We start from the raw sequence: 112,551 nt of genomic DNA, 5'->3' as shown, positions 1-112,551 counted from the left end.
GGGCGGTCCGGCCGGGCCTCGGTGCCCGTCTCGCCGGCGCCGGGCGGCGCCTCGGGGCGGGCCGGCGCCGGCCGCGCCTCGGTACCGGTCTCCCCGGCGGGCCCCGGCCGGGCCTCCGTCCCGGTCTCCCCGGCGGGTTCCGCCGGGCGCGCGTCGGTCGGCGCGGCCAGCGTGGGTACGGCCGGGCGGGCGAGCGTCGGCTCGGCGGCGGTAGGTGGCCGGGCCGCGGTGGCCCGCGCCGGCGTGCCCGGCCAGGCGGGCGGCGGCCCGGGTGGGCCCGGCGGCCCGACCGGTCCCGGCCGGGGCGGTCGCGGCGGTGACGACGACCCGGGCGCGGTGGCCCGGGCGAAGAAGCGCCGCCGGATCAACGTGATGATCGCCGGTTTCGCCGTCTTCATCATGCTCGCCGGCATCGGCGTGGTGACCTTCACCTGGTACTCGACCAACGTCGTCCTTCCCGAGGACACCACCCCGCCGCTGGCCACCACGATCTACGACAGGACCGGCAAGGGGGACCCGATCGCCAAGATCGGTGACCAGAACCGCACGCTGATCACGATCAAGGACATCCCGCAGTGGGTCCAGGACGCGGTCGCCGCGGCGGAGGACCGCAACTTCTACCGGCACGACGGCGTGGACTACAAGGGCATTGCCCGGGCCGCCTGGAACAACCTCACCGGCGGCGACAAGCAGGGCGCCTCGACCATCACCCAGCAGTACGCCCGCAACGCGTTCGACAACCTCAACCAGGACACGTACGGCCGCAAGGTGAAGGAGGCGATCCTCGCCTCCAAGCTGAACGACAAGTACGACAAGCCGACGATCATGCAGCACTACCTGAACGTGATCTACTTCGGCCGCGGCGCGTACGGCATCGAGGCGGCGGCGCAGACGTACTTCGGCAAGTCCACCAAGCAGCTCACCGTGGCGGAGGCCGCGGTGCTCGCCGCGCTGATCAAGCAGCCCGAGCCGAGCGCCACCCACAAGGGCTACGACCCGGCGATCAACCAGCAGGCCGCGCTGGAGCGGTGGAACTACGTCGTGCAGGGCATGATCACCGAGGGCTGGCTCGACGCTCCCGGCAAGCCGAAGCACCCCACCGAGTACCCGACCAAGACGCTCAAGAAGTACGACCCGAAGGCCACCGGTGCCTTCGGCGTCAACACCCCGTACGGCAATGTCATCAACTACGTCGCGCAGGAGATGCGCGACATGAATCTGTGCGTCGATGACGAGGCCGCGGTGACCGCGGACAAGCCGCTCTGTAAGCAGGCGCTCAGCAAGGGTGGCTACCGGATCACCACCACCCTCGACAAGGGTCTGCAGGCGAAGGCGCTCGCGGCGGCACGGCCGGCCACCAAGGGCTCCGAACTCGCCGACCAGCCCAAGACCCTGATGGCGGCCGTGGTGTCCATCGACCCCAGCAACGGTGAGGTGCGCGCCTACTACGGCGGTGACAACGGCACCGGCACGGACTTCGCCGGCAAGAACTACGACCAGAACGGCGTCGTCAGTGGCGGCCACTCGCCGGGGTCTAGTTTCAAGATCTACACCCTGGCCGCGGCGCTGGAGAATGACATCTCCATCAAGTCACGCTGGAAGGGCAAGTCGTTCAAGCCAGAGGGCTTCGACAATCCGATCAGCAACGCCGGCCACGACGCCAGCTGCGGCGACTCCTGCACCCTTGAGCAGTCGACACTGAAGTCACTCAACGTGCCGTTCTACTACATCACCGAGCAGATCGGCCCGGACAAGGTGCTCGACATGGCCAAGAAGGCCGGTGTCACGATGATGTGGAGCGACAACCCGGTGAAGGCCTACGACCTCACCAAGACCGACCCGAAGAAGCTGGCACCGGCGCCCTTCTACCACGTGCTCGGCTACGGCCAGTACCCGATCACCGTGCTGGACCACGCCAATGGCGTCGCCACCTTCGCCAACCAGGGCGTCTACAACAAGGCGCACTTCGTCAAGAAGGTCGAGAAGCAGAACCCGCAAACCGGCAAGTGGGACCTCGTGGGGGCCGCCAAGCTGAAGGGCCAGCAGCGCATCAGGAAGGAAGTCGTCGCGGACGTCACCTCGGTGCTGGAAGAATATCCGGCCGCCGTCGGCCGCCGCCTCGACAACGGCCGCAAGGCCGCCGAGAAGACCGGTACCTGGGAACTCGGCGACCCGAAGCAGCCCTTGGCCAACGGTGACGCCTGGATGGTCGGCTACACGCCGCAACTCGCCACCGCCGTCTGGGTCGGCAACAAGGGCAATCGCAAGGCAATCAAGGACAAGAACGGCAGGAACATCAGCGGCTCCAGCATCCCGGGCGCCATCTTCCAGCGCTTCATGAGCGACGCCCTCAAGGGCAAGGAGAAGTTGGACTTCCCGCCCGCCGCGCACATCGGCAAGGACGACACCGGCAACGGTGAGGCTCCCCCGCCGCCGGTCGAGCCGCCCAACTGCGACCCGCTCGGCCTGTTCTGCCCCGACGGGCCCAACGGCGGCAACCCCGGTGGTGGCGGCAACCCCGGTGGTGGCGGCAACCCCGGGCCGGGCGGCGGTGGCGGGCCGGGCGGCGGTGGCGGCGGTGGCGGACTGTTACCGACCACACCACCACGGCAGACCTACTGACGGCAGCGCCATCGACGGCGGTCGGGCCTCGGCCCGGCCGCCGTCGGCGTTCCCGGGTACCGGAAATTCGCGCTCCGGACGGGACGCGGAGGCCCGACGTACGGCAGGATGCCTCTCCATGAGCACCCAGTCGACGGCCGGCTTCGACGACCCCGGGACCACCGACCACCCGTCCCGCTCGGACGGGTTCGTTCGCGGCGCCTCCGAGCTGATCGGCGGCCCGCTCGGCGACCACGCGGTCGCCCTGGACCGGCCGGCCGGCCGCGACGGCCGGTTCTGGACCGCCGCCCGGATCGTGCTGGCGCTGGTCTGCCTCACCCTCGCCCTGCACTGGGTGCAGAAGTCGCCCTGCCAGGACGGCGCCTGGCAGAACAACAGCCAGTACACGCGGATGTGCTACACCGACGTGTTGGCGCTCTACTACGCCGAAGGGCTCAACGAGGGCAAGGTGCCCTACGTCGACCACCCGGTCGAGTATCCGGTGCTGACCGGCTACTTCATGGGGGCGCTCGGCCTGCCGGTGCACGCCCTCGGGGCCGACGATCCGGGCATCAACCAGGGCCAGTGGTTCTACAACCTCAACGCGCTCGTGCTGAGCGCGCTCGCCGTCGCCACCGTCGCCGTCATTCTGAACCTGCGCCGGCGCCGACCCTGGGACGCGGCCCTCTTCGCGCTCTCCCCCGCGCTGCTGCTCACCGCCACGGTCAACTGGGACCTGCTCGCCGTCGGGCTGGCCGCGTTCGGGCTGCTGGCCTGGGCGCGCACCGGGTCAAGCCGGACGTTGCGAATCCGCCTGCCTGGGCGATGGCTGCCGCGGCGCTGGCGCGAACGCGCAGGTCGCTTTTCCTTCGGCTTGAGCATCGGGATGTTGCTGGCTGCCCTGGCCGGGGTGCTGCTCGGGCTCGGCGGCGCGGCGAAGCTGTGGCCGCTGTTCATTCTCGGGCCGATCCTGGCGCTCGCCGTCCGCGCCGGCCGGGTCTGGACCGCCATCCTCTCCGTCCTCACGGCCGCGGTGACGGTGGTGGCGGTGAACCTGCCGGTGGCGATCCCCTATCGGAACAACTGGGGCCGGTTCTTCGAGTTGAACACCACCCGGCCGATCGACTGGGGCACCCTCTGGTACATCGGCCGGTACCTGGACGGCCGGATCAACCCGTCCAGCCCCGGTGACCTCGGGCCCTTCGAGTGGCTGAACGCGCACATCCCCACCCTGAACTGGGTGTCGTACCTCCTCTTCGGACTGGCCTGCCTCGGGGTGGCCGCGCTGGCGCTGTTCGCCCCGCGCCGGCCCCGCCTCGGCCAACTCGCCTTCCTGGTGGTCGCCGCCTTCCTGATCTTCAGCAAGGTCTGGTCCCAGCAGTTCGTGCTCTGGCTGCTCCCGCTCGCGGTGCTGGCCCGGCCCCGGTGGGGCGCCTTCCTGGCCTGGCAGCTCGCCGAGGTGGGCTACTTCGTCGCGTTCTACGGGGAGTTGCTCGGCACGGCCACCAGCCGGCCGGTGTTCCCCGAGGGGGTCTTCGTGCTCGCCGCCACCTTCCGGCTGGTCACCGTCGTGGTGCTCTGCGGCTTCGTGATCCGGGACATCCTCCGCCCCGAGCGGGACGCGGTGCGCGACACGTACGCCGACGACCCGGACGGCGGCGTCCTCGACGGCGCGGAGGACGCCGCGTGGCTGCGCCGGCTACGCCATCGCCCCACCCCGCACCCCACCGAACCCCTGCCCGCCTGACCTCGAAGGCAGGACTCACCGAACCCGGGCCACCCCTGAGCCGCGCCACGTGACGTGGCTGGGTGCGGCGAGGTTGGCGGGAGCCCAGCCGGCGCAGGGATCAAGCCTGACCGCCCGGAGCCGGCTGGGCTCCCGCCAACCCACCCCAAGAGAACCCCCGCAAGAAGTCAGAGCCGGAACACGACCGCGTCACCCACCTCCTCGCGGGTCACCCCCAACCCGTCGGAGGGCCGCTCCAGCATCCCCTCCCAGGGCGTGCCGCCGAGCCGGTCGCGGAGCACCACCACGTTCTTCACCCCGAGCTGGCGCAGGTAGTCGATGCTGGGCAGATCGGGGAAGCCGACGCTGACGTCGCGGACCTTGGCCTGGGTCTCCGGGGTGAAGCCGCTGCCGCCGTTGACCACGTCCTGGAACCGGCTGGTCGACCAGAGCATCACCGGCTGGTCCAGGTTCTGGCTGGTGGGCAGCACCAGCATCGGCCCGTCGAGGGTCCGGATCGCCACCGGCTGCGGCGGCACCACCGGGTGCGGGGTGGCGTTCAGGCCCTCCACGACCACCAGCAGCAGCGGCAGCAGGGTGGCCAGCCGCAGCCACGGGCCCGGCCACGGCGGGACCCGCTCCGCGGCGAGTTCGCGTACCCGGGCGCAGAACGCGGTCACCGCGCCGGCGGCCAGCAGGCCGAGCAGCAGGGTGGCCCAGAGCATCATCCGCCCCGGGGTGCGCAGGCCGTTCCAGCCCGGCAGGTGCTCGAAGAGCGGGACATAGGTGACGGTGCCGTGGAAGAACCGGGTGCCCATCGCCAGGACCATGCTGACCAGCACCCCGGCGAGCAGGAAGAGCCGGTGCCGGACCCGCCACACGGAGAAGAACAGCCCGCCGGCGGCCAGGGCGTAGAGCACGAAGCCCGGCAGCAGGGTCATCTCGGGGTGCCACGGCAGGGCGTTGCGCGCGCCCTCGTGCAGCGAACCCCACACCCGCGACTCGGCCGGAGCGGTGAAGAACCCGCTCACCGGCGGCGAGTAGGTGCCGATGTCGCCGAGCGTCCGCGCCGCGTTCGGGTGCAGCTCGGCGACCTTGAAGTACGGGATCGCCAGCAGCGCCCCCACCGCGGCGAAGAGAAGCGCGCCGAGCACGTCGGCGAGGAACAGCCGGCGGCCGAACGGGCGCTTCACGCGCCGGACCAGCCAGCGCCTCGCGAACCAGATCCCGGCGGAGACCAGCGCGATGCCGGCCAGCAGGTACGCGAACGGCAGGCCGATGCCGAAGCCGAGGCTGAGCTGCCACGCCGCCACCAGCCACCCGGCGAACGCCCAGCCGGGACGGCGTCGGGCCGGGCGGTAGCCGTACCGCAGGGACCAGCCGTGGCCGCGGGCGAGCATGGCCAGTGCCAGCGGGATCCCGCCGTTGGAGACGATGTGCAGGTGCCCGGCCTGGGCCAGCAGCCACGGGGCGTACGTGTAGGCGGCCCCGACCACGGCGGCACCGATCCGTCCCGACCCCAGCTGGCGGGCCAGCGCGTACGCCCCGAGCGTGGCGAGCGCGTGCGCCAGCACGAACACGATGTTGTAGCGCAGTACGGCGGCCTCGGGCCCGTGCCCGAGCATGCCGGCCGGCGCGTACCCGAGCAGCGTGTCGGAGAAGGCGAAGCTCCACCGGTCGGGGAAGAACGTGTTGGCGTTCCACAGCTGCCCCGGGTCGGTCAGCAGGATGTGCCCCGACCACGCCATCTGCCACGACTGGAGGCTCGGGTCCCAGTAGTCCTGCGGCAGCGTGTAGCCCGGGTAGCGCAGGGTGGGCCAGGTCATCAGCACGGCGAGCAGCAGGGCGCCGGCGGTGGCCAGGGTCCACTCGTGGATCAGGAATCGGCCGACCGCGCGGCCCACCCGGCGGGTACGGGTGAGCACCGGGGCCGGTGCGGGACCGAAGGCCGAGAAGGGGTCCGCCGGGTCGGTCTCCTCGCCCGCGCCGTCCTCGCCCTCGGCGGTGGTCCCGGCCGCCGCCTTCGCGGTGTCCGCGTCGGCCTTCGCGGTGCCGGCGTCGGTCTTTGTGCTGCCGGCGTCGGCCTTCGCGGTGTCGGCATCGGGCTGTGCGCTGCCGGCGTCGGCCTTCGCAGTGTCGGCATCGGTCGTGGCGCCGGCCCTGGCGGTGCCGGCGGTGGTTCCTACCGTGCTGGCCCCGGTCGCGGTGGTGGCGGTGGTCTTCGCGGCGGCGGCCTCGGTTCCCGCGGTGCCGGGTCCGGTCGCGGTGCTGGCGGCGGTCTTGGTGGCGGCGTCGGCCCGGTCGGGCGCGTCCGTGCCTCCGGTCGCCGCTCCGGCGCCGGACGCGTCCGTTCCCGCTCCGGCCTGGCCCGCCGCCGGCTCCGTTCCGGGCAGCCCGGAACCCGCGTCGGTCCTCAATCCGGCCTGGCCCGCCGCCGGCTCCGTTTCGGGCAGGCCGGAACCGGCGCCGCTCCCCGCTCCGGCCTCGCGCGCCGGTCCGGTGGCGTCGGACTGCTCGGTGGTCATGCGACCGTACCCAGCTGACCCCGCAGGAAGGCGATGTCCGCCGCCTGGCCCTCGACGCCGCCGGGGGTCTCCACGATGACCGGCGCGCCGGCCGCCCGGATGACCGCCACCACCAGCTCCGGGTCGATGGTGCCGCCGGTGAGGTTGTCGTGCCGGTCCTGGCCGGAGTTGAACGCGCCCTTGGAGTTGTTGGCGTGGATCAGGTCGATCCGGCCGGTGATGGCCTTGACCCGGTCGACCAGGCCCAGCAGCTCCTCGCCGCCGGCGAACGCGTGGCAGGTGTCGAGGCAGAAGCCGACCTCGTAGTCGCCGAGGGCGTCCCAGAGCCGGGCCAGCGCGTCGAGGTGCCTCGCACAGGCGTTGTCCCCGCCGGCGGTGTTCTCGATCAGGACCGGGAGCGGGAAGCCGCCGGAGTCCGCCGCGTACGCGAAGGTCTTGCGCCAGTTGTCGAAGCCGACGGCCAGGTCGTCACCGGCGCTCACGTGGCCGCCGTGCACGATCAGGCCCTTGGCGCCGACGGCGGCCGCGGCGTTCGCGTGGGCGATCAGCAGCTTGCGGCTGGGGATCCGGATCCGGTTGTTCAGGGTGGCCACGTTGATGACGTACGGCGCGTGGACGTAGAGATCGACATCGGCCCCGCGCAGCCGCTCGGCGTCCTCCCGGGGCTTCGGGGCCTTCCATCCCTGGGGATCGGCGAGGAAGAACTGGACGGCTTCGGCGTCCCGGGCGGTCGCCTCGGCCAGCGGGTCGGTCGGATCGACGTGGGCTCCGATTCGCATGCACGGCAGCCTACGTCGCACTGCTGACACGCGGGGTGACCGTGGCCGCCCTCGCTCGACGGGTCGGCCGGGGAGCTGTGGCGGAACGGCAGCGTCACCAGCCGGTCCGGCGCTCGTTGGTGGAGGTGGGATCGATGGTCGACGCTCCGCCCAGCGCGGTCCACAGCGCGTCCGGGCGAGGGGAGACCCCCGCCAACGGGACGCCCCGCCGTGCGGTCCCGGCACGACGGGGCGGGACCCGCTCGGCACATTGGCATTCCGTGACAAGGGATGCTGGGGCAAATTCCTCCATTTACCCCAAGAGGTGACGAGAGTCGTTGTATGGTCAGACCAGGTGACAACACGATAAAGCTCCGCGGGGCGTCCTCGATCCAACCTCATCGGTGTGGTCGTTCCTCCCCAGGTCCCACCCAAGGAATGCGGACGGGACGCCCCGCGGCCCCGTGGACAGGGGTCCACCACCGGCACCCGATGCCGGGGGTGGACCCCTGTCACCGCGTTCCGGGCCGGACGCCGGTCACCGCGCCCGGGACCGGCCGCCCGACCGGCCCGGCCATGATCGTCCGGACCGGGTATCCTGGTCCGGTTGTCCGCGTCCGGCCGGGTTCCCCCGGCACCGGTCATGGCAACGACGCACGACCTCCTGCCACGGAAGGACCGTGGCCGCTTAGCCCACAGGAGGTGAGCACGTCTTGCGTCATTACGAAGTTATGGTGATCCTCGACCCCAGCCTCGAGGAGCGCACCGTCGCCCCGTCGCTCGACACGTACCTGAACGTGATCCGGACCGCGGGTGGCTCGGTGGAGAAGACCGACGTGTGGGGCCGCCGGCGCCTCGCGTACGAGATCAACAAGAAGGCCGAGGGCATCTACGCCGTCATCGACCTCCAGGCGTCGCCGGAGGCCGTGGCTGAGCTGGACCGTCAGCTCCGACTCAACGAGTCGGTGCTGCGCACCAAGGTCATCCGCCCGGAGATGCGCTGAGCATCTAGACCCGGCACGTCCGGATCAAGCCTCATCGACGCTGTCGGAGGGCTCTGAGAGCCTGTGAGGGCGAAACGATGAGTGCGCGAGGAGATGGTCATGGCAGGAGACACCACCATCACGGTCATCGGCAACCTGACCGATGACCCCGAGTTGCGATTCACCCCCTCCGGGGCGGCGGTCGCCAAGTTCCGGGTCGCCTCGACGCCCCGCTTCATGGACAAGGCGTCCGGCGAGTGGAAGGACGGCGAGCCGCTCTTCCTCTCGTGCACGGTCTGGCGGCAGGCCGCCGAGAACGTCGCCGAGTCGCTGCAGCGCGGCGCCCGGGTGATCGTGTCCGGCCGGCTGCGTCAGCGGTCGTACGAGACCCGTGAGGGCGAGAAGCGCACCGTCATCGAGCTGGAGGTCGACGAGATCGGCCCGTCTCTGCGCTACGCCACGGCGAAGGTGCAGAAGATGTCCCGCTCGGGCGGCGGTGGCGGCGGCTTCGGTGGTGGTGGTGGCGGCGGCCAGGGCGGCGGCGGAGGCAACTTCGACGACCCCTGGGCCTCGGCTGCTCCGGCCCCCTCCCGCGCTGGTTCGGGCGGCGGCAACTTCGACGAGGAGCCCCCGTTCTAATGGCGCCGAGCGCCCGCGATCGCAAACCAGGAGCAAGAGCAATGGCCAAGGCTGCGGCACTGCGCAAGCCGAAGAAGAAGGTGAACCCGCTCGACAAGGACGGGATCACCTACATCGACTACAAGGACACCGCGCTGCTGCGCAAGTTCATCTCCGACCGCGGCAAGATCCGCGCTCGGCGGGTGACCGGCGTGACCTCGCAGCAGCAGCGGCAGATCGCCCGTGCGGTCAAGAACGCCCGCGAGATGGCGCTCCTGCCGTACACGGCTACGGCCCGCTGAGAGGAGGCACCGACATGAAGATCATCCTGACTCAGGAGGTGTCCGGCCTCGGTGCCCCGGGCGACATCGTCGAGGTCAAGGACGGCTACGGCCGTAACTACCTGCTGCCGCAGGGCTTCGCGATCGCCTGGACCAAGGGCGCGGAGAAGCAGGTCACGGTCATCAAGCGGGCCCGCTCGGCCCGCGAGATCCGCGACCTCGACCACGCCAACGAGGTCAAGGCCCAGATCGAAGGCCTGAAGGTCAACCTGAAGGCCCGCGCCGGCGACGGCGGACGGCTCTTCGGCTCGGTCACCCCGGCCGAGATCGTCGACGCCGTCAAGTCGGCCGGCGGTCCGATCCTGGACCGCCGCCGGCTGGAGACGCCCGGACACATCAAGTCGCTCGGCTCGTACCCGGTCAGCATCAAGCTGCACCCCGAGGTGACCGCCAAGTTCGACCTGAACGTCGTCAAGGGCTGACACCCGCAGCACCACGTAAGGGCCCGCACCGGACTGCCGGTGTGGGCCCTTACCGCTGCTCCGGGCTCCGTCCCGGCCCTGTCGCTCAGCCGATCGGCTGGCCGGTCACCGCGCTGATCAGCACCGTCGACAAGCCTCCGCCGACCACCGCCGCCGCGAGCGCCACCGTCGCCGACCGCCAACCCGAGCCGACCCGGCGCAGCACCACCGCCACGACCAGACTGCTCACCAGCGCCAGACCGAACCGTGGCGCGCCGTCGATCAGCGAGGCCAGCGCGTGCGTACGTGGCGAGTCACAGCCACCACCGGTGATGTCCGTGACGCAGCCCGCCGGCGGCTGCCCGTCCAGGAACAGCAACCCGACCAGCAGCAGCACCGCCGGCACCAGGTAACACGCGGCGGTGTAGACCAGCGACCGCAGCGGCCCACCCGGATCCGGATCGAGCAGGTCGTCCTCCAGCCGGCGACCCCACGTCCCGCCGCCCAGCGTCTCCGCGCGTCGGCGCAACGCCGCCGCCCCACCCCGCTCGGCGTCCACCGCCGGCATCGGGCGGCGCCGGGGCACCGCACCCGGCCGGGCGGCCGGATAACCCACCATGGGTGACCGCGGCGCCGACGGTGGGGTCTCCACCCACCGCGGATCGTCCCCGGCCAGCCGCGTCCCCGACCAGAAGCTCTCGGCCCGCTCCGCCGACGCCCAGCCCTCCCGGACCGGCGCCGGCGGCACCGTCCGGTCCCACCGGTCGACCTCGGCGTACCGGTCCCAGCCGCCCGCCTCGGCGGACCGGTCCCACCCGCCCGCGTACCGGTCCGGCCCACCGGGGTCGGGGTGCGCGTCCCACCGGCCGGTGTCCGTGACCCGGCCCAGCTCGCCGGTGTGCTCCATCCGGTCCCAGTGGGCCGGGCGGTCCGACCGGTCCCACCGCTCGCCGGCCGCCGGGCGCTGCCAGGCGTGCACCCCGGACGCGTCCCACGGGTCGACCGCCGGCGGCACCGGCTCCGACTCGGCCGCCCGGCCCCGGGCCCACGGATCGGCCGCCGGACGGGACCAGGCATCTGCCGCCGGACGGGACCAGGCATCGGTCGCCCGCCGCTCGCCCGGGCCGTCCGCCCAGCGTTCGACCTCCCCACCCCGGGAACCGGTCTCTTCCACGCCGGACCAGGTCACCTGCGGCCGTCGCGTCGGGGCACGGCGTGGTCGGGTCAGCGGCGCCGGCCCGGACACCGGCTCGTCCTCCATGGACTCGGCGCGTCGGCTCCCCACGTATCCCCGGTCCTGCGGGGCGTCGAAGGTCCACTCGGCGGTGTGCTCGACGGCCGGCCCGGCACCGATCGCCCGCAACTCGCGGCGGTCGCCGTCCGCGCGCCACCCGCTCTCCGCGCCACCGCGCCAGCCACTTCCCGAGTACGGCGGCTCGACCTCGTCCTCGTCGTCCGGGGCGGCGTGCCGGCCCCCGCCGTCCGCCCGGCGGATCCCCGACTCCAACGCCCACCGGGGCAGGTACGTCTCGACCGGCTCGTCCTGACCGCGCTCGATCGCCCGGCGGCGGCTCGGGGTGCCGTACCGCCCGGACTCGTAGGGTGACGCCTCCAGCTCACGGCGGGCCGAATGGGGACGGTCGGAGCTGGCCGGGAACCGCTCGGCGGGGTCATCCCACGAGGTGACCGGCGGCCGCTCGCGCGGGCTGCCCTCCCCGCTTGCCCAGTCCCGGTAACTCACGGCCGGAGCGTGACCCTTCTCAACCGAAATCGCAATCCGCTGTCCAGGTGTAGCCGTTCGCAGAGATAGTACGGGACGAACGGCCGCGAAGCTCCACCCGAAATCTTCCGTCCACAGGGTGGGGATTGCGTAACCGCAGGTCAGGGCGCTGTCGCGAGGAATTCCCCATTACTTGTCCACATCCTGTGCACACGCTGCGCACATTTCTGCGCCCGGCGTCCACAGGTTGTCCCGAGGCTCGTCCACCGGCATTGTTGAGGGTCTGACCTCGGGTTCCGTATCGTGGTCCCCCGACCGTCCGGGCGGTGGCCCCCGATCGACCGGAGGGTCGTCGAAGTTGTCACACCCCGGCGGTACAGCTGGAACCGATCCGACGCAGCAAGGGGGGACCCGTGTCGGTCACGGACGACACGCGGGCGGACGGGACCGGCGGGCAACCGCCGATGCCGGCCCAACGCGACGCGCAGTTCGAGAAGACCCCACCCCAGGACGTCGCCGCCGAGCAGTGCGTCCTCGGCGGCATGCTGCTCTCCAAGGACGCCATCGCCGACGTCGTCGAGATCCTCAAGTCCAACGACTTCTACCGGCCGGTGCACGCCACCATCTTCGACGCCATCCTCGACATCTACGGCCGCGGTGAGCCCGCCGACCCGATCACCGTGGCGGCCGCCCTGGCCGACTCCGGCGACCTCGCCCGGATCGGCGGCGCGCCCTACCTGCACACCCTGATCGCCAGCGTGCCCACCGCCGCGAACGCCGCCTACTACGCGCGCATCGTCGGCGAGCGGGCGGTGCTGCGCCGGCTGGTCGAGGCGGGTACCCGCATCGTCCAACTCGGGTACGGCACCGGCCAGGGCGGCAGCCGGGACGTCGACGACATCGTCGACCTCGCCCAGCAGGCCGTCTACGAGATCACCGAGAAGCGGGTCAGCGAGGACTTCGCCGTCCTGGCCGACATGCTCCAGCCGACCCTCGACGAGATCGAGGCCGTGGGGGCGCAGGGTGGGGTGATGACCGGGGTGCCGACCGGCTTCAGCGACCTCGACCGGCTGCTCAACGGCCTCCACCCGGGCCAACTCATCATCGTGGCCGGCCGCCCGGGTCTCGGGAAGGCGCTCGCGCTCGACACCCCGCTGCCCACCCCCGAGGGCTGGACCACGATGGCCGAGGTGGCCGTCGGGGACCGGTTGCTCGCGGCCGACGGCACGCCGACCACCGTCACCAACGTCTTCGACGTGATGTACGGCCGGCCGTGCTACGAGGTGGAGTTCTCCGACGGCTCGGTGATCGTGGCCGACGCCGAGCACCTGTGGAAGACCACGACCCGGGCCAGCCGGCGACAGCCGGCGGCGCGCCCGAGCCATTACTGGTCGGACGCATCGCTCGCCCGGATCCGGACGGTCGAGGCGACCGTCGATGCCGAGCCGCACCGCCTGGTCACGCTCGCGCAGGCCCTGGAGCAGGTCGGGCCCGAGTTCCGCAACGTGCTGCACACCGTCGCCCGCCAGGTGGGCGCCAACGGCCGGATCAGCCGCCCGATCACCCGGGCCGGCAAGGTACGGAACTGGACGGCCCCCGGCTACCCGGCGGGCGCGCTGCTGAGTGGCCTTCGTGAACGGGCCGAACGGCAGGTCAACGCCGGCGTCCGGGCGAACCACGACGGGGTGGTCACCACCGCGCAGATCGCCGCCACGCTGCGCACCGAGACAGCCGACCGTCGCCTGAACCACGCGGTCGAGAACTGTGCGCCGCTGCAGTTGCCGGAGCGGGAGCTCGTTGTTCCCCCGTACACCCTCGGGGTGTGGCTCGGCGACGGGCACACCGGAGCGAGCCGTTTCACCACCGCGGACGCCGAGATGGTCGACCTGGTCGCGCAGGACGGCTTCGTGGTGCGCCCCAGCGGGCGGATGGTCTTCACCATCGTGCTGCCGACTCCCGCCGCGACCCCGGACCGGACCTGCGTCGACTGCGGCCGCTCGACGCGAGCGCTGCGCGAGAACCCGACGAGCCGGCGGTGCGCGGTCTGCCACGACCGGAACGGCTCGTTCCTGGCGCTGCTCCGGCGGGCCGGAGTGGCACACCGGAAGCACATCCCGCAGGAGTACCTGCGCGCCTCGCAGACCCAGCGGCGCGCGCTGCTCGCCGGCCTGATGGACACCGACGGCACGGTGGCGCCGGCCGGGAACCTCCAGTACACGTCGACCTCGAAGCGGCTGATCGAGGACGTCCGCGAACTGGTGGTCAGCCTCGGCTACCGGTGCACCGTCAACGAGAAGCGGGTGCGCGGCCGGACCGAGGAGTCCTCGACCGCGTACACCCTGAACTTCTCCACGCCCGACCCGGTCTTCCGCCTTACGCGCAAGCGCACCGCGCACGCGGCGCGGCGAAGGACGTCGTCGGATGTCCGGACGACCGCTCGCTTCATCGTGGACGTCAGGCCGATGCCCAGCGTCCCGGTCCGGTGCGTGACGGTCGACAACCCCGAGCACCTCTACCTGGCCGGTCGGTCCATGATTCCGACGCACAACAGCACCGCGAGCATGGACTTTGCCCGAAATGCCGCTATCCGCGCCAACCACGCGTCGGCGATCTTCTCGCTGGAAATGAGCAAGGTCGAGATCGTCATGCGACTGCTTTCGGCCGAGGCCCGGGTTCCGCTGCACGTGCTGCGCAGCGGCCAGCTCTCCGACGACGACTGGACCAAGCTGGCCCGGTGCATGGGTGAGATCAGCGAGGCGCCGCTCTTCGTCGACGACACCCCGAGCATGAACCTCATGGAGATCCGGGCGAAGGCGCGCCGGCTCAAGCAGAAGCACGACCTCAAGCTGATCGTGGTCGACTACCTCCAGCTGATGACCTCGCCGAAGCGCACCGAGAGCCGACAGCAGGAGGTCGCCGACCTGTCCCGTGGCCTGAAGCTGCTGGCCAAGGAGGTCGAATGCCCGGTGATCGCGGTCAGTCAGCTGAACCGTGGCCCGGAGCAGCGCACCGACAAGCGACCCCAACTGTCCGATCTGCGTGAGTCCGGCTGCCTCACTGCCGAGACGAGGCTGATCCGGGCGGACACGAACGCCGAGGTGACTCTGGGTCAACTCTTGGCAGGCAATGTCAGGGACATCCCCGTCTGGGCGCTGGACGAAAGCCTCCGCTACACGCCGCGAACCCTTACCCATGCGTTCCCGAGCGGGATCCGGGAAGTGTTCGAGATGACCCTCGCGTCCGGAAAGCAGATCCATGCCACCGCGAACCATCCGTTCCTCACCTTCGGTGGCTGGGCACCACTGGCGGAGCTGACCGCCGGATCGCGGATCGCGGCTCCCCGGCACATCCCGCCGCCGTTGCACATCCGGCCTTGGGCTGAATCGGAGGTCGTGCTGCTGGCGCACCTGCTCGGGGACGGCTCCTTCGTGCACCGTCAGCCGATCCGCTATGCCAGCTGCGACGAGATGAACCTGCAGGCGGTGTCGGATGCTGCCATTCACTTTGGGATCACGACCGTCCGCGACGACTACCCCGCTGCCCGCGTGACCACTCTCCGGCTACCTGCGCCGTACCGGCTCGCCCGAGGTCGACGGAATCCGGTCGCGGAGTGGTTGGACGGCTTCGGCCTGTTCGGGCTGCGGTCGCACGAGAAGTTTGTGCCGCAGGAGGTGTTCGGACTCTCCAAGGAGCAGATCACCCTCTTCCTGCGGCACCTCTGGGCCACCGACGGGTCCGTGACGGTGAACAAATCCGGCCGAGGCGGGCGGGTCTATTTTTCCTCCACCAGCCGCCGGCTGCTCGAGGACGTCTCGCGACTCCTGCTCCGCTACGGCATCACGGCCCGATTGAGGCAGGTGCCGGTCGCGCGGCATCGGCCGCAGTACACGCTCGACATTTCCGGACGCGACGACCAGCTCCGGTTCCTGCGCGAGATCGGCGTGCACGGCGAGCGGGCCGCCGGGTGCGCGGCCTTGCTGACCTGTCTTGAGGCGATGGAGAGCAACCCGAATGTCGACACCGTGCCGAGAGACGTGTGGACGCGGGTGCGGGAGATCCTGGCCGAGCAGCAGATCAGCCACCGTGAGTTCGCCGCTGCGGTGGGAACCAAGTTCTGCGGCAGCACGATGTGGAAGCATGCGCCGAGCCGGTCGAGACTCGCGAAAATCGCCAAGGTTCTGGACTCCGCTGAGTTGGACCTGCACGCAACGAACGACGTCTTCTGGGACGAGATCGTCTCGATCAAGTCCGTCGGCCAACGGGATGTCTACGACGCGACGGTGCTGGGGACACACAACTTCATCGCCAACGGCATCGCCGCGCACAACTCGATCGAGCAAGATGCGGACGTTGTCATCCTGCTGCATCGCGACGACTACTACGACAAGGAGTCGCCGCGCGCCGGCGAGGCGGACTTTATTGTCGCCAAGCATCGGAATGGCCCCACCGACACGGTGACCGTGGCCGCCCAGCTACACCTGTCCCGCTTCGTCGACATGGCCATCGTCTGACTCCTCGTACGGCAGCCGCCGTTCAGGATGGTGGCTGAAGCTTCCCGACGCGCGACATCGGCACTGCTCGACCTGGTCATTTGCGAAGGGCGCAGAACGCCCGGCACGATCACGGGATGACGGGTACGACAGGCGGTCCGGTGGTACGACCCACGACCCACGACACCCGCGGTCGACCTGCGGGTGCACCGCTGGCTGATGATCGTCGGGGCGCTCCTCACCGCCGTCGCCCTTCTGCTGTTGTCGCTTCTCCCTGACCCGCCTGCCGAGGCGGTCGCGATGGCGGGGTGGGTCGAACGCGGTCACTCGTTACTGTTGTGGAGCGACGAGCTGCTGTTCTTCGCGGTCATCTGCTGGGGAGCCGGTGCTCGCGGTCTCCTCGGCGCGCGCCAGGCCGGACCGTCGGTGCGGATCAATGTGGGAGGGACCGCTCTCACCATCGCCCTCGCCGCGCTTTTCGTCGTACTGCTCGCGGTGGGGCGTCTGGTCTACCCGGTGTTTGAGATTCAACCGTCAGCCGAGGTTGTAGCCCTGGTCGTCAGCTCGGCGTTCGGCGCCCTGCATCTGGCGTTCCTAGGGTTCGCCGTTACCGCGGTCGCGCTCAACTGGTCGACACGTGCCGGGCTGATCGGACGAGTTGTGGGCATCGTTGCCGCAGCCGCATTCCTCGTAGGCTCCTTCCCCTGGCTGGCACCGAACGGGTGGAACTCTTTGGTCGCGGTACTGGTCGCCGCGTGGGGCGTGTTCCTCGGCCTTGCCTCCGGGACCGGCACCGAGAATTCCGGCGACGCTACGAGAAGGACGCATACCATCGGGTAGCTGGTACGGCAGCCGCGCGTCCGCCGCCACCCCACCTGAGCAGCAGCATCTCAAACGGCGGCCGTCGTACTAGCCGAGCAGCGGGAACCGCTCCGCGACCGGGCCCAGTTCGCGCCGGTCGGCGTCGGTGAGCGGCCGCCGGCCGGTGGCCTTGAGCAGGTAGTCCTCGTCGTCCCAGCCGGCCGGCCGGGGCGCGTCGGCGCGCAGGCCGTCCAGGGTGGTCAGCGTGACCGCGACGGCGGCGGCACCGGGTAGGGGCGCGTCCGGCAGGTCGACGATCAGGTCGAGGTGGTGCAGCACGGCCTCGGTGGTGAGGGTGGTCAGCAGATCGGGGATCCGGATGACGTGACCCTGGGTGGTGACGCACCGCTCCGGGTCGTCACCGTGTACGGCGACGCCGGCCGCGCGGACGGCGGCGGGCGCGGTGTCGGACCAGAGCCGGACCACGCCGCTCGGGCGTTCGAACGCCGAAGCCGAGCGGCGGGCCCACCAGGCGTGCCGGTCGCCGCCGGCGTCGCCGCCGGGCGGGAAGGACCGCCAGTAGCTGACCTGGTCCACGTCGGCCGGGCCGGGTGCCGGGCTGGCCAGCGCGACCAGCGCCCGCTGGGCGTCGCAGAGCACGTGGAAGAGCAGGTCGGCGACGAGCCATCCGTGGCAGCCGGTCGGTCGTTGCAGGTCGGCGTCGTCGAGATCGGCGACCACCCGGGTGATGCCGTCGTAGGCCTGCGCCAGGGCGATGTGCTGCCCGCTCGGAGTCATGAGGTGCAGACTGCCACGGTCGGGGTCCGCCGGCACGGCACCGGCCGGCCGGCCGGACACGGGGCCGGCCGACACGGGGCCGGCCGGCCGGGCGTCGGTCAGTCGAAGAGTTCGCCGAGGAAGCCGTGCCGCTTCTTGCGCCGGTAGTGGCCGTGGTAGCCGTAGTGCTGCTGGCCGTACGCGGGCTGGGCGTAGCCGTGGCCGGGCGGCGGTGGTGGCGGCGGTGGCGGCACGGCGCCGTATCCGGGCTGCTGCGGGGCGGCGGGCGGCGGCGGGGGGTAGCCGGCGGCCTGCGGTCCGGCCTGCGGTCCGGCGTGCTGCCGGTTCCAGTTCGCCTCCGCCTCGAACAGCTTCTCGAGCTCGCCGCGGTCGAGGAAGATGCCGCGACACTCGCCGCACTGGTCGATCACCACTCCGCTGCGCTCGTACTGGCGCATTTCTCCGTGACATTTGGGGCAGGTGAGCTGCATGGAACCGACGGTACCCGGTGCGGTCATGCGGTGGCGGTGAGCGCCTGCGTCACCTCGTCGTCGGAAACCTCGTGGAAGTCGTCGTAGTAGGCGCCGACGGCGGCGAAGTCGACCGGCACCTGGAGGCAGAGCAGCTCGTCGGCCTCGGCGGCGAGCATCTCGTACGCCTGGTCGGAGCCGACCGGCACGGCCACCACGACCCGGGCGGCCCCCAGTTGGCGGGCGACCTGGACGGCGGCCCGCGCGGTGGCGCCGGTGGCCAGCCCGTCGTCGACGATGACGGCGACGCGTCCGGCCAGGTCGAGTGGGGGCCGGCCGGCCCGGTACCGCTGCTCCCGGCGATCCAGTTCGGCCTGTTCGCGTTCGCGGACCTGGGCGCGGTCGGCGGGGTCGATCCGGTCGGCGACCATCTCGTTGCGCACCTGCACGCCGCCCGGCCCGAGCGCCCCGTACGCCACCTCGGGCGCCCAGGGCACGCCGAGTTTGCGGACCACCAGCACGTCCAGGGGCGCGCCGATCCGGTCGGCGATCACCCGGGCGACGGGTACGCCGCCGCGGACGAGTCCGAGGACGACGACGTCCGGCCGTCCGGCGAGGTCGGTGAGCTGGTCGGCGAGCATCCGGCCCGCCTCGGCCCGGTCGCGGTAGCTGGTCATGTTCTCAGGTGTACGCCCCGCCGGCCGGATGTGCCGGGCAGTTGCCCGGAATGCCGGTCAGCCGGCGGGGTGGTGGCGGTGTTCGGCGAGGGTGACCGCGGGGGCGAGGGTGAGCAGGGCGACCGGGTAGAGCAGGTAACCGAACCGGGTCGAGGGCATCAGCAGGATCGCGGCGAGCAGCCCGTACCCGCAGATCAGTGCGGTGGTGGCGGCGGTGCGCGGCGGGCGGCGCAGCAGCCGGAGGGCGATGGCCGCCCCCACCGCGACCAGCAGCGCGGCGGCGACGATCCGGCCGGCGGGCAGCGTGGTGGCGATCAGGTGGCCGGGGAAGGGGGACTGGGCGGGGCTGGTCACCAGGCCGTGGCCGAGCGGGAAGCGCAGCACGTTCTCCACCAGCGCGTCGCGGTCGACGAGCAGGGCGGGGAGCAGGGCGAGCACGGGCAGGCCGAGGGCGCCGACGGCGGTGCGGGAGCCGGCCCGGCGGGTCGCGGCCCAGCAGACCAGGACGACCGCCACCGGCCAGGCGAAGAGCTTGAGGGCGCCGGCCACCCCGACCGCCAGGCCCGCGCGTCCGGGCCGGCCGGCGGCGGCGAGGGCCACGGCGAGCACGCAGAGCGCGAGTACGGGCAGGTCGTCGCCGCCGGTGGCCAGGGTGAGCGCGCAGATCGGCAGCACGGTGACCGCCTGTACGGCGCGCAGCGGGGCAGCGGCGCGGTGGGGTCCGGTCGGGGCGGACGTGCCCCGCAGGGTGGCTACGGCGGCGGCCAGCGCCACGGCGGTGACCAGGGCGAACCAGACCCGCGCGTCGGTCCACCAGGCGTCGGTGGCGGCCCGGGGCAGCCCGAACAGCGCCATCCCCGGCTGGTACGGGGTGTAGCCGAGGAGTTGCTCGCCCGGCGGTAGCGCGGCGATCGCGTCGTGCCCGAGGTAGGGGGTGCCGTGCTCGGCGAGCCGTGTGCCGGCCTGCTCGACGACGAGCACCTCCTCCTGGGCCCGGTCGGTGCGGCCCGCCGCGCGCTGCACGCTCTGCGTCACGATCGGCAGCAGGGTGGTGCTGGCCCAGGTGAGCCCGGTGACCGCCCAGCGGGCGGGCAGCCCGGCCAGGGGTGCGTCGGGCCGGCGCCGGCGGGCGAGGAGTTGGCCGGTGACCAGGAGCGTCGCCAGCAGGTAGCCGATCGTGGCGGGTACGCCCCAGGCCCGGTGCGGGGCGAGGGTGGAGGTGGCCGCGGTGATCGCGGCGAAGAGCGCGGCGGCGGCGTAGAGGCCGAGGTCGAGGGCGAGGCCGCCGGCGGCGGTGTCCACGGCCCGCCAGCGGCGGGCGGGGGCGGTCGGCTCGGCGTCGACGATCACGCCGGCAAGTCTGGCAGACCCGGCTCGGGCCGCCGTGCCGCGTTCGACGGGCCGGGACCGGGGGTCGAGGGCCGGGGGTCGGGGGTGCGGGTCAGCGTCCGCCGGGTTCGCCGGTGCGGCCCGCGGCCGGGGTGCCGGTGGTGCGGTTGCGGGCGCCGGTGCGGCGGCCGGGCAGGCGGATCACCGCGCCCTCGTCGTGCAGCGGCGGCGCCAGCGCGCCGGGACGCCCGCCGGCGCCGCGGTGCAGGGCGGCGAGCAGCGCGCCGGCCGGCAGCGGCCGGGCGAACAGGTGGCCCTGGCCGGCGGCGCAGCCCAGCTCCCAGAGCGCCCGCCGCTGCGGTTCGCTCTCCACGCCCTCGGCGACCACGGTGAGGTTGAGGCTGCGACCGAGGTCGAGGGTGGAGCGGATCACGGCGGCCGCCTCGGTGGAGGTCTCCATCGCGGTGACGAAGCTGCGATCGATCTTGAGTTCGTGCACCGGGATGCGGGAGAGCAGGGAGAGCGACGAGTACCCGGTGCCGAAGTCGTCGAGGGCGAGCCGGACGCCGGAGTCGCGGAGCCGGCTGAGCACCTGGTCGACCACGTCGAGCTGGCTGAGGGTGAGGGTCTCGGTCAGTTCCAGCACGAGCCGGTCCGGCGGCAGGTCGTGCGCCCGCAGCCGGGCCAGGACCGCGCCGGGGAAGCGCGGGTCGAGCAGGCTGCGCGGCGACACGTTCACCGAGACCGGCAGGTCGAACCCGGCGGCCCGCCAGGTGCCGGCGGCGATCAGCGCCTGGTCGAGGATGGCCTCGGCGAACGCGGGCAGCAGCCCGGAGCGTTCCACCGCCTCGAGGAAGCGCAGCGGGTCGATCATGCCGTGCGTCGGGTGGTGCCAGCGGGCCAGCGCCTCGGCGCCGATGGCCGTGCCGGTGCCGAGGTCGACGATCGGCTGGAAGGTGACGGTGAACTCGTGGTCGGCGACCGCGCGGGGCAGCTCGCCGCCGAGGGTGAGCCGGCCCAGGTCGGCGGTGTCCCGGGTCGGGGCGTACGTGGAGATCCGCTGCCCGGCCCGTTTGGCCTGGTACATCGCGACGTCGGCGCGGCGCAGCAGCTCCGGCATGCCGCCGCTGGCGGGCGCCACGGCGATCCCGCCGCTGGCCTCCACGCTGATCCGCATGCCGTCCAGGTCGAGTGGTTCGTGCAGGGCGCCGAGCAGGGACTCGGCCCGGTGCGCGGCGACCGCCGGGGCGGGCAGGCCGCGCAGCAGAACGGCGAACTCGTCGCCGCCGAGCCGGGCCACCAGGTCGTCGACGCGGGCCGCGGCGCGCAGCCGGTCCGCCACCTGCATCAGCACCCGGTCGCCGGCACCGTGCCCGAGGGTGTCGTTGACCTCCTTGAAGTGGTTGAGGTCGATCAGCACCAGGGCGGTGACGCCGTCGGCGTGCCGGTTGGTGAGCTGCTCGGTGCCCTCGTCGAGCAGGTGCCGGCGGTTGGAGAGCCCGGTCAGGGCGTCGTGGGTGGCGGCGTACGCGTGCTCCTCGGCGATCCGGGCCAGCTCGGCGTACGCCTGGGCGTTGCGGACCGCGGTGCAGAGGGCGGAGGCGAAGGTGCGCAGGGTGTACTGCTCCCGCTCCGAGAGCTGCACGGGGCCGGCGAAGCGGAGCCGGAGCGTACCGATGTCGGCGTGCTGGTCGTGTCCTTCGAGGGGGGTGGACAGTGTTGAACCGGCGATCGCGCTGGGTTCGTCGGTCGCGCCCTGGAAGGTGACGGCCCCGCCGGCTCCGCGGGCGAGGCGGTTCTCCTCGCGCAGTTCGATGTCGACCTCATCGGCCGAGAAGAGTTCGGTCGCCTGGGTGACGGCCGTGTTCAGCACCTCGTCCAGATCGACCACGTTGAGCGCGTCAGTGGTGCGGGCGAGCCGTTGCCAGGCGTCCCGCTCGGCTCTGCTGCGCAGTCGTCCCGAATACGCCAGGTGCAGGCTCAGCACGACGGGCGGGACGACGATCAGGAAGGTCGGGTTGATCCGGAGGATCAGTAGGGTCGACAGGATCACCGAGAAGCGGGCGACCACGCTCGCCAACCGAAGGTCGATCTGCTGACGGAACCGGTTGCGGAGGGGGGTACGGGTGGCGAGGGCGAGGACGGGAAACATCAGCAACTCGTCCAGCACGATGATCGTCAGGTACGCCAGCACCAGCGCAGGGAGGGAGCGACTGACCGGACCGGACCAGGGCCACGTCCAGCCCGACAGGACGAGGACGATGCCGCCGACCGCGGCGAGCGTCATCTCCTTGGCGACACCGAAGGCCAACTTGATGGGCGAGAGTCGACCGAGCAACCGGATGGTCGCTACACCCACGCCGGTGCCGATGACGACCCACGGCACCGGGGCGACGGCCAGGCCTATCATCGTGGCCGCGTCCGTCCACGAGATGCCGTGCGTGGTGGCCCGGATGCGGATTCGGACGTTGACGGTGGCGGCGACGGCGACGAGGAACGTCAGGGTGGCCGCCCGAGTGAGGTCGGTCGAGGTGGCCAGGCCTTGGGTGGAGATGAGCCGCAGGCTTACCACCGACGCGATCGCGGCCGCGAACACGACGAGAGCGACAAGCAGCAACAGCCGCCGATCGCTCCCATTGTCGCGTGCGATGGTTCGGGTCACGTCTCCTGCCTCCACCGCGGTCATCCGGTAGCGGTGCGTATACCCGTACTGTACGACCTGCCCAGGAGCTCGGAAAGGTTGGTCACAGCCAGTCGTTGCCGCGCATTGGCCTCGCCCTTCACTCGATCCCGGGGGCCGCTGCTCCCGACCCCCCCGACGGAGGTCATGTTATGGCCTTTTAGGTCGAGTTAGTGACATTAGATGTCCATATGCGCATAAGGCGCAAATGTCGCTGCTCATTGTCACGCACCGTCTTTGTCTGGAGACTGAACGCGTATTCAGTGCTGCGCCTAATGGTGATTATCGAGCCCGCGATGACCGGTGTCTGCAGCCGTTCGGTGCTCGCCTGGGTCGATACTCGCTGCCGGTTGGTCGTCCCCGCTTGGAGTTAGACGGACAGAAAAAATGTCGTCGCTCTCTGATATCTTTCTGGAAGTCGCGCGGTGGATCGCGTGCAATCTGGCGTTAAGGCGCCCTCTGCGTGGCGTTGCGTTAATTGCAGAGGTATTGAAGTTTCGGCACCATTGCGGAGGAAAGGATTGGCGGAGATCCATCTCCTCGGGGCGCTCGAGGCGTGGTGCGGATCCGCCCAGGTCCCGCTGGGTACGCCCAAGCAGCGGACGGTGCTGGCCATGCTGGCCGCGCACCCCGGCCGCGTCGTCACGACCGAGTCGCTCATCGACGAACTGTGGCCCGAGGAACCGCCGCGCTCGGCCGTGGCGAACGTGCGGACGTACGCCGCGAACCTCCGCCGGACGTTCGACAAGCACGCTGGTCCCCACCTCTCCCGGCTCTCCGGCGGCTACCGGTTCGAGCTGACCGAGGACTCGGTGGACCTCCTTCGGTTCGAACGCCTCGCCCAGGCCGCGGAGAGTGCCTGGGCGCGTGGGGAGATCGACACCGTCGACCGAATGCTGACCCGCATCGAGTCGCTCTGGCGGGGCGGCCTGCTCGCCGGGCTGCCGGTCGGGCCAGTCCTTGCCGCTCGCCGGGCCGCCACGGATGAGCAGCGCCTCTCGATGACCGAGCTTCGGGCGAAGCTGGATCTGCGGGTCGGGCGCACCAGGTCGGCGATCGCCTTCCTGACCGACCACGTGGTCGTCCACCCGTACCGGGAGCAGGCACATGCCCTGCTCGTTCGCGCGCACTACGCCGACGGTGACGTTGGCGGTGCCCTGTCCACGCTGAGCCGGGCCGAGGGCGCGCTGATGGAGCAGTTGGGCATCGAGCCGGGAACGGAGCTGCGGTCGCTGCGCCGGCGCATTCTGAATCGGGAGCCGGTCGACCGGCTGATCGCGGACCCGTTGGCCCCGATGGATGACCCGGCTCCGGCTCGCGCGGCCCGTCCGACCGAAGCGCCGGCCAGGGCCGCCGGCAGCCACCTGCCTCGCCTGGTGGCAAACTTTGTGGGACGGCGGTCGCTCACCGAGCGCCTGCTGGCGGAGACCGCCGCGGTCGGCGAGCAGCAGTCGCCGGTGCGGGTGGTCGACGGGATGGCGGGCAGCGGCAAGACCACCTTCGCGGTGCATCTGGCCCGGCAGCTTGCCGACCGTCATCCCGACGCGCAGCTCTTCATCGACCTGCGCGGGCACTCCGGTGGGGCACCGATGGATCCGGGCGACGCGCTCACCGCACTGCTCCGTCAGCTCGGGGTCCCCGCTGGCCGGATCCCCACCGATCATGTACTCCGTGCCGAACTGTGGCAGCGCGAGCTGCGCGGGCGCCGCACAGTCATCGTGCTGGACAACGCCGCCAGCAGTGATCAGGTCCGGCCGCTCCTGCCCGCCGGACCGGGCTCGGTCGTGCTCGTGACCAGCCGCCGCCGGTTGTCCGCCGGCGACATCGGACCACCCGTCCCGTTGCCGACGCTGACCCCGCAGGAGGCGGTTCAACTGCTGGCCCGTACGGCCGGTGAGGACCGGGTACGCCAGGAGCCGGAGGCGGCGGCCGAGGTGGCACGTCGCTGTGGCCATCTGCCGCTCGCAATCCGCCTTGCCGGCGGACGCCTGCTGCACCGGCCCACCTGGCGGGTCGCCGACCTGGCCACGCGACTGAGCGACGGGCGGACGGTGCTGCGGCAGCTCGCGGTGGAGCAGCAGACGGTGGCCAGCGCCTTCACCGCCTCGTACGAACCGCTCGCCGAACCGGTCAGGCGCCTGTTCCGGCTCCTCAGCGTCCATCCTGGCGTTCATTTCGACGCGCCGATGGCGTCGGCTCTCGCCGACCTACCTTTGGAGGTGACCGAGACGATGCTGGACGACCTCCTCGACCAGCATCTGGTCGAGGAGGTCGCACCGGGCCGCTACCGCCTGCACGACCTGCTGCGCCAGTACTCCGCCGAGCTGTCGAGCGATCTTCACGAGGTGCGCGACCGCGACGAGGCCGGGGGCCGGCTCCTCGACCACGTGCTGCATGAGGTGGTCGGCCGGGCGCAGACTCTCGAACAACTCGCGCTCTCCGGCCCGCTGCGCCTGGGCCCGGCCCGGCGCCCCGACCTGTTGGGGCACTCCGATCCGGCGGACGTCGAGTGGTTGGAACGGGAACGCTCGAATCTGCTCGCCCTGATCGCCTTCGCTGAGGAGTCCCACCAGGCATACGGTTGGCGGATCGCCCGGGCGATGTGGCGGTTCTGCTACATCCGGGGCTACTTCGACGACATCCTGTTCACCCACCGCACCGGGCTGGTCGCCGCGCAGAAGGACGGCGACCAGGCGGCGCAGGCGGTCATGCACAACTATCTGGCCTCCGCGTACATCCGGACGGGCAGCTATCTGGACTGCCTGCGGCACGTTGAGGCGGCGGTGTCCATCTCCCGCGAACTCGGCGACCAGTTCAACGAGCATCGCTACCGGGCGAACCTGGTGGCCGTCAACATCCTGACCGGTAACCTGGCTCGTGCGGTCGAGCTCGGACGACAGTTGCTACGGGAGCGGCCCGGCGGTGCCGCCGTCGAAACGAGTCTGGCGATGGCGAACCTCGGGCTCGCCCTCACCGTCGTGGGACGGCACGAGGAGGCGCTCCAGGCACACCGACTGCACCTCTTCGTCGCGCGTTCCCGAGGCAGCCTGTACGACATTTCCAGTGCCCTGGGCCACATCGCGGCCGTGGAGAACCGCCGCGGGCAGTTCAGCAAGGCGGCTCGGCTCCTCAGGGCGTCACTGCGGATTCGCGATCGCACCGGGCACCGGTTCGGCGAGACAGAGGCCCGCAACGACCTGGGGATCGCGTACCGGCACCTGGGCCGGCTGGACGCCGCGCGGGCACAGCACGAGCTGGCCCTCGACCTCGCCGTGGACTCCGGGGAACGGCACGTGCAGGCGGCCATCTGGAACGACCTGGGTATCACCCTGGCGTTCGGCGGGCAGGCCGCTGACGCCGTCGCGGCTCACCGGCGCGCGCTTGAGCTGGCGACGCGCATCGCCCACCCGTACGAGCAGGGGCGTGCCCTCGTCGCGCTCGCCGACCACCTCGCCACCGACCAACCGGCGCAGGCCCGCCGTTACCGGCAGCGGGCCCTGGCCATCTTCCGTCGGATGGGTGTGCCGGAGCGGGATGGGCTGGAGCGGCTCATCGCCGAGCCGCAAGGCGGCTGAAGACTTATCGATTTCTTATCGCGGTGCCCCCTAACGTCTTGCCGGTGTCGGGGAACGGGGGAGGCGCTGCACCGGGGCAGAGCCGAGCCGACCAGACGCCCGCCGCCAGGAACCCCCAGCGACTGGACGGCGGGTAGGTGAGGGAGGAGTGCCGCGCCGCGAACGCGGCACCCGAGCGCGGCGCTCCTCCCCACCAGTCCCGGCACCACGTCGTACCCGAGGGATAGGCTCGCGCCGTGACCGAACCCGCCCAGCTCACCCACGTCGATTCCGGCGGCGCTGCCCGGATGGTCGACGTCTCCGCCAAGCCGGTCTCCGGCCGGCTCGCGGTCGCCGCCGGCCGGCTCCGCACCACGGCGGAGGTCGTCGAGCTGCTGCGCCGCGACGGGCTGCCCAAGGGTGACGCGCTCGCGGTCGGCCGGCTGGCCGGGATCATGGGGGCCAAGCGGACCCCCGACCTGATCCCGCTCTGCCACCCGATCGCCCTGCACGCCGTCACCGTCGACCTGCGGCTCACCGAGGACACGGTGGAGATCACCGCCAGCGCGCGGACCGCGGACCGGACCGGCGTCGAGATGGAGGCCCTCACCGCGGTGGCGGTGGCCGGCCTGGCCCTGGTCGACATGGTCAAGGCCGTCGACCCGGCCGCCTCGGTGGACGCGGTGCGGGTGCTGCGCAAGGAGGGCGGCAAGACCGGCGAGTGGGTGCGGCCGGAGGATCGGCCGTGATCCGCGCCCGGGTGATCGTGGCGTCCAACCGGGCCGCCGCCGGGGTGTACGCCGACACCAGCGGCCCGCTCCTGGTGGCCGGCCTGCGCGAGCTGGGCTGCCAGGTCGACGAGCCGGTGGTGGTGCCCGACGGCGAGCCGGTCGGCGCGGCCCTGCGGACGGCCCGCGACGAGGGCGTCGACGTGGTGCTCACCAGCGGCGGCACCGGCATCACCCCGACCGACCGCACCCCCGAGGTGACCCGAGCCCTGCTCGACTACGAGATCCCCGGCATCGCCGAGGCGATCCGGGCGCACAGCCGCGACGCGGTGCCCACCGCCGCGCTCTCCCGGGGCCTCGCCGGGGTGACCGGGCGGACGCTGGTGATCAACCTGCCCGGGTCGCGGGGCGGGGCGAAGGACGGGCTGGCCGTGCTCGGCCCGATCCTGCGGCACGCCGTCGACCAGCTGCACGGTGGTGACCACTGAACCGGCCGCGGGCCGCGCAGCGCCGGGGAACCCCCGGCCGCCGGTCCGGCGATAGGCTCACCGGATGAGCACGGAAACCGCAGCAAGCGCCGCGGCCGAGATCGCCGCGGCGCCGCCGGCCGGGTGGGAGGAGGCCCGCTCCCGGGCGTACGCGGTCGGCCTCGCCGCCGCGCTTCCCGCGGTGGACCGCCCGCTCGCCGACGCCGACGGGCACACCCTCGCCGAGGCGCTCACCACGCCCACCGACCTGCCGGCGTTCCCCACCTCCAGCGTGGACGGCTGGGCGGTGCGCGGGGACGGCCCCTGGCGGGTCGTCGGCCGGGTACTCGCCGGGCAGAGCCCGCCCCCGCTGACCGACGACGGCACCACCACGGAGATCGCCACCGGCGCGATGGTGCCCGAGGGGACCACGGCCATCCTGCGGATCGAGGAGTCGACCCGGACCGCCGACGGCCTCGTCCAGGGCACGCCGCGGCCGGCCCCGGAGTGGCGGAACCCGGGCGAGGAGGCGTACGCCGGGGAGGAGTTGCTGCCCGCCGGCACGCCGGTCGACCCGGCGGTGATCGGGCTGGCCGCCTCCTGCGGCCAGGACCGCCTGCGGGTGCGCCGGCTGCCCCGGGCCGCGCTGCTGGTCTTCGGCGACGAGCTGCTGACCTCCGGTCCGCCCGGCGCCGGCCGGGTCCGCGACGCGCTCGGCCCGGCCGTGCCGGCCTGGCTGCGCCGGTACGGCTGCCAGGTGCGCCCGGCCGACGTGGTCGGCCCGGTGGCCGACACCCTGCCGGCCCACGTGGCCGCGGTGCGCGGCGCGCTCGCCACCGCCGACGTCGTCTGCACCACCGGCGGCACCATGCGCGGCCCGGTCGACCACCTGCATCCCACCCTGGCGGCGCTCGGTGCCGACTACGTGGTCAACACCGTCGCGGTCCGGCCCGGTTTCCCGATGCTGCTGGCCCGGCTGGTCGGCGACGACGGCCGGGTCCGCTTCGTGGCCGGGCTGCCGGGCAACCCGCAGTCCGCCATCGTCGCGCTGGTCTCGCTGGTGGCACCGCTGCTCGCCGGGCTGGCCGGCCGGCCGATGCCGGTGCTGCCGCAGGCGGTCCTGGCCGAGCCGATCCCCGGCCGCGGCGACTACACCCACCTCGCCCTGGTCCGGTGGGACCGGGCCGCCGGCACCCTCCACCCGCTGCGGCACGTCGGCTCGGCGATGCTGCGCGGCCTGGCCGGCGCGGACGGCTTCGCGCTGATCCGGCCGGGCACCAGCGGCGAGGCGGGGGCGCGGGTGCCGCTCGTGCCGCTGCCGCTGACCGCCGGGGAGCGGGCGTGGTGAGCCCGGTCGAGGGGGTCACCCTCGGCGCGGTGACCGACCAGCCGCTCGACCTCGCCGCGCACGAGGCGGCGGTCGCCGACCGGCGGGCCGGCGCGGTCGTGTCGTTCCAGGGCGTGGTCCGCGACCACGACCACGGCCGGCTGGTCACCCTGCTGGAGTACGAGGGCCATCCCACCGCCGAGGCAGTGCTCCGCGAGGTGGCCGCCGAGATCGCCGCCGACCCCGAGGTCTACGCGGTGGCGGTGTCGCACCGGATCGGCCGGCTGGAGATCGGCGACGTGGCCCTGGTGGCGGCGGTCAGCACCGCGCACCGGGCGGCCGCCTTCGCGGCCTGCGCCCGGCTGGTCGACGAGGTCAAGGCGCGACTGCCGATCTGGAAGCGGCAGGTCTTCGACGACGGCACCGAGGAGTGGGTGAACTGCCCCTGACGGTCTAGCGCCGGGCGCTGAGCTGGGCCGACCGGGACAGCCGGTCGTGGTAGAACGCCGGCTCCGCGCCCGGGCGCCAGGGCAGCGCCGCGACCAGCACGATCAGGGCGATCGCCAGGGAGTTCTCCATCAGCGCGCCGAACAGGCCGTCCTGGTAGTGCGACACCTCCGGGAGTTGGTGCTCGTACGGCCAGATCGGCGAGATCAGGAAGAGCAGGTAGAGCCCGAGCGCGCCGATCCCGTGCCGCAGGCCGGTCAGCGTCGGGTACCAGATCGGTGGCCGTAGCGCCGGCACCCCGTTGGCCGGTGCCGTGCCGGTGATCCGGGGGAGCAGTCCACGGCTGGCCTCGCGGCGGCGTACCGCGGCGTCGGCCAGCACGATGATCGCCGGGATGACCCAGACCAGGTGGTGCGACCAGGAGATCGGGCTGATCACGTTGGCGGTGAGCCCGACCAGGGTGAACGCGGTCAGCTCGTCGCCGTCGGCGCGGGCGCTGGCGGCCCGGGACAGCCCCAGCGCGAGCACCAGCACGGAGAAGGCCAGCCAGAGCAGGCCCGGCGTCTCGATCGAGTCGTACAGCCGGGCCAGCAGGCCGGCGAGCGACTGGTTGGCGGTCATGTCCGCCGCACCGACCCGCTCGGTCTGCCAGAGCACGCCGCCGAAGTAGGCCCGCGACTCCTCGCCGACCAGCGCGAACGTGCCGACGGTCACCGCGACGGTGGTGCCCACCGCGGTCAGCGCCGCGCGCCACTGGCGGGTGAGCACCAGGTACCCGACGAAGAGCGCCGGGGTCAGCTTCACGGCGGTGGCCAGGCCGATGCCGACGCCGGCCCAGGCGCCGCTGTAGACGAACCGGGTCAGCGGCGAGTCGGCGGTGTCGAGGTGGGTGCCCCGCTTGGCCCGCCAACGCAGCCCCACCAGGTCGGCCATGATCAGCGCGAAGAGCAGCAGGTTGACCTGGCCGTAGCCGAGCGTCTCCCGGGACGGTTCGATCGCCACCGCCATCGGCGTGGCGATGCCGACGGTGAACCAGAGCGACCAGCCGAGCCGGTCGACGATCGGGCGCAGCAGCGCGGCCAGCACGACCGCGAGCGCGGCGATGCTGGCCAGCGCGTTGAGCCAGCCGGCGGCACCGACCGGCAGCCAGGACATCGGCAGCATGACCAGGCCGGCGAACGGCGGGTAGGTGAAGCCCAGGGTGGTCGACGGGGCGATGAAGTCGTACAGCTCGTTGCCGCTCGCCCACCACACCACCGCACCGTGGTAGATCTTCATGTCGAAGAAGGTGTACGGCCGCCCGAACGCGCCGATGGCCAGCCACGCGGTGTAGGCGACGGCGGCCACGATGCCGGTCCGGACGACTGTCCGGCGGTCGATGCCGCGGGCCGCGCGCTGGAGCGGGGCGAGGCGGTCCGTCCGTCTACCGACTGTCGTCGGCATGGCGTGGCCACCCCCGTACCAAGATCGTCCTACCCGTCCAGGTCCAGACCGGAGCCTAGAACGGCGCCTCACGTTGCAGCCTCCCGCGTTATGCGACCGTGTCCGATCCCACACGTGTTTTTGACATTTCCACCGCGTTAACGGGTCTCGGACGGTTCAGGTGATTACGTGGCCATGCGGGGGGTGGTGGCCGTATTGATGCAGGTCAGCCGGGCATCCGGCGGGCGGTGGCCGCCGAGCGTACGGCGATCTTCGCCTCCCGGCGGGCGGTCCGGACCGCCCGCTGCACCGAGCGGCGCGAGTGGTCGATCCGGTGGCCGGCCCGCCAGCGCAGTCCCGGCTTGCCCTCGGTGTCCGCGGCGGCGAGGAGGAGACCGCCGAAGAGCCCCAGGTTCTTCAGGAAGTGGATCTGGTTGTTGTTGCGCGCGGTCGGGTCCTCGGTGTTCCAGAAGGGATGACCGGCCGCGGTGGTCGGCACCAGGGTGGCGGCCAGGACGAGCGCGGCGGGCCGGGTGAACCGCCCGGTCGCCAGCATCAGGCCGGCCACGAGCTGGGTGGCCGAGTTCGCCCGGACCAGCGTCGCGGTGTCGGTGGGGATGCGGGGGTTGATGTTCTGGAGCAGCGGCGTGACCTTGTCGGTGATCGGCTGCGCGGCCGGGACCAGCCGTCCCGGGTTGCGCAGATTGCGGGCGCCGCTGACCACGAAGATGCCGCTCAACATGACGCGGGCGAGGGAGCGCACGGGCTTCATGGCTCAGTCATACCCCGTCACGGAGATCGCCACCCCTGCAACACCCGAAAGGGATCGGCCGACGTGGACGTCCGTCGACGCACCGATTTCAGCGACCGTCGCGGATGGACCGCCGATGCCGGGTAAGGTCGCGCGCGTGACGACCCTGCGACTCCGACCCGAGGATCCGGCGGACGAGGGGCCGGTCGCCCGGGTGCTGGCCGCCGCCTTCGCGCGCCCCGACGTGGCCACGCCCCCGCCCGAGGCGACCCTGGTCGACGAGCTCCGGCGCGATGACGCCTGGATTCCCGAGCTGTCCATGGTCGCCGAGTACGGCGGTGAGGTCGTCGGCTACGCGCTGCTGACCCGGGTCCGGGTGCGGACCGACGGCGACTCGTACCCGGCGCTGGCGCTCGGCCCGGTGGCGGTCGCCCCGCACCGGCAACGGGTCGGGCACGGCACCGCGGTGGTGCAGGCCGCCCTGGACGCCGGGACCGAGCTGGGGGAGCGGCTCGTGGTGGTGCTCGGCGCCCCGGCGTTCTACCGGCGCTTCGGCTTCGGCCCCGCCGACCGGCTCGGGTTGACCAGCCCCTGGTCCGGGCTCGGTGAGCCCTGGCAGGCGCTGGTCCTGCCGCCGTCCACCAGCGACGAGCCGGGGCCGCCCGCCGGCGAGGTCCTCTTCCCCGCCCCCTGGTCGAAGGTCTGACCCCCCGCACCGGCCCGGCGGGTCTGTCCCGCACCGGCCCGGTGGGTCTGTCCCCGCACCGGCCCGGTGGGTCCGTTCCGGCACCGCCCGGTGGACTCGTCCCGGCGGCGTTGGCAGGTGGGCTGGGCCCGGCGGCCGTCAGGCGGGCTGGGTGCGCAGGTAGCGGCCGAAGTGCGGGACGGTGAAGGCCACCGTGCCCCGCTCGCCCGAGTAGATGAGGCCCTTCTTGATCAACGCGTCCCGGGCCGGGGAGAGACTGGCCGGCTTGCGGCCGAGCGCGCGGGCGATCTCGGCGGTCGGCACCGCCGCGTCCATGTCGTCCCGGCCGCTCTCCTCCCCCTCCACCAGGGACAGCGTCGCCATCGCCCGCATGTACTCGCGTTCCGCGGGGGTGGCCCGCTCGAAGCGGGATCCGAAGAAGCCGACCGCCAGTTCGGCCTCGGCCTCGGGCGCCGCGACCCGGACGTCGGCGGCGGTGATCGGCGAGCGCGGGGCATGGTCCCAGGTCGCCTTCCCGTACGCCTGGACGAAGTACGGGTAGCCGCCGGACTTGTCGTAGAGCAGGTCGAGCGCCTTCTGCTCGTACTCGACCTCCTCCCGCTCGGCCGGCGCGCAGAGCGCCTGGTCGGCGGCGATCCGGTCGAGCCGGTCAATCCGCTGGTAGCGGAAGAGCCGTTCGGAGTACGACTTCGCGGCGCTGAGCACGGCGGGCAGGTGCGGCAGCCCGGCGCCGACCACGATGAGCGGCGCGCCGAGCTGGGACAGTTCGTGGCAGGCGGCGCAGAGCGCGGAGACGTCCTCCGCGCCGAGGTCCTGCATCTCGTCGATGAAGATCGCGATGCCGGTGCCCACGTCGGTGGCGACCGCCGCCGCGTCGGTCAGCAGCTCCACGAGGTCGATCTCGATGTCCCCGGAGTCGGCCCGGCCGCTGCTGGCCGGCACGTCGATGCCGGGCTGCCAGCGGTCGCGCAGCTTCGGCCCGGCGGCGCCGCGACCGGTGGGCGCGGAGCGCTGGGCGAACGCCTTGAGCACGCCGAGGAAGGCGTCGATCCGGTCCGGGGCGCGGTGCCGGGGGGCCAGCTCACGGACCGCCATGTGCAGCGCGGCGGCGATCGGCCGGCGCAGCGACTGGTCCGGCCGGGCCTCGATCTTGCCGGTGCCCCAGAGGTGGTTGATCGCCTCCGACCGGAGGGTATTGAGCAGCACCGTCTTGCCGACGCCGCGCAGGCCGGTGAGCATCAGGCTGCGCTCGGGGCGACCCCGGGCGATCCGTTCCAGCACCACGTCGAAGACGTCCAGCTCCCGCCCCCGTCCAGCGAGTTCGGGCGGGCGCTGGCCGGCGCCGGGGGCGTACGGGTTGCGGACCGGATCCACGAATCGCAGAGTATCGGGCTGTCTAGCTGGGAGGCTAGATATCCGTAGATGGGGCTACCGGCGTGTCGGGAACCGTCGAGCCAAAACTAGGGCTGTCTAGCTCAGACGCTAGACAGCCCTAGTTTTGGCTACGGCGAGGTCGGTTGCGTGGCGAGGTCAGCGCTGCTTCAGGCAGAGCACGAAGTCCAGGGTGTCCAGGTCGCTGTCGAAGAAGTACCAGTCGGTGTAGCCGGCCACCTTTCCGCACTTCGCCTCGGCGTCCTTCTTGCCGCTGGTCGCGCCGTCGATCCGGCGCAGCACCTGGTACGTCTTCGCGGCGCACTCGCTGATCACCAGCTTCGGCTGGCCGGTGCCCCCCTCGTTGCGGACGCACTGGCCGGCCTGCACGAACCGCGGGTCGGTCGAGGAGGCCGGGGCCGGCGTGGTGGCCACCGGGTCGCCCGGCTCGCTCGCCCCGGCCGTCGGGTCGGTGGCCCCGGTGGCCGTCCCGCCCGCGCTCGGCTCGTCCCGGCCAGCCACCCAGTACGCCGCCGCGCCGCCGAGCAGCAGCACCGCCAACACGGCCAGCACCGCGATCAGCGGACCTCGGCGGCGCTTCGGCCCCGGCCCGGGGTACGGCTGCTGCCCGTACCCGCCCTGGCCGGGCTGCGCCGGGTAGGGCGGCGGCCCACCGTCCCAGCCGCCCGGCTCGTACCGCTGCGCCGGCGCCTGGTACGGATCCCCGGCGGCCCGGCCCGGGCCGCCGCCGGCCTGGTACGGATCGACACCCTGGTACGGATCGGCGGACTGGTACGGGTCGGCGGGCTGGTACGGGTCGGCGGACTGGTACGGGTCGGCGGGCTGGTACCGGCCGGCGGACTGGTACGGGTCGGCGGACTGGTACGGCGCCGCGGGCCGGTCGTCCCAGCCGCCCGGCCGGTCGTTCCAGCCGCCCTGGCCGGCCGGGCCGGGGTCGGGGCGAGGGCCGGCGGACGGGCGGTAGCGGTCACCCGGTCGCCCCTCCCACGGGTCCGGTGCGCCGCCGACGTTCGACATGGATCGCCCTCCTGGTCCACCAGTGCTGAGAGGCCGGCCACCAACCGGGGACGCCGACGCCGTGGTCACCGTAGCGTGGTCCACCGATGAGCTCACGCCCTGCGAGTGCGACGCCGCTCGCCCACCCCGCACCGCCCACCGCGCGATCGGCGCTGATCTGGACCGCGCTGATCCTCGTCTACCTGCTCTGGGGCTCCACCTACCTGGGCATCCGGGTGGCCGTGGAGTCGTTGCCGCCGCTCACCTCGGCGGCGGCCCGGTTCGCCGTCGCCGCCGCCGTGCTCGCGCTGGTGCTGCGGCTGCGGCGGGGCCCGGGCGCCCTCCGGGTGGACCGGCGGCAGCTCCGGTCCGCCGCCCTGATCGGGGTGCTCCTGCTCGCCGGGGGCAACGGGCTGGTCGTGCTCGCCGAGTCCGGCCCGGCCGGGAAGGCGGTGCCCTCCGGCATCGCCGCGCTGCTGGTGGCCACCGTGCCGCTGCTGGTCGTGCTGCTGCGTACGCTCGGCGGCGACCGTCCCCGGCTCTGGACGTTCGCCGGGGTGGGGCTCGGCTTCGTCGGGCTCGTCCTGCTGGTGCTGCCCAGCGGCGGATCCGGGGCCGTGCCGGTGGTCGGCGCGCTCACCGTGGTCGCCGCCTCCCTCTCCTGGTCGGTCGGCTCCTACCTCTCCGGCAAGATCCGGATGCCCGCCGACCCGTTCGTGGCCACCGTCTACGAGATGGTGGCCGGCGCGGTGGTGCTCGCCGCGATCGCCGTCGGCCGGGGCGAGCTGCGCGGCTTCTCCCCCGGTCAGGTGACCGGGCGCTCCTGGGCCGCGTTGGCGTACCTGATGGTGGCCGGCTCCCTGGTGGCCTTCACCGCGTACGTCTGGCTGCTGCACCACGCGCCCATCTCGCTGGTCGCCACCTACGCGTACGTGAACCCGGCGGTCGCGGTGGCGCTCGGCGCGCTGTTCGTCGCCGAGCCGATCACCGCGCAGGTGCTGCTCGGCGGGGCGGTGATCGTCGCCGGGGTGGCGGTGGTGGTGAGCACCGAGCGACCGCGCCGACCGGTCGACGGGGCAGCCGCCGAGCACTCGCGCCGGTAGCCTCCAGGCTCGTGTCCGCCGGGGCGGTGACGGGTGTCGCGCTGCTCGGCGCGCTGGCCGGCTGGCTCGCCGTCCCGCTCGCCGGCCGCTACCTGCCCCGCGCCGCCACCCCCGCTGCATCGCCCGTGCCGCCGCCATCGCCAGCACCCGTGCCGCCGTCACCATCACCCGTGCCGCCGTCACCATCACCCGTGCCGCCGTCACCATCACCCGTGCCGCCGTCACCATCACCCGTGCCGCCGTCGTCGGCCGCTGCGGTCCGGGCGGCGGTCCGGAGCGGAGGACCGGGGCGGACACCCCGACGGGTGACCCTGACCGTCGTCGGGGCGGTGGTGTTCGGCGGGCTCGCGGCCGCCCGGGGCGGGGATCCCGCGCTGCCGGCGTACCTGCTGGTCGGGGCGATCGGGCTGGTGCTCGCGCTGGTGGACCTGGCCTGCCTGCGCCTGCCCGATCCGCTCGTGGCGCTCGCCGCCGGGTGCGGTGCGCTCGGCCTGCTCGTCGCGGCGCTGGTCACCGGGGCCGCCGGCGGGTTGCTGGCCGCGCTGGCCGGCGCCGCGCTCTCCTTCGGCTGTTACGCGCTGCTGGCCGTGCTGCCCGGCTCCCGGCTCGGCTTCGGCGACGTGAAGCTCGCCGCCGCGCTCGGCCTGCCGCTCGGCTGGCTGGGCTGGTCGGCGCTGGGCCTCGGGCTGGTCCTGCCGCACCTGCTCAACGGCGTCGTCGTGCTCGCCCTGCTGGCCACCCGCCGGGTACGCCGGGACACCGCCCTGCCGTTCGGCCCGGCGATCCTCGCGGGTGCGTGGCTCGCGGTGCTGCTGGCCTGACCGGCCGGCAGGCGCGCGGTGGGGTGGCTGGCCGGCCGCCGACGCCGGCCATCCTGGCGAAGGCGATGCTCATGACGAATATGCCGCAGCGGCATAATCATGCCGCTGAGGCATATCGCTCTCGAGCAGTCGCCCGGCTCGCAGGCCGCCGCAAGGGCGGTGCAGGGCCGGCGCCCTGGCGCTCACCCAGCATTGGCCGCGGACCAGCGCGAGGCCCCCGACCGCCACCCTCAGATCAGCCGTAGCTGGCGGTCCCGGGGCCGGCGGGCCTCGGCCTCGCCGAACCGTTCGAACAGACCCGGGTCGATCACGTCCAGGAAGGGCGAGGGGCGGCAGTCCCGTTCGGTGCCGTGCCGGCTGCGGCGCGCCGCGTGGCTGACGTACAACCGGTCCTGGGCGCGGGTGAGCCCGACGAAGAAGAGCCGGCGCTCCTCGGCGACCGCGTCGTCGTCCTCCTCCTGGCCGGGCCAGCGCAGCGGGAGCAGGCCGTCCTCGGCGCCGACCAGGAAGACCACCGGGAACTCCAGGCCCTTGGCCGCGTGCAGGGTGAGCAGGGTGACCGCCTCGGCCCGCGGGTCGAGGGCGTCCACCTCGGCGCCGGTGGCGAGCTGGGAGAGGAACAGCCCCAGGTCGTCACCGCAGCGCCGGGCCAGCGGGGTGAGCAGGTCCACCGCCGTGCGGACGTCCTCGGGGCGCACCGCGCCGGAGCCGTCGAGGGTCGGCACGGCGAAGCGTTCCGCCAGCACCTGCCCGGCCAGCCGGACCCGGGCCGGCAGCGAACCGTCCAGCCCGGCGTGCCGCAGCTCGCGGGCGAGGGCCGGCACGCCCGGCCGGTCCCGGAGCCGGTCGTGCGACCGCTTCTGCACCGGGATGTTGGCCCGGGCCAGCGCGTCCACGATCGGTGCCGCCTGCGAGTCGGTGCGGTAGAGCACCGCGATGTCGGAGAACGACAGCGAGGTCGCCCGGCCGTCGATGCGTCCCGAGTCGAGCGAGCGGTGGGACAGGCCGCCGACCAGTTCGTCGATGGTGCGTACCACGAAATCGGCCTCGTCCGCGACGGAGGCCGCGGCGTAGCGACCGACCAGCGGCGCCTCCGGGTCCAGCCGGGCCGGGTCGAGCCGGCGGCCGCGCACCAGCGACGAGGGCGCGATGGCCTGTACGGCGGCGGCCAGGATCGGTGCCGAGGAGCGGTAGTTGCGGTTCAGCCGGACCAGCCGGGCGTCGGTGAAGTCCTGGGAGAAGCGCAGGAAATAGCCGACGTCGGCGCCCCGGAACGAGTAGATCGCCTGGTCCGGGTCGCCGATCGCGCAGAGGTTGCCGTCGGCGGGGCTGAGCAGCCGCAACAGCTCGTACTGGACCGCGTCGACGTCCTGGTACTCGTCGACGAAGATCCACTTCCAGCGGTCGCGGTACTCGCGGACCAGCTTCCGGTCCGCCTTCAGCAGCGCCACCGGCACGGTGAGCAGCTCGTCCAGGTCGACCAGGTCGCGCTTGCGCAGCAACGCGGTGTACCGCTCGTCGTCCTCGCCGGCCTCCGCGCGGGCGGCCGCCCGGTCGGCGTCGTCGGCGATCCGGAAGTCCGCCGGCAGGCCGGCGGCCGTGGCGTTCTCCCGCAGGATGGCCAGGCCCAGCGAGTGGAACGTGCCCACCGTGACGTCCTCGGCCACCGGGCCGAGCAGCCCGTCGAGGCGGTGCCGCAGCTCCTCGGCCGCCCGGCGGGTGAAGGTGATCGCCAGGCACTGCTCGGGGAAGACGTTCAGCTCGGCGCAGAGGTAGGCGATCCGGTGGGTCAGCGTCCGGGTCTTGCCGGTGCCCGGACCGGCCACGATGAGCAGCGGACCGCCCGGCGCGGACGCGGCCACCCGCTGCATCGCGTCGAGCCGGTCCAGCAGGCCGGTGCCGACCTCCTCCATACCGGCCAGCATCGGCTCGAACGGCTCGTGCGGCGAGGGCGCCGGCGCGATCGGGGGCGCCGGCGGCGGGGCCGGCTTGCGCTTCGGCTCCGCCTTGACCGCCGCCGCGCGCCGGGCCTTCGGCTTGGCCGCCGGCTCCGCGGGCTTCCGCTGCGCGGGCACGGGTACGTCGAAAAGGGTCTCCTGCCCACCCGACGCGCCGCCCCCGGCGCCGCCCAGCTCGGCCGGGTCGAAGAGGGTGATGACGCCGTACTCGCCGTCGTAGCCGGGGATCCGGCGCACGTCACCGCGGCGCAGCCGGCCGATGCCCTCGGCGAGCAGCTCGCCACCGACCCGGCCGATCTCGCTCAGCGGGGTGCTGGTCAGAATCTCCAGCTCCGGGCCGAGCGCGGCGACCAGCTCGTTGAGCCTGCCCTCGACCTTCTTCGAGCGGGCGCCCACCTTGTTGATCTCACCGAGGATCTCCGCCAGCGGCACCAGATGGGTCACCGCGCGGGCGTGCCCGGGTCGGTGCCCCGCGGGCCGGTCGGCCAACTCCTCGACCCGGCTGAGTACGCCCACCGTCAGCGGCCTGCCGCACTCCGGGCAGCGACCGCCGGCCTGCCGGGTCCGCTCCGGGGACCAGTTCACCCCGCAGAGCCGGTGCCCGTCGGCGTGGTACTTGCCCTCTTCCGGGAAGAACTCGACGGTGCCGGCCAGCCCGTCCCCGGTGCGCAGCGCCTCCCGGATGGCGAAGTAGTCGCGGGCCGAGTGGAACACGGTGGCCTCGCGGGCCAGCGCGGGCGGCGAGTGCGCGTCCGAGTTGGAGACCAGCTGGTAGCGGTCGAGGCTGCCGACCCGCCAGTTCATCTCCGGGTCGGAGGAGAGCCCGGTCTCCACCGCGAAGACGTGCTCGGCCAGGTCGGCGTAGCAGTCGGCGATGGCGTCGAAGCCGGACTTCGAGCCGAGCGCGGAGAACCAGGGCGTCCAGATGTGCGCCGGCACCAGGTAGCCGTCCGGGCTGGCCTCCAGAGTGATCTCCAGCAGGTCCCGGGAGTCGAGGCCGAGGATCGGGCGCCCGTCCGAGCCGAGGTTGCCGATCCGGCCCAGCGCGGCGTTGAACCGGGCCACCGCTTCCAGATCGGGCAGGTAGATCAGGTGGTGCACCTTGCGGGTCCGGTCGCCCCGCTTGTAGATCGTGGAGATCTCCACGCTCAGCATGAACCGGACCGGGTCCGCCTCCGCCCCGGCGGCCAGCCGCGGTGGCAGCCGGCGGGCGATGTCCCGCTCCGCCTCCGGGCTGAGCCGGTAGAGGCCAGGCTCGGCCGGGTGCAGCGTCTCGCGCAGGTGGTCGTACCAGGCGGGATGGGTGAAGTCACCGGTGCCGAGCACGCCGACGCCCTTGCGCCGGGCCCACCAACCGAGGTTCGGCAGGGTCAGGTCACGGCTGCACGCGCGCGAGTACTTCGAGTGGATGTGCAGATCCGCGACGAATGGCGGGAGGCCACCGGGGGGTGCGGCGCTGAACGGAGGCACGCCGCATCCTGTCACGCCCGGTCCCCCGCCCGCCCGTCGCCACGCGTACGGGTGACCTGAGCAATGCGGTGCTGGACTGCGTGGCCATCGCGCGCTATGGGGTGCGCAGCTCCACCAGGGTCACCTCGGGCGGGGCGCCGACCCGGACCGGCGGGCCCCAGAAGCCGGCGCCGTTGGTCACGTAGACCGTGGTGCCGTCCACCTCGCCGAGCCCGGAGACCACCGGCTGCTGCAACCCGACGAGCAGGTTGAACGGCGCCAACTGGCCGCCGTGGGTGTGCCCGGAGAGCTGCAGGTCCACGCCGAACTTCGCCGCCTCGTGCGCGGCCACCGGCTGGTGGGCGAGGAGCACCACGGGACGGCTCGGGTCGCGGTCGCCGAGGGCGGCGGCGTAGTCGGCCGGAGCGGCCAGGCCGGTGCCGGCCGCGGTCACGTCGTTCACCCCGGCCAGGTCGAGCACCCCGCCCCGGGCGCGGATCTCCTGCCGCTCGTTCTGCAGCACCCGCACGCCGAGCCGGTCCACCTCGCGGACCCACTCCTCGACGCCGGAGTAGTACTCGTGGTTGCCGGTGACGAAGAAGCTGCCGTACCGGGAGCGCAGGTCGCGCAGCGGCTCGGCGGCCTCGCCCAGCTCGGCCACCGAGCCGTCGACCAGGTCGCCGACCACCGCCACCAGGTCGGCGTCCAGGCGATTGATCATCGCGACGATCCGCTCGGTGTGCGCCCGGCCGCGCAGCGGACCGAGGTGGATGTCGGAGACCGTGGCGATCCGCAGGCCGTCCATGCCGCGCGGGAGCTTCGCCAGCGGGATCTGCACCCGGTCCAGGCGGGGCGGGCCCAGCGCGGTACGGACGCCGTACCCGGTGATCCCCGCGGCGGTGAGCCCGGCGAAGATGGCGGCCCCCCGGGCGAGCAGCAACCGGCGGGACGGGTCGTGGTCGGGGCCGGCCGGCGGTGTCGCGGCGTCCCCGGTCCCCGCCTCGGCCGGTCCGGCGGCCGTCCGGCTCGCGGCGCCGACCAGTACCGGCTCGGGTGCGGCCCGGCCGTCCCGGGCGGCGCGCTCGCGGCGGCGCAGCACCACCTTCGCCACCGCCATCGGCACTTCCAGCACCAGCAGCAGCACCAGCAGGTAGAACATCAGGGCCAGCCAGAGGTAGCCCGGCCAGGCCAGCCAGTACATACCGTTGCGGGTCCCCGCCATGGTGGCCGGCACCAGCAGCGCCAGCAGCAGCGCCACGATCCCGCCGGCCCGCCGGAGTCGCCCGGGCCGGGTGGTGTCCCGGACCAGCCGCTTCCACAGGTAGAGGTGGATCAGGGCGGTGACGAGCACAGCAAAGCCCAGGAACATCGCCATCGCCAACACGCAGGTCCTCCTCAGCCACCCGCGAACGGCGGCAGCACGTCGACCGTCACGCCGGCCGGCAGCGGGGCCTGACGGTCATGACAGGCCACGCCGTCGACCAGGAAGCTCGCCGCCTTCAGCACCACGGCGAGCCGGTCACCGTGCCGCGCGGACAGCTCGTCGAGAAGCTCGTCGAGGGAGCGTCCGGCGGCGGGGACGGTCTCCTCGACGCGGCCGGCGGCGGCGCGCGCCCCGGCGAAGTAGCGGACGGTCAGCTGCACCGGGTCAGCCTCCGATCGCCGACATCGGGCGGGCGGGTTGCAGGAAGGCCGGGTCGTCGATGCCGTGCCCGGCCCGCTTGCCCCACATCGCGGTACGCCAGCGGTCGGCCAGCTCGGCGTCGTCCGCCCCGGCGCGCAGCGCACCCCGTAGGTCGGACTCCTCGGTGGCGAAGAGGCAGGCGCGGACCTGGCCGTCGGCGGTCAACCGGGTGCGGTCGCAGTCGCCGCAGAACGGGCGGGTGACGCTGCCGATCACCCCGACCCGGGCCGGCCCGCCGTCGACCAGCCAGGTCTCGGCGGGAGCCGCCCCCCGCTCGGCCGGATCGGGCGTGAGGGTGAACGCCGCGTTCAGCGCCGCGAGGATCTCCTCGGCGGTGACCATCGTGGCGCGGTCCCAGCCGTGCTGGGCGTCCAGCGGCATCTGCTCGATGAACCGCAGCTGGTAGTCGTGCTCCAGGGCGAACCGGAGCAGGTCGGGTGCCTCGTCGTCGTTGAGCCCACGCATCAGCACCGTGTTGACCTTGACCGGGGTCAGCCCGGCCTCGGCCGCGCCCGCCAGCCCGGCCAGCACGTCGGCGTGCCGGTTCCGCCGGGTCAGCTCGGCGAACCGGGCCGGGTCGAGGGTGTCCAGCGAGACGTTCACCCGGTCCAGGCCGGCGGCGCGCAGGGCCGGCGCGAGCCGGTCCAGGCCGATGCCGTTGGTGGTCAGCGAGATCCGGGGCCGGGGCTCCAGCGCGGCCACGGCGGACACGATGCGGACCAGGCCGGGCCGGATCAGCGGCTCGCCACCGGTGAAGCGGACCTCGGTGATGCCGAGCCGCTGCACCGCCACCCGGATCAGCCGGATGATCTCGTCGTCGTCGAGCAGCTGCGGGCCGGCCAGCCAGGGCAGGCCCTCGGCCGGCATGCAGTAGGTGCAGCGCAGGTTGCACTTGTCGGTCAGCGAGACCCGGAGGTCCCGGGCGATCCGGCCGTACCGGTCGACGAGGACCCCGTCGGTTCTCGTCCGGGCGGTGGTCACCCGTCGACCGTAGCGCTTCGGACCCCGCTGAGCGCGAGGTGGGCGGCGTCGGCGACCGCATCCCGGTATGCCGTCCCGAAAAGTGAGCTGTGCACCAGCAGGAGGTGCAACTGGTGCAGCGGCATCCGGTCGCGCCAACCGTCGGCGAGCGGCCACTCCTCCTGATAGCCGGCCAGGATCCGGTCGAGGTGCGGTGGACCGCCGAAGAGGGCGAGCTGGGCCAGGTCGGTCTCCCGGTGGCCGCCGTGCGCCGCCGGGTCGACCAGCCAGACCCGGTCGTCCACGCCCCAGAGCACGTTGCCGGGCCAGAGGTCGCCGTGGATCCGGGCCGGTGGCTCGTCGCCGCCGAACGCGCCGATCCAGTCGATCACCTGCTCGACCAGGCCGGCCTCCTTGGTGCCGAGCGCACCGTCGTCGACCGACATCCGCAGGTACGGCAGGAGCCGGCGGCGGGCGAACCACGCCGACCACGGGCCCGGGTCCAGCGTGTTGTCCTGGGGCAGCGCGCCGATGAAGCCGGTCCAGTCGGCGCCGAACGCCGGCGCCCCGGCCCGGTGCAGGGCGGCCAACTCCCGGCCGAACCGCTCGGCGGCCTCGGGTGTCGGCTCGCCCGGCTCGATCCAGTCGAGCGCCAGCAGCTCCGGCAGCGCCACCACCACCTCCGGCACGGCGACGGCGCCCGCCTCGCGCAGCCAGCGCAGCCCGGCCGCCTCGGCGGCGAAGAAGCCCGCCGGCGCCGGCCGCCCCACCCGCTCCGGCCAGGTCTTGGCGAAGACCGAGTGCCCGTCGTCGAGGGTGAGCCGGGACGCGGCGCAGATGTCCCCGCCGGAGACCGGCGTCTCCCGGATCCGCTGATGGGTCAGGAAGGTCGGCAGGTGCTCCGGGTGTGCCCGCAGGTACGCCAGGTCCATGAGCGCAACGTAGTCCGTCGCACCGACAGTCGCGGCCCGTGCGCGCTTCCGGGCGGTATCCGTTCCGCGCTGACCTGCGCAGATACTCTCCGTATCTGTGGACAACCAGCGTGTCGTCCACAGGGCCTGTCGCGGCACGCCCCGGCCGCCGCACGCTCCCGGCATGACTTCCACCGACCGCCCCCGGCTCGCCGTCCGCTCCCCCGCCGACCTGATCGCCGCCGTGCCGTACCTGCTCGGCTTCCATCCCGCCGACAGCGTGGTCGTGGTGGCCCTGCGGGGGCGCCAGGTCGTCTTCGCCGCCCGGGGCGACCTGCCCGAGCCGGGCGCCGACCCCCGGCCGCCCGCCCGGCACCTGGCGCAGGTGATCGCGCGGCAGGGCACCGACTCCGCCACGGTGATCGGCTACGGGCCCGCCGACCGGGTGACCGGTGCGGTCGACGCAGTGGGCCAGGCCCTGGACGCGGCGGGGCTGACCGTCCTCGACGCGCTGCGGGTGACCGACGGACGCTGGTGGTCCTACCTCTGCACCGAGCCGTCCTGCTGCCCGCCCGACGGCACCCCCTACGACCCGGCCGCCAGCGAGGTGAGCGCGGCCGCCGTCTTCGCCGGTCAGGTCGCCCTGCCCGACCGGGCCGCGCTGACCGCCCAGGTGTCCGCGCTCGGCGGGCCGGTCCGGGTGGCCATGAGCCGGGCGACCGCCCAGGCCCGCCGCCGGCTGGCCACCCTGGCCGAGGAGGCGAGCGAGACCGCGCTCGTCGGCGGCCGATCCGTACGCTCCGCCGGGGTGGCCGCCGTGCGCGTGGCGTTCCGCCGGCACCGCCGGGGCGAGCGGCTGAGCGATGACGAGGTGGCCTGGTTGACCGTGCTCCTCACCCGGCTGGAGGTTCGCGACCACGCCTGGGAACGCACCGACGGGCGGGACACCGACATCAGTCTCTGGACCGAGGTGCTGCGCCGGGCCGAGCCGGAGCTGATCGCCGCTCCCGGCAGCCTGCTCGCCTTCGCGGCCTGGCGGGCTGGTTACGGCGCCCTGGCCGTGGTCGCCCTGGAGCGGGTGCTCACCGCCCACCCGGACTATTCGCTCGCGCTGCTCCTGGACGACATGCTCCGCCAGGGGCTGCCCCCGTCCCGGCTCGACGGCTGGCCGGAGGTCGCCTTTCCCGGCGTGGTCCGCCGCCGCGCCCGCCGCCGCGACGGTCGCCGCCGCCAGACCCGCCGGAGCGCCTGATGCCGCCGTCCCGTCGGAGGGGCCATGCCGCCGTCCCGCCACGGCCGCCGATGCCGCCGTCCCGCCGCAGCCGCCGTCGCATCGGCCGGCTGATGGCGCCGTCGGGGCGGGCCGGATCAGCCGGCGGGTTCGGTGACCCGGTGCGGGCCGGTGTAGACGTTCATCGTCCGGCCGCGCAGGAAGCCGACCAGGGTCATCCCGGCCTCCTCGGCCAGTTCGACCGCGAGGGTGCTGGGCGCGGAGACCGCGGCGAGCAGCGGCACCCCGGCCATCCAGGCCTTCTGGGTCAGCTCGAAGCTGGCCCGGCCGGAGACCATCAACAGGTGCCCGGTCAGCGGCAGCCGGTGCTCCCGCACCGCCCAGCCGACCACCTTGTCCACCGCGTTGTGCCGGCCGACGTCCTCGCGCAGCACCACCTGCTGGCCGTCGGCGGTGAACAGCCCGGCCGCGTGCAGCCCGCCGGTCCGGTCGAAGGCGCGCTGCGCGGCGCGCAGCCGGTCCGGCAGGGCGGCGAGCAGCTCGGCGGGTACGCCCAGCGGGTCGTCCTCGACCCGGAACGGCGAGCGGGTCCGGATCGCGTCGATGCTCGCCTTGCCGCACACCCCGCACGAGCTGGTGGTGTAGAAGTTGCGGGCCGGGTCGGTGGTGGGTTCCGGCACACCGGGAGCGAGCACCACGTCGACCACGTTGTAGGTGTTCGGGGTCTCCGCCCCGGCGCAGAGCTGAGCGGTGTGCACGTCCTCGGCGGAGCGGATGATCCCCTCGGTGAGCAGGAAACCGATGGCCAGGTCCAGGTCGTCACCGGGCGTCCGCATGGTCACCGCGAGCGGTTCGCGTCGGCCCGGGCCGAGCCGGCCGACGCGGATCTCCAGCGGTTCCTCCACCGCGAGGGTGTCCTGCCGGCGCACCCGGGCGCGCCCGTCGGCCGCCGCGTCGAGATCGATCCGGAGCACGCCGCGCCGGTCAGTCGCCCGTCCCATCCCGCCATCCTGCCCCGCCCGCCGAGCGGTCCGCACGACGACGGCCGGTCGACCGCCGCGGATGTCGGCGAGGGGGCCGGTGCTGGCTCGGCTGGGCGGGCCGGCGCTGGTTTCGGCAGGGGGGCCGGTGCTGGTTTCGACGGGGGAGGCCGGTGCTGGTTACGGTGACCCGGTGACGGCGTACGCGGCGATCGTGCTCTCCGGTGGCGCGGCCCGCCGGATGGGCGGGGTGGACAAGCCGGCGCGCCCGGTCGGTGGCCGGCCCATGCTGCACCGGGTGCTGGCCGCCGTGGCCGATGCCGCGCCCCGGATCGTGGTGGGCCCGGCCGACCTGGTCCCGGGCGGGGTGCGGGCGACCCGCGAACGGCCCGCCGGGGGTGGTCCGGTCGCCGCCACGGCCGCCGGCCTGGCGCTGCTCGACCCCGGCGTCGGCACGGTCGCCCTGCTCGCCGGCGACCTGCCGCTGCTCACCCCGGCGGCGGTGGCCGATCTGCTGGCCGCGCTGGACGGGTCGGCCGCGGACGGCGCCTGCTACGTCGACGACGACGGTCGCCGGCAGCAGCTCTGCGGGGTGTGGCGGGTGGCCGGGCTGCGGTCCGCCGTCGACCGGCTCGCCGGGGAGCGCGGCGGCACGGTCGACGGCGCCTCGGTGCGCGGCCTGCTCGCCGGCCTGGCCGTGCGGGAGGTGTCCTGGGCCGGTGCCGGGCCGCCGCCCTGGTTCGACTGCGACACTGACGAGGACGTACGCCGGGCCGAGGAGTGGACGCGATGACGGTGATGGACGAGTGGGTCACGGCGGCCTGCGCCGAGCTGGGACTCGACCCGGCCGAGGTGCCGGTGCCGGCCGTGCTCGACCTGGCCAAGGACGTGGCCCATCAGGTGCTCCGGCCGGGCGCGCCGGTCAGCGCGTACCTGTTGGGGCTGGCCGTGGGGCGGGGCGCGGAGCCGGCCGCGACGGCCGCCCGGCTGGCTGAGCTGGCCGCCTCCTGGCCGGTCGAGCTGGACGGCAGCAGCCCCGCCGGATAGCCGGTGCGGCGCGGCCCCCGGTCGGCTGTCCGATCCCGGTCGGGCGTGATTCGACCCCCGGCGGTCGTGGGTAGGGTGGCCCATGACGGACGGAGGCGATCATGACGGCAGACCACCCCTCGTCGGCCGATGAGCCCGCCGGCGCTACGCCGGAGCTGCACGAGTCGATCCTGCTGGACGAGCCGACCACGGCCGACCTCCGGGCGAAGGTGACCGAGGCCTGGCGGGAGTTCGCGCGCGCGCTCGCCGAGCGGCTGCGGCGGCTGCCCGAGGGCGCCCACCTGGAGCTGACCCTCGACCCGACCGCCTCCGGCACCGGCGACGCCGTCTACTCGATCAGCGTGGACGTCGGGGCGGAGGGCCGGTTGTCGGCGCGGGCGGTCGGCAACGCGACCCTCCCGCAGGGGTACCGGCTGGACCGGGCCGCCGTGGCGGACATGATCGCGCTGGGCTGGTCCCCGCCCGGGGTGCTCGAGGGCTCGGGTGAGCAGTTCGGGCTGGGCTGCGCGGTCGCCGAGGCGACCCGGCTGGCCGCGGTGCTGTCCCGGACCCTGCGCGACGTGTACGGCGCGCCGCACCCCGCCTTCCTGGTCTACCTGGTGCACGACGCCGAGGGGGAGGCGCTGCCGGTGGAGCCGCTGGGCACCGCGCGCAGCGAGTTCGGGCCGGATCGCGACGTGGAGGCCGACCTCGACGAGGCGCTGGCCGCCGCGGCAACCGCGCAGAGCGCCGAGAACGATGTGCTCGCCCTGGAGGAGCGGGTCCGGACGGTCGTCTCCACCATGCTCAAGTCGAAGTCCGACCAGTTGCAGGTCGACTCGGACGGCGACATCAACATCCGGGCCGGCTCGGCGATGGTCTTCGTCCGGGTCCGCGACAACCCGCCCCTGGTGGACGTCTTCTCCCCGGTGCTCACCGAGGTGGAGCCGACCGAGCGCCTCTACGTGAAGCTCTCCGAGCTGACCAACCGGATGCCGATCGGCCGCCTCTACTGCGCCGACGACACGGTCTGGGCCTCCATCCCGGTCTTCGGCCGCAACTTCCAGGCCACCCACCTGATGCTCGCCGTGCAGGTGATGACCGGCCTGGCCGACGAACTGGACGACCGGCTGCACGGCGAGTTCGGGGGCAAGCGGTTCTTCGGCGAGGGCGACAAGCCCGCCCGCACCGAGTCCGAGCACCGCACCGGCATGTACCTCTGACCATCCCCCTCGGTCGCGCCCGGCACGAACCCCCGGAGCGACCGGCCGGCCGGCACGAATCCGCGGATCGACCGGCCGAGCGGCACGAACCCCCGGAGGGACCGGCCGGGCGGCGGGTCAGCGGACGTCGAGGAGGGTCTTGCCGATGGTCGCCCGGGACTCCATGGCGGCGTGCGCCTCGGCGGCCCGCTCCAGCGGGAAGCGCTGCCCGATCAGCGGCCGGAGCCGTCCCGCCGCCCCCTCGGCGAGCGCCAGTTCGGTGAGGGCGCGCAGCTGCTCCGGCGGGGCGGCCGGGCGGACCAGGGTGACCCGGCGGCTGGCGGCCAACCCGTCCGGGATGTCCGCCCAGGCGCCGCCGGCCAGCCCGAAGCTGACCATCCGGCCACCGGCGTCGAGCAGGTCGAAGGCGGCCCGGGCGAGCGGGCCGCCGACCCCGTCGAAGACCACGTCGACACCGCCCGTGGCGGCGTGGACCCGGTCGGTCCAGTCGGGCTCCCGGTAGTCCACCGCCAGCTCGCAGCCGCGCTCGCGGAGCAGGGCGACCTTGCGCGGGCCGCCGGCGGCGGCGACCACCCGGGCCCCGGCCGCCGCCGCGAGCTGGGTCAGCAGGCTGCCCACCCCGCCGGCCGCCGCCTCGACCAGCACCCGGTCGCCGGGGCGCAGGCCGGCCGCGCCGGCCAGCAGCAGCGCGGTGCGGCCGTCGGCGAGGAGCGCGACGGCCCGGTCCAGCGGCAGGCCGTCCGGCACCGGTACGGGTGCCGCCTGGTCGACCACCACGCGCTCGGCGTACCCGCCGGTGCCGCCGGTGGAGCTGACCACCCGGTGCCCGACGCGGGCCGGGTCGACGTCCGGGCCGACCGCGGCGATCACCCCGCCCACCCCGTTGCCGGGGATCACCGGCAGGGCCGCGCGGAACGGCCCGAACCCGGTGGCCCGGAACATCGTCTCCACGAAGGTCAGGTTGGCGTGCGCCACCTCGATCAGGACCTGGCCCGGCCCGGCCACCGGATCCGGTGCCGGTCCGGGCACCAGCGTCTCCGGCCCGCCGAACTCCCGCAGCCACACCGCGCGCATGCCGTCTCCTCACCCACCCGGGTCCCGTGCCCGGGTCATCGGCACCCAGTGCACGACGTGAAGCGGGCTTCAGGTCAAGCCCGGGAGGGCCGGGACGCCGGGCCGCCGCCGAACCGGGGACGCCACGTCGCGGACAGCCCAGGCCCGGGGAGGCCACGCGGCGGGCAGCCCAAGCCCGGGAGGTCAAGGCGGCGGGCAGGCCGGGTCCGGGGAGGTCACGGGGTGGACGGGCCGACGCCGGGGGACTCGACGAGCCGGGACAGGACGATCGTGCTGCGGGAGGAGGTGACGAAGGACTCCGCCCGCAGCCGTTCCAACGCCTCCTCCAGGTGGGCGATGTCGGCCGCGCGCAGGTGCACCAGCGCGTCCGCCTCCCCGGAGACGGTGTACGCGCCGACCACCTCCGGGTGCCGGCGGGCGGCGGCGCCGATCTGGGCCGGAGTGGTGCGGCCGGCGCAGAACAGCTCGACGAACGCCTCGGTGGTCCAGCCGACCGCGGCCGGGTCGACGACCGCGGTGAAGCCCCGGATCACGCCGGCGGATCGGAGTCGGTCGACGCGTCGCTTGACGGCGGGGGCGGAGAGTGACACCCGGGCGCCGATGTCCGCGTACGAGGCGCGGGCGTCTGCGACGAGGAGCGCAATGATTCGCTGGTCAACGGCGTCTATCTGCAACGTTCCGCCTCTGGGAAGCAATGGTTGTGGCTGTTACCAAAGTTGTACCGTACCTACTCTTGGTGACCGTGAACCAGCAGCGAGTCCCGCGAAAGCGGACATATCTCATGTGCTCGCCGGAGCACTTCGCGGTCGAGTACGCGATCAACCCGTGGATGGACGTGACCGCGCCGGTCGACGCGGAGCTGGCGGTCAAGCAGTGGGACCGCCTGCGGGAGACGCTCGTCGGCCTCGGGCACGAGGTGCACCTGCTCACCCCCGAGCGCGGGCTGCCGGACATGGTCTTCGCGGCCAACGGCGCGTTCGTGGTGGACGGCATCGTGTACGGGGCGCAGTTCAAGCACGAGCAGCGGACCGCCGAGGCCGCCGCGCACCGGGCGTTCTACGAGGAGAACGGCTGGCGGTTCATCGCGCCGAGCGAGACCAACGAGGGCGAGGGCGACTTCGCGTACCTGCCGGAGGCGCACGGCGGGCTGGTGCTGGCCGGCCACGGCTTCCGCACCGAGCTGGCCGCGCACGCCGAGGCGCAGGAGGCGCTCGCCCGGCCGGTGGTCTCGCTGCGCCTGGTCGACCCGCGCTTCTACCACCTGGACGTGGCGCTCGCCTCGATCGACGACGAGAACATCGCCTACTACCCGGGCGCCTTCTCGGCGGCCAGCCAGAAGGTGCTCGCCCAGCTCTTCCCGGACGCGGTGCTCGCCGACGACGAGGACGTGCTGGCGTTCGGCCTGAACCTGGTCAGCGACGGCCTGAACGTGGTGCTGAACAGCGACGCCACCCGGCTGGCCGGCAAGCTGAAGGCGGCCGGTTACCACCCGGTCCCGGTCGAGCTGGCCGAGCTGAAGAAGGGCGGCGGCAGCGTGAAGTGCTGCATCGCCGAGCTGCGCCACTGACCGGCGCGCCCCCACCGCACGCTGACGGGCGGCCTCCCCACCGGGGGAGGCCGCCCGTTTCGTCGGTACGGCGGCGGGTCAGCCGAGCGTGGCCAGCTCGTTGATCACCACGTTCGACAGCATCCGGCCGTCGAGCTGGACCTTGCGCAGGTACCACTTCTGCTGGGGGGTACGCGGCTGGTTGAACTGCCAGGTCCCGCGCGGGCTGTCGATCTGGCCGATCTTGCCGAGCGCCAGGTTGAGCTGCTGCGGGGTGGGGTCCGCACCGGCCTGCCGGATCGCCTTGTCCAGCACCTGGGCGGCGTCGTAGGAGGCCATCGCGTAGGTGGTCGGGGAGGCGTTGAACGTCTTCCGGTACGCCGAGGCGAACACCCGGTTGGCCGTGTTGTTCAGGTCCGGCGAGTAGTTCAGCGTGGTTTCGATGCCGTACTCGATGATCCGCTTCCGCTGCTTGCCGCCGTCGCCGTCGTCCAGCTCGCTCAGCACGGTGCCCTCGGTGAGGAAGCCGGGGGCGTAGAGCGGCCCTTCGTAGCCCTCGTCGTAGAGCTGCTTGATGAACTGCACCGCCGCGGTGCCGGCGTAGTTGCACAGGATCGCGTCGGGCCGCTGGGCCAGCGCCCGCTGGATCGCGCCGGCGTACGCGTTCTTGCCCGGGTTCGGGTCGTCCGGGGTGAAGATCGGGTCGTTGGCGAGCTGGCGGCCCTTCTCGTACCCCTTCTTGAAGCCGGCGATGACGTCGTCGCTGCTCAGACCCTCCGGCGCGATGATCGCGATGCGGGTCGACGCGTCCTTGAACTGCTCCCGCAGGTACTGCCCGAGCGCCCGGCCGGGCTCGTCGAGCACGTACGAGGTCCGCCAGATGTAGACGACGCTCGCGAGGCTGGCCGGGGAGGCGTTGGAGCTGATCAGGGGGACCCGCGCCTGCTCGACGGTGTCCCGGATGCCGGCGAGCACGGTGGAGCTGGCCACCCCGGTGAGGGCGAGCACGCCGTCCTTGACGAGCCGGTCCACGGCGGCCTTGCCGCTCTTGCCGTCGTTGCCCTCCTCGGCCGTGACGACGGTCACCGGGTGGCCGCCGAGTCGCTGGTCGTGGAGGTTCAGGAAGAGCTGGAAGCCGTGCACGAGGTCGTCGCCGATGGCCTTGTTCGGCCCGGAGCTCGGCACGATCAGGCCGATCTTGATGGGGCTCCCGGGTGCGACCGCGCCCTCGTCGTCGGTGTCGGAGCCACAGCCGGCCACCAGTCCGGTCGTACCCAGTGCGGCCAACAGTTGTAGGGCCCGCCTGCGGTTCATCTGCGACACCAGTTTCCTTCCCGAGCGGGGCCGCCAGGGTGTGGGCCCCTCCGGCGTTCTACCTGGTCCGCGACGCTGCGTCAATGGCGGGAAGATCATCGTGAAGCGACCGCAACGCCTCCAGGACGACCGGCCACGCCGGATCACCCGGCGCGATCAGCCCGAAGTGTTCGCATTTGGGCAGCTCAACCAGGGTGGCGGGGGCGCCGGCGGCGTGGGCTGCGGCGACCCACGAGCGGCTGATCGCCACCGGCACCTGCTGGTCGAGGGTGCCGTGCATCACTACTGTGCGTACTCGGACGGGCACCAATGCCGATGGATCGGCGGCCGCGTAGCGCTCCGGGACCTCCGCCGGGCCGCCGCCGAGCAGCGCCGCCACCGCGCCGTCATCCAGGTCCAGCCGGTACGCCTCGGCGAGGTCGGCCACCGGCGCGAGGGCGAGCACCCCGCCCACCGTGGCCGGCGCGGTCGCCGCCGCGTAGAGCGCGAGGTGGCCACCCGCGGAGTGGCCCACCAGGATCGGCGGCACCGGTGCCACCCGGCCGGGCAGCGCGCCGGCCGCCAACCCGGGCAGCGCGGCCACCCCGGCCAGCACGTCCTGGAGCGTGTGCGGCCAGCCACCGCCGGGCTGGCCGGTGCGCCGGTACTCGAGTTGGGCGACCGGGTGGCCGAGGGCGGCCAGCGCGTCGGCCATCGGGCCGGTGTGGGTCCGGTCGTACTCGGCCCGCCAGAAGCCGCCGTGCACCACGACGACCAGCGGCCGGGCCGGGCCGTCGCCGGCCGGCCGGCGCAGGTCCGCGACCTGTTCCGGGTGGTCGCCGTAGCGGACCGTGGCGTCCGGCGGCGGGGCCGGCCGGGTCAGCACGTCGCGCGGGTCTGCGGGCATGACCGCGACGGTAGCGCGCCCCGGGCGGGTGGTTCGGGCCCGGGAGCCGGTCCGGGCGCGTGCGTCTGGTGAGGGTGGGTAAAGATGGGTGCCATGACCGAAGCAGGTTCCGTCGGACCGGACGACGAGCAGGACCAGGATGGCCTCCCCGGCACCGTGGTGGTGGTCGGGCCGGACGGCCGGCCGGTCGGCACGATGCAGACCGAGGAGGGCCAGGGCGAGGACCCGACCCGCCTGGTCGAGCAGCCGGCCAAGGTGATGCGGATCGGCAGCATGATCAAGCAGCTGCTGGAGGAGGTCAAGGCCGCTCCGCTCGACGACGCCAGCCGGCACCGGATGCGTGAGATCCACGAACGGTCGATCGTGGAGCTGAAGGAGGGTCTGGCCCCCGAGCTCCGCGAGGAGCTGGAACGGATCTCGCTGCCCTTCACCGAGGACAAGGCGCCCAGCGAGAGCGAGCTGCGGATCGCCCACGCCCAGCTGGTGGGGTGGCTGGAAGGGCTGTTCCACGGCATCCAGGCCGCGCTGGTCGCCCAGCAGATGGCCGCCCGGGTGCAGCTGGAGCAGATGCGCTCCGGCCGGGCCGCGCTCCCCAGCGGGCCCGGTGGGGTGATGCCGGGCATCCCCGGCATGGCGCCGAACAGCGAGGGCCACACCCCCGGCCAGTACCTCTGATCCGTCCGGGCGCGTCGCCGCCGGCTCGCCGGCCGGGACGCGCCCGGGCCGTCAGGCCACCCCGAAAACCTGCTCCAGGTACGCCGCCACGCCGTCGGCGTCGTTCGGGCCGGTGACCTCGTCGGCGATCTCCAGCACGGCCGGGTGGGCGTTGGCCACCGCGACCGCCCGGCCGGCCCAGGTCAGCATCGGCAGGTCGTTCGGCATGTCCCCGAAGGCCAGCACGTCCCGCTCGCCGATGCCGAGCCGGGCGGCGTACCAGGCCAGGCCCGCCGCCTTGGTCACCCCGGCCGCGGAGATCTCCACCAGCCCGCTGTACGACGAGTGGGTGGCCTCGGCCAGCCCTTCCAGCGCCGCCGCCACCACCTGGACGAACGCGTCCGGGTCCTGTTCGCCGGCCCGGGCCAGCAGCTTCACCGCCGGGGCCGAGTGCAGCTCGTCGGGGGACTCGATGGCCCGGATGGCCTCCAGGTCGGCGTCCCAGCGCAGCGGGTAGTGCGCCTCGTGCCGCATCTGCCGGCTGTCCACGATCTCCACCGCGAAGCTCACCCCGGGCACCTCGGCGCGCAGCCGGCGGGCCACCTCGGCCAGCAGGTCGGGCGCGAGCGGGTCGGCACGCAGCACCTCGTCGGTGACCGGGTCGTACACCACCGCGCCGTTGGCGCAGACCGCGGGCAGCGGCGCCGCCAGCTGCTCGTACACCAGGGGCAGCCAGCGGATCGGGCGGCCGGTGACCAGCACCACGGGGGTGCCCGCCGCGGTGATCCGGGCCAGCGCCGCCGCGGTACGCGGGCTGAGCGTGCGGTCGTCGCGGAGCAGGGTGCCGTCGATGTCGGTGGCGACCAGCCGGGGTGGATCTCCCATCACCGGGAGAGTAGCCGGTCCAGGTAGACCGCCACACCGTCGTCGTCGTTGCGCAGGGTGATCTCGTCGGCCGCGGTCCGGACCGCCGGGTGGGCGTTGGCCACCGCGACCCGCGCCCAACCGGCCCAGCCGAACATCGGCAGGTCGTTGGGTTGGTCCCCGAACACCAGCACCTCCGCCGGGTCGACGCCGAGCCGTTCGGCGACCACGCTCAGCCCGGTCGACTTGTCCACCCCGGGCGGGGAGATCTCGATGAAACCGAGCCCGGCCTGGGTGAGCGCGGCCAGCTCCGGCGGGACGATCTGCCGGGCCACCGCCAGCAACTCGTCCACGTGGTGGTCGGCGGTCCGGGCGAACGCCTTGATCACGTCGCAGGAGAGGCAGTCCTGGCGGCTGCGCGCCTCGAACCGGTCCTGGTACGGCCAGCTCGGGTGGTAGTCGCCCCAGAGCGGCGCGTCCGGCTCGTCGGACGCCTCCACCATCACGGTCAGCGGGCCGACCGCGGCCTCCAGGTCGGCGAGCAGCCGGGCCAGCACCTGCCCGGCGAGGCGTTCGTCCCGCAGCACCAGCGGCCCGTCCGGGTCGCTCTGGTCGACCACCCGGCCCCCGCCGGCCATCACCAGGAAGTCGGCGGCCCGGATGTCGTTGCGGGTCAGCTCGGTCAGGCGGGGACCGCGGCCGGTCGCGCCGACCACCGGGATGCCGGCGGCCCGCACCCGGTCCAGCACCTCATGGGTGTACGCGGAAACCGTGTCGTCGCTGCGGACGAGCGTGCCGTCGAGGTCGGTGGCGATCAGTTTGGGCAGCCCGGGGCGGGTCATGGCTCCTCCTTCGCCCGCCGCCGTCGCGTCGGCCGCCTGGTCCTCGGTGCCGCGGCCTGAGTACGGCGGGCAGCAACCGTATCTCGCGGGGTGCGCCGCAACCACGGCTTTCCGGCGAATCCGGCACCAACCCCGGGCGGCCGCCGGGTGTCGGCCCGGCCCGGCTCAGCAGGGCGGCTCGAGGCGGCTCAGCGGGGCGGCCCGGGGCGGCTCAGCGGGGCGGCTCGGGGCGGGCGAACGGCACCGTGGGCTGGACGGTCAGGTCGGCCGGCCCGGCCGGCACCCCGTCGGCGTCGGAGTGGCGGCGCCGGCGGTTCGGGATCCGCTCCGCCGGGGCCGGATCGGCCTCGGTGTCCGCTTCGGCCGGGCCGGGCCGCCCCGCTCGGGCCCGGTCGGACAGGTAGAGGGCCGCGGTGAGCAGCACGGTGGCCGCGAAGGCGCTGACCAGGCCGCGCCCGTACTCGACCTGCAAGCCGTCCTCGGGCGAGAAGAAGAGGCTGCGCTGGCTGGTGTGGTCGAGCGAGGCGGCCGTCGCGATCAGCACCGCCAGCACGGTCGCGCCGAGACCGAGCCCGGCCACCCGGGCGTTGTGCCGGACGGCGGGCGTGCCGCGCAGCGCCAACGCCACCGCGGCGGCCAGGCCGAGCAGGCCGACCAGGTAGGCCACCCCGAAGCCGCTGACCTCCGCGACCCCGCCGGGGATCCGGACCGCGACGTTCCCCTCGGGGCCGCCGTTCGGGACGGTCATCACCAGCCACTCGCCGACCAGCGAGCCGATCGCGGCCACCGCGCCGAGCCCGACGAGCAGCGGCGGCAGGCGGTGGTCGCGGGCCAGACCGGCCAGCGAGGTGCCGAGGCGGCCGGGCGGGCTCGGCTCGGTGTCACCCCACTCCACCACGGTCGGGTCGTCGGACCGGTGATCCTGCCGGGGAATGGGGAGATCCTGGGACATGGGCCACCTTCCGCGCACGCGGGTCTGCGTCGCATCATGACACAGCCGGCGGCCCGGCACGGTAACCGTGAGTCTGGGCACGGTCGTCACTGCCCGGTGCGTCGCGCCCCGGTTTCGGTTAGCGTCGTTGTCATGCCTATCCGTACCGCTTCCGCACGTTGGCAGGGCAACCTCACCGAGGGTGCCGGCACGGTCCGCACCGGCAAGGGCGGTCTCACCGGCAACTACTCCTTCAAGTCCCGTTTCGAGGAGGGCGAGGGGACCAACCCCGAGGAGCTGATCGGCGCCGCGCACGCCGCCTGCTTCTCGATGGCCCTCTCCAAGCAGCTCGCCGACGCCGGCGCCACCGACAGTTCGGTGGAGACCACCGCCAAGGTGCACTTCGACAAGACCGACGCGGGCATGTCCGTGACCCGGATCGACCTGGAGACCGTCGGCCAGGTCCCGGGCATGGACGCGGCCCAGTTCACCAAGCTCGCCGAGGCGGCCAAGGAGAACTGTCCGATCTCCCGGCTGCTCTCCCCCGGCGCGCAGATCTCGCTGGACGCCCGCCTCGCCTGACCACGCCAGCACGGCAAGGGTGCCCGGGTGGGCACCCTTGCCGTGCTGCGTGCCGACGTGAAGGAGGGACCGGGCGGGTGGCCGTGGAGATGAGCCGGGAGCGGTTCGAGGAACTGGTCGGCGACGCCCTCGACGAGGTGCCCGAGGAACTGCTCGGGCTGATGAGCAACGTGGTCATCCTGGTGGAGGACGATCCGCCTCCGGGCGAGGACCTGCTCGGCCTCTACGAGGGGCACGCGCTCACCGAGCGCGGTTGGGACTACTCCGGCGTGCTGCCGGACCGCATCCTCATCTACCGCAACCCGATCCTGGCGATCTGCGACACCGACGAGGACGTCGTGGAGGAGGTGGCGGTGACCGTGGTGCACGAGATCGCCCACCACTTCGGCATCGACGACGACCGTCTGCACGGCCTGGGCTGGGGCTGACGGTCGCCCACCGGGCCCCGCTCGGCCGATCCCCGCCGTTGCGCGGTTCCCCTAACCTGCGGGGCAGGCACACCCCGATGCAGGAGGAAATCCATGCGCAGCGCCCTGTTCTCCGCGGAGAACCTTGAGAAGGAGTCCCAGCAGCCGGGCCTGCGGCTGCAGAACTCCAAGATGCTGAAGATCGAGCTGAACGGCGAGGCGATGGCCCGGGTCGGGTCCATGGTCGCGTACCAAGGTCAGGTGCAGTTCCAGGCGCTGGGCTCCGGCGGCGTCGGCAAGTTCATCAAGCAGCGGCTCACCGGCGAGGGCGTCCCGCTGATGAAGCTCAGCGGTCGCGGCGACGTCTTCCTCGCCGACCTCGCCAAGGACGTGCACATCATCGACCTGGAGCCTGGCGACGCGTTGTCGATCAACGGCTCCAGCGTGCTCGCCTTCGACTCGTCGCTGAGCTACGACATCAAGATGGTCAGTGGCATGGGCTTCGCCGCCTCCGGCCTGTTCAACTGCGTCTTCACCGGCCACGGCCGGATCGCCATCACCACCAAGGGCACCCCGGTGGTGCTCAACGTGGACGCGCCGACCTATGTCGACCCGCAGGCCGCCGTCTGCTGGTCGGCCAACCTGCAGACCGGCTACCACCGGGCCGAGCAGCTCGGCCTCGGCACGCTGCTCGGGCGCAGCACCGGGGAGGCGTTCACGATGAGCTTCGCCGGCCAGGGCTTCGTGGTGGTGCAGCCGTCCGAGGAGCCGCCGGTGCAGGGCAGCGGCGCGCAGCAACAGCAGCAGGGCGGCCTGCTCGGCGGCCTGCTGCAGTGACCGGGCGCCGGGGCCGCGCCGACCGGGCGTCCCCGGCGCCTCAGCTCAGCTCGCCGGCACGCAGCCGGGCCAGCCAGGCCGCCGCGTCGGCGTAGTCGGCGTCGGAGAGGCCGGCCGGCGCGGGGACCGGCCGCTCGCTCGCCGCCGGGCTCCAGCGGTGCCGGGGGTACGAGCCGAGGAAGCGGACCCCGGCGCTGACCCGGCGCAGTCCCTGCAACGCCTCGCCGAGGCGTACGTCGGCGACGTGGCCGGTGCAGTCCAGGAAGAAGACGTACCGGCCCAGCGCCTCACCGGTCGGGCGGGACTCGATCCGGGACATGTTGATGCCCCGCACGGCCAGTTCCATCAGCACCGACAGCAGCGCGCCGACCCGGTCGTGGGCGAGGTAGACCGCCAGCGAGGTGACGTCGTCCCCGGTGGGCGGGGGCGGCGGGCCGGGGCGGGAGAGCAGCGCGAACCGGGTCACCGCGTCCGGATGGTCGGCGATCTTCTCGGCGAGCACGGCGAGCCGGTGCCGGTTCGCCCCGATCGGGGCGCAGATCGCGGCGTCGTACTCGCCGGTGGCCGCGCCCGCCGCGGCGGCGCCGTTGGAGAGCACGTCGACCACCGTGGCGTCGGGCAGGTGGTCGCGCAGCCAGTTCCGGCACTGGGTGGAAGCCTGCGGGTGCGCGGCCACGCTGCGCACGGCGGCGAGCGGCGTCTCCGTGCGGGCGGCGAGCACGAACTCCACCGGCAGGATCACCTCGCGGGTGATCACCAGCGGTTCGCCCTCGGCCAGTTCGTCCAGGGTCACCCCGACGGCTCCGCCGATGGAGTTCTCCAGGGGCACCAGTGCGGCATCCGCCTCCCCGGCCCGTACGGCGTCCAGCGCCTCGCCGACGCTGCGGGCCGGCGTCCGGTCGCCCCGCTCGGCGGCGGGGACGGTACGGAGCGCCTGCTCGGCGAAGGTGCCTTCGGGACCCAGGTAGACGAAGCGGGTCGGCGGTGTTCCCGGCATGCCGACCAGCCTACGCACCCGGGGTGCCGGCGCAGGCCAGGGTACGGATGCCGGGCGGGCCGGCGGCGCGGACCTCGACCGAGCAGACGTCCGTGCCGGCGGTGACCAGCTTCAGGGCGCTCGGCCGGCCCCGGGTGACCACCTGGAGTTCCTCGTGCCCGGTCACCTCGAGCACGGTGTACTGCCAGTCGCCGGCGCAGAGCGGACCGGTGCGGACCCGGACCCGGACGTCCCGGGGCAGGACGCCGGCCGCGCCGCGCAGCAGCGACACCACCCGGTCGCCGGAGGGCCCGGCCGGGCAGGGGCTCGCGACCAGGTCGCGGGGGGTGGGCAGGGGCAGCGGGGCGGCCGGCGTGTCGACGGCCGTCGGCGGCGCGGTCGGGGTGGGGGTCGCGGTGGCCGTGGCGGTGGCGGTGACCGCCGGGGTGCTCGACTGCCGCAGCTCGGGTGGGGCACCGCAGCCGGCCAGCGCGAGCAGGGCGGCCAGCGCCGCCGGGAGGCTCAGGCGGGTGCGGACGGCGGAACAGGGTGGGGTGGGCACGGTCCGATCCTCGACATCGACGTATGTCGTTCTGGCCTGCTGGCCGAGCCCATCGTAGGAGGATCCCCGGTCGGGGTGAAGGTCACTTGTGCACCCGGTGCCCGGCCCGTTCCAGGGCGCTGGTCGCCTCCGCCAGCCGCACGGTGGGCACCAGCACGTGATCGGTGTCGTAGGTGGAGAAGGCCACCACGTTCACCCGGGCCTGGGCGAGCGGGCCGACCAGGGCGGCGAGGGTGCCGGTCAGCGGCAGCTCCTCCGGGCCGACGATCTGCAGGCAGCGCCAGTCGGTCTCGACCACCACCTGGACGGGCGCGCGGTCGACCGGGCAGATCAGCGAGATGCCCTCGGCGGTCCAGGTGACCGTCACCACGTCCCCGTCGGCCAGTCCGTCCCAGAGTTGCGGCGGCAGGGTGGAGCCGGCCGGCAGGCGGCACACGGCGTACTCGCCCGGCAACAGCGCGACATCGAGCATGAGGGCACCCTATGGCCTCGGCGCCAGCCGCCCGGTCGGCGCCCGGTGGGGCGTCCGTCAGCTGGCCGGCGGCCGGTCAGATCTTGGAGAAGAAGGTGAGGGCGCCGGCCACCTCGCCGTCGGCGAACACCGGCGTGGAGATGGCGTCGACCGTGGTGCCGGCCTCGTCCGGCCCCTTGACCCGGAGCAGGCCCCGGGCGAGCTGCTTGGAGTGCAGGGCGAGCAGCGGCGCGATCTTGTCGGTGTCCTGCTCGGTCAGCTCGCTGGGGCGGGCGGTGAAGTCGACCAGGCGCAGCCCGCCGGCGAGCAGCGGCCGCCCGATGACGTCCTCCGGCGCGCCGAGGCAGAGCAGCGCGCAACCCGCGGACGAGATGGCCAGCACGTTGGTGTCGCCGTCGATCAGCAGGCAGGGCTCGGCGGCCCGGGAAACGGTGGCCGACCACTGCCCGACATTGTCGGACTCCTGCTCGGACGAGGTCCCCGCCGTGGGCGCGAACACTTCCGAGAGCGAGAGCTCGACGTGGGCCACCGCGCCTCCTAGGTACACCGACGGTCTGTCCACGCTAGCCGGTCGTCAGGCCGCTCGCCGACCGCGTCGGGCCCGGCGGCCGTCGGTGCTGCCGGGGGCGTCGGCCGAACGGGAGACGGGTGTCGGCGCGACGGATTCCCGGTGTGGACGGCCGGCGACGGCGTGGCCGACGGAACCACCGGGGCGGATCCGCGGACCGCGTGGCGTCGCCGGAGACGTTACCGCCGGGCGGCCCGCTTGTCAGCGGCCGTTCGGCCCTCCTCATACCACCGGTAGTCGGCCGCTGGACGGTACGTGCCGTTCAGCCAGGTGTTGGGGTGCTGGGCGACCCGGGACAGCTTCTCGGCGGTGGCCGGGCTGATCCGGTTGCCGCCGGCGACGAGCAGCCGGTCCAGCTCCCGGTGGGTGGCCATGAGGCAGTCCTTGGGCAGGCCGTACACACTGATCACCCCGGAGCCGACGAAGGTCAGCACCGGGGTGACCGGGATGGGCAGGCCCACCGCGTCGGAGAGGGCCTTGCTGGCCCGCTTGGCGTCGCGCCGGGCTTCGGCCACATAGGGCGGGCGCTTGCCGTTGATCTGCACGACGTCGCCGGCGACGAGCACCCGGGCCCGGCCGTGGTCGGCGATGGTGACCGCGAAGAGCCCGCTCGGCCCGATGGCGAGGAAGCCGGCCCGGTCGTCCTGGCCGCGGTCGAGGAGGACGTCCACGGCGTCCGTGCGCGGCCATTCGATGACGTGCCAGGCGGGCCCTAGGTGGTCGAGTTGGCCGAGGGCACGGGCCCCGGCCGCCTCCAACCGGCGGGCGCCCCGCTCGGCGCGGCGGCGGCGGGCCCACTCCAGGGGCGTCGGCCGGGCCGGTTCGAGCACCGAGGTGGACTCGGCCCGAGGGTGCGGCACCGCGACGGGCGGCAGTGCCCGGGTGGGTACGGCTCGACGAGCGGGAAAGACAGTCATCGCGACCTCCGGCAAAAGGTCTCTCGAAGTTATGTCTCCACTACCCTACGTTGCCTACCCGGGGGCTCGGCAAGTTGGAGCGCCGGAATGAGTGCGGATGAATGCCATATTCATTCACACTTCTTTTCCCGGATGGTGCGGAAGCCTGTCCTACGCTGCGAAGGTGACCCACTACGTGGACAGCGAGGTCGGTCGGCTCGGCACCGTGCTGTTGCACCGCCCCGGGCCGGAACTCGCCCGCCTCACCCCACGCAACAACGACTCCTTGCTCTTTGACGCTATCCCATGGGTGGGAAGAGCACAGGAGGAGCATGACGCCTTTGCCGCCGCCCTGCGCGACCGCGGGGTGGAGGTGCTCTACCTGGCGACCCTGCTGGCCGAGACGCTCGCCGTGCCGGACGCCCGGGCCGAGCTGACCGAGCTGGTGCTCCGTTCGCCCCGGCTGGGCGACACCCTGCGCCGGCGGATCACCGACCACCTGGCCTACCTCGACCCGGCCGCGCTCGCCGACGTGTTCATCGCCGGCCTGGCCCACGAGGAGCTGCGGATCGGCCCGGACCGGCCGGGCGGTCTGGTCTGGACCCTGATGAACCGGCACGACTTCGTCATCGACCCGCTGCCCAACCTGCTCTTCACCCGGGACTCGTCGGTCTGGATCGGGGACCGGGTCGGGGTGACCAGCCTGGCCATGACGGCCCGCCGCCGGGAGACCAGCCTGACCGACGCGATCTACCGCCACCACCCGCGCTTCGCCGGCACGCGCTTCCTCTACCACCCTGAGCTGGAGCATCTGGAGGGCGGCGACGTGCTGCTGCTCGCCCCCGGGGTGCTCGCCGTCGGGGTGGGCGAGCGGACCACCCCGGCCGGGGCGGAACGGTTGGCCCGGCAGGTCTTCGCCGCCGGCCTGGCCCACACCATCCTGGTGGTGCCGGTCGCCCAGGAGCGGGCCACCATGCACCTGGACACCGTCTGCACCATGGTCGACGTCGACGCCGTGCTGATGTACCCGAACATCGCCAGCACGCTCTCCGCGTACACGGTGATCGCCGGGGCGGACGGCGACGAGCTGCGGGTGGACGGCCCGGCGCCGTTCCTGCGGGCCGCCGCCGACGCGATGGACCTGGACCAGCTCCGGGTCATCGACACCGGCCTCGATCCGGTCACCGCCGAGCGGGAGCAGTGGGACGACGGCAACAACACCCTCGCCATCGCGCCCCGGCTCTGCGTGGGCTACGAGCGCAACGTGGAGACCAACGCCCAGCTGGACCGGGCCGGCATCGAGGTGATCGCGATCGCCGGCTCGGAGCTGGGCTCCGGCCGGGGCGGCCCGCGCTGTATGTCCTGCCCGCTGGTCCGGGAGCCGCTCAGCGCAGGGTGAGCTGCCGGCCGAGCAGGCCCTGCCGGGCGCGGCGGGCGGCGGCGTCCAGCGGTTCCTTCTCCTCCAGCGCCTCGGCGTAGCGCTTGGCGAACCCGGTGACCGGCTCCTCCCAGTCGGCGGCCGGGACGTCCTCGGGCAGGTCCCAGACCGGCACCAGGCGGCCGTGCGCGCGGAACATGCCCGCGAAGCGGGTCTGCTCGCCGAGGGTCAGCGCGCCGGCGGCGCCCAGCCGGGACAGCGCGTCCAGCGCCAGGTCCTCGTCGTCCGGCAGCACCCAGCGCACGTGCGCCTTCTCCGGCACCTGGCACCAGTACGCGGCCCGCGCCGCGGCCAGCCGGACGGTCGGGTAGACGGCCGCGTTGGCCCGCTCCAGGGACGCCTGCACGGTCGGGTCGTCGGTGGCGCCCGGGTCGAGCCAGAACTCGAAGCCGTCGTGCATGCTGATCTCCAGCGGACCGTCGACCAGGATGTCCTGGAGGCGGGGGCCGGGGCCGGGCAGCGGGGCCACCGACACCTGCCCGCCCGGCTCGGCCCGCAGGGCACTGAGCAGGGCGTCGGCGAGATCCCGGGAGACGTCGCCCGACTGCTGGTGGCGCTGGAGGCCGATGAGGACCCGCCCGTCGGGCTTGGTCATCGCCGGGGCGGCCATCGGCAGCACGGTGGCCAGGGTGACCGGGCGGTCGCCGTACTCCTCGACCAGCTCCGGGGTCAGCCGCAGCGGCGCGGAGGCGGCCGGGACCAGTTCGCGCAGGGCGATCCACTCCGGCTCGTCGACCAGACCCTCGAACGGTCGGGGCACGTAGATGTCGCGCACCTTCTCCCGCTTCGGGGTGGGTTCGGCGGCCCGCTGGTTCTTTCGACGCTTGCTCACGGCGAGACAGCCTAGATGCCGGGACGGGCCGGCGTGGGTAGGACCCGTCCGGCCGGGCCGGTCAACCGGCCGGGACCAGGTCGGGCCGGGCGGAGCGGACCGGGTCGAACTCGGCCCAGACGCTCTGGCCGAGGCCGTCCCGCTCGACGCCCCAGCGGCTGGCCAGCCCGGCCACGATGTGCAGCCCGCGCCCGTCGACGGCGTCCGGGGCCGAGGGGCGGATCAGCGGGCCGGCGACCGATCCGCCGTCGGTGACCCGCAGCTGGACGGCCTGCCCGCCGTCGGAGGACGCCCGCAGTCGCCAGGCGACCCGGACCACGCCGCCGGGCAGCGGCTCGGCGTGCCGGACCGCGTTGCCGACCAGTTCGGCGAGGACCGCCACGAGGTCCGCCAGCCGGGCGGGGGAAACCAGCGCGGCCAGTTCGTCGGCGAGCCGGTGCCGGGCCAGGCGGGCGCCGGTCGCGTGGTGGGGCACCACCACGCACCACGATCGTTCGGCCCAACCCGTCGCCACCGCTGTCCCCTAACCCCCGGTCACCTGGTCAGCCCCGGGGCAGCCGCACCTCTGCGACCGTACCCCCATCGGCTCTCGGTCGGAGGGATACCCATCCATTCTGTTGTTCAACGATCTGGCGGACGAGATAGAGACCCAGCCCGGCCCCCGGATATCGGCGCCGGTCGCCGGACTCGCCCTGCCAGAACCGGTCGAACGCCCGCTCCACGTGCTCCGGCCGGATGCCGATGCCCCGGTCGGCGACCCGCAGGGAGACGGTCCGCTCGTTCGCCTCGGCGGACACCTCGATCGGGGTGTCCGGCAGCGAGTACTTGCCGGCGTTGGTGCTCAGCTCGGTCAGTACGGTGGCGACGCTGTGCCGGTCGCCCAGCGCCTTGGGCAGGTCGGCCGGGAGGTCCAGGACGACCCGGTGCCGGACGTCCGCCGGCAGGTCGGTCACCGCGGTGCGCAGCGCCTCGGCCAGGTCGAACGGGGCGGTCGACTGCTCGCCGGGCCGGTTCTCCGTGGCGGCGGTGAGCAGCCGGTCGACGAGCCGGGCCAGCTCGTTGGCGCGCTGCCCGATGATCCGGGCGGCCTGGCGCCGGTCGCCGTCGCTCAGCGACTCCCAGTGGTCGGTGAGGGTGTCCGCGTACCCCTTGATCACAGTGACCGGGGTGCGCAGCTCGTGGCTGGTCACCGCGACGAAGAGATCCCGGTCGTGGTCGCGGCGCTGCTGGTCGGTGATGTCCCGGAAGGTGACCACGCGCAGCGCGCCCGGACCGGGCAGCTCCCCGGCGGTGATCCGCAGCCAGCGACCGTCCGGCAGCCGGTGGTCGAGCACCTGGCCGGAGGGCGGGAGCGGGAACGGCAGCGGCCGGTTCAGCGCCTCGCTCACCGGCCGGCCGGCGACCTGCACGGCGGCCGGATTCCAGAGCCGTACGTGGTGCTCCCGGTCGACCACGGCGAGGCCGTCGGCCAGCGCGGCGACCACCGGGCCGTCGCCGTGGACGGGCAGGCCGGACTGGTCGCCGTACATGTGGGCGATGCAGGCGGCGACGTAGCCGATGACGGCGCGCTGGGAGGCGTCGAGCCGGTCGCCGGCCGGGTAGAGGGCGTGCAGGCTGCCGACGGTGAGGCCGCCGACCTCGGCCCGGGCGACGATCATGCGGTGCAGCCCGCGCCCGGCCAGCTCGTCGGCGAGCGAGCCGGGGATCGTGTCCACCGGGATCTCGCGCAGCGGCGGGCCGGAGAGCAGGCAGACGGTGGTCGGGTCGGTGGGCGGCAGGGGGTGCCCGATGACGAACTCGGCGCTGCCGGTGGCGGCGATGACCCGGCCGCCGGCCGGGGCGAGTTCCACCCAGACCAGGCCGGCCGCGCCGACGGCCGGCTCGACCACCCCGAGCAGCCGGTTGAGCACCGGCAGGCCGGCCTCCCCTGAGTTGATCATGGAGATGACGCGGGTGTGGCCGGCGATGAGGGCGGGGTAGTCGGTTCGCTCCGGCATGTCCCGAGTGTGCCCCGCCGCCCGGTCGCCGGACACCCCCGCCCGGCCGGGCGGGACCGGCCACCGGGTGGACCCCCCGCGCGGCAGGCGCCGGGGCGGGACCGGCCACCCGCTGGATCCGCCGCGCGGCAGGCGCCGGGGCGGGACCGGCCACCGGGCGGGCCGACGGCGCTCAGCGGCCCAACCGGGCCAGGGTCAGGGCCGGCCGGTCGGTGATCACCCCGTCCACCCCGGCGGCCAGCACCAGCTCCAGGTCCGCCGGCTCGTTGACCGTCCAGACGTAGACCTGATGGCCGGCGGCCCGCAGCGCGGGCACCAGCTGCGGCCGGGCCCGCAGCAGGCCGATGCCCGGCCCGGCGATCGGGGCGCCGAACGGCAGCCGGCCCAGCCGCAGCCAGCGCGGCAGCACCTCCAGCAGCAGCACCGTGGGCAGGGCGGGAGCCAGCTCACGGATCCGGCGGACGGCGAGCGGGGAGAACGACATCACGGTGACCCGGACCGGGTCGTCCGGGCCTGGCTCGGCCAGCCCGTACCGGCGCAGCATGCTGACCAGGCGGCGTTCCACGTCCCGCCCGTACCGGGTGGGGTGCTTGGTCTCGATCAGCAGCCGGACCGGCCGGCCGGCGGCGAGCACGGCGTCGAGGAGCCGCTCCAGGGTGAGCAGCCGGGTGTGCGACTCGTCGAGCGGTTCGTCCCCCTCGGCGAGCACGCCGGGGTGCCACGAGCCGAAGTCGAGCAGCTCCAGCTCGGCGAGGGTACGCGCGCTGACCAGGCCGTGGCCGTTGCTGGTCCGGTCCAGCCGGCGGTCGTGCACGCACACCAGGTGCCCGTCGCGGGTGAGCCGGACATCGCACTCCAACCCGTCGGCGCCCTCGTCGAGGGCGCGCAGGTACGCGGCGAGCGTGTGCTCGGGCAGGTCGTACGAGGAGCCGCGGTGCGCGAAGACCAGTGGAATGGTCATGGCCGTGGAGCCTCAGACCACCTGGCCCGGCTGCCCGTCGTCGGTGACCACGGGGCGGCCGGCGGCGGCCCACTCGCCCATCCCGCCGTCGACGTTGCGCACCTGGTCCCAGCCGTTGCGCAGGAGGTAGGCGACGACCTGGGCGGAGCGGCCACCGGAGCGGCAGATCACCGACACCTCCCGGTCGTCCGGCACCTCGCTCAGTCGCGCGGGCAGCTCGGTCATCGGCAGGTGGTGGGCGGTCGGCGCGTGGCCGGCGGCCCACTCGTCGTCCTCCCGGACGTCGAGCAGGTAGGTCTCGTCGGGCACGGCCGACGCGGGCACGCTGGGAACCTGGGGTCCGAACACGGGGACAAGCCTAGACGGCCGGTCCGCTCAGAGCCGGTTGACCCAGCGGGGATTGGCGGCGGCCCAGTCCGGCACCCGGGTGGCCCGCAGCGCGTCGAAGAGCCCGCCGCCGCCGTTGTCGAGCACCACGTACGACACCTGGTCGATGGTCTGCGGGTAGGACGGGACCTGCACCCCGCGCAGCGCGTCCGCGGGCAGCGAGCGGAGGGCGAAGAGCAGGTCTTCCAGGGGTACGCCGTTGCTGTCCAGGGTCAGCGCGCCGCCGACCGCGCGGAGCACCCGGTCCAGCTTCACCGGGTCGCTGCGCAAGTGGGTCTCGCCGGCCTTGTCGAGCACCGCCCGCAGCATCTGCTGCTGGTGCCGCTGCCGGTCGTAGTCGCCGCCGGGCAGGTCGTAGCGCTGCCGGACGTAGTCCAGCGTCCGCGCGCCGCCCATCTGCTGGCAGCCCGGCTCGAACTGGGTCTTGGTGTGGATCGACCGGACCGGGGTGTCGACGCACATCCGGATGCCGCCGAGCAGGTCGATGACCTGCTTGAAGCCGGAGAAGTCGATCAGCGCGGCGCCGTCGAAGCGGGTCCCGGTGAGCCGGGTCAGGGTGGCGGAGAGCAGCCGGGCCCCGCCCGCGCCGCCGCCGCCGTGCTCGTACGCCGCGTTGATCTTGTCCTGGCCGCCGCCGTAGCCGGGCGCCGCCGGGATGGCGACCAGCAGGTCGCGGGGGATCGAGATGAGGTACGCCTGCCGCATGCCGGCCGGCACGTGCACGATCAGGATGCTGTCCGAGCGCTGGTCCTCGGGGTTGGCGCCGGCCCGGTGGTCGGAGCCGATCAGCAGGTAGTTGAGGGCCCGCGAGAGGTCGGTCCGGGGCTGCCGGGCGCTGGCGTCGAGCAGTTGTTCCTTGGTGACCGTGCGGTCGTACCGGTTGGTGAGCCAGTGCAGCCCGGCCAGCCCGAGGGTGGCGAGCAGCAGCAGGGTGAGGCCCGCGCCGAGCAGGAACCGGCTGCGGCGGCCGGGTCGACCCCGCCCGCGTCCGGTCCGTGCTGGCTTGGACGTGACACCCTCCCCGCAGCCGTGACGACGTGAGACCCGCTCACGTCAGGCTACGGGCCGGAACTCCGGCGGTGGCCGCTTTCCCGCAGCTACCGCCGGGTCACCGGGTCACTTCCGGGTGGAGAGCACGCTCGGGTTCGCCACCACGAAGTCCGCGAGCTTGTCCTGCTTGACCGCGCGGAACATCTCCATGCTCAGCTCGTTGAGCGCTTCCCGGCCGCTGGCGTTGGTGGCGTAGGTGCCGCCGTTGGTCCGCAGCGTGACCAGGTCGTTCCCGTTGAGGCCCTTGAGGGTGTAGATGAAGTCCTCCATCGGCACCTTGCCGGTGTCGAGCATGAGCGACTCGCCGGCCGCCTTCATCATGGCGTTGAGCTTCAGCGGGTTGGTCAGCATGCCCTTCTCGGTGGCCTTCTTCGCCATCGCCTTGATCAGCTGCTGCTGGTTCTGCTGCCGGTCGTAGTCGCTGTTCGGCAGGCCGTAGCGCTGGCGGGCGAAGTCGAGCGCCTCCCAGCCCTTCATCTCCCGGCAGCCCTTCTTGTGCACCACCGGGGTCCTCGGCTTGCCGGTCTTCTTCGCGTCCGCGTTCCACATCGGCTTGCCGTCGACATACGACATGTGCTTGGAGGTGACCTTGTGGTTGACGCAGATGTGCACCGTGCCGAGCTGGTCGATGATCTTCTTGAAGCCGCCGAAGTTGATGATCGCCGCGCCGTCGAAGCTGACCCCGGTCATCGTCTTGATGGTCTTCGCCATCAACTGGGCGCCGCCCTCCCAGCCGCCCTTGTTGCGGGCGCCGATCTGGAAGGCCGCGTTGATCTTTTCCACGCCGCCGTTCCAGTCGCCCTTCGGCCAGCTCGGGATGTGCGCCTCGGTGTCCCGGGGAATCGAGATCAGGTACGCCTGGTCGTGGCTGGCCGGGATGTGCAGGATGATGATGCTGTCCGAGCGGACGTCGTCGGCCTCCCAGCTCGCCCGGGCGTCGACGCCGAGCAGCAGCATGTCGATCGGGCCTTCGAGGCTGCTGCCGCCCTCGGCGTCGCTCTTGCCGGCGTCGCCGATCAGGTTGCCCTGCTTGATGTTGCTGGTGGCCTGGCCGATCACCGCCTTGCTGCCGACGATCGCCAGACCGCTGGTCATCATCAGCACCGCACCGAAGATCACGGTGAGCTTGGCCCAGAGTGGGTCCTTGCGCCTGGTCCGCTTCCGCCCGCCACCGGCGCCGCCGGGGCCGGGCTGGGTCGGGATGACGGGGGGCACCCGGCCGGGTGCTCCAGGATCAGGTGACTGAGGGCGACGGCTGGTCTGGACCGGCATGCGTGCTCCAGCTCGGTGATCGGGGGCGGGACCACTGTACGTATCTGTTGCCGTTCTCGCGACCTCGTGTACGGGCTATTCCCACACATCTTGGCAATCGCGCCGATAAATTGACCGAACGGATGATTGAATGCAGCCGGTCGGCGGTTGGCTCAACGCCAGGCGAGCCCTGATCCGCCGACCGGTTGCGTGTTTCCCGCGCCGTCAGCCGCCGTTGCCCGGGTCGCTCTTCTGGTTGGCCCGCACCCAGTCGGCCATCGTGTCCTTCGCGATGGCCTGGTACATCGCCAGCGCCTTCTCCCGGTCGGAGACCACCACCGACTGGCCGTCGACGTCCTGGCCGCCGAGGTTCGGGCTGGTGATGAAGGTCAGGTTGTCGCCCCGGAGGCTGCGGAACTGCAGCGCCATGTCGGTCAGCGAGAAGCCCTGGTCGACGGTGGCCGCCGCGGTCACCGCCTGGAGAAAATCGTTCAACTTCTTCGGGTTGGTCAATGTCCCGGTGCTGGCCGCCTTGTCCATCAGCGCCTTGAGGAACTCCTGCTGGTGGCGCATCCGGGCGAAGTCGCCGTCGGGGAACTGCTTGCGCTGCCGCACCCAGTCCAGCGCCTCGGCGCCGTCCATGTGGTTCACGCCCTTGGTGAACGTCCGGTACGGCTTGTGGATCGAGGTGATGGTGCGCTCCACCTTCAGGTCCACCCCGCCGAGGGCGTCGGTGACCTCCTTGAAGCCGCCGAAGTCGATCGCCATCACGTGGTCGATCCGGACGTCGGTGAAGCACTCCACGGTCTTCACCGCCAGCGGCAGGCCGCCGAACGCGAAAGCGGCATTGATCTTGTTGCGCGAGCCGGAGTCGCAGGACGCGCCCGCGCTCTCCGGGATCGGCACGTACAGGTCGCGGGGGATGGAGACCAGGTAGGCCTGCTTGTGGTCGGCCGGCACATGCATGAGGATCAGCGTGTCGGCCCGCCACTTGCCGGCGCCGTCCAGCGGGGCGTCCGGGTCGCGCGAGTCGCTGCCCACCATGAGGATGTTCAACGCGCCCTCGACCTGCTTCGCCGGCCGACCGCCGGTGATCTCCGAGAACGGGTCGGTGCGGGCCAGGTCGCCGTTGAGGTTGCGGGCGTAGAACCAGGCGCCGATGCCGCCGAGCAGCGCGAGCAGCAGCACCGCGACGCCGGCCACCAGGCCGATCCGCCCCCAGCGCGGGCGCGGGCCACGCCGGCCCGGGGTGCCACCCGGTCCACCCCCCGGCCCGCGCGGACCGGCCGGTCCGCCGGGGCCACCCGGCCCGTCCGGGCCGGGCTGTTCGTCGTACGACGGGTACCAGCGGGCCCCGGTGGCGCGGGCGCGCCCGGCGGCGTCCCGGCCGGGGCCGGGGACCTGGGCGCGGCCCGAGTTCCGACTCAGGTAGGGAAACGGCGCGCCGGCAGACGTGGTGGCGGACATGTAACCGAGGGTAGGTCGGCCGAGCCACCGACGCCCTGAGGTGGCCGCGGGTGTCAGCCTCCTCCCAGGGGGAGTCAGTACCCTAGCCGGCCGCGGAAGTAGTCGATGGTGCGGCGCAGGCCCTCGTCGGGCGCCACGGTCGGCTGGTATCCGAGCAGTTCACGGGCGAGGGTGAGATCGGGCCGCCGCTTCTCCGGGTCGTCCGCGCTCCGGGTGATGTAGGTCACCTCGGACCGGCTGTCGGTGAGTGACACGATCAACTCGGCGAGTCGCCGCATGCTCAGCTCGTGCTCGGTGCCGCAGTTGATCGGCCCGGTCTCGGTCGAATCGAGCAGCAGCAGGATGCCGCGCACCAGGTCGTCGACGTAGCAGATCGAGCGGGTCTGCTCGCCGGTGCCGTGCACGGTGATCGGCTCGCCGCGCAGCGCCTGGGCGATGAAGGTCGGGATGGCGCGGCCGTCGTCCGGGCGCATCCGCGGGCCGTACGTGTTGAAGATCCGCACGATCGCGGTGTCGGTGCCCCGGCTGCGGTGGTAGCCCATGGTGGCCGCCTCGGAGAAGCGCTTGGCCTCGTCGTAGACGCTCCGGATGCCGACCGGGTTGACGTTGCCCCAGTACGTCTCCCGCTGCGGGTGCTGCTCCGGGTCCCCGTACGCCTCGGAGGTGGAGGCCATCAGGAACCGGGCGCCGTCGTCGGTGGCCCGCTCGAGCAGGGCCAGGGTGCCGACCGAGCCGACCCGGAGGATCTCCACCGGCAGCTTCTCGAAGTCGGTCGGGCTGGCCGGCGAGGCCATGTGCAGGATCGCGTCGAACCGCTCGGCCAGGGCCGGGTGGTGGGTCGCCAGCCCGTCGGAGATGTCCGCCTCGACCAGCGTGAACGCCGGGTGGCCCAGCAGGTGGGCGACGTTGTCCTTGGAACCGGTGATGAAGTTGTCCAGCGCCACCACCGTGCAGCCGCGTTCGATGAGCCGGTCGACCAGGTGCGACGGGACGAAGCCGGCGCCACCGGTGACCAGGATGCGGTGTCCGGTTCCGAAACGGGGAGCGACCTTCATGCCGGCCAGCCTATAGCGCGGGAAGGGGCCCCCTCCTGACGCCTCGCGTCGTGGAGGGGGCCCCGGTTGACCGATCCGGTGGGGTGGTGCTCAGTGCGCGCCCGCGCCGGTCAGCGAACGCACCTCCAGTTCCGCGTACTTCTCCTCGTCGTGCTCCTTGGAGAGCAGGGTGCCGATCCAGCCGCAGAGGAAGCCGACCGGGATGGAGATGATGCCCGGGTTGGACAGCGGGAACCAGTGCCAGTCGTGGTCGGGGAACATGGCCGTCGGCGCCCCGGACACCACCGGGGAGAAGAAGACCAGCACCACGGCGGCGATCAGGCCGCCGTAGATCGCCCACACCGCGCCGGAGGTGTTGAACCGCTTCCAGAACAGGCTGTAGAGGATCGCCGGCAGGTTGCCGGAGGCGGCCACCGCGAAGGCGAGCGCCACCAGGAACGCCACGTTCAGGCTCTGCGCGAAGATCGACAGCACGATCGCGATGGCGCCGATCACCAGGGCGGAGATCCGGGCCACGTTGACCTCCTGCCGTTCGGAGGCGGTGCCGTCCTTCACCACGTTGGCGTAGAAGTCGTGGGCCAGGCTGGACGACGAGGCCAGGGTCAACCCGGCGACCACCGCCAGGATGGTGGCGAAGGCGACCGCCGCGATGATCGCCAGCAGGGTCGCCCCGCCCAGATCACCGCCGAAGAAGTCCTTGCCCAGGGCCTCGGCGAGCTGCGGCGCCGCCGTGTTGCCGGCCTTGTCCTGCGCGGTGATCGCCTTGCCGCCGACCAGCGCCGCCGCGCCGAAGCCGAGGGCCAGGGTGAGCAGGTAGAAGGTGCCGATGATGCCGATCGCCCAGAGCACGCTCTTCCGGGCCGCCTTGGCGGTCGGCACGGTGTAGAAGCGGATCAGGATGTGCGGCAGGCCGGCGGTGCCGAGCACCAGCGCGATGCCGAGCGAGAGCAGGTCCATCTTGCTGTAGAAGGTCTTCAACGCGTCCCCGGGCGTTTCCACGCCGTAGCGCAGCCCCGGTTCCAGGAACGACGCGCCCTTGCCGGACTGCTTGGCCGCGTCGCCGAGCAGCGAGGAGAGGTTGAACTTGTAGTGCGCCAGCACCAGCAGGGTCATCACGATCGCGCCGGTCATCAGCAGGAAGGCCTTGACGATCTGGACGTACGTGGTGCCCTTCATGCCACCGACCGTGACGTAGATGATCATCAGGGCGCCGACCATGATGATCGTGGCCACCTTGGCGGTGTCCGCGTCCATGCCGAGGAACGTGGTGCCCGGCTTGATGCCGAGCAGCAGGGCGACCAGCGCGCCCGCGCCGACCATCTGGGCCAGCAGGTAGAAGATCGAGACGGTGATGGTGGAGACCGCCGCCGCGGTACGGACCGGCCGCTGGCGCATCCGGAAGGCCAGCACGTCGGCCATCGTGTACCGGCCGGAGTTGCGCAGCAGTTCGGCGACGAGCAGCAGCGCCACCAGCCAGGCGACCAGGAAGCCGATCGAGTACAGGAAGCCGTCGTATCCGTACAGGGCGATGATGCCGGCGATGCCCAGGAAGGACGCGGCCGACATGTAGTCGCCGCCGATGGCCATGCCGTTCTGGAAGCCGGAGAAGGACCGGCCGCCGGCGTAGAAGTCGGTGGCGGTCTTGGTCTGCCGGCTGGCCCAGACGGTGATGGCCAGCGTGATCGCCACGAAGATCAGGAAGAGCGTGATGGTGAGGTTGCGGGCGGTGGTGCTGCCCGCCTCAGCCGCGAGGACCGTGTTCATGGGTCACCTCCCCCATCTCGGCGCGGATCCGGTCGGCGACCGGGTCGATCTTCCGGTCGGCGAACCGGGAGTAGAGCCACGCGATGACGAACGTGGACACGAACTGGAGCAGGCCGAAGACGAGCGCGACGTTGACGTTGCCGAAGAGCTTCGCGCCCATGAAGCCCCGCGCGTACGCGGAGAGAATGACGTAGAGCGCGTACCACAGGAAGAACGCGACGGTCATCGGGAAGACGAAGCCGCGCAGCGCGCGCCGCAACCCGGCGAACTCGTCCGAGCGTTGTACGGCGAGGTACCGCTCGGCCGGGGACTCGGCCGGCGCGGAGGCAGGCGTGTCCGTGGACATCTGTGGATCACCACCTTCACAGGCGTCGGGGATTTTCGCGCACGGTAGAGAGCGCGCTCCCCTCCGGGGAAGGCTCGGATCGGCCACGGTCAGCGGCTGCGCCGAACGGCACTCCGGCTGCGCCGAGTGACCCAGGTCACTCCGTTCAACGGCACGTCAATTCGTGAGTTCGCGGTACCGACCCCGGTAGTGCAGCAGCGGAGCGGTCTCCTCGGCCAGCTCGACGGCCTCGACGGTGGCCTCCACCAGCAGGCCCCAGCCGTACTCGCGGGCCGCGTCGAGCCGGCAACCGGCCCACCCGCCGGCGTCCGACGGCACCGGCCCGTACGGGGTGTCGGTCCACGAGCCGATCGCGAAGAGGCCACCCGGTGACGGGAAGAGCCCGGCGAAGCGGTCGGCGAGCTGCCGGTGCGCCGGCCCGAGCTGGGCGACGGCGAACCGCCCCGCCTCCTCGACCGCCGCCCACAGGTCGGACTCCGGGTCGACCAACCCGAGCAGCCGGTCCGGCTCGCCCTCGGCGACCAGCGTGGACGAGACGGTCAGCCCGGCCGGCCCCGGCGCGGTCCAGAGCGTCACGGGCGCCGCCAGCCGGCCGCGCAACCGGCGTGCCGGCGAGCGTTGCCCGGCGGGCACGGCGAACGGGTCGGTGTGGTGGATCTCGGCACCCGGCTCATGATTCACGTGAAACATTGTGCCGTCCCCGGCCCGCGCCCAACCCAGGAAGCGGGCGTGCAGGTCGGTGGCGCCGGGCAACTGGGTGTGCGCCTCCGCCAGCAGGCCACCCAGATAGATCAGCAGTTCCACCCGGTCGTGGCGGTACTCGGCCAGCAGCGCGAGCCGGGCCGGCTGGCACGGCCAGGGCGCCCCGCAGGCCCGGCAGCGCCACGCCGGCCGCATCGGCAGGTGCGCCCGGCCGGTGCGCCCGGCCGGTGCGCCCGGTGGTCACCACCGGCCGCCGTTGGCCCGCCAGGTCTGCGCGGGCGTCAACCAGCCGGCCCGGCCGGGGCGTGGCATGGCCACCGTCGGCTGCGTCGCCCAGGCCGGCACCGTGTTCGGCCGGGTCGGAACCGGCACGCCGCCGGGGGCGGCTCCGCCGGTCGGCGCGGCGGCCGTCGAGGGCGGGCTGCTCCTGCGGTACGCGTGCGCGGCGGCATTCCTGCGGCGGCGGAACAGGGCGAACATCCGGGGCCTCCTCTGCTCGGAAGGGGTCGCCCCGGCCGGAGGAATGGCCGGGGCGACCTGGCGCAGGACCGGCCGCCGGGTCGTCGCCTCCACCGGCCGGGCCGCGTGTCTCCACCCTGGACTCGGGGCCCCGGACAGGGGAGGATGCCAGGGCTTACTACGCAGCGCGGTCGCGTACTTACCGGAGAGGTAAGGATGAACATCGAGATGTGGATCCGGGCGCTGAAGGCCGCCCGGGCCGGCGCGGAGGTCTCCCAGGAAGGGCTGGCCGGGCTGATCAAGTGGAGCCCGTCCACGGTTGCCGCCATCGAGACCGGCCGCCGCCGGCCCACCCTGGAGTTCGCCGTCGCCGCCGACCAGGCCCTCGGCACCGGCGGCCTCCTCACACAGCTGCTTCAGGCGGCGGACCAGGAGCGCGGCCCGTCGTGGTTCGTGCCCTGGCGCGGGTACGAACAGCAGGCGGTCCGACTGCGCGCCTTCGAGACGTGCCTCGTCCCGGGCCTGCTGCAAACCGAGGAGTACGCCCGCGCCGTCATCTCCACCGGCGGCTTGCACCCCTCGGCCGTGGTCGACGAGTTGGTGGCTCTCCGGATGGAGCGGCAACTGCTGCTGCACCGCGACAACCCGCCACACTGCGTTTTCCTGCTGGATGAGACCGCCGTCCGCCGGCCGGTGGGCGGGCCGGCGGTGCTCGACCGTCAGCTGGCCCGGTTGCTGGAACTGGCTGAGCTTCCGGCAGTCCGGGTGCACATCGTGCCGCTCGCGGCCGGTGAGCATGCCGGGCTCGGCGGTGGCTTCGTGCTGGCTGAGTTGCCCGACTCCGAGCGGGTGCTGTACCTGGAGAACGCCGCGCGGGGACACGTGGTTGACGACCCCGAGACGATCGGCGTCATCGAGCGCAAGTGGGATAGCCTCCTCGGCGAAGCGCTGTCCGCGGGAGCCACACTGGATCTGATCCGGAAGCTGAAGGTGATGCCATGACGATCGAAGAGCCGTGTTGGCGCACGTCATCCCGATCGACAGACTCTGGTGGCAACTGTGTGGAGGTGGCCGGCAACCTGCCCGGGGTGGTGCTGGTCCGGGACAGCAAGGATCCGTCGGGGCCGACCCTCGCCTTCCCGCCGGCCGCCTGGCGGGCCCTGGTCACCAGCCTCCGCCGGTCCTGACCAGCCTCCGCCGGTCCGGACCGACCTCCGCCGGTCCGGACTCGACCGGAGGGCCTACTCTGCCCGGCATGTCGATGATCCCGCCCGAGCGACTCGCCAGGGAGCGGGTGGTCACCGCCGAGGCCGTCCTCGCCGGCCAGATCGACCTGCGCGTCTATCCGTACCGGCATCTCGTGGTCACCGCCCGGCGAGGCTGGGGACACAGCGGATTTCAGCCGCTGCTGGAGGCCGTCGAGCACCTGTCCAACTACGGCTGGGAACTGGTCAACATCACCACCATCGGTGACGGCCACCAGCTGTACGCGGCCGTCCGCCGCACCGCCTGAACCGCGAATCCCGGGCCACCCCGGCGCGCCGCGAGCAGGGCGGCGAGCGGCGCTGGGCGGTGAGCGGGTGCGCGTCAGGCCGGGAGCGCGCGGCGGGCGGCGGCCAGCACCTCCGGGTCGGCGCAGCCGGCCGCGTAGCCGGCGATCCGGCGGCGGATGTCCCAGCCGAGCAGGCGTACCCCGATCCACTCGGCGACCGGGCGCAGCACCGCCGGCCGGCAGCGGAAGTTGTACCGCCAGGTGGCGACCGTCGTCCCGGGATCGGGCCCCGGGGCGAACCGCCAACCGCCGCCGAACCGCTCGAAGAACCACGGACCGCGCACCATCTTCATGCCCACGTTGCTCGGCGGGGCGTACGAGACGTACTCGCTGACCATGACCAGGCCGTGCCGGGACCGGGTGAAGGTGCGTACCCCCTTGCCCGGCCGGGTGGCGCCGGCCAGGAAGCGCTGCTCCCGGACGAACGGGTCCCACCGGTAGCGGACCGGCGCCACCGTCTGCGACACGGCGAAGGCCAGCTCCGGCGGCACCGGGACGGTGACCACGGCCTCGACGACCGGCATGGTCAGCGCCTCGGGGTGACGGCGGCCAGCAGTTCCGGCTGGCGCCGGTCCAGCGCGTCGCCGGCCAGGTACGCCCCGAGCAGCGCCCCGCCCAGCCCGTACGCCGCGCCGACCGGCAGGGCCAGCCAGAGCCAGACGTCACCGAGCAGCGCCGCGGCCACCACCAGCGGCACCCCCAGCGCCGCCGAGGCGACCATGGAGACCAGGCTGAGCAGGCTCTTCGCCACCCCCGAGCCGGTGTTCATCGCGAACGGGTTGCTCGTCTCCGGCAGGGCGAAGCCGCCGAGCACCGCCACGAAGGAGTTGACCGCCAGCCCGCAGCCGTACGCGGCGAACAGGGCCCCGGCCATCACCCCGAGCCAGCCCGGCCGCCCGAGCGCGACGGCCAGCACGATCGCCACGGCGATCAGGATCGGCACCACGTAGAGCGAGAACGCGGCCATCCTGGCCCGCAGCTCCACCCGCCCCGGCACCCCGGCCACCACGTTCGCCGCGTACGCACTGCCGTCGAAACCGAACTGGTTCGCCAGGGTGACCGAGGCGAGCACACCGACGAAAAGCATCGAGAGGCTGACCAGCACCGGCGACGCGTCCGCCGCCGCCTGGCCGAACGCCTGACCGCCGTCCTCGATCAGCCGGGAGCCACCCAGGTTGACCATCACCGGCACGAACACGCCGACCACCGCGATGGTGATCAGGTTGGCCCGCCGCCGGGCGTCCCGCCACCAGTAGCGGCACTCCCGGGCGACCAGCGCGCCGAACCGGTCCCGCCGGGCCCAGCCGACCGCCCGGGGGAAGAGCTGCCCGACGGCCCCACCGATCGGGCCGCGCCGCTGCCGCGCCGGTCCGGCGCTGGTCGCGCCGACCATCGCCGACTCGAGCGTCCGCGACCACCAGAGCAGCAGCGCGCCCACCGTCAGCGCGGTGATCAGGAGCTTCAGCGCGGCGGCGCCGCCCCGGCCCTCGGCCACGTCGATGCCGACGGTCCACGGCGCCCCGAACGGCGTCCACCCGAGCACCCGGGCCACCCCGGTCAGCCGGTCCCAGTCGGCGCGCTGGACCGCCGCCGCCACGAAGATCTGCACCGGCCCGAGCAGCGCGGCCAGCACCGCGAGCAGCACCGCGGCCAGGTCGCGTACCCGGCGGGACCGCAACATGGTGGCGAACGCGCTGGTCACCGCGCGGGCGGCGGCCACGCAGAGCAGCAGCCCGCCGGCGGCGCCGAGCACCGCGACCAGCGCGGCCAGCCAGCCGCCGAGCGCCCCAGCGGTCACCACCAGCCCGGTCACCGCGAGCAGCGTCGCCAGCACCGGCACGCTGATCAGGGCGGCGGCGAACAGGCCGGTGACCAGGGTGCGCCGGGACAGCGGGAGCAGGGCGAACCGGGCCGGGTCCAGGGTCTCGTCCACGCCGAAGAAGACCAGCGGCAGCAGCAGCCAGCCCAACACCAGCAGCCCACCGCCGAACGCGGCGACCAGCAGCGCGTACCGGGACTCGCCGGCCAGGCCGGGGGCGGCCAGCGCGAAGAAGCCGCCGGCGGCGAACCAGAGCCCGAAGAACAACCCCAGCACGAAGAGCGCGACCCGCCAGCCCTGGCCCCGGAAGTTGTTGCCCATCACCCGCAGCTTGAGCCGGACGAAGTGTCGGGCCGAGACCGGCCGGGCCGGCGCGTCCGGTGCGCTCACCGGGACAGCCACGACAGCTCCTCACCGGTGGCGGTCCGGCCGCCGACCGCCGTCACGAAGACCTCCTCCAGGGGACGGCCGCCGCGCACCTCGTCGAGCGTGCCGACCCGGCTGATCCGGCCCTGGGCGAGGATCGCCACGTGCGTGCAGAGCCGCTCGACCACCTCCATCACGTGACTGGAGAAGACGACCGTGCCGCCGCCGACCACGTAGCGGTGCAGGATGTCGCGGATCAGCGCGGCCGAGACCGGGTCGACCGCCTCGAACGGCTCGTCGAGCACCAGCAGCCGGGGGCCGTGCAGCAGCGCGCAGGCCAGGCCGATCTTCTTCTTCATGCCGGCCGAGTAGTCGACCACCAGGGTGCGGCCGGCGTCGCCGAGCGCCAGCACGTCCAGCAGCTCCGCGGCCCGCTGGTCGACCACCGCCGGGTCCATGCCGCGCAGCAGACCGTGGTACGCCAGCAGCTCCGCCCCGCTGAGCCGGTCGAAGAGGCGTACCCCGTCCGGCATCACGCCGAGCAGGCCCTTGGCGCGGACCGGGTCGGCCCAGACGTCGTACCCGAGGACCCGGGCCTGGCCGGCGTCGGGGCGCAGCAGGCCGACGGCCATCGAGAGGGTGGTGGTCTTGCCGGCACCGTTCGGGCCGAGCAGTCCGTAGAACGAGCCGGTCGGCACGTCCAGGTCGACGCCGGCGACCGCCACCTTGGTGTCGAACCTTTTGACCAGGCCACGGAGGGACAGCGCGGGGTGCTCAGCCATGCCCCCGACCGTATCCCGCCCGGTCCAGCCGTCGATCCGGCCACAGGATGATCCCCGGTCCTACCTGAGCCGTACGTCAGAGCTGCAGTGTCTCCGGGGCGTGCAGGCGCAGCATGGTGACGCCGACGTCGGGCGGCAGCCGCCGTCGGGTGGCCATCGACACCGCCACCATCACGGTGAACGCCAGCGGCACCGTCCACGCGGCCGGCTGGGTGGTCAGCGTGGCCGGCCACCCGGTCAGCGGCGGGCCGAGCACGGTGAGCAGCACCGCGCCGATCGCCGCCCCGCCGCCGACCAGCACCCCGGCGGCGGCGCCCAGGTCGGTCAGGCCGCGCCACCAGATGCCGAGCACCAGCAGCGGGCAGAAACTCGACGCGGCCACCGCGAACGCCAGCCCCACCACCTGCGAGACGTCCAGCCCGGAGACGTTCAGGGCGAGGACCGCCGGCACCCCGCCCGCGATCACCGTGGCCAGCCGGAAACCGCGGACCGAGCCGCGGCCGAGCACGTCGGTGGAGATCACCCCGGCGACGCTGGTGAGCAGCCCGGACGAGGTGGAGAGGAAGGCGGCGAACGCCCCGGCGGAGACCAGCGCGGCGAGCAGCCGGCCCGCCGGGCCCGCCCCGAGGGCCGCCCCCGGCAGCAGCACCACCACCGCGTCGGTCTGCCCGGTGATCAGCAGTTGCGGGGTGTAGATCCGGCCCAGCACGCCGTAGATGGTGGGCAGCAGGTAGAAGACGCCGACCAGGGCGAGCACCACCAGCGTGGTGCGCCGGGCGGCCGCGCCGTCCGGGTTGGTGTAGAAGCGGACCAGCACGTGCGGCAGGCCCATGGTGCCGAGGAAGGTGGCCAGGATCAGCGAGTAGGTGGCGAACAATCCCCGGTCGTCGTCCCCGGCGGTGTCCGGGAGGAGCCAGTCGGCCGCGTCGGTGGCCGTGCCGGCGACCTCCGGCACCGGGTCGCCGGCGGCGAAGTCGAGCCGGTCGCCGGGGCGTACCTCCCGGATCTCGCCGTCGGGGAGGGTGAGGGTCGCGCGGTGCTCGACCACGACGGTGGTCGCGGTCCGGAACGCCGGCCCGTCGGGCGGGGTCACCGCCGGGCGGGCGTCGGCCTGCCACTGCAACGCCAGGAAGATCGCGGGTACGGCCAGCGCGGTCAGCTTGAGCCAGTATTGAAACGCCTGGACGAAGGTGATCGCGCGCATCCCGCCCAGCGCCACGTTCGCGGTCACCACCACGGCGACCAGCAGCGCCCCCACCGGGTACGGCGAGCCGGCGACCGTGTTCAACGTCAACCCGGCGCCCTGGAGTTGCGGCACCAGATAGAGCCAGCCGATGAAGATGACGAAGACGGTGGCCAGCTTGCGCAGCCGCCGCGAGCCGAGCCGCACCTCGCAGAAGTCCGGCAGGGTGAACGCCCCGGAGCGGCGCAGCGGGGCGGCCACGAAGAGCAGCAGCGCCAGGTAGCCGGCGGCGAAGCCGACCGGGTACCAGAGCACGTCGACGCCGTACTTGAGAATCAGGCCGGCCACGCCGAGGAAGCTCGCCGCCGACAGGTATTCCCCGCCGATCGCGGCGGCGTTCCAGGTCGGGCTGACCGCCCGGGAGGCGACCAGGAAGTCGGAGGTGGTCCGGGCCAGTCGCAGCCCGTAGAAGCCGATCCCGACGGTGACCAGGGTGACCACCACGATCGCCGGGACGACGTACGCGTTGCCCACGTCAGCGCTCCGGCCGCTGGACCAGGTCGGTGAAGTCCTGCTCGTTGCGTTCGGCCAGCCGCACGTACGCCCAGCCGACCCCGATCAGGAAGGGGAAGGCGGCCACCCCGAGCAGCAGCCACGGCAGGTTGACCCCGAGCACGGTGACCCGGCCGACCGAGGGCGCGATGGCGAAGAGCCAGGGCAGGCCGCCCAGCCCGATCAGCACCAGCAGGCTGAGCCGCAGCGCCAGCGAGAGCTGGGCCCGCATGAGGCCCTGCACCAGGGTCTCGCCGACCCGGGTCTGCTGGGTCAGCTCGGAGCGGGTCCGCTCGGCGCGACTGGCCGGGCGGGACACCTCGGCCAGCACGATCCGGGTCCGGCGTGACGGCCAGGGGGTGCGCGCACCGGGGGTGCGCGGCCCGGGGGTGTCCGGCTCCGGGGCGCGCGGCCCGGAGACCGGAGCGGCCACCCGCCGCCCCGGACCGTCCTGCTCCTCGGCTCCGGTCATCCCCGGCAGTCTCGCCTGCCCGGTGGGAATGTCAAGAGCACCGGGACGGTGCTGTGGACAACGTGTGGATAACGCTTCACTCCTGTGGACAACCTGGTGGATGACCGCTGCCTCGTTGTGGACGACGGATGGGGACGCAACCACCTCCGCCGGCTCCTCGACGGCCAGGCCCGGCCGACACCCTCCGGGCAGCACCAGCCGTTCCCGCTGGTGCTGCCCGTCGCCGACATCTTCTGTGGCTCAGCCGAGTCCGATCCGCACCGGATCGGCGGTTGCCGAGCCGAGCCAGGTGTGCGGGTTGCCGTGCCAGCACCAGCCCAGCTTCGGCGCGCCCTGGCTGATCCAGAGCGCCGGCACCCGCCGGTCGCCGCAGCGCGACCCGACCAGCGAGAAGCACCGGTTGCTGGCCAGCGCGGGCGGGTGCAGGGTGACGAACGCCAGCCCTTCGTCGATGGTGATCGGCAGCCGGCCGGCCGCGGTCATCTGCTCCAGCGCGGTGGCCGGCGGCAGGTTGCGGTACTCCTCGCCCCGGTCCACGTCGAAGAGCAGGTACGCCGGCCCGGCCGGCACCTCCAGCTCCTTGATCGGGTCGAACCTGGGCAGGTCGGCGGCGGGGAAGTTCCGGTCGAGGACGCCGGGCTTGCGCTTGCCGGCGAGCGTGGTCAGCGCGATCCGCTCCGGCACCGGCACCAGCTCGCGGGTGGTCACCAGCAGGAAGGGCACCCGCCCGTCGGTGGGTGCGGCCAGCCCGGCCGCCCCGGCGACGGCCGCCGCGCGCAGCGGGGTGAGCAGGTCGCGGAAGGCGTCCTCGGTCAGCCCGGCGAGGGCGGGGTAGCCGAGCCCCACCAGGCGGTCGAGCTGGCGGTCGAAGTCGGTCGCGGCGTCGTAACGGCTGTCGGGCATGCGGCCTCCACTCTGTCGTACGGCGTCCCGTACAGCGTACGACGAATGGCGCGTATTCCCGATCCGGCGGAAAAAATCTCCGCTCAGCGGTTCCAGTCCTGCTTGGCGGCCCGGACCAGCTTGTCCTTCAGCTCCCGGGTGTGCCGGCGGCTCACCGGCAACTCCGCCCCGTCGATCACCACCACGTACCCCGAGTTGACCAGCCGCAGCTCCGCGATCAGCCGCAGCTGCACCAGGTACGAGCGGTGGATCCGTACGAAACCCGCGTCCGCCCAGCGCTCGGCCAGGGTGGCCAGCGAGACCCGGACCAGGTGCGAGCCGTCCGCGGTGTGCAACCGGGCGTAGTCGCCCTGCGCCTCCACCCAGCGCACCGCCGAGCGGGGCAGCATCCGGGTCGTCCCGGCCAGCTCGATCGGGATGGTCGGGTCCTCCTCGGCCCGGGCCAGGGCCGCCGGATGCGAGGGGACCACCCGGGAGCCGATCACCCGGCGCAGCGACTCGGCCAGCCGTTCCGCCCGTACCGGCTTGCGCACGTAGTCCGTGGCGCCCAGGTCGAAGGCGTCCACCGCGCCGTCGTCGTACGCGGTGACGAAGACGATCGCCGGCGGCCGGGCGAACCGGCGCAGCACCCGGGCCAGCTCCATGCCGTCCAGCCCGGGCATCCGGATGTCCAGGAAGACCACGTCCACGTCGCCGTCGCGGAGCAGCCGCAACGCCTCGGTGGCGTCCCCGGCGGTGTGCAGCCGGGCCACCCGCGGATCCGCCCGCAGGTGGTACGCCAGCTCGTCCAGCGCCGGCGGCTCGTCGTCCACCGCCAGCACGCGGAGAAACCCGGTGGCGGTGTTCATGACGTCGCCCGGACCCCGGGATGGAACTTCGGCACCCGCATGCTCACCTTCGTACCCGAGCCCAGACCCGTCTCGACGACCAGGCCGAACCGGTCCCCGAAGGCCGACCGGAGCCGCTCGTCGACGTTCGAGAGGCCGACGTGCTGCCCCGGGTCGTCGGTCGGGTCACCGCCGGCCGCGGCCAGCTCGGCGATGCCGGCGGTCAGCGTGGTCGGATCCATCCCCACTCCGTCGTCCTCCACCGTGATGTGGCACTCCGCGCCCGCGTCCCGGGCCTCGATGCTCACCATGCCGGTGCCCGGCTTGCGGGACAACCCGTGCCGGACCGCGTTCTCCACCAGCGGCTGAAGGCAGAGGAACGGCAGGGTCACCGGCAGCACCTCCGGAGCGATCTGGAGCCGCACCTGGAGTCGCTCGCCGAACCGGGCCCGCTCGATGGTCAGGTACCGGTCGATCGAGCGCAGCTCCTCGGCGAGGGTGGTGAACTCGCCGTGCGCCCGGAACGAGTAGCGGGTGAACTCGGCGAACTCCAGGATCAGCTCGCGGGCCCGCTCCGGGTCGGTCCGGACGAACGAGCCGATGGCGGTCAGCGCGTTGTAGATGAAGTGCGGGCTGATCTGGGCGCGCAGCGCGCGTACCTCGGCCCGGGCCAGGCGCTCCCGGGACGAGTCCAGCTCGGCGAGGGCGAGCTGATCGCCGGCCCAGTGCGCGGTCTCCAGGGTGGCCTGCACCAGCCCCGGGGCGGGCCGCTCGTCGGCGATCGCCACCAGCGCCCCGACCACCCGGCCGTCCGCGCTCAGCGGGGCCACCACGGCGCCGCGTACCGGGCAGTCCACCAGGTCGCACTGCAGCTCCGCGTCGTGCAGCACGGTCGACCGGCCGGTGCCGGCCGCCCGCTGGGCCGCCGCGAGCAGCTGGTCGCCGTGGTGCGCCCCGCGCCCGTCGAGCGCGAGCAGGGCCTCCCGGTCCGTCAGGGCCAGCCCGGCCGCACCCACCAGGGCCCGCAGATGGCGTACGGCCTTCGCCGCGCCCGCCGCGCTCAGCCCGGCCCGCAGCGGCTCGGCGGCCAGCCCGGCGGTGTGCAGCACCTCGTAGGTGGCGCGCTGGGTGGCGGTCGCGATGCCCCGGCGGCCGCGCAGCCGCAGCACCGCCCAGAGCGCCGCGGCGAGCGCGCTGACCAGCGAGACGACGCCGAACACGGCCGAGAGGTTGCCACCCACGCAGCGATCCTGACGGGTCCGCCTCCGTAGCGCTAGTACGCGCCCTTGCGGACGAGCACCACCCCGACGGTCCGCCACAGGATGCTCAGGTCGTACGCCAGCGACCAGTTGTCGACGTAGTAGAGGTCCAGCCGGACCGCCTCGTCCCAGGACAGGTCGGAGCGGCCGGAGACCTGCCACAGGCCGGTGATCCCGGGGCGGACCAGCAGCCGGCGCCGCACGTCGCCCAGGAAGTCGCCGTCGTCGGCGGGGAGCGGGCGCGGCCCGACCAGCGACATCTCGCCCCAGAGCACGTTGATCAGCTGGGGCAGCTCGTCCAGCGAGGAGGCGCGCAGGAACCGGCCCACCGGGAAGACCCGCGGGTCCTGCTTCATCTTGAACAGCAGGCCGTCGGTCTCGTTCTGGTCGACCAGGCTGGCCAGGCGCTCCTCGGCGTCGACGTACATGGTCCGGAACTTCCAGACCCGGAAGGTCCGCCCCTCGTGCCCGACCCGGGGCTGCCGGAAGAAGACCGGCCCGGGGTCGGAGATCCGGATGGCGAGCGCGATGGCCGCGAAGAGCGGGATCAGCAGCACCAGGCCGAGCCCGGCGGCGACCCGGTCCATCAGGTTCTTGACCAGCAGCGCCGGGCCCGACAGCGTCGGCTCCTCGACGTGCAGCAGCGGCAGGCCCTCGATCGGGCGGATGTGCACCCGGGGGCCGGCGATGTCGGTGAGCTGGGGCGCGACCACCAGGTCGACGCCGGAGCCCTCCAGTTGCCAGGCCAGCCGGCGCAGCTCGCCGGGCTCGGCGCTGGCCGAGCCGCAGACCGCGATGGTGTCCCCACCGACCTCGCGGACCAGGGCTAGCACGTCCCGGCCGGCGTAGACCGGCACGGGGGTCTCGATGCCCCGCGCGGCGGCGTACCCGTCGGTGAGGTGGATCGCCACCGGCACCAGGCCGGCGCCGGGGTTGCGGGTGACCGCGGTGTAGACCTCCAGGCACTCCGGCAGGGTGCCGATCAGCACCATCCGGTGCCCGGCCTGGCCGGCCCGGCGGCGGATCGCGTGCAGCAGGAAGCGCGCCATGAAGCGCTCCACCAGGATCAGCATCAACGCGCCGAGCAGGGCGAAGCCCACCGTGTAGCGGGAGAGGTCGGTCTTGGTGGCGAAGGCGAGGAACGACACCGTGGCGGCGACCGCCACCCCGCCCCGGACCACCCGCTTGAACTCGTCGGGGCCGAGCCCGAGGTAGCGCCGGTCGTACGCCCGGTTGCCCCAGAGCAGGACCAGCCAGCCGAGCGGCAGCAGCACGAACGCCACGGTGTAGAACCAGGTCGGGTCTTCCTGGGCGTTGTAGAAGCCAGCCCGGGCCTGGCCGAACGCCTCCTGGGCGATCCAGTCGGCCACCACCACCGCGGCGAAGTCGAGCAGGAGCAGCAGCGCGGTGTAGGGGCGGTGCCAGCGGGACACCCGCCGGCGGGCACGGGCCCAAGCCGACCGGGGTACGCCGTTGTGCGACGGCGGTGTCGGCGGCTGGATCTCGAAGCTGTCGACGTGCCGCACGCTCTTGCTCCGGCCTGTGTTGGTTACCGGGCGCTGGAGGCTTGTCGTCACCTCAACCCATGTCCTCCCGCATGACACGCGTCCTCACTCGCAGTGAGGGCCCGGGTCGCCCACCGTCCCAGTCTCCCACGTCGGGCCCGGCCGGGACGGCCTCCCGAAGGGAAGTGCGCGTCCGTCGGTGCTCGCGGGATCTGGCCGGCTCCGTATCGGTTGTGAAGCCGGGGACCGGGCCACTATACCGATGGATAGCGGGCCCGGTAGAGGAGCGGACCGGGAGCTTCGGGGATCCCGGGGCGATTCCTCTCCGTAATCGCAGGGTGGGGTTACTCACCGTACGAGGCGGGACAACCGACGGTCAGCGAGTGGCTTGCCCCCGGTCTGGCAGGTGGGGCAGTACTGGAGGCTCGAATCAGCGAACGACACCTCGCGCACCAGATCGCCACATACCGGGCAGGGCAGACCCTTCCGGGCGTGGACCTTCAGCCCGGAGCGCTTCTCGCCCTTCAGCTCGGCGGCCCGCTGCCCCATCGACCGCCGGACCGCGTCGCCGAGCACCGCCCGGGTCGCCGCGTGCAGGGTGGCGAGCTGGTCGTCGGTGAGCCGGTCGGTGAGCGCGAACGGCGAGAGCTTCGCCGCGTGCAGGATCTCGTCGGAGTACGCGTTGCCCACGCCGGCCAGCACCGCCTGGTCGGTCAGCACCCCCTTGACCTGCCCGCGCCGGCTGCGGAGCCGCTCGGCGAAGGTGGCCAGGTCGGCGCCGAGCGCGTCCGGCCCGAGCTTGGCCACCCCGGGCACCTGCGCCGGATCGGTCACCAGGTACGCGGCCAGCTTCTTCTGGGTGCCGGCCTCGGTCAGGTCGAACCCGGAGCCGTCGTCGAGCCGGACCCGCAGCGCGACCGGGCCCTTGCCGGGGCGCAGCGGGGTGGTCGACGGGAACGCCTCCCGGTAGTGCAGCCAGCCCGCGCGGGCCAGGTGCACGACCAGGTGCAGGCCGCCCTCGAAGAGCACGTCGAGGAACTTGCCGTGCCGGCCCGCGCCGGCCACGGCCCGCCCGGCCACCGCGCTCGGCGGCGGGTCGTACGTCTTCAGGGCGCTGATCGCGGTGACCTCGACGCGTTCGACGCGCCGGCCCACCGCGCGCTCGCGCAGGTAGCCGGCGAGCGCTTCCACCTCCGGTAGTTCGGGCACCGTACAACGGTAGCCTTCTTTCCCGTGAGAATCGTGGTGGCGCACAACCGGTACCGGGAAGCCCAGCCCTCCGGCGAGAACACGATCGTCGACGCCGAGATCGGGCAGCTCACCGCCGCCGGGGTGGAGGTGCTGCCGTTCCTGCGCAGCTCCGACGAGATCCCCACCATGTCGAAGGCGGCCAAGGCGCTGCTGCCGATCTCCCCGATCTGGGCCCCGCAGGCCCAGCACGACCTCGACCGGCTGCTCGTCGAGCACCGGCCCGACGTGCTGCACCTGCACAACCCGTACCCGCTGCTTTCGCCCTGGGTGGTGCGGACCGCGCACAAGCGGGGGGTGCCGGTGGTGCAGACGGTGCACAACTACCGGCAGGTCTGCTCCTCCGGGCTCTACTTCCGGGACGGCGTGATCTGCCAGGACTGCCGGGGCCGGGCGCTGGGCGTGCCGGCCATCGTGCACCGCTGCTACCGCGGCTCCCGCGCGCAGAGCGCGCTGATGGCCACCACGCTGGCCGTGCACCGCCCCACCTGGCGGTCGGTCGACCGGTTCATCGCGTTGACCAGCGCGGTCGCCGACCACCTGCGCGACTACGGCATCCCGGACGAGCGGATCGTGGTGAAGCCGAACGCGGTCCCCGACCCCGGCGCCCCGGCGCCGCTCGGCGAAGGCTTCCTCTACCTGGCCCGGCTCACCCCGGAGAAGGGGCTCGACCTGCTGCTGGAGGCGTGGCGGCGGCACCCGGTCGGCGCGCTGGGCCCGCTGCGGATCGCCGGGGACGGCGAGCTGCGCCCGCTGGTCGAGGCGGCCGCCGCCGAGCGACCCGACGTGCACTACCTGGGACAGCTCGACCGGGCCGGGGTCCGGGCCGCGATCACCTCGAGCGCCGTGGTGCTGGCCACGTCCACCTGGCACGACGTGCTGCCCACCGTGATCATCGAGGCGCTGGCCAGCGGACGGCCGGTGCTCGGCACCGCGCTGGGCGGCATCCCGTACCTGGTCGGCGCCGACACCCCGCGCGAGCCGGCCGGCACGGGCCCGGCCGAGGTGGCCTCGGCCCCCGCCGGCGCCGCTAGCGGGCCGGCGATCCCGGCGGGCATCAAGCCCGGTGCGGCGGGCTGGGTGGTGCCGCCCGAGCCGGCGGTGCTGGCCGCCGCCCTCCCGGTGGCCCGCGCCGGCGCCGGCGCCCTGGCGACCGCCGCCCGGGCCCGGTACGAGCGGCTCTTCCACCCCGACGTGGTGACCCGGCGCCTGATCGACATCTACGCCGGTGTGGCGGGCAACCGGACGACCCCTGCCCAGCCCTGACGGTCACGAAGGGTGACCGAGGTGCGTTGACCGCAGCTCGGTCACTGACCGTGACTGCCCTGCGGGTGCGACCCGCGGCGGCGCGCCCCCGATTTCGGCTCGTTGTGCCCCTGAGCTGGGCTGATGCCGGGTGGGGCTGGCGGGCTGCGGCGACCTTGTTCGGTGCCTTTGCTCTGCAGCCAGATACGCAGCAGGCAACTCTCCGTTACCGCTGCGTATCTGGCTGCAAAGCAAAGGGTGTACTGAGTCGCCCCGGCTCCGGGGCGGGCAGTCACGGACGGTGACCAGGGGTGGCCGATCTCGGCTCGCGCCCGTCCTGGGCCGCGACGGCCAGGCTCGCCCTGGCCCGCCGGCGGCCCGGCGGCATGGCCAGCACCGGATCGGGACGAGCGCGAGCCGGGCGCCGTTCACCGCCGGCACCCGAGCCGTCTGCCGGGCCCGAGCCGGACCCGAGCCGGGCCCACGGGCAAGGCCCGCGGGACCCGAGCCGGGCCCCCCGGGCAAGGCCCACGCCGGGCCGGGCCGGGCACGGCCGGGTCGGTGCCCGTCAGCGGAGGGAGGCGCGGGCGGAGAAGGCGACGCTGGCCAGCAGGAATCCGCCGTTGACGATCGTGAAGGCCACGAGCAGCCAGAGGGCCAGCGCGGGGGCGACGGTCAGCACCAGGCCGGCCAGGAGGATCACCGCGCCGTAGTCGCGGACCAGCTTGGCGAGGCGTACCGGGAGCGAGGTCGAGGTGACCATGCTGGCCGCGTTCGGCCCGGCCTGCATCACCGAGGTGACCAGGTTGACCATCCAGGTGCCGGCGAACGTCGCGACCAGCCACGCGGGCGTGCCCGGGTGTTGCGCCACGGCGGTCGCCCCGAGCGCGGCGACCAGGGCGATCTGGGCGGCCACGTCGCAGAGCACGTCGACCCGGGCGCCGGCCGCGCTGCCCTGCCCGGTCACCCGGGCGAGCTGACCGTCGGCACAGTCCAGGGCGTACGCGATCTGCCAGCCGACCAGGGCGACCAGCCCGACCGCCCAGGCCGGGACGGTGCCGGCCGCGACCGGGCCGGCGAGCGCGATCACGGTGACCGAGGCGGCCAGGCCGAGCACCAGGTTGGCGAGGGTCAACGCGGTCGGGCGCAGCCCGGCCCGCTGGGCGAGCAGGGCGAAGAACGCCCCGATCCACTGGCTCACCGACTCGCTGAACAGGCCGCCGCCCCGGTTGCGCCGGTGGAAGTCGGCGACGGTCGGGCGGGCGGGGTCAGACACGGTGATCGCGAAGTTCATCGGCGTAATCTCCCAGCCGCCGACGGGTCTCGTCGGCCGACAGCGCGAGGTGCTCGAGGATGGTGAACCGGTCCGGCCGGGTGGCCGGGGCGAACTGCACGGCCTCGACGAACTGCTCGTCGGTCAACCCCAGTTCGGCGGGCGTGGTGGCCAGGCCGTGCCGGTGCAGGCAGCGGGCGAGCTGGCCGAAGCGTTCCGTCTCGCCGCGCAGGAAGGTGCAGAAGAGCGCACCGAGGCCGACCTGCTCCCCGTGCGAACCCGTGCCGGGGAAGAGCCGGTCGATCGCGTGTGAGATCTCGTGGTCGCCCCCGCTGGCCGGCCGGGTCGACCCGCACACCGAACTCGCGATCCCGCCCAGGATGAGCGCCTCGGCCAGGGTGGTCAGGAACGCGTCGTCGGTGATCTTGCCGGGGTGGTTGATCAGGGCCTCGGCGCCGGTCCGGGCCAGGGTGAGGGCCAGGCCGTCGATCGGCTCGCCGCGCACCGCGTGGGCCAACTCCCAGTCCGCGCAGGCGCTGAGGTTGCTCACCGCGTCGCCGATGCCGGCCTGGGTCTGCCGGTCCGGGCCGCTCTCCACGAAGTCCAGGTCGACGATCACCGCGATCGGGATGTGTACGCCGTAGGAGCCCTTGCCGCCCTCGTGGTCCAGGGACGCCGTCGGCGAGGCGATGCCGTCGTTGGCCAGGCTGGTCGCGACGGTGACCATCGGGATGCCGTAACGGGTGGCCGCGTACTTGGCGGTGTCGATGGTCTTGCCGCCACCGATGCCCACCACGGCGTCGTACTGCCGGCGGCGCAGGTGGTCGCCGAGCTGGTTGGCGGCGTCGATGGTGCCGCCGGTGACCGTGAACACATCGGCCGCGCCGAGCGACGGCCGGCACAGCTCCACGATCTTCTCGCCCTGGCCGGGGCCGACCACCACCGCAACGTCCCCGCCGGCGGAGATCCGCCGGTCGGCCAGGAGCGGGCCCAGGTCGGCCACCGCGCCCCGCCGGACCTCGATGGAGAGCGGGGTGTTGACCGTCCGGGCTAGTAGCGGCACGCGATCTCCCGGGCCCGGGCGAGGTCGGCGTGGTTGTCCACCTCGACCCAGGACACGTCGCCGATCGGCGCGGCCCGCACTTCCCCGCCCCGGTCGGCGAACTCCTGGTAGCCGTCCTCGTAGTAGAGGTTCGGGTCCCGCCGCCAGGTCGTCTCCAGGGCGTCGGCGAGCGCGTCAGCCACCTGCGGCTCGATCAGCGTGGCGCCGATGTACTCGCCGTACGCCTCGCCCGGGTCCATCAGCTTGGTGATCCGGGTGAGCTGGCCGGCGGCGTCGAAGGTGGTCTTCATCTCCTCCTCGGCCAGCGGCTTGATGTTGTCGACGGCCAGCAGGATGCCCGGCCCGCGCTCGGCCAGCAGGGTCTTCTCCACGCTCACCGGGTGCACGGTGTCGCCGTTGACCAGCAGCACGCCCCGGGCGAAGTACTCCCGCGCCAGCCACAGCGAGTAGGCGTTGTTCCACTCCTCGGCCTTGTCGTTGGGCACGAGGGTGAGGGTGACGCCGTACTTCTCCTCCAGCGCCGCCTGCCGCTCCCGGACCGCGTCCGCGGCGTAGCCGACCACGATCACGACCTCGGTGAGCCCGACCTCGGCGAGGTTGCGCAGCGCGATGTCCAGGATGGTGATCTCCCCGTCCACCGGCACCAGCGCCTTCGGCAGGGTGTCGGTGTACGGACGTAGCCGTCGGCCGGCCCCGGCCGCCAGTACCATTCCGATCATTTCCGACGTCCTCCCCGGAGCTGAACCGCGTTCCCGTGGAGGATAACGTCAGGCCGAGGTGGCCCTACGGGCAACCGGCGTGGACCGCCCGGCGGTGGCGCGGAGTGTCCAGCCGGTCGAGCCGCCGCACCCCGGCCGTCGTCGACAGCGACGAGACCCCCGGCCGCCGCCGCCGACGGCGACGAGACCCCCGGCCGCCGCCGCCGACGGCGACGAGACCCCCGGCCGCCGCCGACAGCGACGAGCCGGCGCCGTTTTCACCGATGCCCGGTCTTGTCCCGGTACGCATCGATGGCCCACCATGTCCGTACCGAGGCCACCGTCCCATAGGGGTGATGCGTGATGCAGGTTCGGGAAGCGATGTCCAGTGAGGTGCTCGTGGTCGGCCCGGAGCACACGCTCCGCCAGGCGGCCCGGATGATGTCGGCCCGCCGGGTCGGCTCGGCGGTGGTGATCGATCCGGATTCCGAAGGGATCGGGATCATGACCGAGCGGGACGTGCTCAACGCGATCGGCGCCGGGCTCGACCCGGACCAGGAACGCACCGGTGCCCATCTGACCTGGGACGCGGTCTACGCCGGTCCCGACTGGACGGTGGAGGAGGCGGCGGCGGCCATGGCCCGCGGCGGCTTCCGGCATCTGGTGGTGCTCGACGGACGGGAGGTGGCCGGGGTCATCTCGGTCCGCGACCTGATGCGGGTCTGGGCCCGGGAACACGCGCCCACGACGGTCTGAATCCATCGAGCGCGGCGGGGTCCGGCCGCGGCGGCCGGCCGGGTTCCGCGCGCCCGGGACACGGTTCGCGAGCGCGTTTCGGCTCTTCGGTCGGCCGGTCGGACGGATCGACTGCCCGCATGTTGAACTTCGCGTGTATCTCGGTCGGACCGGCCGGAGCAGGCCCTAGGCTCGTCCGCATGACCGCCGAGCAGTTGATCTCCTTCGCCCGTGGCGCTCCCTCGCTGGACATCGTCGATGTCGAGGGGCTCAAGGCCGCCGCCGTCCGTGCCTTCGACGCCGACCCCGCCGGGATCACGGCGTACGGCACCTCCGTCGGCTACCCGCCCCTGCGGAAGTGGATCGCGGAGAAGCACGGCGTCGAGGCCGACCAGGTGCTGATCACGAACGGCTCGCTCCAGGCCGACGCCTTCCTCTTCGACCACCTGGTCCGCCGGGGCGACGCCGTGGTGGTCGAGCGCCCCACGTACGACCGGACACTGCTCAACCTCCAGCAGATGGGCGGCGAGATCCACGGCGTGACCGTCCAGCCGGACGGCCTGGACACCGCCGAGCTGCGCAAGCTGCTGGAGTCGGGAGTCCGGCCCCGGCTGGCCCACGTCATCCCGAACTACCAGAACCCGGCCGGGGTGACCCTCTCCCTGGAGAAGCGCCGGGAGCTGCTGGACCTGGCCGCCGAGTACGGCTTCACGATCTTCGAGGACGACCCGTACGCGGACATCCGGTTCCGGGGCGAGCCGCTGCCGTCGATGCTGTCGATGGACAGCCGCGGTGTGGTCGTGCACGCGTCGAGCTTCACCAAGACGGTCTGCCCCGGGGTGCGGGTCGGCTACCTGGTCGGCTCGGCGGAGCTGATCGCGGCGATCGCCAAGAAGGCCACCAGCCTCTACATCTCGCCCGGCATGGTGGCGCAGGCGATCGTGCACCAGTTCTGCGTCTCCGGGCAGATCGAGCAGTCGATCCACACGGTGCGGACCGCGCTGGGCGAGCGGGCCCGGCTGCTCGCCGAGGCACTGCGCCGGCACATTCCCGAGGCCCGGTTCGTGGAGCCGGACGGCGGCTACTTCCTCTGGGTCGAGCTGCCGGAGGACGTCGAGGTGGATCGGCTCGCCCCGGCGGCGGCCGAGCGCGGCGTGGCGGTGGTCAAGGGCAGCGACTTCGTGATCGACGGCGGCCGGCACGCGCTGCGGCTGGCGTACTCCGCGGTGACCGCGGACCGGATCGACGAGGGCGTGCGGCGGCTGGCCGAGGCGATGGCCGCCGTCCGGGGCTGATTTTCTGTCAGGTTCCTGACAGAAGGCTGAAACCGGCCGGCCCGGGGCTCCCGTTGGGCCGGCCGGGGACCCACAATGCTGCGAGCGCCTTTCACCTTTCGGTGGCCGATCCGCCGGCCGGGGACCGCAACCCCTCCCGGCCCCCGGATCGAGGGCGCGTCAGCACTACTCCCGCCCCCAAGGGGTGCCGGGTGGGCCGTGTCGCCCCTCACCCCCCTGACGCGGCCGGCCCGCCCGGCGCCGCCCGCCCACCCCACGGGCGAGGGGTGAGCCTCGTCGCAGCCCTCGCCGACGCTGCGGTTCGTCCCGATCGGCGTAACCTGCAAGCCGCAGCATGGTGGGGAGGGGGCGAGATGACCGACAGGTTGGCACGCGACCGCGCGGCCGGACAGAGCGGCGGCGGGGTGCTCCGGCCGCGGGCCTGGGCGGCCCCGGTCCGGGCGATGAGCCGCATCCTCAACGCCGACGGTTCTCCCCGCGAGCCGGCCCCGACCGGGCCCGGCCGCAGCGGCATCGTCGACTGCGCCCTCTACGTCGACGGCGAGCGCCAGCAGGGCGACTGGCAGTACGCCGACGCGCTGGCGGCGGCCCGCCGGGAGGGCAACGCCTTCGTCTGGCTCGGCCTGCACGAGCCGGAGCTGGACGAGATGACCGAGATCGCCGCCACCTACGGCCTGCACGAGCTGGCCGTGGAGGACGCGGTCAAGGCCCAGCAGCGCCCCAAGCTGGAGCACTTCGGCGAGGTGGCGTTCCTGGTGCTGCGGACGGCCCGCTACTGCGAGCACACCGAGCTGACCGAGAACTCCGAGGTGGTGGAGACCGGGCAGGTGATGCTCTTCATCGGGCCGGACTTCCTGGTCAGCGTCCGGCACGGGGACGCCTGCCGGCTGTCGGCGGTCCGGGCCGACCTGGAGGCGAAGCGGGACCTGCTGCGCACCGGCCCGTGGGCGGTGGCGTACGCGATCACCGACCGGGTGGTGGACCTCTACCTGGAGGTCGCCGATCGGCTGGAGGACGACCTCGACGTGCTGGAGGCGGACGTCTTCGACCGGCAGGGCAGCGGGCGGATCCAGCGCATCTACCAGATGAAGCGGGAGCTGGTCGAGTTCAAGCGGGCGGTGGTGCCGTTGCAGCGGCCGCTGCTCACCCTCACCTCCCAGGTCAACCGGGAGGTGCCGAAGGAGGTGCGGCGCTACTTCCGGGACGCGCAGGACCACCTCAGCCGCACCGTCGAGCAGGTCAACTCGTACGACGACCTGCTCAACTCGATCCTCCAGGCCCGGCTGGCCCAGGTCACCGTCGACCAGAACAACGACATGCGCAAGATCGCCGCGTGGGCGGCGATCGGCGCGGTGTGGACCGCCATCGCCGGCATCTACGGGATGAACTTCAAGTACATGCCGGAGCTGGGCTGGACCTACGGCTACCCCGGGGTGTGGGCGCTGATGCTGGCCTCGTCCTTCACCCTCTACCGACTGTTCCGCCGTAACGGCTGGCTCTGACCCGCCCGGCAGACGGAAGCGCCGGCGACGCGGGACGTACCCGCGTGCCGGCGCTTTTCCGTCGAGGTCAGCGGCGACCGCTGGTCCGGGCGGCGTTCTTGCCGTTGCTCAGCGCCGTGCTCACGTCGTCGGCCGGGCGGCCGGAGACGTCCCGGGCGCCCTCGGCGACCGAGGGGACCTTGTCGGTCGGCTGGATCACCGGCTGGCTGCTGGCGCGCGCGGTCGAGGCGCTGCCGCTGCCGGCCACCGCCGAGCTGCCCGCGCCGGTCGGGCCGGCCTGGGTGACCTTCGCGGTCGGGTCGGGCGTCTCCACCACGATGGTGTCGACGTCCTCGCGCATCGGATCCAGCGTGTCGCCGGGGCTCGACTCGATCCGGCCGGTCGGGTCGTACTCGGACCATTCCCGCTGCTCACGGGCGCGGCGCAGGGCCATCGCGCCGGCCAGCCCGGCGACGGTGCCGGCGGCCAGCAGGCCGGCCATCATCCCGCGCGAGCGCTTCTGCTTCTTCCTGGCGGCCTTCATGTTCTTCGCCTTCGCCTTCTTGCTCAGCTCGACCTGCTTGGCAGCGGCGGCCTTCCGCCCCTTGATCGCCTTGCCCGCGGCCCCCGCCTGCGCGCCGCGCGCCGCCAGGACCAGCGGCGCGACCGCCGCGACCGACGAGGCGAGCCCGCTCGACGCCCGGTCCCGGAGCACGGTCGCGGTGGGCGCGACGGCAACCCGGGCTGCCTGGACCCGCGGGCCGACCGAGGCGCCGGCACCCTTCGCCGCGTGCGTCGCGGCCTGCCTCAGGTGACCGATGCCCTGGTTCAGCTCCGCCTTCGCGAGCTGCCCCTGGGTCCTACGCCGCCCGATTCCAAACACGGTCCCACCTCCTGGGAGTTCTTCCTTCGACATCCTCCACCTTCGGATGCCTCCGCATGGCCAGATCGGGCACATGGGAGGATCCGCATGGAACTGACCAACGAGTGAGGAGTACCCGTGGCCGAGGCTGTCTACGCCACCTTGCACACCAACGCTGGCCCGATCCGGCTGGAGCTCTTCCCGAACCACGCGCCGAAGACCGTCCGCAACTTCGTCGAGCTGGCCGAGGGCACCCGCGAATACATCGACCCGCGCACCGGCCAGCCGGGCAACGGGCCGTACTACGACGGCACCATCTCGCACCGGGTGATCAGCGGCTTCATGGTTCAGATGGGTGACCCGACCGGCACCGGCCGCGGTGGGCCGGGCTACAAGTTCGCCGACGAGTTCCACCCGGAGCTGCGCTTCGACCGGCCGTACCTGCTGGCGATGGCGAACGCCGGGCCGGGCACCAACGGCTCGCAGTTCTTCATCACGGTGTCCCCGACCCCGCACCTGAACAACCGGCACACCATCTTCGGCCAGGTCGCCGACGAGCAGTCGGTGAAGGTCGTGGACTCGATCGCGAACACCCCGACCGGCCCGAGCGACCGGCCGCTGCAGGACGTGGTCATCGAGCGGGTCGAGATCGAGCGCCAGCAGTCCTGAGCGGTACGCGGGTACCTTTGCTCGCATGACTGAGCGCTCCGGGCAGCCAGGCGACGCCACCGGGGGCCCGGGGCCGACCACTCCGGTCTGCTTCCGGCACCCCGATCGGGAGACCTACGTCCGGTGCACCCGCTGTGACCGGCCGATCTGCCCGGAGTGCATGCGGGAAGCCTCCGTCGGGCACCAGTGCCCGGAGTGCGTGAGTGAGGGACGCCGCAGCGTGCGGCCGGCGCGTACCGCCTTCGGTGGCGGTGCCGCCGGCCGCGAGGGCTACGTCACCAAGGCGCTGATCGCGCTGAACGTGCTGGTGATGCTCCTCTCCATCGTCTCGGACCGGGGCGGTGACGCGGCCGCCGGGGGCGCCTTCGGCGGGCTGGCCGGCGGGGACACGCCGCTGACCCGGTGGGGTGGGGTGCTGGGCTACGCCTCGTACGTCGCCTTCGGCGAGCCGCACGGCATCGCCGCCGGTGAGTGGTACCGGCTGGTGACCGCGATGTTCCTGCACTACGGCCTGGTGCACCTGCTGCTGAACATGTGGGCGCTCTGGGTGCTCGGCCGGACGCTGGAGGCGGTGCTCGGGCCGCTGCGTTTCCTCGCGCTCTACCTGGTGGCCGGGATCGGCGGCAACGTCGCCGCCTACCTGTTCAGCCCGCCGAACACCAGCACGGTCGGGGCGTCGACCGCCATCTTCGGGCTGTTCGCCGCGATCTTCGTGATCATGCGCCGGCTCGGTCGGGACACCTCGGCCATCGTGCCGATCCTCGTGATCAACCTGATCTTCACGTTCACCGTGCCGGGCATCTCGGTCGCCGGTCACCTCGGCGGCCTGGTCGCCGGGGCGCTGATGGCGCTGGTCCTGGCGTACGCGCCACGGATGCGGCGCAGCCTGTTCCAGGCGGCCGGCGGCGCGGTGCTGGTGCTGGCGCTGCTCGGCCTGGTCCTGGTCCGCACCGCCATGCTCACCGGCTGACCCGTCCGCCCGGTCAGGGGGCGGCGGCCCGGGCGGCGTGCAGCGCCTCGGCGACCTCCTCGGGCGGGGCGTTCAGGTCGTACCGGCCGAACAGGTGCAGCGACTCCCCGGCGTCGATCTCCAGCGTCTCGGCGGTCAGGCCGCGCCGGGTCCGCCGCTCCACCCGGATGGCCTCGACGGCCGACCAGGGCAGCAGCCGCCGCCCCGCGAAGCCCCGGATCACGGTGATGCCGCCGGCGTCGACGGCGAGCCGGACCGGCGCCACCACGTCCCGGGCCGCCCAGCCGAGCAGCATCACCGCGGCCAGGACGGCGAGCACCAGCGGGACCGGGTCGTCGCCGGTGAAGAGCAGGCCCAGGGCGACCAGGACGAGCGCGCCGGCCGACTTGACGGCGGGCAGGACCGGCGGCACCCGCCACTGGCGGGCCGGGGGCGACGGTGGCATCACCGCCCCAGCATGCCAGCCGCCCGCCGCCGCCTCCCGGTCGACGGTGTGCGGCAGATCGTGGTCTCCGGGCGACCCGAGGCAACGACCTGCCGCAACCCGGGCCGGGCAGCCGGCGGCAACGACCTGCCGCAACCCGAGCCGGGCGGGGGGAAGGGCCGGCGACCGGGGGAGGACGGCGGCGGGCGTACGACGTAGGATCGGAGGCAGCCCAAGTTACCGGGGAGTAAACATGAGTGACGCGGTCATCGTCGGTGCGGTACGGACCCCGGTCGGGCGGCGCAAGGGCAGCCTCGCCGGCGTGCATCCGGTCGACCTCTCGGCGCACGTGCTCCGGGCGCTGGCCGAGCGCACCGGGATCGACCCCGAGCAGGTCGACGACGTCATCTGGGGCTGCGTGTCGCAGGTCGGCGAGCAGTCGTGGAACGTCGCCCGCAACGCCGTGCTGGCCGCCGGCTGGCCCGAGTCGGTCCCCGGCACCACCCTCGACCGGCAGTGCGGGTCGAGCCAGCAGGCGCTGCACTTCGCCGCCGCCACGGTCCTCTCCGGACAGGCCGACCTGGTAGTGGCCGGCGGGGTCGAGTCGATGACCCGGGTGCCGATGGGCTCCAGCGTCGCCGGCGGCATGCCGTTCAGCCCCGCCATCCTGGAGCGCTACCGGGGTGTCGAGGGGGTCGCGGCGGACAGCGCGCTCCCGTTCAACCAGGGCGTCGGCGCCGAGCTGATCGCCCGGCGCTGGCGGTTCTCCCGTACCCAGCTCGACGAGTTCGCGCTGGCCAGCCACGAGAAGGCGGCCGCCGCGCAGGACGCCGGGGCGTTCGACCCGGAGCTGGCCCCGGTGGCGCTCGCCGACGGCGGCAAGTTCACCGCCGACGAGGGCATCCGCCGGGACACCTCGCTGGCCAAGCTCGGCGAGCTGGCCACCCCGTTCCAGGCCGACGGCGTGGTCACCGCCGGCTCCGCGTCGCAGATCTCCGACGGCGCCGCCGCGCTCGCGGTGACCACCAGCGAGTGGGCCAGTCGGCACGGCCTGCGCCCGCTGGCCCGGGTGCACACCGCCGTGGTCGCCGCCGACGACCCGGTCACCATGCTCACCGCCCCCATCCCGGCCACCGCGAAGGCGCTGCGCCGGGCGGGGCTGGGCATCGAGGAGATCGGCGTGTACGAGGTGAACGAGGCGTTCGCCCCGGTGCCGCTGGCCTGGCTGGCGGAGACCGAGGCGGACCCGGAGCGGCTGAACCCGCGGGGCGGGGCGATCGCGCTCGGCCACCCGCTCGGCGGATCCGGTGCCCGGATCATGACCACGATGCTCCAGCACATGCGGGACAACGGCATCCGCTACGGCCTGCAGACCATGTGCGAGGGCGGCGGGATGGCCAACGCGACCATCGTCGAGCTGCTCTGAGCCTCCGGCGGCCCGCACCGACGACCCGACCCGGCGGCCCGCACCGGCGACCCGACCCGGCGGCCCGCACCGGCGACCCGACCCGGCGGGTGACCGCCGGCCCGTCCACCGGGGATCTCCCCGTGCCGGCGGCGTCGTCCGTCCGGGCCGTCCGCTGTGCTGAGTGGACGACCGATTCCCGCAGGTCTCGACACGGCCGGCGGGTGACGGCAGAATCAGGCCGCCGGCGATGAGCCTGGACTGGTCGATGTGTCCGCCCGCCGGCTTTCGTGCCGACGAACGGGGACTCATGATTCTGCGCTCTGGCCGGGCGATATCGCGCGCCACCGCGAGGCGGCTCGGTGCCGCCCTGACCACCGGGCTGCTGGGGGCCGCGGCGCTGCTCGCCGCCTCCGGCATCACCGCTCCGCCGCCGATGACCCCGGTCGCGGCCACCTACGGCCCGCAACCCGGCGCCTTCACCGGGTACGGGTTCGACACCTGCACCGCCCCGTCCAGCGCGGCGATGCAGGCCTGGCTGGCGTCGCCGTACCGGGCCGTCGGGATCTACTTCGGCGGGGTGAGCCGCGGCTGCGCCCAGCCGAACCTCACGCCGCAGTGGGTCGCCACCCAACTGGCCGCCGGGTGGCGGCTCATCCCGCTCTACGTCGGCCTGCAGGCGCCCTGCACGACGTTCCCGCACCGGATGTCCGCCGACTCGGCGCTGGCGGCCGGGCAGGGGCGCGCCGAGGCCGACGACGCCGCGCTCCAGGCGCGCAACCTCGGGCTCGAGACCGGCAGCGTGCTGATCGTCGACGTCGAGTCGTACCCGACCAGCGATCCGGCCTGCGTCCAGGCGGTCAATTCGTACGTCAGCGCGTACAGCGCGCGGCTGCACGACCACGGCTACTTCTCCGGCTTCTACAGCAGCCTCTCCACCGGCGTCGCACAGCAGGTGGCGGCGTACCGCACGGCCGGGCACGTGCCGCCGGACTACCTGGACTTCGCGAAGTGGGACGGCGTGGCGACGGTCTCGGACCCGGCCATCCCGGCCGACTACTGGGCCCCCAAGCGGCGGATGAAGCAGTACCAGGGCGACCACAACGAGACCTGGGGCGGGATCCAGCTCAACATCGACTCGAACTACCTCGACCTGGCGCCGTTGCCCGCCATCCGGGACTTCACCAGCGACGGCTTCTCCGACCTGGTCTACCGGGACAGCCGCAGCGGGACGCTCTACCTGCAACCGGGGAACGGCAGCGGGCTCGCCCCGCGGATCTCGCTCGGCGGCGGCTGGCTCGCCATGAACGAGATCATCCGGGTGGGGAACTTCGACCGGTCCGGCGGCGAGGACATCATCGCGCGGGAGACCGCCACCGGGTACCTCTGGCTCTACCCGGGCACCGGCACCGGTGGCCTCGGGCCGCGTGTCCGGGTCGGTAGCGGATTCACCAGCGCCTACCGCCAGTTCGCCCCGATCGGCGACTACAACCGGGACGGCTACCCGGACCTGGTGGTGGCGAACACCAACGGGTCGCTCTACCTCTACCCGGGCCGGGGCACCGGCTTCGGTGCGCGGATCGTGCTGGGCAGCAGCGGCTGGACCGGCATGGACGAGCTGACCGGCGGTTCGGACATCAACGGGGACGGGTATGTCGACCTGCTGGCGCGGCAGACCCGCACCGGCGACCTCTACCGGTACACGGTGACGACGGCCGGCCAGTTGGCGTCGGGGGTCAAGGCGGGCAGCGGCTGGACCGGCCGGCGTGACCTCGTCTCCGTCGGTGACTTCGACCGGGACGGCCGGGCGGACCTGGTGGCGGTGGACACCGCGACCAACCTCATCAACCGCTACCGCTGGTCGGGCAGCACGTTCTCCGGCCCGATCCTGCTCAGCAAGTCCACCGCCCGGTTGCAGCAACCGCTGCTGTGACGTCGCGGGTCGGGCCGGCGACGCCGGCCCGCTGTACCAGGTCGACTGGGTGCCGGTGCCGACCGGCGCGGCGCCCGCCGAACCGTGGCCGGTCGTCGCCGGCCCGACCCCGACCGTCGCACCCTGGGTGCGGCTCAGCGGGGTGGAAGTTCCAGAAATTTGCGGTGACCCATATCACCCCAGCTCAATTGCTCGTTGCATGTTGCATGGACGTGTTCTCCCGAACGTTCCTTCCGGCCGCCGCCGAGACCGGCCTGGCGGCCCAGACCGTGAGTCGGCACATGCCGATCTTCCGCCGGTGCGTCGGCTCCGGCGACGCGACCATCCTGGTCACCCGGTGCAGCCGCCCCGACCATCCGATCGGCGGCGAGTACCTCATGCTGCTCACCCACCGCCGGCTGGTGGTGACCCGGCAGACCCGGGTCCTGCACCGGCTGCGCCTGCACCTCAACACCGAACTGCGCGAGCTGAGCAACGTCACCTGGAGCCCGGACGCCCGGTCGCAGTGTGTGGAGCTGGCGGCCACCGCGATCGACGGCATGCGCGAGCGGTTCCTCATCCGTACCCACCACCCGAAGCAGGTCTGGCAGCTCGACGCGCTGCTCAACCACGCCTTCCGGACCCGGCTCCGGACGCCCGCCGAGCGGCTGGTGGCCACCATCGGCGAGCCGCCGGCCGGCGTCCGTCCGACCGTGTTGCGCCCCGCGTCGGTCCGCTGACCGGCTCCTTACCGAACCCGAACATGGCGCGGGCCGCCCCGGCGGCCACCGGTCGGTAATCATGGGCCGGTGACCGCCGACACCGCCCCGCGCGGGCTCGTCCTCGTGGTGGAGGACGAGCCGGCCATCGCCGACCTGGTCCGGCTCTATCTGACCCGGGACGGCTTCGGCGTACACCTGGAACGGGACGGCACCGCCGGCCTGGCCGCCGCGCGGCGGCTGCGCCCGGTGGCCTGCGTGCTCGACATCGCGCTGCCCGGCCTGGCCGGCACCGAGGTCTGCCGCCGGCTGCGCGCCGACGGCGACTGGACACCGGTCATCTTCCTCACCGCCCGCGACGACGAGGTCGACCGGATCGTCGGCCTGGAACTGGGCGCGGACGACTACGTGACCAAGCCGTTCAGCCCGCGCGAGCTGGTCGCCCGGGTGCGCGCGGTGCTGCGCCGCACGGCCAACCCGCCGGCCGGCGCCGAGCAGCCCCGGGTGGTCGGCGCGGTGACCCTCGACCCGGCCCGCCGGACGGTCACCGCCGCCGGCGCCCCGGTCCAGCTCACCTCGACCGAGTTCGACCTGCTCGCGCACCTGATGGCCCGGCCCGGCCGGGTGTTCACCCGGGAGGAGCTGCTGGCCGGCGTCTGGGGGTACGCCGCCCACGCCGGCACCCGGACGGTCGACGTGCACGTGGCCCAGGTGCGGGCCAAGCTCGGCCCGGCCAGCGTGATCCGCACCCACCGCGGCGTCGGGTACGCGGCCGATGCCTGACCAGCCCACCGTCGCGCTGCCGGTCATCGGCGCCCGGCCCGCCCCGACCCGGCCGCGCCGGCGCCTCGTGCACACCCTGACCGCCCGCGCGGTGCTGGTCACCTGTGCGGTGGCGCTGGTGTCGGTGCTGGTCACCGCGCTGGTCGCGGTCCCCCTGGCGGTCCGCGGCGCGGAGCGGCGCGACCAGGCGGCGCTGGCCGCGCAGGCCCGGCTCGCCGCCGACGTGCTGCGTGTCCGGGCGGTCCGCCAGCGGGACACCGTCGGCGACCGGCTCATCCGCCAGCTCCGTCAGCAGGACATCGAGGTGTACGTCATCCGGGCCGGCCAGGTCGACCGGGCCGGCCTGCCCCGGCCGGTGGTGGCCCGGGTGGCCGCCGGCGGCAACGTCTCCGGCCGCCGGCTCGTCGCCGGGCACCGGGCCCTGGTGGAGGGGCGGGCGCTGCCCGGCGGGGACGGCGTGGTGCTCACCCGGGCCACCAGCAGCGGACCGTGGCGGCAGGTGCTGCGCGGCCTCTGGCTGCCGCTGCTGGCCGGGCTCGCCGCCGGGGTGGCCGCCGGGCTGCTGCTGGCCCGCCGGCTGGCCCGACCGATCCGGACCGCCGCGCACGCCGCCGCCCGGCTGCGCGCCGGGGACCGCGCGGTGCGGGTGCCGGTCGAACCGCCCGACGAGGTGGCCGACCTGGCGTACGCGCTGAACGGGCTGGCCGCCGCGCTGGCCACCAGCGAGGGACGGCAGCGGGAGTTCCTGCTCTCGGTCTCACACGAGCTGCGCACCCCGCTCACCGCGATCCGTGGCTACGCCGAGGCGCTCGCCGACGGGGTGCTCGACGCGGACGCGGTGCCGGCCACCGGCCGGACCGTGCTGGCCGAGGCCGAGCACCTGGACCGGCTGGTCAGCGACCTGCTGGCGCTGGCCCGGCTGGAGGCCGCCGACTTCCCGCTGGACCCGGGTCCGGTGGACCTGACCCGGCTCGCGGCCGACGCCGAACGGACCTGGTCGGACCGGTGCGCGGCGGTCGGCGTGCCGTTCCGGCTGGAGGCGCCGGCCGGTCCGGTGCCCGCGTACACCGATCCGGGCCGGATCCGGCAGGTGGTGGACGGGCTGCTGGAGAACGCGCTGCGGGTCGTACCGCCGGGGGCGCCGGTCGTGCTCGCGGTCCGGCCGGTCGGCGCGGACCCGGCGACCGGCGGGATGATCGAGGTCCGCGACGGCGGGCCCGGCTTCACCGACGACGACCTGGCGGTGGCGTTCGAGCGCGGCGCCCTGCACCAGCGGTACCGGGGGGTACGCAAGGTGGGCAGCGGGCTGGGCCTGGCGCTCGCCGCCGGGCTGGTCCGCCGGCTCGGCGGGGAGATCACCGCCGGGCACGCGCCGGAGGGCGGGGCCGCCTTCACCGTCCGGCTGCCCGGCGATCCTTACCTGACCCGAACATCGGCCTGACGCTCCGCTCGCGCGGGCGGGGGATGCTGGGCGCACCAGAGACGAAGAGAGGACCACCGATGGCACGTCAGCGAATCGTCACCGGCGTCACCGCCCTGCTCGCGGCGGCCGCGCTCGGCCTCACCGGCTGCGGCCCGGCCCAGCTCGCCCAGGACTCCGCGAAGGAGAGCGCGGTCGAGGTGGCCGCCGCCCTGGGCGCGGACGGTCAGGCCCTCGCCGCGCTGGGCCTCGACGCCGGCGACCTGGACGTGGACCCGGTCGCCGCGCCGGCCCCCTCCGGTTCGCCCGGGGCGAAGGCCGGCCCGGACCGCAAGGGTGAGCGCGGGCAGGAGTGGCGCAAGCGGCACCGGGCCCGGGTGCTGCTGCGCAAGAACACCCTGCACGGCGAGGTGGTGGTGCAGGCCAAGGAGGGCGGCACGAAGACCGTGGCGGTGCAGCGCGGCCAGGTGACCGCCGTCGACGACCGGTCGATGACCGTGAAGTCCGCCGACGGCTTCACGATGACCTGGACCTTCGGTGACAAGCTGCGGGTGGTCGAGCGGCGGGCCACGGTGCGGTCGAGCGACATCAAGGTGGGCACCACGGTCGGCGTGGCCGGCGCCCGGGAGGGCGACGGTGGGGTCGCCCGACTGGTCGTGGTCCCGCTCAAGCAACGCTGAGTCACCCCGCGCGGCGGCCGTCCCGGTGGGCGGCCGTCGCCTGGCGTCCGGCACCGATCGGCCATCTTCACACAGCTCAGCGACGCTGCTCGCGCCCCCGCGGAAAGCCGCCAGGTTACGCTAGGGCCGATTTGCCCGTCCTTACACCTGGAGAACCCGTGTGAAGCTCTCGATCCTCATGCCGGTCTACAACGAGGAAGAACGCATCGGCGACGCCCTGAAGCAGGCGCTGGCGGTCGACTACCCGTGTGAGATCGAGCTCGTTGTGGTCGACGACGGCAGCCGGGACGGCACCGCCGAGGTGCTCGGCCGGGTGGACGACGCGCGCCTGCGGGTCATCACCCACCCGCGCAACGCGGGCAAGGGCGCGGCGATCAGGACCGCCGTCGACAACGCCGAGGGCGAGTACATGGTCATCCTCGACGCCGACCTCGAGTACGACCCGCAGGACATCCCGAAGCTGCTCGAGCCGGTGCTCGACGGCCGGGCCAGCGTGGTGTACGGCAACCGCACCTTCGGCAGCCACAGCGCCTACAGCTTCTGGTACGTGATCGGCAACAAGGGCGTCACCACGGTGGCGAACGTGCTCTACAACTCCTACATCGGCGACCTGGAGACCTGCTTCAAGCTGATGCCGCTCGAGCTGTACCGCTCACTCGGCGTACGGTCCCGCGGCTTCGGGATGGAGGCCGAGGTCACCGGCAAGCTGCTCCGCCGGCGGATCCGCCCGTACGAGGTGCCGATCAGCTACCGCGCCCGGGGCCGCGAGGAGGGCAAGAAGATCACCTGGAAGGACGGCGTCGAGGCGATCTGGATCCTGGCCCGGGAGCGGACCCGGCGCCGCCCGGCACCCACCCGCTGACGCCGCCCTCCCTCCTCACGCGGACAGGAACGCGTCGATCGAGCGGCGCAGCCCGGCGGCGTCCAGACCGTGCCAGTGGGTGTGGTCGGCCGCGGTGCCGTAGCGGCGCAGCTCGGTGCGGCCCACCCCGAGCGCGAGCAGCCGGTGCGGCCGGTCGGCCAGCGCGGCGCCGACCACCCGCGCCGAGGTGCCGGCCAGGTACGGCTCGACCAGGATCACCTCGCCGCCCGCGAGGGCCCGCAGCCCGGCGGTGTCGAACGGGCGCGGCCGGTGGGTGTACGCCACGGTGACCGCCCGGTCGGCGACGGCGGCGACCGCCTCGTCCAGCAGCGGACCGACCACCACGAGCAGCGGCGCGCCCGGGCCGGCGTCGCGCACCATCCGCAGGTCGCCCGCGTCCGGGTGCGGCTGCCCGTTGCTCTCCGTGGAGAGGCGCAGGTACGCCGAGCCGTCGCCGCACACCGCGTCCCGCAGCAGGCCGGGCACCTCGTCCCGGTGCCCGGGCACGTGCACCGTCCAGTCGTGCAGGGTGTCGATCAGTGCCACGTCGGCCGGCGCCAGGTGGGTGCGTCCCGCCGCCGCCCGGTCGTACGACGCCCCGACGCTGACCAGCACCGCACCGACCCCCTGGTGGTCGAGGTCCAGCTTGATCTGCTCGTACGCCCGCTCGACGAGGAACGGCGCGTAGCTGTGCACGATCGGACGCAGCCCGGTCAACGCCAGTCCGCCCGCCACGCCCACCATGAGCTGCTCCCGGATGCCGACGTTGAGCACCCGGTCGGGGTGCCGCGCGGCGGCCGGGGCGAACGCGGCGGCGGAGATGTCGGCCAGCACGATCGCGGTACGCGGGTCGTCCAGAAACCCGGTGGCGGTGGTCACGAAGGTCTCGCGCATGGTCACTTCCCGTCCGTGATGACCGCGACGACGACGTGCGGCCGGTGATGGTCGTGCCCGGTGAGGGCGGCGTGCAGGGCGTCGTGGTCGCGGCCGTCGACGGTCGCGGCGCTCCACCCGTTGACGGTGAACCGGCTGGCGGCGCCGCCCGGCCAGCCGTGGCTCGCCGACCGGTTGTCCAGCACGATCGCGGTGAGGTTGCCGAGCCCGGTGGCGCCGGCGTACGCGATCGCCTCGTGGTTGGATCCCTCGTCGAGTTCGGCGTCGCCGAGCAGCACGTACACCCGGGGGTCGGGCCGGCCCTGGGCGCGCAGGCCGAGCGCGGTGCCCACGGCCAGGCCGAGGCCGTGGCCGAGCGACCCGGAGCCGATCTCCACGCCGGGGACCAGGGTCCGGTCCGGGTGGTCGCCGAGAAGGCTGTTCGGCCCGCCCTGGTCGTCCAGCCACTCGACCGGCAGGAAACCCTTCGCCGCGAGCAGCGCGTAGTAGCCGGCGACCGCGTGGCCCTTGGAGAGCAGGAACCGGTCCCGGTCCGGGTCGTCGACGGTGTCCGGGGTGATCCGGAGCACCCGGTCGTAGAGGACCTGGAGGACGTCGAGCGTCGAGTAGACGTTCGCGCCGAACTCGCGTCCGGCGCGGACCCGGTCGAGCAGCGCGCCCAGCGCGGCCGGGTCGGTGGCAGTGGTCGTCGTCATGCGGCTAGCCTCGGACTTGAAGTTCACTTCAACTCAAGGCCATGTGATGTACGAAGCACTCACCATCGGACAGCTCTCCGCGCGCAGCGGGGTGGCGCCCTCCGCCCTGCGCTACTACGAGCGGCTGGGGCTGATCCGGGCCCAGCGCACCGGCGGCAACCAGCGCCGGTACGCCCGCACCGAGCTGCGCCGGGTGGCGTTCATCCGGATCTCCCAGCAGGTCGGGGTCTCGCTGGAGGAGATCCGGGAGGCGCTGGACTCGCTGCCGTCGTCGCGTACGCCCACCCCGGACGACTGGGCCGCGCTGTCCAGGGCCTGGCGGGACCGGCTCGACGAGCGGATCCGGCTGCTCGGCAAGCTCCGTGACGACCTGGACGGCTGCATCGGCTGCGGCTGCCTGTCGTTGCAGCGCTGCACCCTCTACAACCCCGGCGACGCGCTGGCCGCCGAGGGCCCCGGCGCCCGGCTCATGCTGCCCCGGCCCGGCGAGCCGGGCGGCGAGGCGGCCTGACCTCCCCGGCCGGCCGAGCCGGCGGGCGACGCGGCCTGACCTCCCCGGCCGGCCGAGCCGACGGACGACGCGGCCGGCCGGTCACCGGACCAGCAGCACCTTGCCCAGGTGGTCGCTGGACTCCACCAGCCGGTGCGCGTCGGCGGCGTCGGCCATCTTCGCCCGCGCGTGCACCACCGGCCGGATCTGCTCCGCCTCGACCAGCGGCCACACCTGCTCGCGGACGCCCCGGACGATCTCCGCCTTCTCCGCCACCGGGCGGGACCGCAGCGCGGTCGCGTGCACCGAGGCGCGCTTCGTCAGCAGCATGCCCAGGTCCAGTTCGCCCTTGCGGCCGCCCTGCATGCCGATCACCACGAGCCGCCCGCCGGTGGCCAGCGCCGCCACGTTACGCGGCAGGTACGCCCCGCCGATGATGTCCAGGATCACGTCCGCGCCCCGGCCCTCGGTGACCCGCCGGACCTCCGCGACGAAGTCCTGCTCCTGGTAGTCGACGGTGTGCGCGGCGCCCAGCTCGCGCAGCCGCTCGTGCTTCCCGGCGCGGGCGGTCACCACCACGGTCGCGCCGAGCGCCGCACCGAGCTGGATGGCGAAGGTGCCGATCCCGCTGCCGCCACCGTGGACCAGCAGCGTCTCGCCCTCGGTGAGGCGGGCCAGCTGCACCACATTCGACCAGACCGTGCAGGCCACCTCCGGCAGTGCCGCGGCGTCGACCAGGTCCACCCCGGCCGGCACCGGCAGCAGTTGCCCGGCCGGCACGGCGACCCGTTCCGCGTACCCGCCACCGGCCAGCAGCGCGCAGACCTCGTCGCCGACGGCCCAGCCGGTCACCTCGGGGCCGACCGCCGCCACCACCCCCGAGCACTCCAACCCGGGGTACGCCGGCGCGCCCGGCGGCGGCGGGTACTGCCCCTGCCGTTGCAGCAGGTCGGCCCGGTTGACCGCGCTGGCCCGCACCTCGACCACCACCTCGCCCGGGCCGGGCTCCGGATCGGGCACCGCCGCCCAGACGAGAGCGTCGGGTCCACCGGGCTTCGGGATCGTGATCGCGTGCATGGTCCAGTCATACCCGATCCGCCCGGCCGTCCGCGCCCGGGCCACGATCTCGTCCACCGTCTCCGCCGGGGTCCGCGCCTCAGCCAGCGCCCCAGCCGGGAGCGTCGGCGCGGCACGCGGCATCCAGGTCACCGCCCGGCCGCCCACGACCATGCGACGGCATACGTCGCCGCGCGGCTGCGCGCGGCCGGGCCAGCATTCCGGCCACAGTGGACCGGTGGCCGGCATGATTCCGCTGATCAGCACCACCGGCGGGGTCTCCCACCCGGCGGCCGTCCGCACCACGGGGGTGGGAGGGCGGCACTCGGGTTTCCCGATCCGTGGCAGACTAGGCACCGTCACGTACCCCGCTGGGAGCGTGGCCGGGAGGGTTCGCCTAGTGGCCGATGGCGCTGGTCTTGAAAACCGGTAAGGCAGCGATGTCTTCGTGGGTTCGAATCCCACACCCTCCGCTCCGATGGGCCGCAAAAACGTCCCCTGACCAGCGCGAACGCTGGCCAGGGACCGGATCTACGGGCGGTGCGCCCGGCTCTCGTACCGCATTCGGAGATCTTGGATCAGTGGGTTGCCTCGATCGCTGAAAGGGCGGCGGCGGAGATCCATTCCTGTGATGCCGGTCATGATCCGTCACATCTGACCGGGCTATCTCGCCCTTGCAGCGACAACCAGGCATTGCCCCACCGACAGGGGGTCTCATGTTCGCCGCATACGTCGCGGTTACCATCGTCGCCGCGGTATTCACCGGCGCCGCCGCCGTCACCTACCTGATCGGCCACGACTACCCCAAGGCCCAGTTGGACATGAAGCGCCTGCCACGGTCGTGGGGACCGGTGTTGGGCATGGTGCTGACGGCGGGCTCGTTGGGGCTGCTGGCCGGGTTCACCGTGCCGCTGCTGGGCACACTCGCCGCCGCTGGCCTTGTGCTGTACTTCGTTGGCGCGTTCGGTGCCCACCTGCGGGTGGGCTCCCGCCAGCTCGTCGGACCGGCCGTGTTCTTCGCCGTCTCCCTGGCCGCCTTGGCCCTGAACCTCGGCTACCACGGCCCCTGGTGACCCGCGAGGGCCAACCCTCACCGGCGGGTAGGTGGATCACCTCGGAGGGCCGGGCAACAGACTCGGAAAGCGTTTGACGGGTTCAATCCCACACCCTCCGCCCGCGGCGGTCCCGCCGGCCCGCTACGGCTTCTCGACCCACTGGACGCCGGTGGGGCGCCGGCCGGTATCCAGGAACTCGTGCGCCGCCCGGCGGGCCTGGTCGGCGGTGAGGGCGGGCGGCTCGTCGCCCGACTCGGTGAACCACGGGTCGGCGTACGCGTATTCGGCGTCGGCGGCGGTCTGGCCCGACGGGGCGCCCGCCGGCACCGGGCCCCAGCTGATCATGATGTCCTCGTCGTCCTCCCACATCAGCTCGGACTGGTCGCCGGCCAGGTTGACGAACAGGCTGGGCACCTCGGCCTCGGCGGTCAGCGTGACCCCGCTGGGCGGTACCCGGTCCAGGAGGGCGTCGAGGTGAGCGGCGCTGTCGACGCGGGTGGGGGTGCCGTCGATCCAGGCCTGCAGCGGTGCGTTCATCGGATTCCTTCCGGGTCTGCCGAGCCAGTCCGGTACTGCGGAGAGCTGGTTGCCGGCCAGGTCGAGCCGGGTGAGAGTGGTCAGGTTGCCCAGCGACGCGGGCAGCGCGGTGAGCCGGTTGGCGGTCAGGAGCAGGTGGGTGAGGGCGGTCAGCCTGCCCAGTGAGTCCGGCAGCGCGGTGAGCTGGTTGCCGGTCAGGTCGAGTCGGGTGAGGGCGGTGAGGTCGCCCAGCCGGTCCGGTAGCGCGGTGAGCCGGTTGCCGGCCAGGTCGAGCCAGGTGAGGGCGGTCAGCCTGCCCAGTGAGCCCGGCAGCGCGGTGAGCTGGTTGCCGGAGAGGCCCAGCCGGGTGAGGGCGGTGAGGTCACCCAGGGACTCCGGCAGCGCGATGAGCTGGTTGCCGCCGACGAACAGCTCGGTGAGGGCGGTCAGCGCCCCCAGCGACTCCGGTAGCGCCGCGAGGCGGTTGCCCGGCACGAACAGCTCGGTGAGGCCGCTCAACCCGGTCAGCGACTCGGGCAGCACGGTGAGCCGGTTGCCGGCCAGGTCGAGCCGGGTGAGGGCGGTGAGGTCGCCCAGCCGGTCCGGCAGCGCGGCGAGCTGGTTGGCGGTCAGGTTGAGCTCGGTGAGCGCGGTCAGACCGGTCAGCCAGTCCGGCAACTCGGTGAGCCGGTTACCGGCCAGGTTGAGCTGGGTGAGCGCGGTCAGCTCACGCAGTGAATCCGGCAGGGCCGCCAGCATGAGCCCACTCAGGTCCAACGAGGACGCGCCACTGCGGCCCGCCGCCTCGACCCGCTCCGTACCGGTACGCCGGGCGGCCTCGAGCTGCTCCTCGAACGTGTCCAATCCCACTACCCCCGTTTGTCATGATCACTTATACCGACGCTTTTCGATCAACACAATCTCCCGCCGTGGACGGCGTCGGATGGACGCCCGTCGAGGCTCGGTGACCGCGACCCGGGTACGCCGTGCCGGCCCTCGGCGCGCTGGCGAGCCAGGTGCGGCGCGACGGTGGGACCTCGTCCCGGCGCGCGCCCTGCCGAGGGCAGCAGAACGCCCCCTGGCCAGCGGGAACGCCGGCCAGGGGGCGGTGCCGTGCCGGGCCCGGAGGAGAAAGGGGCCCGGCACGGCGCGGTGCCGTCAGCTGCTGCAGGCGGCGCCGTTGAGGGTGAATCCGCTCGGTGCGGCGGTGTTGCCCGAGTGGGTGGCCTGGAAGCCGATCGTGGTCGACCCGCCCGGTGGGATGCTGCCGTTGTAGCTCACGTTGGTCGCGGTCACCTGGCCGCTGCTCGGCGAGTAACTGGCGTTCCAGCCGGAGGTGATGTTCTGCCCGGACGCCAGGTTGAACCGCAGGGACCAGCCGTTGATGGCGGACGAGCCGGTGTTCGTGATGGTGATGTTGTCGGTCAGGCCGTTGTTCCACGCGTTCAGCGCGTTGCTCACCCGGCAGGCTCCGCCGCCCTGGGTCGGGGGCGGGCTGCTGGTGGTCGGCGGCGGGCTGTTCGGCGGCGGGGTGGTCGGGTTGGTGGGGCCGGATCCCTCGCTCACCGTGATGCTGGAGCTGCCACTGCTCTGGTAGCCCTCGGTGGCCATGATCTGGTAGTCGTGGGTACCCAGGTTCAGGCCGTGGCTGGCCCAGGCGTTGAAGTGGTTGGCGGTGGTGATGGTGCCGCTGTTGCGGTGCGACTGCCGGACGCTCCAGTACTGGTA

Annotated in this window: 107 protein-coding genes and 1 tRNA gene (1 of these 108 only partly in view); 45 read left to right on the top strand and 63 right to left on the bottom strand. The window is 73.3% G+C overall.

Annotated features, from left to right (window positions below; genetic code table 11):
* Window positions 1-2,622: the 3' portion of a transglycosylase domain-containing protein gene (locus AB0I11_RS14430; RefSeq protein WP_357319059.1), read on the top strand. It extends 213 nt beyond the left edge of the window; the window shows 2,622 of its 2,835 coding nt (coding positions 214-2,835); its start codon lies off the left edge, out of view; it ends in the stop codon at window positions 2,620-2,622.
* 118 nt (window positions 2,623-2,740) lie between these two features.
* On the top strand, window positions 2,741-4,348 hold the full coding sequence (locus AB0I11_RS14425; RefSeq protein WP_357319056.1) for a hypothetical protein: 1,608 nt from the start codon (window positions 2,741-2,743) through the stop codon (window positions 4,346-4,348).
* A 167-nt stretch (window positions 4,349-4,515) separates the two neighbouring features.
* On the opposite strand, the gene AB0I11_RS14420 is transcribed toward AB0I11_RS14425, so the two are convergent.
* Together AB0I11_RS14420 and AB0I11_RS14415 are read right to left on the bottom strand one after the other, a co-directional pair.
* The gene (locus AB0I11_RS14420) at window positions 4,516-6,852 is read right to left on the bottom strand and encodes a hypothetical protein (RefSeq protein WP_357319053.1); all 2,337 of its coding nucleotides are present in this window, start codon (window positions 6,850-6,852) and stop codon (window positions 4,516-4,518) included.
* The gene (locus tag AB0I11_RS14415; RefSeq protein ID WP_357319049.1) at window positions 6,849-7,631 is read right to left on the bottom strand and encodes a deoxyribonuclease IV; all 783 of its coding nucleotides are present in this window, start codon (window positions 7,629-7,631) and stop codon (window positions 6,849-6,851) included. The genes AB0I11_RS14420 and AB0I11_RS14415 overlap by 4 nt, the downstream gene beginning before the upstream one ends.
* Before the next feature lie 692 nt (window positions 7,632-8,323).
* On the opposite strand from AB0I11_RS14415, the gene rpsF reads away from it, so the two are divergent.
* The 4 genes from rpsF (at window position 8,324) to rplI (ending at window position 9,974) form a co-directional block, all read left to right on the top strand.
* Complete coding sequence (gene rpsF / locus AB0I11_RS14410) at window positions 8,324-8,614, top strand: 30S ribosomal protein S6 (RefSeq protein WP_046563719.1); 291 nt, start codon at window positions 8,324-8,326, stop codon at window positions 8,612-8,614.
* A gap of 81 nt (window positions 8,615-8,695) precedes the next feature.
* Window positions 8,696-9,232, top strand: a complete 537-nt coding sequence (locus AB0I11_RS14405) for a single-stranded DNA-binding protein (protein ID WP_175441301.1) — start codon at window positions 8,696-8,698, stop codon at window positions 9,230-9,232.
* Between the two features lie 41 nt (window positions 9,233-9,273).
* Window positions 9,274-9,513 carry a 30S ribosomal protein S18 gene (gene rpsR / locus AB0I11_RS14400; protein WP_007073789.1) on the top strand — a complete coding sequence of 80 codons (240 nt, stop codon included), beginning with the start codon at window positions 9,274-9,276 and terminating at the stop codon, window positions 9,511-9,513.
* A gap of 14 nt (window positions 9,514-9,527) precedes the next feature.
* A complete protein-coding gene (gene rplI / locus AB0I11_RS14395) occupies window positions 9,528-9,974 on the top strand; it encodes a 50S ribosomal protein L9 (RefSeq protein WP_357319044.1) in 447 nt (148 codons plus the stop codon).
* Window positions 9,975-10,059: 85 nt separating this feature from the next.
* Here rplI and AB0I11_RS14390 read toward each other — a convergent pair whose 3' ends face one another.
* On the bottom strand, window positions 10,060-11,694 hold the full coding sequence (locus AB0I11_RS14390; protein ID WP_357319041.1) for a hypothetical protein: 1,635 nt from the start codon (window positions 11,692-11,694) through the stop codon (window positions 10,060-10,062).
* A 443-nt stretch (window positions 11,695-12,137) separates the two neighbouring features.
* On the opposite strand from AB0I11_RS14390, the gene AB0I11_RS14385 reads away from it, so the two are divergent.
* Window positions 12,138-16,184 (top strand): replicative DNA helicase, encoded by a 4,047-nt coding sequence (locus tag AB0I11_RS14385; protein ID WP_357319209.1) that lies wholly within the window; start codon window positions 12,138-12,140, stop codon window positions 16,182-16,184.
* A gap of 183 nt (window positions 16,185-16,367) precedes the next feature.
* A complete protein-coding gene (locus tag AB0I11_RS14380) occupies window positions 16,368-17,003 on the top strand; it encodes a hypothetical protein (RefSeq protein ID WP_357319038.1) in 636 nt (211 codons plus the stop codon).
* Between the two features lie 69 nt (window positions 17,004-17,072).
* Here the strand turns inward: AB0I11_RS14380 and AB0I11_RS14375 are convergent, their stop codons facing one another.
* The 5 genes from AB0I11_RS14375 to AB0I11_RS14355 form a co-directional block, all read right to left on the bottom strand.
* On the bottom strand, window positions 17,073-17,762 hold the full coding sequence (locus tag AB0I11_RS14375) for a maleylpyruvate isomerase N-terminal domain-containing protein (RefSeq protein ID WP_357319035.1): 690 nt from the start codon (window positions 17,760-17,762) through the stop codon (window positions 17,073-17,075).
* 98 nt (window positions 17,763-17,860) lie between these two features.
* Window positions 17,861-18,232, bottom strand: coding sequence for a zf-TFIIB domain-containing protein (locus AB0I11_RS14370; protein WP_357319032.1), 372 nt, complete (start codon window positions 18,230-18,232; stop codon window positions 17,861-17,863).
* 23 nt (window positions 18,233-18,255) lie between these two features.
* Window positions 18,256-18,888, bottom strand: a complete 633-nt coding sequence (locus tag AB0I11_RS14365; RefSeq protein WP_357319029.1) for a phosphoribosyltransferase family protein — start codon at window positions 18,886-18,888, stop codon at window positions 18,256-18,258.
* Window positions 18,889-18,945: 57 nt separating this feature from the next.
* Window positions 18,946-20,238 (bottom strand): glycosyltransferase 87 family protein, encoded by a 1,293-nt coding sequence (locus tag AB0I11_RS14360; RefSeq protein WP_357319026.1) that lies wholly within the window; start codon window positions 20,236-20,238, stop codon window positions 18,946-18,948.
* Window positions 20,239-20,329: 91 nt separating this feature from the next.
* Window positions 20,330-22,879, bottom strand: a complete 2,550-nt coding sequence (locus AB0I11_RS14355) for an EAL domain-containing protein (protein ID WP_357319023.1) — start codon at window positions 22,877-22,879, stop codon at window positions 20,330-20,332.
* Window positions 22,880-23,322: 443 nt separating this feature from the next.
* Here AB0I11_RS14355 and AB0I11_RS14350 point away from each other — a divergent pair, with 443 nt between their 5' ends.
* The 5 genes from AB0I11_RS14350 (at window position 23,323) to AB0I11_RS14330 (ending at window position 29,422) form a co-directional block, all read left to right on the top strand.
* A complete protein-coding gene (locus AB0I11_RS14350; protein WP_357319020.1) occupies window positions 23,323-26,472 on the top strand; it encodes a BTAD domain-containing putative transcriptional regulator in 3,150 nt (1,049 codons plus the stop codon).
* 236 nt (window positions 26,473-26,708) lie between these two features.
* Window positions 26,709-27,200 (top strand): cyclic pyranopterin monophosphate synthase MoaC, encoded by a 492-nt coding sequence (gene moaC, locus AB0I11_RS14345; RefSeq protein WP_357319017.1) that lies wholly within the window; start codon window positions 26,709-26,711, stop codon window positions 27,198-27,200.
* On the top strand, window positions 27,197-27,667 hold the full coding sequence (locus AB0I11_RS14340) for a MogA/MoaB family molybdenum cofactor biosynthesis protein (protein WP_357319014.1): 471 nt from the start codon (window positions 27,197-27,199) through the stop codon (window positions 27,665-27,667). The genes moaC and AB0I11_RS14340 overlap by 4 nt, the downstream gene beginning before the upstream one ends.
* Before the next feature lie 64 nt (window positions 27,668-27,731).
* Entirely contained in the window at window positions 27,732-28,994 is a 1,263-nt protein-coding gene (locus AB0I11_RS14335; protein WP_357319011.1) for a molybdopterin molybdotransferase MoeA, read from the top strand.
* The gene (locus tag AB0I11_RS14330) at window positions 28,991-29,422 is read left to right on the top strand and encodes a molybdenum cofactor biosynthesis protein MoaE (protein ID WP_357319207.1); all 432 of its coding nucleotides are present in this window, start codon (window positions 28,991-28,993) and stop codon (window positions 29,420-29,422) included. Before AB0I11_RS14335 ends, AB0I11_RS14330 begins: the two co-directional genes overlap by 4 nt.
* A 4-nt stretch (window positions 29,423-29,426) precedes the next feature.
* Here the strand turns inward: AB0I11_RS14330 and AB0I11_RS14325 are convergent, their stop codons facing one another.
* Window positions 29,427-30,863: a glycosyltransferase 87 family protein gene (locus AB0I11_RS14325; RefSeq protein ID WP_357319008.1), complete on the bottom strand. Its 1,437-nt coding sequence runs from the start codon at window positions 30,861-30,863 to the stop codon at window positions 29,427-29,429.
* 205 nt (window positions 30,864-31,068) lie between these two features.
* Window positions 31,069-31,614, bottom strand: coding sequence for a DoxX family protein (locus AB0I11_RS14320; RefSeq protein WP_357319005.1), 546 nt, complete (start codon window positions 31,612-31,614; stop codon window positions 31,069-31,071).
* Window positions 31,615-31,729: 115 nt separating this feature from the next.
* On the opposite strand from AB0I11_RS14320, the gene AB0I11_RS14315 reads away from it, so the two are divergent.
* On the top strand, window positions 31,730-32,299 hold the full coding sequence (locus tag AB0I11_RS14315) for an N-acetyltransferase (RefSeq protein WP_357319002.1): 570 nt from the start codon (window positions 31,730-31,732) through the stop codon (window positions 32,297-32,299).
* Between the two features lie 138 nt (window positions 32,300-32,437).
* On the opposite strand, the gene AB0I11_RS14310 is transcribed toward AB0I11_RS14315, so the two are convergent.
* Complete coding sequence (locus AB0I11_RS14310; RefSeq protein WP_357318999.1) at window positions 32,438-33,673, bottom strand: ATP-binding protein; 1,236 nt, start codon at window positions 33,671-33,673, stop codon at window positions 32,438-32,440.
* A 156-nt stretch (window positions 33,674-33,829) separates the two neighbouring features.
* Complete coding sequence (locus AB0I11_RS14305; RefSeq protein ID WP_357318997.1) at window positions 33,830-34,708, bottom strand: flagellar basal body protein FliL; 879 nt, start codon at window positions 34,706-34,708, stop codon at window positions 33,830-33,832.
* Between the two features lie 86 nt (window positions 34,709-34,794).
* Here AB0I11_RS14305 and AB0I11_RS14300 point away from each other — a divergent pair, with 86 nt between their 5' ends.
* Entirely contained in the window at window positions 34,795-35,790 is a 996-nt protein-coding gene (locus AB0I11_RS14300; protein WP_357318994.1) for an EamA family transporter, read from the top strand.
* Between the two features lie 305 nt (window positions 35,791-36,095).
* Entirely contained in the window at window positions 36,096-36,611 is a 516-nt protein-coding gene (locus AB0I11_RS14295; protein WP_357318991.1) for an A24 family peptidase, read from the top strand.
* 230 nt (window positions 36,612-36,841) lie between these two features.
* Here AB0I11_RS14295 and AB0I11_RS14290 read toward each other — a convergent pair whose 3' ends face one another.
* The 5 genes from AB0I11_RS14290 to AB0I11_RS14270 all read right to left on the bottom strand — a co-directional run bounded on the left by AB0I11_RS14290 (window position 36,842) and on the right by AB0I11_RS14270 (window position 43,594).
* Window positions 36,842-40,039 carry a UvrD-helicase domain-containing protein gene (locus AB0I11_RS14290; protein ID WP_357318988.1) on the bottom strand — a complete coding sequence of 1,066 codons (3,198 nt, stop codon included), beginning with the start codon at window positions 40,037-40,039 and terminating at the stop codon, window positions 36,842-36,844.
* Between the two features lie 94 nt (window positions 40,040-40,133).
* Window positions 40,134-41,393: a metallophosphoesterase gene (locus AB0I11_RS14285; RefSeq protein WP_357319204.1), complete on the bottom strand. Its 1,260-nt coding sequence runs from the start codon at window positions 41,391-41,393 to the stop codon at window positions 40,134-40,136.
* Between the two features lie 20 nt (window positions 41,394-41,413).
* A complete protein-coding gene (locus AB0I11_RS14280; RefSeq protein WP_357318986.1) occupies window positions 41,414-41,662 on the bottom strand; it encodes a MoaD/ThiS family protein in 249 nt (82 codons plus the stop codon).
* 4 nt (window positions 41,663-41,666) lie between these two features.
* Complete coding sequence (moaA, locus tag AB0I11_RS14275; protein WP_357318983.1) at window positions 41,667-42,683, bottom strand: GTP 3',8-cyclase MoaA; 1,017 nt, start codon at window positions 42,681-42,683, stop codon at window positions 41,667-41,669.
* Window positions 42,680-43,594, bottom strand: coding sequence for a fructosamine kinase family protein (locus AB0I11_RS14270; protein WP_357318980.1), 915 nt, complete (start codon window positions 43,592-43,594; stop codon window positions 42,680-42,682). Before AB0I11_RS14270 ends, moaA begins: the two co-directional genes overlap by 4 nt.
* Window positions 43,595-43,757: 163 nt before the next feature.
* Here AB0I11_RS14270 and AB0I11_RS14265 point away from each other — a divergent pair, with 163 nt between their 5' ends.
* Complete coding sequence (locus tag AB0I11_RS14265) at window positions 43,758-44,825, top strand: DUF4192 domain-containing protein (RefSeq protein WP_357318977.1); 1,068 nt, start codon at window positions 43,758-43,760, stop codon at window positions 44,823-44,825.
* A 116-nt stretch (window positions 44,826-44,941) separates the two neighbouring features.
* On the opposite strand, the gene fdhD is transcribed toward AB0I11_RS14265, so the two are convergent.
* Entirely contained in the window at window positions 44,942-45,805 is an 864-nt protein-coding gene (fdhD, locus tag AB0I11_RS14260; protein WP_357318974.1) for a formate dehydrogenase accessory sulfurtransferase FdhD, read from the bottom strand.
* Window positions 45,806-45,977: 172 nt separating this feature from the next.
* Between fdhD and AB0I11_RS14255 the strand changes: the two genes are divergently transcribed.
* The 3 genes from AB0I11_RS14255 (at window position 45,978) to AB0I11_RS14245 (ending at window position 48,033) form a co-directional block, all read left to right on the top strand.
* Entirely contained in the window at window positions 45,978-46,577 is a 600-nt protein-coding gene (locus tag AB0I11_RS14255; RefSeq protein ID WP_357318971.1) for an NTP transferase domain-containing protein, read from the top strand.
* The gene (locus AB0I11_RS14250) at window positions 46,574-46,831 is read left to right on the top strand and encodes a DUF6457 domain-containing protein (protein ID WP_357318968.1); all 258 of its coding nucleotides are present in this window, start codon (window positions 46,574-46,576) and stop codon (window positions 46,829-46,831) included. The genes AB0I11_RS14255 and AB0I11_RS14250 overlap by 4 nt, the downstream gene beginning before the upstream one ends.
* 101 nt (window positions 46,832-46,932) lie before the next feature.
* The gene (locus AB0I11_RS14245) at window positions 46,933-48,033 is read left to right on the top strand and encodes a hypothetical protein (RefSeq protein ID WP_357318965.1); all 1,101 of its coding nucleotides are present in this window, start codon (window positions 46,933-46,935) and stop codon (window positions 48,031-48,033) included.
* Between the two features lie 117 nt (window positions 48,034-48,150).
* Here AB0I11_RS14245 and AB0I11_RS14240 read toward each other — a convergent pair whose 3' ends face one another.
* On the bottom strand, window positions 48,151-49,107 hold the full coding sequence (locus AB0I11_RS14240; protein WP_357318962.1) for a zinc-binding dehydrogenase: 957 nt from the start codon (window positions 49,105-49,107) through the stop codon (window positions 48,151-48,153).
* A 215-nt stretch (window positions 49,108-49,322) separates the two neighbouring features.
* Entirely contained in the window at window positions 49,323-49,781 is a 459-nt protein-coding gene (locus AB0I11_RS14235; RefSeq protein ID WP_357318959.1) for an Lrp/AsnC family transcriptional regulator, read from the bottom strand.
* A gap of 59 nt (window positions 49,782-49,840) precedes the next feature.
* On the opposite strand from AB0I11_RS14235, the gene ddaH reads away from it, so the two are divergent.
* The gene (gene ddaH / locus AB0I11_RS14230; protein WP_357318956.1) at window positions 49,841-50,674 is read left to right on the top strand and encodes a dimethylargininase; all 834 of its coding nucleotides are present in this window, start codon (window positions 49,841-49,843) and stop codon (window positions 50,672-50,674) included.
* 78 nt (window positions 50,675-50,752) lie between these two features.
* On the opposite strand, the gene AB0I11_RS14225 is transcribed toward ddaH, so the two are convergent.
* Both AB0I11_RS14225 and AB0I11_RS14220 read right to left on the bottom strand, forming a co-directional pair.
* On the bottom strand, window positions 50,753-51,976 hold the full coding sequence (locus AB0I11_RS14225) for an ABC transporter substrate-binding protein (RefSeq protein WP_357318953.1): 1,224 nt from the start codon (window positions 51,974-51,976) through the stop codon (window positions 50,753-50,755).
* A gap of 49 nt (window positions 51,977-52,025) precedes the next feature.
* A complete protein-coding gene (locus tag AB0I11_RS14220) occupies window positions 52,026-52,853 on the bottom strand; it encodes an alpha/beta hydrolase (protein ID WP_357318950.1) in 828 nt (275 codons plus the stop codon).
* Between the two features lie 84 nt (window positions 52,854-52,937).
* On the opposite strand from AB0I11_RS14220, the gene AB0I11_RS14215 reads away from it, so the two are divergent.
* Entirely contained in the window at window positions 52,938-53,528 is a 591-nt protein-coding gene (locus tag AB0I11_RS14215) for a bacterial proteasome activator family protein (protein WP_357318948.1), read from the top strand.
* A 51-nt stretch (window positions 53,529-53,579) separates the two neighbouring features.
* Here the strand turns inward: AB0I11_RS14215 and AB0I11_RS14210 are convergent, their stop codons facing one another.
* The 3 genes from AB0I11_RS14210 to AB0I11_RS14200 all read right to left on the bottom strand — a co-directional run bounded on the left by AB0I11_RS14210 (window position 53,580) and on the right by AB0I11_RS14200 (window position 56,165).
* Window positions 53,580-54,392 carry an HAD family hydrolase gene (locus tag AB0I11_RS14210; RefSeq protein WP_357318945.1) on the bottom strand — a complete coding sequence of 271 codons (813 nt, stop codon included), beginning with the start codon at window positions 54,390-54,392 and terminating at the stop codon, window positions 53,580-53,582.
* Complete coding sequence (locus AB0I11_RS14205) at window positions 54,392-55,213, bottom strand: HAD family hydrolase (RefSeq protein WP_357318942.1); 822 nt, start codon at window positions 55,211-55,213, stop codon at window positions 54,392-54,394. The genes AB0I11_RS14210 and AB0I11_RS14205 overlap by 1 nt, the downstream gene beginning before the upstream one ends.
* A gap of 211 nt (window positions 55,214-55,424) precedes the next feature.
* Window positions 55,425-56,165: a hypothetical protein gene (locus tag AB0I11_RS14200; protein WP_357318940.1), complete on the bottom strand. Its 741-nt coding sequence runs from the start codon at window positions 56,163-56,165 to the stop codon at window positions 55,425-55,427.
* 132 nt (window positions 56,166-56,297) lie between these two features.
* On the opposite strand from AB0I11_RS14200, the gene AB0I11_RS14195 reads away from it, so the two are divergent.
* The 3 genes from AB0I11_RS14195 to AB0I11_RS14185 all read left to right on the top strand — a co-directional run bounded on the left by AB0I11_RS14195 (window position 56,298) and on the right by AB0I11_RS14185 (window position 57,970).
* Complete coding sequence (locus AB0I11_RS14195; protein WP_357318937.1) at window positions 56,298-56,726, top strand: OsmC family protein; 429 nt, start codon at window positions 56,298-56,300, stop codon at window positions 56,724-56,726.
* Window positions 56,727-56,809: 83 nt separating this feature from the next.
* Window positions 56,810-57,154 (top strand): metallopeptidase family protein, encoded by a 345-nt coding sequence (locus tag AB0I11_RS14190; RefSeq protein ID WP_357319201.1) that lies wholly within the window; start codon window positions 56,810-56,812, stop codon window positions 57,152-57,154.
* A 93-nt stretch (window positions 57,155-57,247) separates the two neighbouring features.
* Entirely contained in the window at window positions 57,248-57,970 is a 723-nt protein-coding gene (locus AB0I11_RS14185; RefSeq protein ID WP_357318935.1) for an AIM24 family protein, read from the top strand.
* A 40-nt stretch (window positions 57,971-58,010) separates the two neighbouring features.
* Here the strand turns inward: AB0I11_RS14185 and pheA are convergent, their stop codons facing one another.
* The 5 genes from pheA to AB0I11_RS14160 all read right to left on the bottom strand — a co-directional run bounded on the left by pheA (window position 58,011) and on the right by AB0I11_RS14160 (window position 61,465).
* The gene (gene pheA / locus AB0I11_RS14180; protein ID WP_357318932.1) at window positions 58,011-58,967 is read right to left on the bottom strand and encodes a prephenate dehydratase; all 957 of its coding nucleotides are present in this window, start codon (window positions 58,965-58,967) and stop codon (window positions 58,011-58,013) included.
* 10 nt (window positions 58,968-58,977) lie between these two features.
* A complete protein-coding gene (locus AB0I11_RS14175) occupies window positions 58,978-59,472 on the bottom strand; it encodes a hypothetical protein (RefSeq protein WP_357319198.1) in 495 nt (164 codons plus the stop codon).
* A gap of 118 nt (window positions 59,473-59,590) precedes the next feature.
* Window positions 59,591-59,980 (bottom strand): ACT domain-containing protein, encoded by a 390-nt coding sequence (locus tag AB0I11_RS14170; protein WP_357318929.1) that lies wholly within the window; start codon window positions 59,978-59,980, stop codon window positions 59,591-59,593.
* 76 nt (window positions 59,981-60,056) lie between these two features.
* Window positions 60,057-60,509, bottom strand: a complete 453-nt coding sequence (locus tag AB0I11_RS14165; RefSeq protein ID WP_357318926.1) for a hypothetical protein — start codon at window positions 60,507-60,509, stop codon at window positions 60,057-60,059.
* Between the two features lie 218 nt (window positions 60,510-60,727).
* Window positions 60,728-61,465, bottom strand: coding sequence for a hypothetical protein (locus AB0I11_RS14160; protein WP_046568726.1), 738 nt, complete (start codon window positions 61,463-61,465; stop codon window positions 60,728-60,730).
* Window positions 61,466-61,628: 163 nt separating this feature from the next.
* On the opposite strand from AB0I11_RS14160, the gene AB0I11_RS14155 reads away from it, so the two are divergent.
* Entirely contained in the window at window positions 61,629-62,843 is a 1,215-nt protein-coding gene (locus tag AB0I11_RS14155) for an arginine deiminase (protein ID WP_357318923.1), read from the top strand.
* Here the strand turns inward: AB0I11_RS14155 and AB0I11_RS14150 are convergent.
* The 13 genes from AB0I11_RS14150 to AB0I11_RS14090 form a co-directional block, all read right to left on the bottom strand.
* A complete protein-coding gene (locus AB0I11_RS14150; protein WP_357318920.1) occupies window positions 62,830-63,714 on the bottom strand; it encodes a DUF5926 family protein in 885 nt (294 codons plus the stop codon). The genes AB0I11_RS14155 and AB0I11_RS14150 overlap by 14 nt on opposite strands.
* Window positions 63,715-63,775: 61 nt before the next feature.
* Window positions 63,776-64,195 (bottom strand): ATP-binding protein, encoded by a 420-nt coding sequence (locus tag AB0I11_RS14145; RefSeq protein WP_357318917.1) that lies wholly within the window; start codon window positions 64,193-64,195, stop codon window positions 63,776-63,778.
* Between the two features lie 61 nt (window positions 64,196-64,256).
* The gene (locus AB0I11_RS14140) at window positions 64,257-65,711 is read right to left on the bottom strand and encodes an ATP-binding protein (protein WP_357318914.1); all 1,455 of its coding nucleotides are present in this window, start codon (window positions 65,709-65,711) and stop codon (window positions 64,257-64,259) included.
* Window positions 65,712-65,883: 172 nt separating this feature from the next.
* A complete protein-coding gene (locus AB0I11_RS14135; RefSeq protein WP_357318912.1) occupies window positions 65,884-66,672 on the bottom strand; it encodes a glycerophosphodiester phosphodiesterase family protein in 789 nt (262 codons plus the stop codon).
* A gap of 12 nt (window positions 66,673-66,684) precedes the next feature.
* Window positions 66,685-67,020, bottom strand: coding sequence for a rhodanese-like domain-containing protein (locus AB0I11_RS14130; protein ID WP_357318909.1), 336 nt, complete (start codon window positions 67,018-67,020; stop codon window positions 66,685-66,687).
* Window positions 67,021-67,047: 27 nt separating this feature from the next.
* Window positions 67,048-67,986 (bottom strand): LCP family protein, encoded by a 939-nt coding sequence (locus tag AB0I11_RS14125; RefSeq protein WP_357319195.1) that lies wholly within the window; start codon window positions 67,984-67,986, stop codon window positions 67,048-67,050.
* 189 nt (window positions 67,987-68,175) lie between these two features.
* Window positions 68,176-69,381: an LCP family protein gene (locus AB0I11_RS14120; RefSeq protein ID WP_357318905.1), complete on the bottom strand. Its 1,206-nt coding sequence runs from the start codon at window positions 69,379-69,381 to the stop codon at window positions 68,176-68,178.
* Window positions 69,382-69,585: 204 nt separating this feature from the next.
* Window positions 69,586-70,827, bottom strand: coding sequence for an LCP family protein (locus tag AB0I11_RS14115; RefSeq protein ID WP_357318902.1), 1,242 nt, complete (start codon window positions 70,825-70,827; stop codon window positions 69,586-69,588).
* Between the two features lie 74 nt (window positions 70,828-70,901).
* On the bottom strand, window positions 70,902-71,882 hold the full coding sequence (locus AB0I11_RS14110; RefSeq protein ID WP_357318899.1) for an NAD-dependent epimerase/dehydratase family protein: 981 nt from the start codon (window positions 71,880-71,882) through the stop codon (window positions 70,902-70,904).
* A gap of 90 nt (window positions 71,883-71,972) precedes the next feature.
* Complete coding sequence (locus AB0I11_RS14105; protein ID WP_357318897.1) at window positions 71,973-73,646, bottom strand: cation acetate symporter; 1,674 nt, start codon at window positions 73,644-73,646, stop codon at window positions 71,973-71,975.
* The gene (locus tag AB0I11_RS14100) at window positions 73,624-73,992 is read right to left on the bottom strand and encodes a DUF485 domain-containing protein (RefSeq protein ID WP_357318895.1); all 369 of its coding nucleotides are present in this window, start codon (window positions 73,990-73,992) and stop codon (window positions 73,624-73,626) included. Before AB0I11_RS14100 ends, AB0I11_RS14105 begins: the two co-directional genes overlap by 23 nt.
* Before the next feature lie 156 nt (window positions 73,993-74,148).
* Window positions 74,149-74,889 (bottom strand): flavin reductase family protein, encoded by a 741-nt coding sequence (locus tag AB0I11_RS14095; protein ID WP_357318891.1) that lies wholly within the window; start codon window positions 74,887-74,889, stop codon window positions 74,149-74,151.
* Between the two features lie 45 nt (window positions 74,890-74,934).
* Complete coding sequence (locus AB0I11_RS14090; protein WP_357318889.1) at window positions 74,935-75,174, bottom strand: hypothetical protein; 240 nt, start codon at window positions 75,172-75,174, stop codon at window positions 74,935-74,937.
* A 195-nt stretch (window positions 75,175-75,369) separates the two neighbouring features.
* On the opposite strand from AB0I11_RS14090, the gene AB0I11_RS14085 reads away from it, so the two are divergent.
* From AB0I11_RS14085 to AB0I11_RS14075, 3 genes are all read left to right on the top strand, one after another.
* The gene (locus AB0I11_RS14085) at window positions 75,370-76,155 is read left to right on the top strand and encodes a helix-turn-helix transcriptional regulator (protein WP_357318886.1); all 786 of its coding nucleotides are present in this window, start codon (window positions 75,370-75,372) and stop codon (window positions 76,153-76,155) included.
* Complete coding sequence (locus tag AB0I11_RS14080; protein ID WP_357318883.1) at window positions 76,152-76,340, top strand: DUF397 domain-containing protein; 189 nt, start codon at window positions 76,152-76,154, stop codon at window positions 76,338-76,340. Before AB0I11_RS14085 ends, AB0I11_RS14080 begins: the two co-directional genes overlap by 4 nt.
* A 68-nt stretch (window positions 76,341-76,408) precedes the next feature.
* Window positions 76,409-76,666, top strand: coding sequence for a hypothetical protein (locus AB0I11_RS14075; RefSeq protein WP_357318880.1), 258 nt, complete (start codon window positions 76,409-76,411; stop codon window positions 76,664-76,666).
* 74 nt (window positions 76,667-76,740) lie between these two features.
* Here the strand turns inward: AB0I11_RS14075 and AB0I11_RS14070 are convergent, their stop codons facing one another.
* From AB0I11_RS14070 to AB0I11_RS14025, 10 genes are all read right to left on the bottom strand, one after another.
* The gene (locus AB0I11_RS14070; RefSeq protein WP_357318877.1) at window positions 76,741-77,229 is read right to left on the bottom strand and encodes an SRPBCC family protein; all 489 of its coding nucleotides are present in this window, start codon (window positions 77,227-77,229) and stop codon (window positions 76,741-76,743) included.
* A 2-nt stretch (window positions 77,230-77,231) separates the two neighbouring features.
* Entirely contained in the window at window positions 77,232-78,926 is a 1,695-nt protein-coding gene (locus AB0I11_RS14065) for an ABC transporter permease (protein ID WP_357318874.1), read from the bottom strand.
* Window positions 78,911-79,672: an ABC transporter ATP-binding protein gene (locus AB0I11_RS14060; protein ID WP_357318871.1), complete on the bottom strand. Its 762-nt coding sequence runs from the start codon at window positions 79,670-79,672 to the stop codon at window positions 78,911-78,913. Before AB0I11_RS14060 ends, AB0I11_RS14065 begins: the two co-directional genes overlap by 16 nt.
* A gap of 76 nt (window positions 79,673-79,748) precedes the next feature.
* On the bottom strand, window positions 79,749-81,389 hold the full coding sequence (locus AB0I11_RS14055; protein WP_357318868.1) for a cation acetate symporter: 1,641 nt from the start codon (window positions 81,387-81,389) through the stop codon (window positions 79,749-79,751).
* Window position 81,390: 1 nt separating this feature from the next.
* Window positions 81,391-81,879 carry a hypothetical protein gene (locus AB0I11_RS14050; RefSeq protein ID WP_357318865.1) on the bottom strand — a complete coding sequence of 163 codons (489 nt, stop codon included), beginning with the start codon at window positions 81,877-81,879 and terminating at the stop codon, window positions 81,391-81,393.
* A 240-nt stretch (window positions 81,880-82,119) separates the two neighbouring features.
* Window positions 82,120-82,782: a DUF5701 family protein gene (locus tag AB0I11_RS14045; protein WP_357318862.1), complete on the bottom strand. Its 663-nt coding sequence runs from the start codon at window positions 82,780-82,782 to the stop codon at window positions 82,120-82,122.
* An 83-nt stretch (window positions 82,783-82,865) separates the two neighbouring features.
* Window positions 82,866-83,630, bottom strand: a complete 765-nt coding sequence (locus AB0I11_RS14040; protein ID WP_357318859.1) for a LytTR family DNA-binding domain-containing protein — start codon at window positions 83,628-83,630, stop codon at window positions 82,866-82,868.
* Entirely contained in the window at window positions 83,627-84,850 is a 1,224-nt protein-coding gene (locus AB0I11_RS14035) for a histidine kinase (protein WP_357318856.1), read from the bottom strand. The genes AB0I11_RS14040 and AB0I11_RS14035 overlap by 4 nt, the downstream gene beginning before the upstream one ends.
* Window positions 84,851-84,882: 32 nt before the next feature.
* On the bottom strand, window positions 84,883-86,394 hold the full coding sequence (locus tag AB0I11_RS14030; protein WP_357318853.1) for a sugar transferase: 1,512 nt from the start codon (window positions 86,392-86,394) through the stop codon (window positions 84,883-84,885).
* Window positions 86,395-86,721: 327 nt separating this feature from the next.
* Window positions 86,722-87,582, bottom strand: a complete 861-nt coding sequence (locus AB0I11_RS14025) for a DNA-formamidopyrimidine glycosylase family protein (RefSeq protein WP_357318849.1) — start codon at window positions 87,580-87,582, stop codon at window positions 86,722-86,724.
* 24 nt (window positions 87,583-87,606) lie between these two features.
* Between AB0I11_RS14025 and AB0I11_RS14020 the strand changes: the two genes are divergently transcribed.
* Window positions 87,607-88,887, top strand: a complete 1,281-nt coding sequence (locus tag AB0I11_RS14020) for a glycosyltransferase family 4 protein (protein WP_357318846.1) — start codon at window positions 87,607-87,609, stop codon at window positions 88,885-88,887.
* Window positions 88,888-89,434: 547 nt separating this feature from the next.
* Here the strand turns inward: AB0I11_RS14020 and AB0I11_RS14015 are convergent.
* The 3 genes from AB0I11_RS14015 to AB0I11_RS14005 are packed head-to-tail and all read right to left on the bottom strand — an operon-like array spanning window position 89,435 to window position 91,921.
* Window positions 89,435-90,160, bottom strand: coding sequence for a CDP-alcohol phosphatidyltransferase family protein (locus tag AB0I11_RS14015; RefSeq protein WP_357318843.1), 726 nt, complete (start codon window positions 90,158-90,160; stop codon window positions 89,435-89,437).
* Entirely contained in the window at window positions 90,135-91,202 is a 1,068-nt protein-coding gene (locus tag AB0I11_RS14010; RefSeq protein ID WP_357318840.1) for an iron-containing alcohol dehydrogenase family protein, read from the bottom strand. Before AB0I11_RS14010 ends, AB0I11_RS14015 begins: the two co-directional genes overlap by 26 nt.
* A complete protein-coding gene (locus tag AB0I11_RS14005) occupies window positions 91,190-91,921 on the bottom strand; it encodes a phosphocholine cytidylyltransferase family protein (RefSeq protein WP_357318837.1) in 732 nt (243 codons plus the stop codon). The genes AB0I11_RS14010 and AB0I11_RS14005 overlap by 13 nt, the downstream gene beginning before the upstream one ends.
* Window positions 91,922-92,263: 342 nt before the next feature.
* On the opposite strand from AB0I11_RS14005, the gene AB0I11_RS14000 reads away from it, so the two are divergent.
* The 3 genes from AB0I11_RS14000 (at window position 92,264) to corA (ending at window position 95,432) form a co-directional block, all read left to right on the top strand.
* Complete coding sequence (locus tag AB0I11_RS14000; protein ID WP_046567753.1) at window positions 92,264-92,656, top strand: CBS domain-containing protein; 393 nt, start codon at window positions 92,264-92,266, stop codon at window positions 92,654-92,656.
* A 179-nt stretch (window positions 92,657-92,835) separates the two neighbouring features.
* The gene (locus tag AB0I11_RS13995) at window positions 92,836-93,930 is read left to right on the top strand and encodes a PLP-dependent aminotransferase family protein (RefSeq protein ID WP_357318833.1); all 1,095 of its coding nucleotides are present in this window, start codon (window positions 92,836-92,838) and stop codon (window positions 93,928-93,930) included.
* 353 nt (window positions 93,931-94,283) lie between these two features.
* Window positions 94,284-95,432, top strand: coding sequence for a magnesium/cobalt transporter CorA (gene corA / locus AB0I11_RS13990; protein WP_357318830.1), 1,149 nt, complete (start codon window positions 94,284-94,286; stop codon window positions 95,430-95,432).
* 67 nt (window positions 95,433-95,499) lie between these two features.
* Here the strand turns inward: corA and AB0I11_RS13985 are convergent, their stop codons facing one another.
* Window positions 95,500-96,327 (bottom strand): hypothetical protein, encoded by an 828-nt coding sequence (locus tag AB0I11_RS13985; RefSeq protein ID WP_357318828.1) that lies wholly within the window; start codon window positions 96,325-96,327, stop codon window positions 95,500-95,502.
* A gap of 84 nt (window positions 96,328-96,411) precedes the next feature.
* On the opposite strand from AB0I11_RS13985, the gene AB0I11_RS13980 reads away from it, so the two are divergent.
* Complete coding sequence (locus AB0I11_RS13980) at window positions 96,412-96,942, top strand: peptidylprolyl isomerase (RefSeq protein WP_357318825.1); 531 nt, start codon at window positions 96,412-96,414, stop codon at window positions 96,940-96,942.
* A 25-nt stretch (window positions 96,943-96,967) separates the two neighbouring features.
* The gene (locus AB0I11_RS13975; RefSeq protein ID WP_357318822.1) at window positions 96,968-97,912 is read left to right on the top strand and encodes a rhomboid family intramembrane serine protease; all 945 of its coding nucleotides are present in this window, start codon (window positions 96,968-96,970) and stop codon (window positions 97,910-97,912) included.
* 13 nt (window positions 97,913-97,925) lie between these two features.
* Here the strand turns inward: AB0I11_RS13975 and AB0I11_RS13970 are convergent, their stop codons facing one another.
* Window positions 97,926-98,357, bottom strand: a complete 432-nt coding sequence (locus tag AB0I11_RS13970) for a PH domain-containing protein (RefSeq protein ID WP_357319192.1) — start codon at window positions 98,355-98,357, stop codon at window positions 97,926-97,928.
* 232 nt (window positions 98,358-98,589) lie between these two features.
* Here AB0I11_RS13970 and AB0I11_RS13965 point away from each other — a divergent pair, with 232 nt between their 5' ends.
* The 7 genes from AB0I11_RS13965 to AB0I11_RS13935 all read left to right on the top strand — a co-directional run bounded on the left by AB0I11_RS13965 (window position 98,590) and on the right by AB0I11_RS13935 (window position 106,117).
* Entirely contained in the window at window positions 98,590-99,762 is a 1,173-nt protein-coding gene (locus AB0I11_RS13965) for an acetyl-CoA C-acyltransferase (protein ID WP_046567740.1), read from the top strand.
* A gap of 289 nt (window positions 99,763-100,051) precedes the next feature.
* Entirely contained in the window at window positions 100,052-101,674 is a 1,623-nt protein-coding gene (locus tag AB0I11_RS13960) for a glycoside hydrolase domain-containing protein (RefSeq protein ID WP_357318818.1), read from the top strand.
* Between the two features lie 206 nt (window positions 101,675-101,880).
* Window positions 101,881-102,393, top strand: a complete 513-nt coding sequence (locus AB0I11_RS13955; protein WP_357318815.1) for a hypothetical protein — start codon at window positions 101,881-101,883, stop codon at window positions 102,391-102,393.
* A 69-nt stretch (window positions 102,394-102,462) separates the two neighbouring features.
* Window positions 102,463-103,155 (top strand): response regulator transcription factor, encoded by a 693-nt coding sequence (locus AB0I11_RS13950; RefSeq protein WP_357318812.1) that lies wholly within the window; start codon window positions 102,463-102,465, stop codon window positions 103,153-103,155.
* Window positions 103,148-104,596, top strand: a complete 1,449-nt coding sequence (locus tag AB0I11_RS13945) for a HAMP domain-containing sensor histidine kinase (protein ID WP_357318809.1) — start codon at window positions 103,148-103,150, stop codon at window positions 104,594-104,596. Before AB0I11_RS13950 ends, AB0I11_RS13945 begins: the two co-directional genes overlap by 8 nt.
* Window positions 104,597-104,655: 59 nt before the next feature.
* Window positions 104,656-105,255, top strand: a complete 600-nt coding sequence (locus AB0I11_RS13940) for a hypothetical protein (protein ID WP_357318806.1) — start codon at window positions 104,656-104,658, stop codon at window positions 105,253-105,255.
* 160 nt (window positions 105,256-105,415) lie between these two features.
* Window positions 105,416-106,117 (top strand): glycosyltransferase family 2 protein, encoded by a 702-nt coding sequence (locus AB0I11_RS13935; protein ID WP_357318803.1) that lies wholly within the window; start codon window positions 105,416-105,418, stop codon window positions 106,115-106,117.
* 15 nt (window positions 106,118-106,132) lie between these two features.
* Here AB0I11_RS13935 and AB0I11_RS13930 read toward each other — a convergent pair whose 3' ends face one another.
* Together AB0I11_RS13930 and AB0I11_RS13925 are read right to left on the bottom strand one after the other, a co-directional pair.
* Complete coding sequence (locus AB0I11_RS13930) at window positions 106,133-107,011, bottom strand: transketolase (protein ID WP_357318800.1); 879 nt, start codon at window positions 107,009-107,011, stop codon at window positions 106,133-106,135.
* Between the two features lie 2 nt (window positions 107,012-107,013).
* Window positions 107,014-107,706, bottom strand: a complete 693-nt coding sequence (locus tag AB0I11_RS13925) for a transketolase (protein ID WP_357318797.1) — start codon at window positions 107,704-107,706, stop codon at window positions 107,014-107,016.
* A 46-nt stretch (window positions 107,707-107,752) separates the two neighbouring features.
* Here AB0I11_RS13925 and soxR point away from each other — a divergent pair, with 46 nt between their 5' ends.
* Window positions 107,753-108,217 carry a redox-sensitive transcriptional activator SoxR gene (gene soxR / locus AB0I11_RS13920; RefSeq protein WP_357318794.1) on the top strand — a complete coding sequence of 155 codons (465 nt, stop codon included), beginning with the start codon at window positions 107,753-107,755 and terminating at the stop codon, window positions 108,215-108,217.
* An 81-nt stretch (window positions 108,218-108,298) separates the two neighbouring features.
* On the opposite strand, the gene AB0I11_RS13915 is transcribed toward soxR, so the two are convergent.
* The gene (locus AB0I11_RS13915; RefSeq protein WP_357319190.1) at window positions 108,299-109,273 is read right to left on the bottom strand and encodes an NAD(P)H-quinone oxidoreductase; all 975 of its coding nucleotides are present in this window, start codon (window positions 109,271-109,273) and stop codon (window positions 108,299-108,301) included.
* Between the two features lie 365 nt (window positions 109,274-109,638).
* Here AB0I11_RS13915 and AB0I11_RS13910 point away from each other — a divergent pair.
* Window positions 109,639-109,725 (top strand) — tRNA-Ser (locus tag AB0I11_RS13910).
* A gap of 243 nt (window positions 109,726-109,968) precedes the next feature.
* Entirely contained in the window at window positions 109,969-110,325 is a 357-nt protein-coding gene (locus AB0I11_RS13905) for a DoxX family protein (protein WP_357318792.1), read from the top strand.
* 123 nt (window positions 110,326-110,448) lie between these two features.
* Here AB0I11_RS13905 and AB0I11_RS13900 read toward each other — a convergent pair whose 3' ends face one another.
* Window positions 110,449-111,687: an Imm1 family immunity protein gene (locus tag AB0I11_RS13900; RefSeq protein ID WP_357318789.1), complete on the bottom strand. Its 1,239-nt coding sequence runs from the start codon at window positions 111,685-111,687 to the stop codon at window positions 110,449-110,451.
* A 294-nt stretch (window positions 111,688-111,981) separates the two neighbouring features.
* Window positions 111,982-112,551, bottom strand: a 570-nt coding sequence (locus AB0I11_RS13895; protein ID WP_357318786.1) for a cellulose binding domain-containing protein, incomplete at its 5' end; no start/stop codon positions are given.

Source organism: Micromonospora sp. NPDC050495, assembly GCF_040655175.1.
Classification (GTDB): Bacteria; Actinomycetota; Actinomycetes; order Mycobacteriales; family Micromonosporaceae; genus Micromonospora.
The sequence above is the reverse complement of the archived record's forward strand: the minus strand, read 5'-3'. Positions and strand labels throughout refer to the sequence as shown.

Excerpts from the sequence above, each read along its gene's own strand:
- AB0I11_RS14425 (WP_357319056.1), top strand. The coding sequence starts at position 2,741 with ATGAGCACCCAGTCGACGGCCGGCTTCGACGACCCCGGGACCACCGAC.
- AB0I11_RS14420 (WP_357319053.1), bottom strand. The coding sequence starts at position 6,852 with ATGACCACCGAGCAGTCCGACGCCACCGGACCGGCGCGCGAGGCCGGA.
- AB0I11_RS14415 (WP_357319049.1), bottom strand. The coding sequence starts at position 7,631 with ATGCGAATCGGAGCCCACGTCGATCCGACCGACCCGCTGGCCGAGGCG.
- rpsR (WP_007073789.1), top strand. The coding sequence starts at position 9,274 with ATGGCCAAGGCTGCGGCACTGCGCAAGCCGAAGAAGAAGGTGAACCCG.
- rplI (WP_357319044.1), top strand. The coding sequence starts at position 9,528 with ATGAAGATCATCCTGACTCAGGAGGTGTCCGGCCTCGGTGCCCCGGGC.
- AB0I11_RS14385 (WP_357319209.1), top strand. The coding sequence starts at position 12,138 with ATGCCGGCCCAACGCGACGCGCAGTTCGAGAAGACCCCACCCCAGGAC.
- AB0I11_RS14375 (WP_357319035.1), bottom strand. The coding sequence starts at position 17,762 with ATGACTCCGAGCGGGCAGCACATCGCCCTGGCGCAGGCCTACGACGGC.
- AB0I11_RS14370 (WP_357319032.1), bottom strand. The coding sequence starts at position 18,232 with ATGCAGCTCACCTGCCCCAAATGTCACGGAGAAATGCGCCAGTACGAG.
- AB0I11_RS14365 (WP_357319029.1), bottom strand. The coding sequence starts at position 18,888 with ATGACCAGCTACCGCGACCGGGCCGAGGCGGGCCGGATGCTCGCCGAC.
- AB0I11_RS14335 (WP_357319011.1), top strand. The coding sequence starts at position 27,732 with ATGAGCACGGAAACCGCAGCAAGCGCCGCGGCCGAGATCGCCGCGGCG.
- AB0I11_RS14325 (WP_357319008.1), bottom strand. The coding sequence starts at position 30,863 with ATGCCGACGACAGTCGGTAGACGGACGGACCGCCTCGCCCCGCTCCAG.
- AB0I11_RS14320 (WP_357319005.1), bottom strand. The coding sequence starts at position 31,614 with ATGAAGCCCGTGCGCTCCCTCGCCCGCGTCATGTTGAGCGGCATCTTC.
- AB0I11_RS14315 (WP_357319002.1), top strand. The coding sequence starts at position 31,730 with ATGCCGGGTAAGGTCGCGCGCGTGACGACCCTGCGACTCCGACCCGAG.
- AB0I11_RS14305 (WP_357318997.1), bottom strand. The coding sequence starts at position 34,708 with ATGTCGAACGTCGGCGGCGCACCGGACCCGTGGGAGGGGCGACCGGGT.
- AB0I11_RS14300 (WP_357318994.1), top strand. The coding sequence starts at position 34,795 with ATGAGCTCACGCCCTGCGAGTGCGACGCCGCTCGCCCACCCCGCACCG.
- AB0I11_RS14285 (WP_357319204.1), bottom strand. The coding sequence starts at position 41,393 with ATGGCGATGTTCCTGGGCTTTGCTGTGCTCGTCACCGCCCTGATCCAC.
- AB0I11_RS14270 (WP_357318980.1), bottom strand. The coding sequence starts at position 43,594 with ATGGACCTGGCGTACCTGCGGGCACACCCGGAGCACCTGCCGACCTTC.
- AB0I11_RS14265 (WP_357318977.1), top strand. The coding sequence starts at position 43,758 with ATGACTTCCACCGACCGCCCCCGGCTCGCCGTCCGCTCCCCCGCCGAC.
- fdhD (WP_357318974.1), bottom strand. The coding sequence starts at position 45,805 with ATGGGACGGGCGACTGACCGGCGCGGCGTGCTCCGGATCGATCTCGAC.
- AB0I11_RS14250 (WP_357318968.1), top strand. The coding sequence starts at position 46,574 with ATGACGGTGATGGACGAGTGGGTCACGGCGGCCTGCGCCGAGCTGGGA.
- AB0I11_RS14245 (WP_357318965.1), top strand. The coding sequence starts at position 46,933 with ATGACGGCAGACCACCCCTCGTCGGCCGATGAGCCCGCCGGCGCTACG.
- AB0I11_RS14240 (WP_357318962.1), bottom strand. The coding sequence starts at position 49,107 with ATGCGCGCGGTGTGGCTGCGGGAGTTCGGCGGGCCGGAGACGCTGGTG.
- AB0I11_RS14220 (WP_357318950.1), bottom strand. The coding sequence starts at position 52,853 with ATGCCCGCAGACCCGCGCGACGTGCTGACCCGGCCGGCCCCGCCGCCG.
- AB0I11_RS14215 (WP_357318948.1), top strand. The coding sequence starts at position 52,938 with ATGGGTGCCATGACCGAAGCAGGTTCCGTCGGACCGGACGACGAGCAG.
- AB0I11_RS14210 (WP_357318945.1), bottom strand. The coding sequence starts at position 54,392 with ATGGGAGATCCACCCCGGCTGGTCGCCACCGACATCGACGGCACCCTG.
- AB0I11_RS14205 (WP_357318942.1), bottom strand. The coding sequence starts at position 55,213 with ATGACCCGCCCCGGGCTGCCCAAACTGATCGCCACCGACCTCGACGGC.
- AB0I11_RS14200 (WP_357318940.1), bottom strand. The coding sequence starts at position 56,165 with ATGTCCCAGGATCTCCCCATTCCCCGGCAGGATCACCGGTCCGACGAC.
- AB0I11_RS14195 (WP_357318937.1), top strand. The coding sequence starts at position 56,298 with ATGCCTATCCGTACCGCTTCCGCACGTTGGCAGGGCAACCTCACCGAG.
- AB0I11_RS14185 (WP_357318935.1), top strand. The coding sequence starts at position 57,248 with ATGCGCAGCGCCCTGTTCTCCGCGGAGAACCTTGAGAAGGAGTCCCAG.
- pheA (WP_357318932.1), bottom strand. The coding sequence starts at position 58,967 with ATGCCGGGAACACCGCCGACCCGCTTCGTCTACCTGGGTCCCGAAGGC.
- AB0I11_RS14170 (WP_357318929.1), bottom strand. The coding sequence starts at position 59,980 with ATGCTCGATGTCGCGCTGTTGCCGGGCGAGTACGCCGTGTGCCGCCTG.
- AB0I11_RS14160 (WP_046568726.1), bottom strand. The coding sequence starts at position 61,465 with ATGACTGTCTTTCCCGCTCGTCGAGCCGTACCCACCCGGGCACTGCCG.
- AB0I11_RS14140 (WP_357318914.1), bottom strand. The coding sequence starts at position 65,711 with ATGCCGGAGCGAACCGACTACCCCGCCCTCATCGCCGGCCACACCCGC.
- AB0I11_RS14135 (WP_357318912.1), bottom strand. The coding sequence starts at position 66,672 with ATGACCATTCCACTGGTCTTCGCGCACCGCGGCTCCTCGTACGACCTG.
- AB0I11_RS14120 (WP_357318905.1), bottom strand. The coding sequence starts at position 69,381 with ATGCCGGTCCAGACCAGCCGTCGCCCTCAGTCACCTGATCCTGGAGCA.
- AB0I11_RS14115 (WP_357318902.1), bottom strand. The coding sequence starts at position 70,827 with ATGTCCGCCACCACGTCTGCCGGCGCGCCGTTTCCCTACCTGAGTCGG.
- AB0I11_RS14110 (WP_357318899.1), bottom strand. The coding sequence starts at position 71,882 with ATGAAGGTCGCTCCCCGTTTCGGAACCGGACACCGCATCCTGGTCACC.
- AB0I11_RS14105 (WP_357318897.1), bottom strand. The coding sequence starts at position 73,646 with ATGAACACGGTCCTCGCGGCTGAGGCGGGCAGCACCACCGCCCGCAAC.
- AB0I11_RS14100 (WP_357318895.1), bottom strand. The coding sequence starts at position 73,992 with ATGTCCACGGACACGCCTGCCTCCGCGCCGGCCGAGTCCCCGGCCGAG.
- AB0I11_RS14095 (WP_357318891.1), bottom strand. The coding sequence starts at position 74,889 with ATGCGGCCGGCGTGGCGCTGCCGGGCCTGCGGGGCGCCCTGGCCGTGC.
- AB0I11_RS14090 (WP_357318889.1), bottom strand. The coding sequence starts at position 75,174 with ATGTTCGCCCTGTTCCGCCGCCGCAGGAATGCCGCCGCGCACGCGTAC.
- AB0I11_RS14085 (WP_357318886.1), top strand. The coding sequence starts at position 75,370 with ATGAACATCGAGATGTGGATCCGGGCGCTGAAGGCCGCCCGGGCCGGC.
- AB0I11_RS14080 (WP_357318883.1), top strand. The coding sequence starts at position 76,152 with ATGACGATCGAAGAGCCGTGTTGGCGCACGTCATCCCGATCGACAGAC.
- AB0I11_RS14075 (WP_357318880.1), top strand. The coding sequence starts at position 76,409 with ATGTCGATGATCCCGCCCGAGCGACTCGCCAGGGAGCGGGTGGTCACC.
- AB0I11_RS14070 (WP_357318877.1), bottom strand. The coding sequence starts at position 77,229 with ATGCCGGTCGTCGAGGCCGTGGTCACCGTCCCGGTGCCGCCGGAGCTG.
- AB0I11_RS14060 (WP_357318871.1), bottom strand. The coding sequence starts at position 79,672 with ATGGCTGAGCACCCCGCGCTGTCCCTCCGTGGCCTGGTCAAAAGGTTC.
- AB0I11_RS14050 (WP_357318865.1), bottom strand. The coding sequence starts at position 81,879 with ATGACCGGAGCCGAGGAGCAGGACGGTCCGGGGCGGCGGGTGGCCGCT.
- AB0I11_RS14045 (WP_357318862.1), bottom strand. The coding sequence starts at position 82,782 with ATGCCCGACAGCCGTTACGACGCCGCGACCGACTTCGACCGCCAGCTC.
- AB0I11_RS14040 (WP_357318859.1), bottom strand. The coding sequence starts at position 83,630 with ATGAACACCGCCACCGGGTTTCTCCGCGTGCTGGCGGTGGACGACGAG.
- AB0I11_RS14015 (WP_357318843.1), bottom strand. The coding sequence starts at position 90,160 with ATGAACTTCGCGATCACCGTGTCTGACCCCGCCCGCCCGACCGTCGCC.
- AB0I11_RS14005 (WP_357318837.1), bottom strand. The coding sequence starts at position 91,921 with ATGATCGGAATGGTACTGGCGGCCGGGGCCGGCCGACGGCTACGTCCG.
- AB0I11_RS14000 (WP_046567753.1), top strand. The coding sequence starts at position 92,264 with ATGCAGGTTCGGGAAGCGATGTCCAGTGAGGTGCTCGTGGTCGGCCCG.
- AB0I11_RS13995 (WP_357318833.1), top strand. The coding sequence starts at position 92,836 with ATGACCGCCGAGCAGTTGATCTCCTTCGCCCGTGGCGCTCCCTCGCTG.
- corA (WP_357318830.1), top strand. The coding sequence starts at position 94,284 with ATGACCGACAGGTTGGCACGCGACCGCGCGGCCGGACAGAGCGGCGGC.
- AB0I11_RS13985 (WP_357318828.1), bottom strand. The coding sequence starts at position 96,327 with ATGTCGAAGGAAGAACTCCCAGGAGGTGGGACCGTGTTTGGAATCGGG.
- AB0I11_RS13975 (WP_357318822.1), top strand. The coding sequence starts at position 96,968 with ATGACTGAGCGCTCCGGGCAGCCAGGCGACGCCACCGGGGGCCCGGGG.
- AB0I11_RS13970 (WP_357319192.1), bottom strand. The coding sequence starts at position 98,357 with ATGCCACCGTCGCCCCCGGCCCGCCAGTGGCGGGTGCCGCCGGTCCTG.
- AB0I11_RS13965 (WP_046567740.1), top strand. The coding sequence starts at position 98,590 with ATGAGTGACGCGGTCATCGTCGGTGCGGTACGGACCCCGGTCGGGCGG.
- AB0I11_RS13960 (WP_357318818.1), top strand. The coding sequence starts at position 100,052 with ATGATTCTGCGCTCTGGCCGGGCGATATCGCGCGCCACCGCGAGGCGG.
- AB0I11_RS13955 (WP_357318815.1), top strand. The coding sequence starts at position 101,881 with ATGGACGTGTTCTCCCGAACGTTCCTTCCGGCCGCCGCCGAGACCGGC.
- AB0I11_RS13945 (WP_357318809.1), top strand. The coding sequence starts at position 103,148 with ATGCCTGACCAGCCCACCGTCGCGCTGCCGGTCATCGGCGCCCGGCCC.
- AB0I11_RS13940 (WP_357318806.1), top strand. The coding sequence starts at position 104,656 with ATGGCACGTCAGCGAATCGTCACCGGCGTCACCGCCCTGCTCGCGGCG.
- AB0I11_RS13930 (WP_357318800.1), bottom strand. The coding sequence starts at position 107,011 with ATGCGCGAGACCTTCGTGACCACCGCCACCGGGTTTCTGGACGACCCG.
- AB0I11_RS13925 (WP_357318797.1), bottom strand. The coding sequence starts at position 107,706 with ATGACGACGACCACTGCCACCGACCCGGCCGCGCTGGGCGCGCTGCTC.
- soxR (WP_357318794.1), top strand. The coding sequence starts at position 107,753 with ATGTACGAAGCACTCACCATCGGACAGCTCTCCGCGCGCAGCGGGGTG.
- AB0I11_RS13915 (WP_357319190.1), bottom strand. The coding sequence starts at position 109,273 with ATGCACGCGATCACGATCCCGAAGCCCGGTGGACCCGACGCTCTCGTC.
- AB0I11_RS13905 (WP_357318792.1), top strand. The coding sequence starts at position 109,969 with ATGTTCGCCGCATACGTCGCGGTTACCATCGTCGCCGCGGTATTCACC.